102 protein-coding genes and 10 pseudogenes (2 of these 112 cut by a window edge) are annotated in these 113,691 nt (G+C 69.1%); 52 read left to right on the top strand and 60 right to left on the bottom strand.

The genetic code is table 11. From position 1 onward, the window contains the following. The 5 genes from SGFS_RS00850 to SGFS_RS00830 all read left to right on the top strand — a co-directional run. A protein-coding gene (locus tag SGFS_RS00850; protein WP_286246824.1) for an FAD-dependent oxidoreductase crosses the window boundary here: on the top strand, positions 1-816 show its 3' portion. 348 nt of this gene lie to the left of the window's left edge; 816 of the gene's 1,164 nt are visible here — the last part of the coding sequence; its start codon lies beyond the left edge, outside the window; it ends in the stop codon at positions 814-816. Beyond that, positions 813-1,823 (top strand): amidohydrolase family protein, encoded by a 1,011-nt coding sequence (locus SGFS_RS00845; protein WP_286246822.1) that lies wholly within the window; start codon positions 813-815, stop codon positions 1,821-1,823. Before SGFS_RS00850 ends, SGFS_RS00845 begins: the two co-directional genes overlap by 4 nt. Positions 1,824-1,834: 11 nt before the next feature. Beyond that, complete coding sequence (locus tag SGFS_RS00840) at positions 1,835-2,773, top strand: VOC family protein (RefSeq protein WP_286246821.1); 939 nt, start codon at positions 1,835-1,837, stop codon at positions 2,771-2,773. Between the two features lie 115 nt (positions 2,774-2,888). Next, a complete protein-coding gene (locus SGFS_RS00835; protein ID WP_286246820.1) occupies positions 2,889-3,860 on the top strand; it encodes a fumarylacetoacetate hydrolase family protein in 972 nt (323 codons plus the stop codon). After that, on the top strand, positions 3,857-4,633 hold the full coding sequence (locus tag SGFS_RS00830; protein WP_286246819.1) for an SDR family NAD(P)-dependent oxidoreductase: 777 nt from the start codon (positions 3,857-3,859) through the stop codon (positions 4,631-4,633). Before SGFS_RS00835 ends, SGFS_RS00830 begins: the two co-directional genes overlap by 4 nt. Before the next feature lie 484 nt (positions 4,634-5,117). On the opposite strand, the pseudogene SGFS_RS00825 reads toward SGFS_RS00830, so the two are convergent. From SGFS_RS00825 to SGFS_RS00815, 3 genes and pseudogenes are all read right to left on the bottom strand, one after another. Beyond that, positions 5,118-6,063: pseudogene (locus SGFS_RS00825) on the bottom strand (IS5 family transposase). Between the two features lie 319 nt (positions 6,064-6,382). Further along, the gene (locus SGFS_RS00820) at positions 6,383-6,865 is read right to left on the bottom strand and encodes a hypothetical protein (protein ID WP_286246818.1); all 483 of its coding nucleotides are present in this window, start codon (positions 6,863-6,865) and stop codon (positions 6,383-6,385) included. 558 nt (positions 6,866-7,423) lie between these two features. Then, positions 7,424-8,404 (bottom strand): phage baseplate protein, encoded by a 981-nt coding sequence (locus tag SGFS_RS00815; protein WP_286246816.1) that lies wholly within the window; start codon positions 8,402-8,404, stop codon positions 7,424-7,426. Positions 8,405-9,345: 941 nt separating this feature from the next. Between SGFS_RS00815 and SGFS_RS00810 the strand changes: the two genes are divergently transcribed. Both SGFS_RS00810 and SGFS_RS00805 read left to right on the top strand, forming a co-directional pair. Continuing rightward, positions 9,346-9,954: a calcium-binding protein gene (locus SGFS_RS00810; protein ID WP_286246814.1), complete on the top strand. Its 609-nt coding sequence runs from the start codon at positions 9,346-9,348 to the stop codon at positions 9,952-9,954. Positions 9,955-10,349: 395 nt separating this feature from the next. After that, positions 10,350-11,166, top strand: a pseudogene (locus SGFS_RS00805) (IS5 family transposase). 9 nt (positions 11,167-11,175) lie between these two features. On the opposite strand, the gene SGFS_RS00800 reads toward SGFS_RS00805, so the two are convergent. Next, a complete protein-coding gene (locus SGFS_RS00800) occupies positions 11,176-11,925 on the bottom strand; it encodes an alpha/beta fold hydrolase (protein ID WP_286246812.1) in 750 nt (249 codons plus the stop codon). 114 nt (positions 11,926-12,039) lie between these two features. Between SGFS_RS00800 and SGFS_RS00795 the strand changes: the two genes are divergently transcribed. Further along, positions 12,040-12,396, top strand: a complete 357-nt coding sequence (locus SGFS_RS00795) for a winged helix-turn-helix transcriptional regulator (RefSeq protein ID WP_286246811.1) — start codon at positions 12,040-12,042, stop codon at positions 12,394-12,396. Between the two features lie 104 nt (positions 12,397-12,500). Continuing rightward, a pseudogene (locus SGFS_RS00790) lies at positions 12,501-12,720 on the top strand (IS5/IS1182 family transposase); the annotation flags it as partial. Here SGFS_RS00790 and SGFS_RS00785 read toward each other — a convergent pair. Next, entirely contained in the window at positions 12,692-12,940 is a 249-nt protein-coding gene (locus SGFS_RS00785; RefSeq protein ID WP_286246809.1) for a hypothetical protein, read from the bottom strand. The pseudogene SGFS_RS00790 and the gene SGFS_RS00785 overlap by 29 nt on opposite strands. A gap of 74 nt (positions 12,941-13,014) precedes the next feature. Next, complete coding sequence (locus tag SGFS_RS00780) at positions 13,015-13,383, bottom strand: hypothetical protein (protein ID WP_286246807.1); 369 nt, start codon at positions 13,381-13,383, stop codon at positions 13,015-13,017. Between the two features lie 351 nt (positions 13,384-13,734). On the opposite strand from SGFS_RS00780, the gene SGFS_RS00775 reads away from it, so the two are divergent. Both SGFS_RS00775 and SGFS_RS00770 read left to right on the top strand, forming a co-directional pair. Continuing rightward, positions 13,735-14,691, top strand: coding sequence for an FHA domain-containing protein (locus SGFS_RS00775; RefSeq protein ID WP_286246804.1), 957 nt, complete (start codon positions 13,735-13,737; stop codon positions 14,689-14,691). 14 nt (positions 14,692-14,705) lie between these two features. Then, positions 14,706-15,098: a hypothetical protein gene (locus SGFS_RS00770; protein ID WP_286246803.1), complete on the top strand. Its 393-nt coding sequence runs from the start codon at positions 14,706-14,708 to the stop codon at positions 15,096-15,098. 739 nt (positions 15,099-15,837) lie between these two features. Here the strand turns inward: SGFS_RS00770 and pepN are convergent. After that, entirely contained in the window at positions 15,838-18,270 is a 2,433-nt protein-coding gene (gene pepN / locus SGFS_RS00765; protein WP_286246802.1) for an aminopeptidase N, read from the bottom strand. A 498-nt stretch (positions 18,271-18,768) separates the two neighbouring features. Then, positions 18,769-18,927 (bottom strand): annotated as a pseudogene (locus SGFS_RS00760) (NF041680 family putative transposase); the annotation flags it as partial. A 121-nt stretch (positions 18,928-19,048) separates the two neighbouring features. Here SGFS_RS00760 and SGFS_RS00755 point away from each other — a divergent pair. Next, a complete protein-coding gene (locus SGFS_RS00755) occupies positions 19,049-20,542 on the top strand; it encodes a transposase (protein ID WP_286246801.1) in 1,494 nt (497 codons plus the stop codon). Here SGFS_RS00755 and SGFS_RS00750 read toward each other — a convergent pair. The 3 genes and pseudogenes from SGFS_RS00750 to SGFS_RS00740 form a co-directional block, all read right to left on the bottom strand. Further along, positions 20,541-21,475 (bottom strand): annotated as a pseudogene (locus SGFS_RS00750) (transposase); the annotation flags it as partial. The gene SGFS_RS00755 and the pseudogene SGFS_RS00750 overlap by 2 nt on opposite strands. Positions 21,476-21,491: 16 nt before the next feature. Further along, on the bottom strand, positions 21,492-22,211 hold the full coding sequence (locus SGFS_RS00745; protein WP_286246800.1) for a peptidoglycan recognition protein family protein: 720 nt from the start codon (positions 22,209-22,211) through the stop codon (positions 21,492-21,494). Between the two features lie 217 nt (positions 22,212-22,428). Then, positions 22,429-22,563: a hypothetical protein gene (locus tag SGFS_RS00740; RefSeq protein WP_286246798.1), complete on the bottom strand. Its 135-nt coding sequence runs from the start codon at positions 22,561-22,563 to the stop codon at positions 22,429-22,431. Between the two features lie 259 nt (positions 22,564-22,822). On the opposite strand from SGFS_RS00740, the gene SGFS_RS00735 reads away from it, so the two are divergent. After that, positions 22,823-23,317 (top strand): hypothetical protein, encoded by a 495-nt coding sequence (locus tag SGFS_RS00735; protein ID WP_286246796.1) that lies wholly within the window; start codon positions 22,823-22,825, stop codon positions 23,315-23,317. On the opposite strand, the gene SGFS_RS00730 is transcribed toward SGFS_RS00735, so the two are convergent. Then, on the bottom strand, positions 23,283-24,065 hold the full coding sequence (locus tag SGFS_RS00730; protein ID WP_286246794.1) for an IS5 family transposase: 783 nt from the start codon (positions 24,063-24,065) through the stop codon (positions 23,283-23,285). The genes SGFS_RS00735 and SGFS_RS00730 overlap by 35 nt on opposite strands. A 209-nt stretch (positions 24,066-24,274) precedes the next feature. Beyond that, positions 24,275-24,523 (bottom strand): hypothetical protein, encoded by a 249-nt coding sequence (locus SGFS_RS00725; RefSeq protein WP_286246792.1) that lies wholly within the window; start codon positions 24,521-24,523, stop codon positions 24,275-24,277. A 3-nt stretch (positions 24,524-24,526) separates the two neighbouring features. On the opposite strand from SGFS_RS00725, the gene SGFS_RS00720 reads away from it, so the two are divergent. From SGFS_RS00720 to SGFS_RS00700, 5 genes and pseudogenes are all read left to right on the top strand, one after another. Continuing rightward, entirely contained in the window at positions 24,527-25,396 is an 870-nt protein-coding gene (locus SGFS_RS00720; RefSeq protein WP_286246791.1) for an IS5 family transposase, read from the top strand. Positions 25,397-25,424: 28 nt separating this feature from the next. Then, positions 25,425-25,798, top strand: a pseudogene (locus SGFS_RS00715) (hypothetical protein). Between the two features lie 45 nt (positions 25,799-25,843). Next, positions 25,844-26,218 (top strand): hypothetical protein, encoded by a 375-nt coding sequence (locus tag SGFS_RS00710; protein WP_286246789.1) that lies wholly within the window; start codon positions 25,844-25,846, stop codon positions 26,216-26,218. A 234-nt stretch (positions 26,219-26,452) separates the two neighbouring features. Then, a complete protein-coding gene (locus SGFS_RS00705; RefSeq protein WP_286246787.1) occupies positions 26,453-29,014 on the top strand; it encodes a DnaB-like helicase C-terminal domain-containing protein in 2,562 nt (853 codons plus the stop codon). Further along, complete coding sequence (locus tag SGFS_RS00700) at positions 29,014-29,586, top strand: hypothetical protein (RefSeq protein WP_286246784.1); 573 nt, start codon at positions 29,014-29,016, stop codon at positions 29,584-29,586. The genes SGFS_RS00705 and SGFS_RS00700 overlap by 1 nt, the downstream gene beginning before the upstream one ends. Positions 29,587-29,773: 187 nt before the next feature. On the opposite strand, the gene SGFS_RS00695 is transcribed toward SGFS_RS00700, so the two are convergent. Beyond that, positions 29,774-29,968 (bottom strand): hypothetical protein, encoded by a 195-nt coding sequence (locus SGFS_RS00695; protein WP_286246782.1) that lies wholly within the window; start codon positions 29,966-29,968, stop codon positions 29,774-29,776. A gap of 377 nt (positions 29,969-30,345) precedes the next feature. Between SGFS_RS00695 and SGFS_RS00690 the strand changes: the two genes are divergently transcribed. Continuing rightward, entirely contained in the window at positions 30,346-31,434 is a 1,089-nt protein-coding gene (locus SGFS_RS00690) for an IS630 family transposase (protein WP_286246779.1), read from the top strand. Positions 31,435-31,859: 425 nt separating this feature from the next. On the opposite strand, the gene SGFS_RS00685 is transcribed toward SGFS_RS00690, so the two are convergent. Next, complete coding sequence (locus tag SGFS_RS00685; RefSeq protein ID WP_286246776.1) at positions 31,860-32,048, bottom strand: hypothetical protein; 189 nt, start codon at positions 32,046-32,048, stop codon at positions 31,860-31,862. Positions 32,049-32,224: 176 nt separating this feature from the next. Between SGFS_RS00685 and SGFS_RS00680 the strand changes: the two genes are divergently transcribed. After that, positions 32,225-33,480, top strand: a protein-coding gene (locus SGFS_RS00680) for an IS3 family transposase (RefSeq protein WP_286246774.1) whose coding sequence is annotated in 2 segments (ribosomal slippage) — positions 32,225-32,507 and positions 32,507-33,480 — 1,257 coding nt in all. Because the reading frame shifts where the segments join, the coding sequence is not laid out codon by codon here. Between the two features lie 12 nt (positions 33,481-33,492). Here the strand turns inward: SGFS_RS00680 and SGFS_RS00675 are convergent. Continuing rightward, positions 33,493-33,621, bottom strand: coding sequence for a hypothetical protein (locus SGFS_RS00675; RefSeq protein WP_286246772.1), 129 nt, complete (start codon positions 33,619-33,621; stop codon positions 33,493-33,495). 873 nt (positions 33,622-34,494) lie between these two features. On the opposite strand from SGFS_RS00675, the gene SGFS_RS00670 reads away from it, so the two are divergent. Genes SGFS_RS00670 through SGFS_RS00655 form a run of 4 tightly spaced genes read left to right on the top strand, consistent with a single transcriptional unit; the run spans position 34,495 to position 39,050 of the window. Beyond that, positions 34,495-36,192 (top strand): KAP family P-loop NTPase fold protein, encoded by a 1,698-nt coding sequence (locus SGFS_RS00670; protein ID WP_286246769.1) that lies wholly within the window; start codon positions 34,495-34,497, stop codon positions 36,190-36,192. Beyond that, a complete protein-coding gene (locus SGFS_RS00665) occupies positions 36,192-37,031 on the top strand; it encodes a hypothetical protein (protein WP_286246767.1) in 840 nt (279 codons plus the stop codon). Before SGFS_RS00670 ends, SGFS_RS00665 begins: the two co-directional genes overlap by 1 nt. Next, the gene (locus SGFS_RS00660) at positions 37,028-38,302 is read left to right on the top strand and encodes a hypothetical protein (RefSeq protein WP_286246766.1); all 1,275 of its coding nucleotides are present in this window, start codon (positions 37,028-37,030) and stop codon (positions 38,300-38,302) included. Before SGFS_RS00665 ends, SGFS_RS00660 begins: the two co-directional genes overlap by 4 nt. Beyond that, on the top strand, positions 38,286-39,050 hold the full coding sequence (locus tag SGFS_RS00655) for a TatD family hydrolase (RefSeq protein WP_286246765.1): 765 nt from the start codon (positions 38,286-38,288) through the stop codon (positions 39,048-39,050). The genes SGFS_RS00660 and SGFS_RS00655 overlap by 17 nt, the downstream gene beginning before the upstream one ends. Before the next feature lie 27 nt (positions 39,051-39,077). Here SGFS_RS00655 and SGFS_RS00650 read toward each other — a convergent pair whose 3' ends face one another. Beyond that, a complete protein-coding gene (locus SGFS_RS00650) occupies positions 39,078-39,914 on the bottom strand; it encodes a pentapeptide repeat-containing protein (RefSeq protein WP_286246764.1) in 837 nt (278 codons plus the stop codon). A 502-nt stretch (positions 39,915-40,416) separates the two neighbouring features. Here SGFS_RS00650 and SGFS_RS00645 point away from each other — a divergent pair. The 3 genes from SGFS_RS00645 (at position 40,417) to SGFS_RS00635 (ending at position 44,337) form a co-directional block, all read left to right on the top strand. Then, the gene (locus SGFS_RS00645) at positions 40,417-40,689 is read left to right on the top strand and encodes a hypothetical protein (protein ID WP_286246763.1); all 273 of its coding nucleotides are present in this window, start codon (positions 40,417-40,419) and stop codon (positions 40,687-40,689) included. A 93-nt stretch (positions 40,690-40,782) separates the two neighbouring features. Beyond that, a complete protein-coding gene (locus tag SGFS_RS00640) occupies positions 40,783-42,351 on the top strand; it encodes a UvrD-helicase domain-containing protein (protein WP_286246761.1) in 1,569 nt (522 codons plus the stop codon). 171 nt (positions 42,352-42,522) lie between these two features. After that, positions 42,523-44,337, top strand: a complete 1,815-nt coding sequence (locus SGFS_RS00635; protein ID WP_286246759.1) for an AAA family ATPase — start codon at positions 42,523-42,525, stop codon at positions 44,335-44,337. A gap of 291 nt (positions 44,338-44,628) precedes the next feature. Here SGFS_RS00635 and SGFS_RS00630 read toward each other — a convergent pair whose 3' ends face one another. Beyond that, a complete protein-coding gene (locus SGFS_RS00630; RefSeq protein ID WP_286246758.1) occupies positions 44,629-45,639 on the bottom strand; it encodes a LacI family DNA-binding transcriptional regulator in 1,011 nt (336 codons plus the stop codon). Positions 45,640-45,747: 108 nt separating this feature from the next. Between SGFS_RS00630 and SGFS_RS00625 the strand changes: the two genes are divergently transcribed. The 4 genes from SGFS_RS00625 to SGFS_RS00610 are packed head-to-tail and all read left to right on the top strand — an operon-like array spanning position 45,748 to position 50,004. After that, positions 45,748-46,902, top strand: coding sequence for a Gfo/Idh/MocA family protein (locus SGFS_RS00625; protein WP_286246757.1), 1,155 nt, complete (start codon positions 45,748-45,750; stop codon positions 46,900-46,902). After that, entirely contained in the window at positions 46,899-47,897 is a 999-nt protein-coding gene (locus SGFS_RS00620) for a Gfo/Idh/MocA family oxidoreductase (RefSeq protein ID WP_286246755.1), read from the top strand. The genes SGFS_RS00625 and SGFS_RS00620 overlap by 4 nt, the downstream gene beginning before the upstream one ends. 3 nt (positions 47,898-47,900) lie before the next feature. After that, positions 47,901-48,974 (top strand): Gfo/Idh/MocA family protein, encoded by a 1,074-nt coding sequence (locus SGFS_RS00615; protein WP_286246753.1) that lies wholly within the window; start codon positions 47,901-47,903, stop codon positions 48,972-48,974. A gap of 10 nt (positions 48,975-48,984) precedes the next feature. Then, positions 48,985-50,004 (top strand): sugar ABC transporter substrate-binding protein, encoded by a 1,020-nt coding sequence (locus SGFS_RS00610; protein WP_286246751.1) that lies wholly within the window; start codon positions 48,985-48,987, stop codon positions 50,002-50,004. A gap of 193 nt (positions 50,005-50,197) precedes the next feature. On the opposite strand, the gene tal is transcribed toward SGFS_RS00610, so the two are convergent. The 15 genes from tal to SGFS_RS00535 all read right to left on the bottom strand — a co-directional run bounded on the left by tal (position 50,198) and on the right by SGFS_RS00535 (position 65,964). After that, positions 50,198-51,319, bottom strand: coding sequence for a transaldolase (gene tal, locus SGFS_RS00605; RefSeq protein WP_286246748.1), 1,122 nt, complete (start codon positions 51,317-51,319; stop codon positions 50,198-50,200). Continuing rightward, positions 51,316-53,400 carry a transketolase gene (gene tkt, locus SGFS_RS00600; protein ID WP_286246746.1) on the bottom strand — a complete coding sequence of 695 codons (2,085 nt, stop codon included), beginning with the start codon at positions 53,398-53,400 and terminating at the stop codon, positions 51,316-51,318. The genes tal and tkt overlap by 4 nt, the downstream gene beginning before the upstream one ends. A gap of 301 nt (positions 53,401-53,701) precedes the next feature. Beyond that, positions 53,702-54,196 (bottom strand): ribose-5-phosphate isomerase, encoded by a 495-nt coding sequence (locus SGFS_RS00595; protein ID WP_286246744.1) that lies wholly within the window; start codon positions 54,194-54,196, stop codon positions 53,702-53,704. Then, positions 54,193-55,941: a dihydroxyacetone kinase family protein gene (locus SGFS_RS00590; protein WP_286246742.1), complete on the bottom strand. Its 1,749-nt coding sequence runs from the start codon at positions 55,939-55,941 to the stop codon at positions 54,193-54,195. The genes SGFS_RS00595 and SGFS_RS00590 overlap by 4 nt, the downstream gene beginning before the upstream one ends. Further along, positions 55,938-56,870: an NAD(P)-dependent oxidoreductase gene (locus tag SGFS_RS00585; protein WP_286246740.1), complete on the bottom strand. Its 933-nt coding sequence runs from the start codon at positions 56,868-56,870 to the stop codon at positions 55,938-55,940. The genes SGFS_RS00590 and SGFS_RS00585 overlap by 4 nt, the downstream gene beginning before the upstream one ends. Next, complete coding sequence (locus tag SGFS_RS00580; protein WP_286246739.1) at positions 56,867-57,739, bottom strand: sugar phosphate isomerase/epimerase family protein; 873 nt, start codon at positions 57,737-57,739, stop codon at positions 56,867-56,869. Before SGFS_RS00580 ends, SGFS_RS00585 begins: the two co-directional genes overlap by 4 nt. Before the next feature lie 55 nt (positions 57,740-57,794). Beyond that, entirely contained in the window at positions 57,795-58,643 is an 849-nt protein-coding gene (locus SGFS_RS00575; RefSeq protein ID WP_286246737.1) for an alpha/beta fold hydrolase, read from the bottom strand. 67 nt (positions 58,644-58,710) lie between these two features. Further along, positions 58,711-59,124 carry a zinc ribbon domain-containing protein gene (locus SGFS_RS00570; protein ID WP_286246736.1) on the bottom strand — a complete coding sequence of 138 codons (414 nt, stop codon included), beginning with the start codon at positions 59,122-59,124 and terminating at the stop codon, positions 58,711-58,713. A gap of 39 nt (positions 59,125-59,163) precedes the next feature. After that, a complete protein-coding gene (locus tag SGFS_RS00565; protein ID WP_286246734.1) occupies positions 59,164-59,973 on the bottom strand; it encodes an N-acyl homoserine lactonase family protein in 810 nt (269 codons plus the stop codon). Between the two features lie 20 nt (positions 59,974-59,993). Then, positions 59,994-60,788, bottom strand: coding sequence for an SDR family NAD(P)-dependent oxidoreductase (locus SGFS_RS00560; protein WP_286246732.1), 795 nt, complete (start codon positions 60,786-60,788; stop codon positions 59,994-59,996). Between the two features lie 20 nt (positions 60,789-60,808). Continuing rightward, positions 60,809-61,120, bottom strand: a complete 312-nt coding sequence (locus SGFS_RS00555) for a putative quinol monooxygenase (protein WP_286246730.1) — start codon at positions 61,118-61,120, stop codon at positions 60,809-60,811. Positions 61,121-61,171: 51 nt separating this feature from the next. Continuing rightward, entirely contained in the window at positions 61,172-62,221 is a 1,050-nt protein-coding gene (locus tag SGFS_RS00550) for an ABC transporter permease (protein WP_286246727.1), read from the bottom strand. Next, positions 62,214-63,779 carry a sugar ABC transporter ATP-binding protein gene (locus SGFS_RS00545; RefSeq protein WP_286246725.1) on the bottom strand — a complete coding sequence of 522 codons (1,566 nt, stop codon included), beginning with the start codon at positions 63,777-63,779 and terminating at the stop codon, positions 62,214-62,216. Before SGFS_RS00545 ends, SGFS_RS00550 begins: the two co-directional genes overlap by 8 nt. Before the next feature lie 6 nt (positions 63,780-63,785). Continuing rightward, a complete protein-coding gene (locus SGFS_RS00540) occupies positions 63,786-64,904 on the bottom strand; it encodes a sugar ABC transporter substrate-binding protein (protein WP_286246724.1) in 1,119 nt (372 codons plus the stop codon). Positions 64,905-65,259: 355 nt separating this feature from the next. Beyond that, positions 65,260-65,964, bottom strand: a complete 705-nt coding sequence (locus tag SGFS_RS00535) for a FadR/GntR family transcriptional regulator (RefSeq protein ID WP_286246723.1) — start codon at positions 65,962-65,964, stop codon at positions 65,260-65,262. A gap of 495 nt (positions 65,965-66,459) precedes the next feature. On the opposite strand from SGFS_RS00535, the gene SGFS_RS00530 reads away from it, so the two are divergent. Continuing rightward, the gene (locus SGFS_RS00530; RefSeq protein WP_286246721.1) at positions 66,460-67,257 is read left to right on the top strand and encodes an SDR family NAD(P)-dependent oxidoreductase; all 798 of its coding nucleotides are present in this window, start codon (positions 66,460-66,462) and stop codon (positions 67,255-67,257) included. 177 nt (positions 67,258-67,434) lie between these two features. Further along, positions 67,435-68,003 (top strand): annotated as a pseudogene (locus tag SGFS_RS00525) (ISL3 family transposase); the annotation flags it as partial. A 202-nt stretch (positions 68,004-68,205) separates the two neighbouring features. On the opposite strand, the gene SGFS_RS00520 reads toward SGFS_RS00525, so the two are convergent. The 5 genes from SGFS_RS00520 to SGFS_RS00500 form a co-directional block, all read right to left on the bottom strand. After that, complete coding sequence (locus tag SGFS_RS00520; RefSeq protein WP_286246720.1) at positions 68,206-69,009, bottom strand: SDR family NAD(P)-dependent oxidoreductase; 804 nt, start codon at positions 69,007-69,009, stop codon at positions 68,206-68,208. A gap of 32 nt (positions 69,010-69,041) precedes the next feature. After that, positions 69,042-69,800, bottom strand: coding sequence for an SDR family oxidoreductase (locus SGFS_RS00515; RefSeq protein ID WP_286246719.1), 759 nt, complete (start codon positions 69,798-69,800; stop codon positions 69,042-69,044). Positions 69,801-69,829: 29 nt separating this feature from the next. Continuing rightward, positions 69,830-70,774 (bottom strand): alpha/beta fold hydrolase, encoded by a 945-nt coding sequence (locus SGFS_RS00510; protein WP_286246718.1) that lies wholly within the window; start codon positions 70,772-70,774, stop codon positions 69,830-69,832. Between the two features lie 34 nt (positions 70,775-70,808). Continuing rightward, positions 70,809-71,018 carry a hypothetical protein gene (locus SGFS_RS00505; RefSeq protein ID WP_286246717.1) on the bottom strand — a complete coding sequence of 70 codons (210 nt, stop codon included), beginning with the start codon at positions 71,016-71,018 and terminating at the stop codon, positions 70,809-70,811. Positions 71,019-71,127: 109 nt separating this feature from the next. After that, a complete protein-coding gene (locus SGFS_RS00500) occupies positions 71,128-71,973 on the bottom strand; it encodes an oxidoreductase (protein ID WP_286246715.1) in 846 nt (281 codons plus the stop codon). A 283-nt stretch (positions 71,974-72,256) separates the two neighbouring features. Between SGFS_RS00500 and SGFS_RS00495 the strand changes: the two genes are divergently transcribed. Beyond that, positions 72,257-73,171: a helix-turn-helix transcriptional regulator gene (locus tag SGFS_RS00495; protein WP_286246714.1), complete on the top strand. Its 915-nt coding sequence runs from the start codon at positions 72,257-72,259 to the stop codon at positions 73,169-73,171. Between the two features lie 211 nt (positions 73,172-73,382). Here the strand turns inward: SGFS_RS00495 and SGFS_RS00490 are convergent, their stop codons facing one another. Together SGFS_RS00490 and SGFS_RS00485 are read right to left on the bottom strand one after the other, a co-directional pair. Beyond that, a complete protein-coding gene (locus SGFS_RS00490) occupies positions 73,383-73,769 on the bottom strand; it encodes a nuclear transport factor 2 family protein (protein ID WP_286246712.1) in 387 nt (128 codons plus the stop codon). A gap of 27 nt (positions 73,770-73,796) precedes the next feature. After that, positions 73,797-74,969, bottom strand: coding sequence for an FAD-dependent monooxygenase (locus SGFS_RS00485; RefSeq protein ID WP_286246710.1), 1,173 nt, complete (start codon positions 74,967-74,969; stop codon positions 73,797-73,799). Between the two features lie 82 nt (positions 74,970-75,051). Here SGFS_RS00485 and SGFS_RS00480 point away from each other — a divergent pair, with 82 nt between their 5' ends. The 3 genes from SGFS_RS00480 to SGFS_RS00470 all read left to right on the top strand — a co-directional run bounded on the left by SGFS_RS00480 (position 75,052) and on the right by SGFS_RS00470 (position 80,473). Then, on the top strand, positions 75,052-75,756 hold the full coding sequence (locus SGFS_RS00480) for a TetR/AcrR family transcriptional regulator (RefSeq protein ID WP_286246707.1): 705 nt from the start codon (positions 75,052-75,054) through the stop codon (positions 75,754-75,756). A 429-nt stretch (positions 75,757-76,185) separates the two neighbouring features. Further along, positions 76,186-76,425, top strand: a complete 240-nt coding sequence (locus SGFS_RS00475; RefSeq protein ID WP_286246706.1) for a hypothetical protein — start codon at positions 76,186-76,188, stop codon at positions 76,423-76,425. Between the two features lie 427 nt (positions 76,426-76,852). After that, positions 76,853-80,473, top strand: coding sequence for a family 78 glycoside hydrolase catalytic domain (locus tag SGFS_RS00470; protein ID WP_286246705.1), 3,621 nt, complete (start codon positions 76,853-76,855; stop codon positions 80,471-80,473). A 203-nt stretch (positions 80,474-80,676) separates the two neighbouring features. Here the strand turns inward: SGFS_RS00470 and SGFS_RS00465 are convergent, their stop codons facing one another. Continuing rightward, positions 80,677-81,423, bottom strand: coding sequence for an SDR family NAD(P)-dependent oxidoreductase (locus tag SGFS_RS00465; protein WP_286246703.1), 747 nt, complete (start codon positions 81,421-81,423; stop codon positions 80,677-80,679). Between the two features lie 376 nt (positions 81,424-81,799). On the opposite strand from SGFS_RS00465, the gene SGFS_RS00460 reads away from it, so the two are divergent. Then, the gene (locus tag SGFS_RS00460) at positions 81,800-83,509 is read left to right on the top strand and encodes an MFS transporter (RefSeq protein WP_286246702.1); all 1,710 of its coding nucleotides are present in this window, start codon (positions 81,800-81,802) and stop codon (positions 83,507-83,509) included. A gap of 129 nt (positions 83,510-83,638) precedes the next feature. Beyond that, a complete protein-coding gene (locus SGFS_RS00455; RefSeq protein ID WP_286246701.1) occupies positions 83,639-84,058 on the top strand; it encodes a nuclear transport factor 2 family protein in 420 nt (139 codons plus the stop codon). A gap of 28 nt (positions 84,059-84,086) precedes the next feature. Here the strand turns inward: SGFS_RS00455 and SGFS_RS00450 are convergent, their stop codons facing one another. Then, on the bottom strand, positions 84,087-84,866 hold the full coding sequence (locus SGFS_RS00450) for an IclR family transcriptional regulator (RefSeq protein WP_286246699.1): 780 nt from the start codon (positions 84,864-84,866) through the stop codon (positions 84,087-84,089). A gap of 103 nt (positions 84,867-84,969) precedes the next feature. On the opposite strand from SGFS_RS00450, the gene SGFS_RS00445 reads away from it, so the two are divergent. From SGFS_RS00445 to SGFS_RS00425, 5 genes are all read left to right on the top strand, one after another. Further along, positions 84,970-86,160 (top strand): FAD-dependent monooxygenase, encoded by a 1,191-nt coding sequence (locus SGFS_RS00445; protein ID WP_286246698.1) that lies wholly within the window; start codon positions 84,970-84,972, stop codon positions 86,158-86,160. Further along, positions 86,157-87,257, top strand: a complete 1,101-nt coding sequence (locus SGFS_RS00440) for an NAD(P)-dependent alcohol dehydrogenase (protein WP_286246697.1) — start codon at positions 86,157-86,159, stop codon at positions 87,255-87,257. Before SGFS_RS00445 ends, SGFS_RS00440 begins: the two co-directional genes overlap by 4 nt. 198 nt (positions 87,258-87,455) lie before the next feature. Further along, positions 87,456-89,153 carry a thiamine pyrophosphate-binding protein gene (locus tag SGFS_RS00435; protein WP_286246696.1) on the top strand — a complete coding sequence of 566 codons (1,698 nt, stop codon included), beginning with the start codon at positions 87,456-87,458 and terminating at the stop codon, positions 89,151-89,153. Beyond that, positions 89,150-89,950, top strand: coding sequence for an SDR family NAD(P)-dependent oxidoreductase (locus SGFS_RS00430; protein WP_286246695.1), 801 nt, complete (start codon positions 89,150-89,152; stop codon positions 89,948-89,950). Before SGFS_RS00435 ends, SGFS_RS00430 begins: the two co-directional genes overlap by 4 nt. A gap of 11 nt (positions 89,951-89,961) precedes the next feature. Then, positions 89,962-90,510, top strand: coding sequence for a VOC family protein (locus SGFS_RS00425; protein ID WP_286246694.1), 549 nt, complete (start codon positions 89,962-89,964; stop codon positions 90,508-90,510). A 61-nt stretch (positions 90,511-90,571) separates the two neighbouring features. Here the strand turns inward: SGFS_RS00425 and SGFS_RS00420 are convergent, their stop codons facing one another. The 7 genes from SGFS_RS00420 to SGFS_RS00390 all read right to left on the bottom strand — a co-directional run bounded on the left by SGFS_RS00420 (position 90,572) and on the right by SGFS_RS00390 (position 97,765). Further along, positions 90,572-91,510, bottom strand: coding sequence for a dioxygenase family protein (locus SGFS_RS00420; protein ID WP_286246693.1), 939 nt, complete (start codon positions 91,508-91,510; stop codon positions 90,572-90,574). Positions 91,511-91,521: 11 nt separating this feature from the next. Beyond that, entirely contained in the window at positions 91,522-92,577 is a 1,056-nt protein-coding gene (locus tag SGFS_RS00415) for a maleylacetate reductase (protein WP_286259721.1), read from the bottom strand. Next, a complete protein-coding gene (locus SGFS_RS00410; RefSeq protein ID WP_286246690.1) occupies positions 92,577-93,173 on the bottom strand; it encodes a nuclear transport factor 2 family protein in 597 nt (198 codons plus the stop codon). The genes SGFS_RS00415 and SGFS_RS00410 overlap by 1 nt, the downstream gene beginning before the upstream one ends. A 231-nt stretch (positions 93,174-93,404) precedes the next feature. Continuing rightward, the gene (locus SGFS_RS00405) at positions 93,405-94,895 is read right to left on the bottom strand and encodes an aldehyde dehydrogenase (RefSeq protein WP_286246688.1); all 1,491 of its coding nucleotides are present in this window, start codon (positions 94,893-94,895) and stop codon (positions 93,405-93,407) included. Between the two features lie 153 nt (positions 94,896-95,048). Further along, positions 95,049-95,495 carry a nuclear transport factor 2 family protein gene (locus SGFS_RS00400; RefSeq protein WP_286246686.1) on the bottom strand — a complete coding sequence of 149 codons (447 nt, stop codon included), beginning with the start codon at positions 95,493-95,495 and terminating at the stop codon, positions 95,049-95,051. Then, positions 95,492-96,454 (bottom strand): PDR/VanB family oxidoreductase, encoded by a 963-nt coding sequence (locus SGFS_RS00395; RefSeq protein ID WP_286246684.1) that lies wholly within the window; start codon positions 96,452-96,454, stop codon positions 95,492-95,494. Before SGFS_RS00395 ends, SGFS_RS00400 begins: the two co-directional genes overlap by 4 nt. A gap of 9 nt (positions 96,455-96,463) precedes the next feature. Next, positions 96,464-97,765 carry a Rieske 2Fe-2S domain-containing protein gene (locus SGFS_RS00390; RefSeq protein ID WP_286246682.1) on the bottom strand — a complete coding sequence of 434 codons (1,302 nt, stop codon included), beginning with the start codon at positions 97,763-97,765 and terminating at the stop codon, positions 96,464-96,466. 231 nt (positions 97,766-97,996) lie between these two features. Between SGFS_RS00390 and SGFS_RS00385 the strand changes: the two genes are divergently transcribed. The 3 genes from SGFS_RS00385 to SGFS_RS00375 all read left to right on the top strand — a co-directional run bounded on the left by SGFS_RS00385 (position 97,997) and on the right by SGFS_RS00375 (position 99,993). Further along, positions 97,997-98,638 carry a TetR/AcrR family transcriptional regulator gene (locus tag SGFS_RS00385; protein ID WP_286246681.1) on the top strand — a complete coding sequence of 214 codons (642 nt, stop codon included), beginning with the start codon at positions 97,997-97,999 and terminating at the stop codon, positions 98,636-98,638. 128 nt (positions 98,639-98,766) lie between these two features. Next, positions 98,767-99,189, top strand: a complete 423-nt coding sequence (locus tag SGFS_RS00380; RefSeq protein WP_286246680.1) for a GlcG/HbpS family heme-binding protein — start codon at positions 98,767-98,769, stop codon at positions 99,187-99,189. Positions 99,190-99,678: 489 nt separating this feature from the next. Next, positions 99,679-99,993 (top strand): hypothetical protein, encoded by a 315-nt coding sequence (locus SGFS_RS00375; RefSeq protein ID WP_286246679.1) that lies wholly within the window; start codon positions 99,679-99,681, stop codon positions 99,991-99,993. A 135-nt stretch (positions 99,994-100,128) separates the two neighbouring features. Here the strand turns inward: SGFS_RS00375 and SGFS_RS51670 are convergent, their stop codons facing one another. Further along, complete coding sequence (locus SGFS_RS51670) at positions 100,129-101,109, bottom strand: ISAzo13-like element transposase-related protein (RefSeq protein WP_434025847.1); 981 nt, start codon at positions 101,107-101,109, stop codon at positions 100,129-100,131. A gap of 47 nt (positions 101,110-101,156) precedes the next feature. Between SGFS_RS51670 and SGFS_RS00360 the strand changes: the two are divergent. Continuing rightward, positions 101,157-101,633: pseudogene (locus SGFS_RS00360) on the top strand (transposase); the annotation flags it as partial. Positions 101,634-101,660: 27 nt separating this feature from the next. Here the strand turns inward: SGFS_RS00360 and SGFS_RS00355 are convergent. Both SGFS_RS00355 and SGFS_RS00350 read right to left on the bottom strand, forming a co-directional pair. Then, positions 101,661-102,167: a hypothetical protein gene (locus SGFS_RS00355; RefSeq protein ID WP_286246678.1), complete on the bottom strand. Its 507-nt coding sequence runs from the start codon at positions 102,165-102,167 to the stop codon at positions 101,661-101,663. A gap of 171 nt (positions 102,168-102,338) precedes the next feature. After that, a pseudogene (locus SGFS_RS00350) lies at positions 102,339-102,603 on the bottom strand (helix-turn-helix transcriptional regulator). Between the two features lie 562 nt (positions 102,604-103,165). On the opposite strand from SGFS_RS00350, the gene SGFS_RS00345 reads away from it, so the two are divergent. Together SGFS_RS00345 and SGFS_RS00340 are read left to right on the top strand one after the other, a co-directional pair. Beyond that, complete coding sequence (locus tag SGFS_RS00345; RefSeq protein ID WP_286246676.1) at positions 103,166-104,311, top strand: chymotrypsin family serine protease; 1,146 nt, start codon at positions 103,166-103,168, stop codon at positions 104,309-104,311. A gap of 237 nt (positions 104,312-104,548) precedes the next feature. Further along, a complete protein-coding gene (locus SGFS_RS00340) occupies positions 104,549-105,580 on the top strand; it encodes an FKBP-type peptidyl-prolyl cis-trans isomerase (protein ID WP_286246674.1) in 1,032 nt (343 codons plus the stop codon). A 257-nt stretch (positions 105,581-105,837) separates the two neighbouring features. On the opposite strand, the pseudogene SGFS_RS00335 reads toward SGFS_RS00340, so the two are convergent. Together SGFS_RS00335 and SGFS_RS00330 are read right to left on the bottom strand one after the other, a co-directional pair. After that, positions 105,838-106,250 (bottom strand): annotated as a pseudogene (locus SGFS_RS00335) (IS6 family transposase); the annotation flags it as partial. Positions 106,251-106,316: 66 nt separating this feature from the next. Next, complete coding sequence (locus tag SGFS_RS00330) at positions 106,317-107,609, bottom strand: helix-turn-helix domain-containing protein (RefSeq protein ID WP_286246672.1); 1,293 nt, start codon at positions 107,607-107,609, stop codon at positions 106,317-106,319. Positions 107,610-107,796: 187 nt separating this feature from the next. Between SGFS_RS00330 and SGFS_RS00325 the strand changes: the two genes are divergently transcribed. Together SGFS_RS00325 and SGFS_RS00320 are read left to right on the top strand one after the other, a co-directional pair. Further along, positions 107,797-108,267 (top strand): glycine-rich domain-containing protein, encoded by a 471-nt coding sequence (locus SGFS_RS00325; protein WP_046914556.1) that lies wholly within the window; start codon positions 107,797-107,799, stop codon positions 108,265-108,267. A gap of 110 nt (positions 108,268-108,377) precedes the next feature. Next, positions 108,378-109,079, top strand: coding sequence for a class I SAM-dependent methyltransferase (locus tag SGFS_RS00320; RefSeq protein WP_286246666.1), 702 nt, complete (start codon positions 108,378-108,380; stop codon positions 109,077-109,079). A gap of 113 nt (positions 109,080-109,192) precedes the next feature. Here SGFS_RS00320 and SGFS_RS00315 read toward each other — a convergent pair whose 3' ends face one another. The 6 genes from SGFS_RS00315 to SGFS_RS00290 form a co-directional block, all read right to left on the bottom strand. Further along, positions 109,193-110,047 carry a hypothetical protein gene (locus SGFS_RS00315; protein WP_286246665.1) on the bottom strand — a complete coding sequence of 285 codons (855 nt, stop codon included), beginning with the start codon at positions 110,045-110,047 and terminating at the stop codon, positions 109,193-109,195. Further along, complete coding sequence (locus SGFS_RS00310; RefSeq protein ID WP_286246664.1) at positions 110,034-110,387, bottom strand: hypothetical protein; 354 nt, start codon at positions 110,385-110,387, stop codon at positions 110,034-110,036. Before SGFS_RS00310 ends, SGFS_RS00315 begins: the two co-directional genes overlap by 14 nt. A gap of 67 nt (positions 110,388-110,454) precedes the next feature. Beyond that, positions 110,455-111,468 carry an NAD(P)H-dependent glycerol-3-phosphate dehydrogenase gene (locus SGFS_RS00305; protein ID WP_286246663.1) on the bottom strand — a complete coding sequence of 338 codons (1,014 nt, stop codon included), beginning with the start codon at positions 111,466-111,468 and terminating at the stop codon, positions 110,455-110,457. After that, a complete protein-coding gene (locus tag SGFS_RS00300; RefSeq protein WP_286246661.1) occupies positions 111,465-112,343 on the bottom strand; it encodes a class I SAM-dependent methyltransferase in 879 nt (292 codons plus the stop codon). Before SGFS_RS00300 ends, SGFS_RS00305 begins: the two co-directional genes overlap by 4 nt. Beyond that, positions 112,340-113,470 (bottom strand): YcaO-like family protein, encoded by a 1,131-nt coding sequence (locus tag SGFS_RS00295; RefSeq protein WP_286259719.1) that lies wholly within the window; start codon positions 113,468-113,470, stop codon positions 112,340-112,342. Before SGFS_RS00295 ends, SGFS_RS00300 begins: the two co-directional genes overlap by 4 nt. Positions 113,471-113,484: 14 nt before the next feature. Next, positions 113,485-113,691, bottom strand: partial view of a TfuA-like protein gene (locus tag SGFS_RS00290; RefSeq protein ID WP_286246660.1) — the 3' portion only. Its footprint extends 1,032 nt past the window's final position; the window shows 207 of its 1,239 coding nt (coding positions 1,033-1,239); its start codon lies off the right edge, out of view; it ends in the stop codon at positions 113,485-113,487.

Raw genomic sequence — 113,691 nt, 5'->3', positions numbered from 1 at the left:
CAGCGCCCCCAGCTCCAGCAGATCCTCATCGACGCGGTCCGCGCCTGCGGCGCCGACGTTCGCCTGGGCACCACCGCCGAATCGCTGGAGCAGGACGCCGACGGCGTGTCGGTGCGCTTCAGCGACGGCAGCGAGAGCCGCTACGACCTGGTGATCGGCGCCGACGGACTCAACTCCGCCACCCGCGCCGCCGTCGGCATCACGGACAAACCCGAGCCGACCGGCATGGCCATCTGGCGCATCGCCGCCCCGCGGCCCGAGAGCGTGACGCGCACCGACCTCGCCTACGGCGGCCCCGCCTACATCGCCGGATACTGCCCCACCAGCGAGAACACCATCTACGCGTACGTCGTCGAAGGGTGCCGCGACCGCGACCGCATCGACCCGGCCACCTACGCCGACGAGATGCGCCGCCTGGCGCAGAGCTACGGCGGGGTCTGGCCGGAGATCACCGAGCACATCACCGACCCGAAGAAGGTCAACTACACCTGGTTCGACCACCTGCTGGTCGAGGGCTCCTGGCACCGGGGCCGGATCGTGCTGGTCGGCGACGCCGTCCACTGCTGCCCGCCCACGCTGGCCCAGGGCGCGGCGATGTCCCTGGAGGACGCCCTCGTCCTCGCCGAGCTGCTCACCGGTGGACGGGCCTGGGGCGACGAACTGTTCCAGGCCTACCACGACCGCCGCATCCCCCGGGTGCGTACCGTCGTCGCGGCGTCCATGCAGATCGGCCAGTGGCAGCTGGACGGCGTGCGCGACGCCGACATGGCCGGGCTGGTCGGCCGCACCATGAACCTCCTCAAGGAGCGCCCGTGACCCCCACCGCATCCTCCGCGCCGACCATCGACGTCCACGCCCACCTCCTGCTTCCGGAGATCGAGGAGACCGTCGCCGGTCATCCCGGTCTCGCCGAGGCCCGCGCCCTCGACGCCCGCCGCAACGGCCCGGCGGCCCTGACCGTGAACGGTCCGATGGTCGGCGCCCGCGCGGCGAAGCTGACGGACGCCGCGGTGCGCCTGGCGGCCATGGACGCGCAGGGCGTGGACATCCAGCTGGTCAGCCCCTCGCCGTCCCACTACCACTACTGGGCCGAACCTCGACTGGCCGAGGGGGTCTGCCGGCTGGCCAACGAGGGCATCGCCGCACACTGTGCGAAGGCTCCCGACCGGCTGCACGGCCTGGGCCTGGTGCCGCTCCAGCATCCCGGCCTCGCGGCCGGCCTGCTCGACCACGCCCTGGACCAGGGACTGAGGGGTGTGGAGATCTCCTCGCACGCGCCGGGCCGCGAGCTGTCGGATCCGGCGTACGAACCCCTCTGGTCCCGTGCGGAGGAGACGGGCGCCCTCCTCTTCCTGCACCCGTTCGGCTGCACCCTCGACGAGCGCCTGGACCAGTGGTACCTGTCCAACACCGTCGGCCAGCCCACCGAGAACGCCGTCGCCCTCTCCCACCTGATCTTCTCCGGCGTCCTGGACCGTCATCCGGGCCTGAAGCTGATCGCGGCGCACGCCGGCGGCTACCTGCCCACCCACATCGGCCGCTCCGACCACGCCTGGCGGGTCCGCCCCGACGCCCGGGGGTGTGAGCGGGAACCGAGCAGCTATCTGAAGCAGCTGTACTTCGACTCCCTCGTCCACGACCCCCAGGTGCTGCGGGAGCTGCTGCGGGCGGTCGGCCAGGAACGGGTCCTGCTCGGTTCCGACTTCCCCTTCGACATGGGCACCGACGACCCGCTCGGCGCGCTGCGCGCCGCGGACCTGCCCGACACCGACTTCCACGCCGTCCGTGGCGGAAACGCCGCCGCTCTGCTCAACCTCGCCTGAGGAGACCCCCCATGAGTAACCGCCTGCTCACCCACCTCCGCCACGTCGACCTCGCCGTGCCGGACTACGACAAGCAACTCGACTTCTACGCCGGAGTCTGGGGCCTGACCAAGGTCGCCGCGGACTCCGGCCTCTCCTTCCTCGCTGCCGAGGGCAGCCCCGAGCAGTACGTCGTCCGGCTGCGCAAGGCCGACGAGAAGCGCCTCGACCTCGTCTCCTACGGTGCCGCGAGCCCGGCCGACGTGGACACGCTCGCCGAACAACTCCTCGCCGGGGGTGTCGAGCTGGTCACCCAGCCGGGCAAGGTGGAAACACCGGGCGGCGGTTACGGCTTCCGCTTCTTCGACGTCGACGGCCGCACCATCGAGGTCTCCGCCGACGTTGAGGTGCGGCAGCACCGCAAGATCGAGGAGAAGGAGTCGATCCCGGTCAAGCTGTCGCACGTCGTCCTCAACTCGCCGGATCTGGACAGGACCAAGGCGTGGTACGAGGAGCACCTCGGCTTCCGCCTCTCCGACACGCTCGGCCATCCGCACATCGGCGACGTCATGCACTTCATGCGGATCAGCAACCAGCACCACTCCATGGCCATCGCCAAGGGCCCGCACACCTCGCTGCACCACATCTCCTTCGAGATGCGCGGAATCGACGAGTACATGCGCGGCTCCGGCCGTGTCATCCGCTCCGGCGCCCGCAAGATCTGGGGGCCGGGCCGGCACATGGCGGGCGACAACACCTTCACCTACTTCCTCGACCCGCACGGCAACACGGTGGAGTACACGACGGAGTTGGAGCTGCTGGACGAGGACACCTGGCACCCGCACGTCTACGACTTCTCGAACCCCGAGGTCACCGACCAGTGGGGCACGGCCAACCCCATGAACGAGCTGGTCACCAAGGAGTCCTTCAACGACGTCGACCGCGGCGTCTTCGTCGCCCCGCCGGTCTGATCGGCGGAGGTTTCAGTCCCCCGGGGGGCGGTTGCCCGGTCAACTGCCCTGACTCCCATGCCGCGCCCCCGGCCTTCGTGCCACCCCTCATGCCGACAGCCGACAGGAAACCGCCATGCGTTTCGCCGCGTACGAGTACCGCAACCACCGCCACGTGGCCGTCGTCTCAGAGGACGGCACGCTCCACCCCCTGCCCGGCGTCAGCTCGCTGACCTGCCTGCTCGCCGAGGGCGGTGGTCTGCCCGAGCTGCTCGACGCGGGCTCCGCGGCTCTCGACGTTCCGGCCGGCCCCCACCTCTCTGACGTGCGCCTGCTGGCGCCGCTCCAGCCGCCCACCGTGCGGGACTTCGTCACCTTCGAGGAACACGTCGAGGGCGTACGGCGGTCCGTGGACGGGGCTGCCGGGGTACCGGAGCGGTGGTACGCGGCCCCGACGTTCTACTTCGGCAACCCCTACGCGATGTACGGGCCGCACGACGACATCCCCGTGCCGCCGGGGTCGAGCGTGCTCGACTTCGAGCTGGAGGTCGCCGCCGTGATCGGAAAGGAGGGCCGCGACCTCACGCCCGAGCAGGCCCGCGACCACATCGTCGGCTACACCGTCTTCAACGACTGGTCGGCACGGGACCTGCAGTCCGCCGAGATGAAGGTCGGCCTCGGCCCCTGCAAGGGCAAGGACACCGCCACCACGCTGGGTCCTTACCTGGTCACCGCCGACGAGCTGGGGAAGTACCGCGACACGGACGGCTTCCTGCGGCTCGGCCTCACCGCCTCGGTGAACGGCGAGGTCGTCGGCAAGGACCTGCTGTCCAACATGAGCTGGACCTTCGAGGAGATGACCGCCTACGCCTCACGCGGCACCGTCGTCCGCCCCGGCGACGTCCTCGGTTCCGGGACCTGCGGAAACGGCGGCTGCCTCGCCGAGCTGTGGGGTGTGCGGGGTGAACAGTCCCCGCCTCCCCTCAAGCCCGGCGACACGGTCACCCTCACCGTCGAGGGCATCGGCTCCGTCTCCAACACCGTGGTGGCCGGCCCGGACCCCATGACCGTTCCCGTCGCCCGACGCCGCACGAGGCAACGGCCGTGACCGATCTCCATCCCTGGCGGCACCTGCCGGCCGAAGGCGGGGGGAGGCTCCTCGGCAAGGTCGTCGTGGTCACGGGCGCGGCCGGTGGCCAGGGCGCCGCGGAGGCAGAGGCGCTGACCCGCGAGGGCGCCCGGGTGATCGCCACCGACGTCACGCAGGCACCCGGCTGCCGCCGTCTCGACGTCACGAGCGAGAAGGACTGGGCGGAACTCGCCGCCGACCTGCGTGAGGCGTACGGGCAGGTGCACGGCCTGGTCAACAACGCGGGCGTCACCTGGCGGGCCCGGATCGACGACGTGCGCCCCGAGGACATGGCCCGGGTCCACGCGGTCAACGTCACCGGCCCGCTGCTGGGCATCCAGCACCTGGCCCCGCTGATGCCACCCGGCTCCTCGATCGTGAACGTCGGCTCGTCCGCCGCGCTCACCGGCCACTACCCGGTCGCCTACACGTCCAGCAAGTGGGCGCTGCGCGGCCTGTCGCGGACCGCCGCCATGGAACTGGGGCCCGCCGGCATCCGCGTGAACATCGTCCACCCCGGCTTCATCGAAACGGACATGACCGCCTCCGCGGCGCCCGCGTTCCGAGAGGCGAACGTCCGCGAGACACCGCTCGGCCGCACCGGAACCGTCGACGAGATCACCCCCCTCGTCGTCTTCCTGCTCTCCGACGAGGCGTCCTTCATCACGGGGGCCGAGATACCAGTCGACGGCGGACTGACCGTGCACGGCGGCGCCAAGTCGATCTCTGACGCACTGCGCGCGGACGCCTGAACCGGCGACCACGCAGGACAGCCGCGACGGAAAGGCACTCTCTGACGGACGAGGTCCGGCTTCACTGCGGGACCGTGCACCCCTGGCAGGTGCGTGGAGCGGCTGGACGGTGCGGAGTGACGGCCTGCCGGGGCACGTTGACGGCATGGACAAGGTGCCGCACCCAGGTCCGCCGGGGGATGTCCGGATGCCCCCGATGATCGGGAGTGTGACCCGGGGGGCGCTGCGACGAGCTGGTCAAGCCGGGGCGGGACCGGGTGGCCGCGACGAGCCGTGCCCCGTGGCGGCTCGGGGATGCGGCGGTGGAGATCGAGCCGATGCGTTCGTATGGGGGTGCGAATCCGTCCGGGAAGGAGGACCTGTTCACGGTCAGTGAGGCCCTCCGGATGTACGGACGACGAACACTCACGCCTCATCCAACGACCATCAACAGCATCAGTCGCAAAACCTCCCAGAACACCGACTACGCGGATCAGATGCCCGTTTAGGGCCCTTCTGATGGTTGTTGGACAGTGCCGCGGAGCCAGATGACGATCGCGGTGACGGTCAGGTGCCGTTGAAGGTGTAGTCGCGTTCGTCGTATCGGGTGGCGACGGCGCGGAACTGCTTCCACTTGTTCACGCACCGCTCGACCGCGTTGCGACGGCGGTACTGGGCCCTGTCGAAGGCCGGGGGCCGGCCTCCGGCTCGCCCCCGGCGCTTGCGATGAGCCCGCTGATCGTCGGGCTGCGCGATGGTGGTCTTGATCCCGCACCGCCGCAGGTAGGTGCGGTTCTCGCGGCTTGAGTACGCCGTGTCGCCGCGCACCCGGTCCGGCCGGCTGCGCGGGCGGCCCGGTGCGCGGCGCCGGACGCGTAAGCCGTCCAGCACCGGGGTGAACATCGGGCTGTCACCCCGCTGACGGGGCGAGGTCAGCCAGTGCAGCGGGCGGGCACGGTCGTCGGAGAGCAGATGGACCTTGCTGGTCAGCCCGCCCCGTGAGCGCCCCAACGCCTCGTGCCCATCTGCCTCCTCACGTTCCCCGCCCCCTTGTGCGGGTGGTCGGCCGGAGGCTTGCGGGGCGCCCCGGCCGCGTGCTGATGCGCACGGCAGGAGGTGGAGTCGATGTTCACGGCCCACTCCTGCTGCCGGTCCACCTGGCCGGCGAGCGTCCCGTCCGGGTCACCGGCATCGGCCTCGATCTGCAACTCCTCAAGGACGGCCTTCCAGGTCCCGTCGGCGGACCAGCGGCGGTGACGCTCATGGACGGTCTGCCAGGGACCGTACCGTTCGGGCAGGTCAGGCCAGGGCACCCCGGTCCGGGCCCGGAACAGCACCCCGTTGATCACCCTGCGGTGATCCGCCCACGGCCCGCCCGGCTTGCCGTTGCCGGGCAGGAGAGCTTCGATCTTCCGCCACTGCGCGTCCGTGAGCTCATGCCGCCGCACCATACGAGCGTCCTGCCCAGCCACTCTCGAGATCCCCCAGCCAACCAAGAGCCATCAGAAACGGCCCAGTGCCGCGGCACTGGTACCGCCATGTGCTTGTTCTGACTGCTGGGCAGTGGCATGGGCTGTGTCCGCGTCGTTTGCAGCGGCTGATGCGGGCTCGGTGTTGTCGTCGACAGCGCCATGCCGACCAGTGCGGGATGCGGCCGGTCGGGGTCGCGCCCGACCGGCCGTCCGGTGGTGCGCGGGTTCGCACCGGCGGTACATGCGTGCCGGGCCGGTGGCAAGAGACGCCACCGGCCCGGCGGGCGATCGGCTCGGGTCAGCCGAAGGTCAGCCCGGTCGTCTTGTTGGACATGTCGCCCATGGTCGTCATGGAGCGCTTCGGGCCGGTGGTGTCACCGCCGTTGCGGACCTGGTGCTCGTAGTGGTTGACGTCGCAGGTGTTGAAGCCCTGGAAGGACGAGATCCGGTCGTTCCACGAGGGCCAGGCGTCCCGGACGTCGTTCACGGTGAAGTCCCGCTGCCCGTCCGCCACACAGGGCCCGCCCGCCGTGATGGTGAGGGTGCCGCCGGAGGGGCTGAGGTTGGCGATGTCGTACTCGATGGACAGGACGTAGTCGACCGCTGCGGCGGTGGCCTCCGTCGCGGGCATGGGCCCCTCCAGCCGCTTCAGGAACGACGTGTCGGAAAGGGCTGTACGGGCTACGGGCGACGCGTTGGTCACCTTCCCGTTGGTGGCGTCGACGACGGCCGCGCGGAAGGTGCTGTGACATGCCGTAGCACCCGTGGACACGTTGTACACACAGTGTCCGTTGGTCCCTTCGGCAGCCCCTGCCTGTCCCGGTACGGCGACGACGCCGCCGAACAACAGGCCTGCAGCGAGAACCGATCCGGCTGATGCACGCAATGCGTTCATGTCTTCCCCCATTCCGGGCCGATGGTTGACCGGCCCGTTCCGATACGGCGCATGCGGTGAATCCACTGGTCAGGCATTGACCGCATGTACAGGTCAGTTCCCTAACCGTCACACGATCTCCCACTCACCACAAGAATGCTTTTCTGTCACGGCAGGCGCACGAGGCACGGGAAATCGGCCATTCCGCCTTGCGTACATCCCTCGAGACCCCGTGTTCACAGTGGGTCTGACGCGACTTCAGGGCTGCGTGACGCGGTGCGCGACAGCGTTTGCTGCGTTGTCCCGCCCACTGAATGCCCCCGTGTCACCGAGGGTCCATGTGAGAGAGGGGCGTCGTGACGCCGGAGCCCCGCGATGACGGCGCGGACGTGCCGGCCAGATGAGGGCATGGGCGGCTTCGAGCTGTCTGACCGGTCCGGCCAGGTCGACCGGTCCGGACGGCCGTCAGACGAGGACGTTCTTGTAGAAGACGTTGGAGAGGCGTTCGCCCTCTCTCTCGCCGGAGGCGAAGCCGAAGAAGAGGCGGGGCTCTCCTCCGGCGGTGGTGTAGACGGCCATGCCCTCCGGTTCACGGAAGGTGAGGGTGGAGCCGGCCCCGGTGAGGAACTCCTCCGCTATCTGTCCGGTGTTCATGTTGACGCTCCAGAGGACCGTGTCTGTGTCGGCCTCGCCGGTGACGTCCTTGCTGTGGCCCGTGAGGCAGTACAAGTACTGGCCGTATGCCGTGTACCCCTGGAAGTTCGCGGCGTCGATCCGGGACGGTTCCTGGAAGTCCACCAGGCGGCTGCCGAAGTTGCCGTTGGTGGCGTCGGTCAGGTCGTACGCGGCGAAGCGGTGGGTGGCCGAGCCCGTCGGCCGGTAGCGCACGATCAGGCGATTGTGCGTGGGGTCGATGGCACAGGTGTGCCGGTTCGCCGAGGAGACTGGCGTGTGCTTCGTGACCGCCGACGACGAGGCGCTCAGCGTAGTGCCGTTGGTGTACTTGAAGCGCCCCAGCCGCTGTCCGAAGCCGCTGGTGTCCGCGACTGCGTCGACCCACAGATACGTCGAGGAGCCCACGGCCTGCGCGCCTATGGAGACCGCGTGGCCGAAGCCCGTCAGGTACATGTGGCCGATCGCGTTCCAGGTCGACCAGGAGAGTTCGGTGATGCACAGGTCGCCCGAGTCGGCCCCCGAGCCCTGGCGCAACTGGGCCACGAACAACCGCTGGTTGGTCTGGTCGAAGGCGAAGCTCTGCATCACCGTGCCGTCCCGAAGCGCCCGGCCCCGGTAGAGGTCGTTCGAGGAGGTTGTGGCCAGCGTGAACCGCTGAGAAGTCGGCACCGCGGCCGACGCGGCCCCCGTGCCGAATCCGAGCCCTACCGCGGCCAGTGAGAGACCTCCTCCCGCGCGGAGCAGGGTGCGGCGGCTCAAGGCGTCGTTCATGGGTTCTCCCGTTGGTTGGTGAGAGCTGCTTGATCAGCCCGATGAGCCTATGTGAAAGGGCCCTGGAGGAAGATCTCCCGGGCCCCGACCACCGTGGTACGAGCAGTCGTCACGCGTTCACCGAGTCCGCCACCCCCGTTCGCGGTGCGGGCGGCTGGGTCGGCCCGCCGAAGCCCGGCGGACCGCCCGCCGCGCCACCCGCGCCGCGGTCCGGCGCATCACCGGCCACAGCTTCCGACGCGACTGGATCCAGCAGGCCCTGGCCGCCGGCAACCCGCCCGAGACCGTCGTCGTGCACTCACGGCACTCCCTGCGCAGCACCGCCTTCGACGCCCACCGCCGCAAAAAGGTCCCCTGGAACCAGAACCCGACCCGCTCCCTGGGTCTGGCCGCCTGACTTCGGTCTACAACGGAAACAGCCGTTGGCGCTAAGGACTTGATCTGGGCGGGTGCTACGTCTCCGCCGCGTTCCGCAGGTAGGCGCGAGCAAGGGGGCCGTCGGCTCAACGAGCGGCGCCGCCCCCCGGTACGAGTTTCATGCCGCGAGGATCGCTTCGTCCACGACTACACCGTCACTGGTCATGCGCTGACCGTAGCGAGTCGGCGGACTGCGGCGGCAGTACTCGCACAAACCGCCGCCCTGCGCCCGGTGCGGCCCGCCGTGTTCCGGCCAGAGTGCCGGTGGGAAGCTGCGGAGTTTCACAGCCCGCCCCCGTACGCCGGTACCGGGTAGCACGGTGCCGCTCACTGTCCGTGCTGCGCAGATGGGGGAGTGGCATGCGGTTGCCCCGTTTCTCCGGACCCCAGGGCGCCGGGCCCGACGGGCTCGTCCCATCCGGCTCGAACACTATCTGGGGGTTCTCTCCCCATGCGCGGCCCTCTTTCCCCGTCAATGCTTGATCGCAGGCACCGTACTGACTGGAGGAACAGTGGGAACCTCGATGCGCAAGGGTTTACAGGCCGTGGTGATGGCAGGCGCGATGGGCGCGGCGCTGGCTTTGTCGGCCGGGCAGGCCCACGCCGCCACCGGTGTGACCGCGAACTCGGCCTTCATCAATATCAACGCCGCGGCCGACAAGGCGAACCAGATCATCATCAACCCGTCCGGCAGCAACATCACCGTCATCGACAACGGTGACACCGTCACCGCGGGGGCGGGTTGTACCCAGCTCAGCGCCAACTCGGTGTCCTGCCCGGCGGGCACACGGACGATCATCCTCAGCGCGGGCGACCGCAATGACACGGTCATCCTGCGGGCGAGCCTGCGGGCCACGCTCAACGGCGACGCGGGCGGCGACACTCTCCAGACGATCGACAGCACACAACGCGCTGTCCTGGTCGGGGGCGACGGCAACGACATCCTGATCGGCGGTGCGGGCGACGACGAGATCGTCGGTGGGGCCGGCCGGGACATCATGGACGGCAACGCCGGAAACGACAGGCTGGGCGCCATCGACGGCGTGGGAGGCAACGACTCCTCCAACGGCGACACCGGCACGGACATCTGCCCGGGGGACGTGGGCGACCAGGAGTTCGACTGCGAGAGCTGAGCCGCTCATCCGCAGGGCCGGGACCTGGTATCGGGTGCCGGCCCTCTGCCGGTTCGGTTCTGCACCGAGCGCCGCCTCTTGCACCGGGTCGGCCACAGGATGGTCGCAGCGTCCGCAAACGCATCACCGGGAGTGCTGCCCACCCGCGTGATTACGCAGGCCGTCGCGGCCGTAGCCCCGGTACGGCTCCTCCAGCAGGGCCTCGTGGCCCTCGTCCAGGGCACAGACCCCACCCCCAACCGCCGTGCCTTCTCATGCAGATCTGGGTGAACGCATCAGCGTCGCCATCGCGCGCGGCCTGGTTGGTTTCGTAAGCGAGAGCGAGCAACGTTTGTCGACGGTTTTGGGCAGCACTTGGACGGTGTCCCATGTGGTGAGGGCTCGTTGAGCCATGTATGGGGCGGTGTACGTGGAGTTGGATTGTTCCGGACGGGCTGTGGGAGATCGCGAAGCCGCTGATCCCACCGTCGAAGGTGCGGCCGCAGGGCGGCGGAACGCAGGACACGCCTGATGAGACGCTGTTCGCGGCGATCATCTACGTGCTGGTCAGCGGCTGCTCCTGGCGTTACCTGCCACCCTGCTTTGGGATCTCGAAGTCCACCGCCCATCGCCGGTTCCTGATCTGGTCCAGAGCCGGCGTGTGGGGCCGTCTGTACGAGGCCGTCCTGCACCGACTCGACGACGCGGGCCTGATCGATGTCTCCCGCGTCGTCCTCGACTCCGCCCACGTCAGGGCGAAAAAGGGGGCGGTCATACCGGCCCGAGCCCCGTGGACCGGGGCAAGCCGGGTTCCAAGATGCACGTCCTGTCGGACGCGAACGGACTGCCCCTGGTCGTCGGCGTCTCCGCCGCGAACGTCCACGACAGCGAAGGGCTGAAGCCGATGGTGGCCGGTCACCAAACGGGACGCGCCCCCCACCGCGGCGCCACTTCAAGCCCCAACGGCTCCATGCAGACAAGGCGTACGACGTGCCTCACCTGCGGAAATGGCTATGTGGCAAGCGCATCGGTGTGTGCATCGCCCGCAAAGGCATCGAGTCCAGCGAACGTTTGGGCCGCCGCCGGTGGGTCATCGAGCGGACCATCTCCTGGCTGTCCGGCTACCGCCGGTTCAGCCCCCGCTACGAACGAAATCCCCGCAACTACCTGGCCTTTCTCGGTCTCGCCGCCGCCCTTTGCTGCTACAAGCGACTCGTCCGCCTCACCACATAGGACACCGTCTTAGGGCGCGGGAGCCCACGGTTCGAGGGTGTTCCAGAAGTCGGTCAGGACCCGGGCGCTGGTTTCGGGGTCCTGAGCCATCCAGAGGTGGGAGAGCCCTGGCAACCGTACGATCGCCGCACCCGCTCGCTCACCGGCGCTCGCGGCGAGTGGTTCGTCGCCGAGCGGGTGGGCCTGAGGGATCAGAACAAGCCCGGGGATACGCGCGGCGGCTGGCAGGTCATGCCCCCAGTCGGGGGCGAACCCCGCGGGGGCCGAGCGGTAGAGCGAGAGGATCGCCCGGCCCATCCCGGCGTCGTGGGCGGCGTCGAACTGTGCGGCTAGGGCGGTGTCGACGCCGAGAGGCGCGACGAGCGGGCCGAGCGAGCCGGCCGGCGGGCGCTGGGCCGCCAGGAACTCCTCGCCGGTGTCCGCGATGAGTTGCTGGGCGATGCCGTGCCAGGTGTAGTCGGGGTGCCATGCATGCATGACGTCACTGACCCAGCTGCGGATCGGCAGCGTCGTCGTGGTCACCGCTCGCAGCACGAGATGGGCTCCCCAGTCGTGCCCCACGAGATCCAAGGGGCCGGGGATCGCTCGCAGTTCGTCGGTCAGCCACTGCGCGAAGTCATCCTTGCCGCGGTAGGCGTCGGGCAGGGGGCTGCCGAAGCCGGGCAGACGCAGCGCGATGCTGTCACCGTCTACCTGGCGACGGAGGGACTGCCAGACGGCGGGAGTCTCGGGCACGCCGTGAACGAAAACGACGGTCATGTGGGTGGTGCTCCGTTCTGTGCTGCGGAGGGGGTGGTTCGGGCTGTTCCCGGGGGCGAAGGTAGCTCTCCGCATGCCTGTATCTTCAAGGCAACCGACCCGGAGGACCGCGAGATGGGCGCTGCGTACGAACTGCTGGCCGCCGGCTGCCCGAGCCGATTAGTGCTCGACCGGATCGGGGCCCGGTGGTCGCCGACAGTGCTGACCGCCCTGGACGAGGGGCCGATGAGGTTCACCGAGCTGAAGAGGCTCGTCGACGGTGTGACCTCGAAGGCGCTGACCGAGACGCTGCGCGCCCTGGAGTATGACGGTCTGATCGACCGCGCCAAGACACCGTCCATGCCCCCGAGGGTCGACTACTCGCTGACCCCGCTCGGCCGCTCACTGCTCCAAGCCCTCATCCCCGTGCGCGAATGGGCTGAACAGCATGCCCCTGACATCCTCGACGCCCGCCGCCGCCACGACGGCTGAGAGGCCGGGCCGCCGCGTCCGGCGGAAGGCCGGCCGGCGGAGCTCTTGAGCCGCCGAACTCGAAGGCTGCCTGGTGGGCATGCCGTCCCGACTACGACCACCTGCAGCGATGCTTACGCCAGCGTGGGATCACCCACCGGATCGCCCGCAAGGGCATTGAGTCGTCCAAGGGGCTGGGCCGACACCGCTGGACCATCGAACGCACCATGGCCCGGTTGACCGGCTGCCGACTCCACCGGCGCTACGAGCACAAAGCCGACCACTTCATGGCCTTCACCAGCATCGGCCCGCACCCTCATCTGTTACCGCAGAGCACCCAAATGAGACGACCTCTCAGCAGCAGGAAGTCCATCCTCTGTCGGGCAAGTCGGTTGGCCCCGCCCAACTCGTTCATGGTGTAGGGGTCGTAGTGGAGGTAGACCTGGGGAATGAGCGCCGGGAGGTCGAAGCCGAGCTCGGTGGAGGTATCGAACACCAGGAGTTCGGCACCGTTGTTGCCCAGCGAGCGACGCAGCCGCTCCCGCAGTGGGACACGCGCGCCCATTGGATCATCCGCGTGCTCAGGGTGCTGGCGCACCCACCATGCCACCAAGTCTGCCCAGCTCAACCCGCGGTCTTCTAGCGGCTGGTCGTACCCAGGCAGTACTGCTCGTTCTTCACGATGCGGATGGTGTTGCTAATGGAGTCCGGCAGCACGATCTGCGGCTTGGGGCCATCGGCGGCGAAGATGAGGTTCTTCATTTCCCCGTCGACGCCGCGAGCACCCAGTGCGCCGACCAGGGCCTGCAGGTCGTCGTCGCCATACTCGCTGATCACGCGCCGCGCGATGTTCACAAGCTCGGACAAGGTCTTTCGCTGTAACCGCGACCGCACGTCGATCCGCTTGCTATGGAACGGGTCCTCATCAGGCTTCTGAGGTTCCAGCCCCAGGTACTCGCACACGGCCGCGAGCTCGTAAGCCTTCACCACATGGAGTGCACCGGCCATGGCTTCACGAAGAGCAGCGCGAGTGACCGCAGGCGCAGACGACATCGCATCATGATGACCCTGGTATGCCCGTCTGCACTCGGCGTCTGGGTCAAGGCGCCGTGGACTGCGGAGAGGCGGGCGGCCGGACGGGCACAGGCCGGAGTCGCGGAGACCAGCCCGTCGGGATCAGAGGGCTGAGGGCTGCGGGCCGAGGGGACGGCGGCCGAACGTACTGCCGAGATCCGGCCGTCCCGTTGCTGTGGCAGGACGGGGCCGACCGGCCTTTACTGGAAGGAGAGGATCACCGGTACAGGCGACCAAATCATTTCGTCCGCCGCCGAGTGCTTCGCCAAGGCAGGAGGTCGTGCCATGGACCAGCCTCAGCGAGAGCGCAGCTTGCCGCAACTCGTGGTCGACCGACCGGACCGGATGCGCGGCCGGGTCTTCGTCATCGACAACCAGCCGATGCTGGTCGGGCGGGACTCCGACTGCCAGATCCAGGTGGGCGATCCGGGCGTCAGCCGACGGCACGCGGTGGTGTGGCGGGCCTCGGGCCGGACCACCGTCGAGGATCTCGCCTCCACCAACGGCACCATGCTGAACGGGCACCCGGTGCTCGGGCAGCAGGTGCTGCACTCGGGCGACGTGCTGGATTTCGGGCCCCTGGAGGTGCATTACGAAGAGCGGCGCTCCGCCGACCGGACCGTTCAGGCCCCGAAGCCCGGAGCCGGCGGCACCACGGACGGTACCGCGGACACCATGCCGGGCTGGGGCCCCGCCCATGCGCCCGGGCCCACGCCTCACGGCGCTCCCGGCGCAGGGCCGCCACCCGTCGGCCCGCCGAGCGGCCCGGCACCGCGCGAGGCCGGCCGTACGCCGCCGCCGGGCGGCGAGCGGCGGTTCGACATCGGAGGACAGCAGGCCGACCGGCTGAGCAACATCGCCGGGGACCAGTACAACTACGTTCAGCAGGCGCAGCGCGAGAGCTTTTTCAAAGAGATCGCCGCGACCCGTACCAGGGCGCGACATCTGATCCTGCTCGGCTTCCTGCTGTTTTTGGTCGGGGGCGGAATCTACGGCTGGGTGATCATTCGATTCATTTCCGGCGCCGACGACGATATTTCGTCGGGGAGTTCGAACTTCGACTCTTCCCCGGAACTGCTCGGGCCGAAGGTGGCCGGGGTGCCGGTAGGGGCGGTCGGGTTCGCGATGGCGGCTGTCGGGACGGTCCTGATGGTCATCGGGATTGTTCTGCACGTCGTGGCGACGTCCCGACGCCGCCGTTTCGAGGATGCCGAGCGGCAGGCGTTCTGGCGGCAGCGGTGAGGAGATGGGGAGCCATGGCCTTCAACATCGGCAACCAGCAGGGCGGCGTGGTCAACAACGTCGCCGGGAACCAGACCGTTCACGATGGCCAGTCGGCCGTCTTCACGGCGGGCGGACAGGAGGTACGCGGCCTGGTCCGGGAACTACGGGCGTCCATCGAGCAGACGGCACTGCCGCCGGCCCTCGAGCCCGAGGTGCGGGCCGAGCTGGACTCGCTGGACGAGGAGGTCGCCCGCCCGGAGCCAGACCGAAAGGCGGTGGCGGGCGGGCTCGGCCGGATTACCCGGCTACTGTCCTCGGCGGGTGCGCTGGCCGCGGCCGGCACGAGTTTGATCGGGCCGCTTGGAGCGCTCGCGGGCTGGCTCGGCGCACTCGGCCAGCCGATCTTGCGGGCGATCTCAGGCTGATGAGGGGAGGCTGACGGAGAGGGCCTTGACTCCGGATGTTGGACAGGGGTCACCCGAGTTGGACACCCGGCTTCAGCCGCTCACCACAGGGATCACCATCCGCCACCACCAAAAACGGGCAAAAGCCTTGATAGCTACTATTGGGGTGCGAGGGTTGCTCCTGGAGTCCCTTGCATCCTCCTGTCCTGCACGGGGCAGCGTTCGTTGTGCAACCAGCTGCTGTTCCTGGTGGTGAAGGGTGCAAGGCCGGTTGCTGCTCGATGTCGGGGACTGGCGCGCCGTATTCGCACGACCCGAGACCGTTGCCTGACCGCCCGCCTCGTACGAGCCCTCTACGCGCGGCTGGACCGCCTCACCGAACCCGCCCCGGCCGCCCCGCAGTTCGGCAGGGGCGGGCCCCAAGTGCCAGGGCTTACACGCACACCAGTGCGATGCCGTAGCTCAGAACTCCCGGGTGTCGCACTCAAGTGCGTGTAGATCATTGGGGCCTGGGGCGTGACCCTGGGGGGCGAAGGACCCCAGGGCGCACAGCACCCTGGGTCCGCCCGAGCGTCAGGCTGCGGCCCAATCGAGTCCGAGGTTGGCGAACTCGGTGGGGTGGGCACGCCTGCTCTTGCTGTGGATCATGAAGACACTCAGCTTCGCAGGGTGCTCTTGGACGCCAACCGGCGGGTTTCGCCGGATCGTCCCGTAGCATCGAGGAATTGCAGACCGAGCTGTGGACCGGGCTGGAAAGTCCTCAGCCGCGGGAGTGCAGTATGCGGCGCATCCGGTCGGCCTGGTCCAGGAGGTTCGTACGGACGACCGGGACAGCCTGGGCCGCCAGGTCTTCCGCTCGTCCCACGAAGGTCAGGTCGATACCGAACAGCGGGAAGAGCCATTTGGTGTAGGTCCTCGCCGACACGGTTCCGCTGCGGTGGATGGTTGGCACGAGATCGAGGTAGGCCTCCGCGTGGGGCCTGAGCAAGGCGTCCTGACCGGCGCTCCAGAACAGTGCCGCAACTGAGTGGACCGAAGCGATAGGCACCGCGCGGTCCGTCACCAGCGTCTGCCACACCGCTTTCTTCTCGGCCGCGTCCGGGGTCGCCGCGCGGACCTGGAGCCTGCTGACCCACGCTTCGGGATCCGGGTCGCGGTCGAGCAGGGCCTGAGCCTCGGCTGCGGTCGGGCTTCCGAGCTGAGCCTTGCGCACCAGTGCTCGCCACTGGAGATCGATGTCCTTCCCGGCCTCGGTCTGGAGCCACGCAACATCCTCCACCTCGGCCGCGGTGCGAGCGAAGCCGCGCAACGCCGCTGTGCGGCAGGCGCCGACGCCGGAGAGGCTGCGGCATGCCGCAGCTACTGTTCGCAGCAACTCGTCCCGCTCCGACTCCGGGCTCCACAGATCTGCGGCCTCGACAGCCAGGTTGAGATACGGCTCGATCACCGATGCGGACGTCTCGACAGCGAGCACTCCGGTCAGGCACTGCACGGTTTCGGCGGCTGTCGCTTCGCCGTTGATCAGCATGTCCCAGGCCGTGGTGACGGCGACACCTCGCGCGGTCGCGGTGGGCAGGCGGGCGGCGTTGCTGAAGAACGCGTCTCTGGTCGTGGCGTCAGGTCTCGTCGAGGCGAAGGTCAGGTCTTCATCGTTGACCAGATACAGGTCGGCTCCTGCTGGAAGGTCGATCCGGGTCCGTTCGCCCGCTACCTCGACCTCGACGAGTGCCGTCCGCTCAAGATGATCCCCTGAACGCTCGTAGGCGCCGACGGCAAGCACATGCGGGCGCGGCCGGCCCCCCGGACCCTGGGCGACCAGGGTGAACCCGTCTGTGTCGTGGTCGAGAGTGAGCCGGTCGGTGCCCGCTGTTTCCAGCCATCCCGTGCGCCACTGGTCCAGGTCACGTCCGCTGGCGTCGGCGACGGCGTCGATCAGGTCCTGCAGCGTGGTGTTGCCCCAGGCATGCGTGGCGAAGTATCTGGTCAGACCCGCGGAGAACTTTGCCTCGCCGACGTACGTCATCAACTGCTGCAGCACGGACGCGCCCTTGGGGTAGGTGATGGCGTCGAACGTCGCTGCGGCCTCGGAGACGTCGCGGACCTGCTGGCGGATCGGGTGCGTCGTCGGTCCCTGGTCCATGAAATAAGCTTTGAGTTTCTCGCCGGCCAGATGTGCCGTCCAGGCATCGGTGTACGACGTCACGCTCACCGCGGCCCAGTTGCTCGCGAACTCCGCGAACGCCTCGTTCAGCCACAGGTCGTCCCACCAGCGCATCGTGACGATGTTGCCGAACCACATATGCGCGAGCTCGTGCAACAGGTACCGCGAGAAGATGTCCCACTCCGCCCTGGTCGGCGTGCTCCTGCGCAGGAACCAGTCCATCCAGGTGACGCAGCCGAAGTTCTCCAGCGCGCCAGGGAACTCGGGCGTGAAGACCTGGTCGTACTTGTGCTGCGGAAACGGCATGCCGAACCTGCCGGCGAAGAACTCGAGCCCCTGGGTGGTCAGGGTGAACAGCTCGTCGGCGTCCCGGTCCAGGATCGAAACCAGCGACTGCCGGGCGAAAAGCCCGAGATCATGACCAGCACCGCGACGCCGCAACTCGTAGTACGGGCCCGCATTGATCACAGTGTTGTACGCCGCCAGCGGCGGCGTCGGCGGGAAGGCCCAGCGCCGCACGGAGCCGAGGTCCTCGATCCGCGGGTCACCGCTGTTGCTCAACACCCGCCAGCCGGCAGGAGCGGTCACGGTGAACGCCCACGGCGCCTTGAGATCCGGCTGATCGAAGCAGGCCAACACGTACCGGGCGTAGTCGGGACTGAAGTCGGTGAAGACATACGTCTCACCGTCGGCGGGATCGACCGCCTTGTGCACGCCCCGGCCATCGGCCGAGCACTCGGTCACCGAAACCACCGTGAGGACGTTGCTCTCGGCAAGATCGGTCAGCGCGATCCGGCCCTCAACAGCCGACCGCAACACGACCCCGTTGAGCGTGGCGCTCTCAACCATCGCCGCACAATCGACAAAGGTCTCGGCCCCGGGCCGGTGACACGTAAAGGTGATCGTCGACTCACACCGGACCCGCGAGCCGGTCAGCAGATCCGAAAGGTCCACGGCAACGTCATACCGCTCGACCGTCAGTAGGCTCGCCCGCCCCTCGGCCTCGGTTTGGGTCAGACTCCTGTCGCTCATCACTTTCCCTCTCGAAGATTCGTTCATTCGCGGCGAACAACCCGCTCAGCAGCAGGAGGCACACGTGCACCGGGCGCCTCCACCGCGTAGCCCATCGAAGAACACGACTGGTCCTTCGCCGCTACAAGCTCAGCTGAAGGTTGGCTCCACGCGGGCCCCGAACCCAGTCGCTGTCGGCGGAGGTCCAGCTGATCGGCGGCTTCCTCCCAGACCTTGGAGGACAGAGCACCCAGAAACCGTAAATGATCACCTTTCCGCCGTATTGATCGTCTCCTACTCATCCGATGCCGTGGAACCTGGTGATCACCCGATCGGGAATAGGGCGTCCAGCCGTCTGCTACTGCGCTCGTCTGGCCTTCCCGGAAGCACCCGCTCATACCCAGAGCCACTGCTGGAAGGATGCGGGCGCGGAAGCGTGGGTTTGCCCGTTGGCAGCGGCCGTTACAGAACGTCACTGATCACCGGTTCTGACACAGCTTCTGATCTTGTACTTTATGGTCAGATTAGCTTTCGTTCGGTGATGCTCTCGGGTCGTTTCACGGTCTTGCCCACGTCGTAGCGGGTGGCGGGCCGCCGGTTCTTCGAGCCAAGTGGCCGTCCAGGTCTGGGAGTTGAGGGTTGCGGTGCACGGGCCGGACAATGCAGAGGCTGTCGCACGGCTCCTGCCCGGTGAAGGTCAAGAGCGATTCGTTGTTCGGTTCCAGGGATCAGGGACACGTCGGACTCTTGGCTGGTGGGGCGGAACTTCTTGTCGGGCGACCGTGAACGTGATCTTGAGATGCCGCGGAATGTGCGGGAGTGGCTGCCGCCCGAGCACCTGTGCTGGAAGGTGCTCGACGTCGTCGAGCTGCTTGACCTGTCGGCGTTCGAGAACAGCTACCGTGACGACGGGCAGGGCGGGGTGGCCTACCCTCCCGCGAGCCTGATTGCGTTGCTCCTGTACTGCTACAGCAAGGGAGTGCGTTCCTCCCGTCGCATCGAGCAGGCTTGCTGGGACGACGTGGGCTGCCGGATCATCACCGCGAACCGGCGAGTGGACCACTCCACCGTCGCGCGGTTCGTACAACGTCACCGTGCTGCCTTGAACTCGCTGTTCGTGCAGGTGTTGTCGCTGTGCGGCCGACGTGGCCTGGTCGATCTCTCGGCGGTGGCCGTGGACGGCTCACCGATGGAGGCGAACGCCTCTCGTGACGCCAACCAGCGGCTCCAGCGCCTGGAGGAGACCATCTCCCAGTGCGAGACAAAGATCCACGCGCTGATGGAGGATGTAGTCGACCACGCGCTGAGCGTCGAGGCCGACGGCTCGGCAGCACAGGACGATGGCGATGACGCGTGCGACAACTGGCCTCGCCTGTCCCGGCTGTGCGACCGGCTCACCCGGGCCTACCTGGCCAGGGACAGACTGCATGAACGCGCTATGCCTTCACCCACCGAGATCCGGATCAAAGTCGAAGCCGCCGAGCGGATGGTGGCCCGCGCGGAGAAGCGCCTGGCCGCCGAGAGCGAGGCTCACCAGGAGAAGCTGAAGAAGTACGAGCTCCGCGTCCGAGAGGACCGGGCGGCAGGACGTCGTGGCGCGAACGGACGGCCGCCGGTCCCGATGGAGCACAAGACCGTCCTCGTTCGCCAGCGAACGCGACTGGTGAAGATGCGTGCCTGGCTGGAGCGGGCCCGCACACCCCGACCGGCCCCCTCGCCGGAGTCCCGTGCCTGCCTGAGCGATCCCGACTCCCGGCTGATTCCCGGCAAACGCGGCGGCTACCTGCAGGGATACAACATCCAGATCGTGTGCGCCCGCCGTCAATTCCTGCTGGCCATCGAAGCGCACGACAATCCCTCGGACAGGACGGCCCTCGTTCCGATGGTGAAGAAGACCCAGCACAATCACCAGGCCGCACGGCTCCCCGGCGACATCCAACTCTGGCTCGCCGACAGCGGATACGCCTCCGCCGCGTCCTTCGAGGCCCTCACCGACCTCCCGCTACTGGTCTCGGTCACCAGCGATGCCGACCAGGCAGGCTTTCCCGCGAAACGTCAGCAGGCTCCTGCCGGCCAGCAGGACATGGCGGCCCGTCTCGCCACCCCGACAGGACGGGCCCAGTACCGTCAACGCAGTGCCCTGGTCGAGCCGGGATTCGCCCAGATCTTCCAACGCTTCGGACGACACCTCAACTACCGCGGCCGCCAGGCGGTGGACGCCGAGATCAAGCTCCTCGGCACGGTGCACAACATCAACAAACTCATCAACCACACGCCCAAGAAGAACCCTTGACCTTCACCGGGCAGGAGCCGTGCGACAGCCTCTGCAAGTGCGGGCGGAGGTTCCGAAACCCTCGGCGGACTCGGGCCAGGGTGAGGCGGCCGGGCTCGGCGGGCTTCTCCCACGGCCGCCGCAAGTCGGCGGCGGCCTCGCGCAGAAGACGGATCTGGGTGTGCGCGGCGATGATCAGCCAGGTCCAGCGCTCGCCGGCCTCGGGGGTTCGCAGCTTCGGGGGTTCGCAGCTTCGGACGGGTCCACCCGAGGGTCTGTTTCATCATCCTGAAGAGGTGCTCGATGTCGAATCTCCTCAGGAACGCCTGCCAGCGCACGTCGACGTCCTCACTGTTCAGGCCGGTGGCCGACGACCACAGAAAGAGCGGGAGCGGGTCGCCTCCGCCGGGCAGGTTGTCGACCCGGAGGCGGATCAGTGTGCCTTCGATAGTGGGGAGGTCGCCGGTGTGGTCGATCCACGCGGAGCGGGTGGTCAGGCGGGGGTGGAGGCGGTCCCAGGCCATCGCGCGGGCGGTGCCGTACCGGTCGGTGACCTGCACGGTTGCCGCGTCCGGCTCGCCCCAGGTCTCCGGCCTGGCGAAGCGGAACTCCTTGCCGTGCTTCGGCCGTCGCCCGCCCTGGGGGTAGGAACAGGGCGTACTCCTTGAGCGAGGGCGTCGACCGTCGCATCACGCGGTCGGAGCGCATCCGCCCCAGCACCTCGACCGGGAGGCCGGTCAGGAGGTGGGCCATGCGCGGGGCGTCGTAGCCGGCGTCGAAGACGATGAGGATGTCGCGATCACCGAAGTGCCGGCGGCCCATCTCGATCAGGTCCTCGACCACCCGGCGGAGCTGGGCGGCAGTGACCTCGGCGACGTCGTCCTCGGGTCCGAGACGGACGGCATCCAGGAGCTGGCACCAGGAGGTCCGGCCCGATGCGAGGGCGGCGATGAAAACTCGTCCCGACTGATCAGCGTCGACGCTCGTTCGGTACCGGCTCGGCATCCGGCCGGAAGGTGGGGTGTGTGTCCTTGAAGTAGTCGTACGCCACCTGCGCTGCGGCCAGGACCTCGTCGTAGATCCGGTCCATGTACGGGCCGGCGCAGAGGGTCGCGGACCATTTGTGGTGGTAGAAGAGGTTGCTCCTGCTGGGGCGCTCTCCGATCACCTCGGCGAAAAGCCAGCCGGCGAGACGTGCCGCGTTCTTCCAGGTGGACTCGGCGACCGTCCAGTGGGGCGCGAGCGTTGCATTCGCCATTTCGATGCTGATCGAGCTCTGATTGCCGACCGTGTTGCCGACGGCCCAGGCATACTCGTGCACCTTGACGTACTGAGCGACGTCGCCGGCGGCGTCCACGTCGAAGTGGGCCGAAGCCGGACGTACCGTCCAGACGTCGAGCACACCCTGGTGCGAAAGCCGGCCGGCGTTGTGGTGGAGTGTGACCGATGTCTTCATGTACGACGTGTGCGTGACATGACCGGTCGCGCTGAGCTCGTCGATGAAGTCCTCGACGGGACGGTCGTAAGGAATGGTGGCGGTCGCTTGCGGTCCGGCTGCGTCGTCCTCGGCGGAGCCGGCGAAGTCGCTCTCCGGAAGGTCGTCAAGGTTGTGGGTGCCGGGGCCGTCGCCGGTGTCGGTTCTCTCGATGGCCGCCTTCACGTCCTCGTCGGCGACGTTCTTCTCGGGCATGACGCCGTCCTTTCAGTTGCGCGCCTTCGCGTAACAGATGGTCCGGGGCCGGACGAGGAGGAGATGCGGCACGATGGCCATGAGCCGGGTCAGGTGCGACTCGTGAGCCGTCGGCGAACTCCTCGGTGACCGGCGATGGCTGCCTGCTGTCTGTGGGGTCGAGCGAGCGACGGGCCGAACCGGACGACGGCCCACTCGCCGGCGGGCACGTCGACGCTCACGAACCGTTGGCGTCGGCGTGACCGATGAGCGTGAGGGCGGGGCGGTAGACGCTCACCTTGATCATGGAGATCGGGCCCGTCCCCGGTGATGGTTCGCCCATGCCCGAGGCGGCAAGTCTGCTCTCGGGCACGGCCGGAGTCGACGAACGCAAATCTGGTTGTGATACGGATTTCTGAGAGGCCGTTCAGGGCCTCTGATTCCAGGTTCGCCCCACGCGCAAACCCTGTCAATTTCGGTCGGCGCGCGCGTCTGCGTTGCGCAGCTCCTCGGGCCTTAGAAGCCGTTGTCTTTCCGAGAGTCCCGGGCGCGTTTCCGCTGGTGCGGTGTAGGGGTGGTGTTTCGGCGGCAGGGACGAGATGTCGTGTCGTCTCTTCGGTGGAGGTGCCGGGATGCCGTCGGTGATGGGGTTGCTGGAGGAGCGTGAACGCGCCGCTCGGCAGCGGGTGGAGGCTCTGCAGGCCGAACTGCGCGAGGCGGAGGCCGTGTGGGAGCGGTTCGTGATCGCCCGCGAGACGGTGGGCGAGGTCCTGGGTGAGCCCCGCAAGGCCGGGGACACTCCGCAGGCTGTGGTGGCCGGCGAACGGCCGGTGCAGGTCACGGCCGCGGTGCCCCGTTCGGTGGTGCCGCACTGGGAGGAAGGACTCGCGCCCATGGTTCTGGCACCGGACTACCGGCGGATCACGGACATCCTGGCCGGTGGAAACGGCGCGGGCTGGGAGGCGATGGACTGCCGTCAACTCGCAGCGGCTCTCGGGCTGGAGCCGGTCCCGGCGAAGGTCGAAGGAGTGCGGTCGAAGGCGAAGCGCCTGGTCGCGCGGGGCTGGCTGACGGAGGAACGGCCGGGCCTGTTCAGCGTGCCCGCCGCGCGAGCCGGCGGCTCATGACCATGCTCATCGACCACCGGATCACCGCTTCGGAGGTGTCGACGCGCGCCTCGTAGTCGCGGGCCAGGCGGCGTGAGTGCATCAGCCAGGCGAACGTGCGTTCCACCAGCCACCTTTTGGGGAGCACGGTGAAGCCGCTGGTGTTGTCGCTGCGTCTGACCACGGTCAATGCGACGCGCAGGACCTCGCGGGTGAAGTCGACGAGTTGTCCGGTGTAGCCGCCGTCGGCCCACACCCGCGTGATGCGCCAGTGCCGCTCGTGCAGCCGGGCCAGCAGCGTCAGGCCCGCGTCCCGGTCGGTGACCGAGGCCGCGGTCACCGTCACGGCCAGCAGCAGTCCGAGGGTGTCCACCACGATGTGCCGCTTGCGGCCGTTGACCTTCTTCCCGCCGTCGAATCCCCTGGTCGCGGCAGGCACCGACGCGGATGCCTTCACCGACTGCGCGTCGATGACACCGGCCGTCGGTTCCGGATCGCGGCCCGCGGCCCCGCGGACACGGTCGCGCAACCGGTCGTGGAACTCGGAGGTCAGGCCGTTGTCGCGCCAGCGCCGGAAGAAGGCGTAGACGCGGTCCCACGCGGGAAAGTCCGCGGGCATCGCCCGCCAGGCGATGCCGCCCGCGACGAGATAGCGCACCGCGTCCACCATCTGCCGGTGGCAGTAGCCCTCAGGCTGCCCGCCGCGGCCCTCCAGCCAGCCCGGCACCGGCATCGCGTCACGCACAACCGCCCATTCCGCATCGCTCATGTCCGACGGATACCTCGGACGCCTGTGCGGCCTGTCCGCGGCGTTCCCGAACTGGTGAGCGAGACAATCACACGACAGGGAAGCCGAGTTGGACGACATCCACGTCCGCACGGAAGACTGCAGCACCAGGGGCCTCCTGTTGCTCGGCTGGATTCGACACCCACGAGCTGTGCGGGAGGCCCCACCTTCATGCGCGGCCAACCAAGAGATCACCCGACCGAGTCGACGACCTCGAACTCACGCTCACCAAGATCGATAGAGCAACGGCTTCTCAGGCCATCGCTCGCGCGCTCGATGATCCAGGCGGTCGCCAGGTGCATGGTGAGTTCGTCGAGATAGACCACGCGCTCCATGCGGCCCTGGCGGCGGACCCGCAGCTGACCGCGGGCCCGATCCAGGTCCTCTAGGCCGTGTTTTAGAAATGGGCTTCGTTGTTCGCCCTGCGCCGTGATGATCACGGTGTGGGGCGAGGGGATCTTTCTGACGAGCAGTGGGCGGCGCTGGAGCCGTTGCTGCCGGTCGCGGTGTTGGGCCGGCCGGCGGTGGGGCGGAGGAGGCTGATCGATGGGATCCGGTGGCGGGTGCGGACCGGTGCTCCGTGGAGAGATCTGCCGCAGGAGTATGGGCCGTGGCAGACGGTCTACGGACTCTTCCGCCGCTGGCAACGCGACGGCACCTGGCCCGAACTGCTGACCCGACTGCAGGCCCGTGCGGATGCGGCAGGGCTGATCACATGGGAGGTCAACGTCGACTCCACGATCTGCCGGGCCCATCAGCACGCCGCAGGCGCCCGCCGTGACGGACAGGTCCAGAAGGAACCGCCGGGCGGCACCCGCATCGAGCCCGACGATCACGGCCTGGGCCGGTCACGGGGCGGCTTCACCACCAAGATTCATCTGGCCTGTGAACAAGGCCAGCGGCCGCTGTCCTTGCTGGTCACCGCAGGCCAGCGTGGTGACAGTCCTCAGTTCGCCGCCGTCCTGGAAGGCATTCGGGTTCTCCGCATCGGGCCCGGCCGTCCGCGTGTCCGCCCCCTGCGAGTGCGGGGCGACAAGGCGTACTCGTCGCGAGCCAACCGGGCCTACCTGCGAAAGCGGGGAATCCGCTGCACGATCCCGGAGCCTGCCGACCAGGCCGCCAACCGCAAGCGACGCGGGCAGGCCGGCGGGCGGCCTCCGGCTTTCGACCGCGAGGACTACAAGGCCCGGCACGCGGTCGAGTGTGGAATCAACCGGCTCAAGCGCAACCGTGCGGTCGCCACCAGGTTCGACAAACTCGCCGTCCGCTTCGAAGCCACCGTCCTGATCGCCGCGATCAGCGAATGGTTATGACCGGCCTGAGCTGTCGGTTCCTCATGCCATGCTGACCGCGGCCAGGGTCGACAGGGCGAGGGAGAGACAGCGATGGGGGCTCAGTACTACGGCGCCGACAGCGAGAACGGCGACTGCATCGACGACCCCTCCGAGGACGCGCTGTTCATGATGATCAGCGACCTCAACAACTCCGACAACACCTTCGTCGTCGTCCAGCCCGACGAGGACGACCCCGCCTGGTTCACCTCAGTCGCCGTCCTCGATGAAGGCGGCTACGAGATCGTCCGCCGTGACACCACCCGCAACGAACACGAGGTCACCACGGCGACCAGTATCAATGACATCGCCCGCGACCTCACCATCTGGATGGCCGCCCGCGACTTCCCCGGACGGCCAACCAAGCAGATCAGCGAGTTCTAAAACACGGCTTAGCCGCAGCCGGCGGATCTGCGTCATAGGCAGGGCATGAACCGCCGTCAGGGCGACGATCAGCTCCCGGACGCCGGGAACCCTGTCGAGCAGACCCCGGAGGCCGTCCGAGGGCAGCCCGCTGGAGGCGTACCGCGCTGCAGCTATCTCACCCGCTGCGCCGGTGAGATGAGGACTGCTATCGAGTTGATCGAGGCCTCCGTGCAGCGCCTGGAGGACAAGGACCTGCTGAGGAGCGACTATCGGGGCGAGCCTCTCGACGACGTCCTGCAGCGCTTCACGGAGGCCTCCGGCAACGCGAAGGATCTCGCGGGTGCGCTCCACGCCAGGTTGAGCACGGCCCACTCCGCCATCGGGCACGTCGCGTACAAGGAAGCGCCCGAAGAGCAGGAATCGGCGACGGGGAGCTGAGCCCGCCGGTTCGGCGGGTGTGATCGTCTGCGGACGGTGCAGAGCGGAGGCCGGGACCCGGGTCCCGGCCTCCGTGCTGTCGGCTATTGATCGGCTCTGGGGCAGCCCGGCCCGTCAACTCCTACCACTAAGTCGCCAATAACGAGTGATATTCTCGAAGAATTTAGTGACTATACAGATTGAGTGAGTGGAATTTGCTACCATAACGGGGAGTTTAGCGTTCTAGGAGGGTGAGTGAGTCAGTCGCCGCAGGAAGAGAGCTCCGTCAGCGCGTCCGCAGCACGGACCCACCTGTACTCGCTGGTGAAGCTCGTCGAAGAGGAGGGGCGCACCACGGTGATCACCAAGCACAAGGTGCGCGCTCTGCTCGCGCCGCTGGACCGGTTCCCAGCAGCCCGGAAGACCGATGCCTTCCCGGCCCACGTACTCAGCACGGCGCAGAAGGACTTCGGCGACCTCGTCACGCTGGCAGCGAAGGGCCAACCGCAGGTCCTCCTTCGCAACACCACGCCGGTCGCGGTGCTGCTTCCCGCCGACCCCGCCTCAAATGCCCTCTCGTCCGACATGGCCGCGCACACCGGCGCGGCGCCCGCAGGAGGTGCGGTGAACAGCCAAGGCAATCAGGACCGCAGCAACGCGCCGCGCAGGCTCGCCACGCTGGGCGACGCCATCGGTTCCGTACTCACCGACGGCCCGGTCGGCGGACCCCTGTTCGGGCTGCCCGGCCTGGACGCCGCGACAGGCGGTCTGCAGCCGGGCCGGCTGACGCTCGTCGCTGCCGCCCCGAACGTCGGCGGGAGCCTGCTGGGTCTTGCCGCCGCACGGCAGACCGCGCTCGTCGACCATCGCACGGTCCTGTATGCGGCGTCAGGACCGAACCGGGACGACATCTTCCGCCGGATCATCTCCGCCGAGACCGGCGGCGACTACCCGCGCCTGAAGCAGGGCCGCCTCACCGAGCAGGAGCAGCAGGTCGCCCGGCAACTGGTCCAGGCGGGCGACCTGCTGATGATCGATGACGGCACCAACCTGAGGGCCGAGGACATCGCGGAAACCGCGCCGCACATGCAGGGCCTGGCCCTCGTGGTCGTGGACCGCCTCCAGGCCGCCCACAGCGCCCGCCTCCCGCTGTCCGGAGAGCGTCTCCCCGATGCCTCCCAGGTCCTGGCCGGCCTCGCACGCACCCTCCACGTACCGGTCCTCGCCGTCGTGGACAGCGACGACCCCACGCTCCTGGCACTCCTGGACGCCGACGTCGTCGTGACGCTCACAGCGACCGCTGACCTGGGCAAGGTCCAAGTGACGGTCACCGAACGCGACTTCGGCACGCTCGGCTCGGCATACCTGCAGCCCGACCTGCTCCACGCCCGCTTCCTCGACGCAGGAACCGGCCCCACCGACCGCGCCCACAGCCCGGCGGGCTCAGGTCTCGCGCCTGCCACCGGCGGAACGGGAACCGCGGCGCTGGAACTGGCAGAAGCCGCCCTTCCCTACACCTCCGGCGGACACCAGGGGATCCCCGCCGCCCTCACCCACGAACTGGCGGCATGGCGGACCGCGGTCGCGGGCGGTGACCAGGACGCCCTGAAGGAGATCCTGCCGTCGCTGCGCCAGGCCGCCGCAGCGGTAGCGGAGATGCCGGACACCCACGAAGGGCACCGCCTCGCCGCCGCACTGCGGCCCTTCAGCACGCCCATGTCCGCCGACACTGCCGGAAGCGCCGGTCAGGCCGCTGCTGCCGGTGCCCCTGTGCACACCCTGGCAGACAGCGGCCAGGGACAGGATGAGGTAGCGGAAGACGGTGAGGACGGTCTGGCGCCGGGGGATGAGGAGGACGAGCCCGAGGGCCACCTCTTCCCAGCCCTGAAGATCCTCAAGGACTCGGTCGGCCGCTCGAAAATGCACCCGATCTCCGTCATCCGCAAGGAGGAGCGGGACAGCGGCCCGTGGCCGCTGATCACCGAGCACATGGACGGCGAGCCCCGCTGGGTCCACCCCGACGTCACCGCCACCCGCGTTCCCCACATCCGGGAGAACGGCAAGCGGGTGCGCCGCGACCAGCTCGACGTGCCCGACTCCTTCGGGGAGGGCGTGCTGTGCCTGATCGACCGCAACGGGTCTTTCCCCTCCGCCTGTTCGGCCGTTCCCCTCGCCCCGAACAAGCTCCTGCACACCGGCCCGCTTGACGCATACGACAAGGCCGGCGCCGGCATTTACCTCATCGACATCCCGGAGTGGAACCGCACCGACATGCCGCACCCCCTGGGGCGGATCATCGACCGCCCCGACGAGAACGGCCACGTGTGGGTCACGACCCCCCACATCAAGCAGTTGCTGAAGCTCGTCCGGGACAACCACCTCGCCGCCATGCCGGCCATCCACGACTCCTGGACCGGCAAGGCCAACGAGTCCCTCTTCAAGCCCTTCTACGAGGCCACCCGCAAGGCCCGCACCGAACTCGTCCAGGTCGGCGGCGACCCCTACAAGGCATACAAGACCCGGCTGTCGATCGCGCTGCGCCTGCTGTGGCCCAAACGCCCCGCACAGCGCTCCCCGTTCTGGCGGCCGGACTGGCGCATGAGCATGGTCGCCGAGGCATCCGTCCGCCACTGGACCGTCGCCTTCAAGGCCGTCGAGGAAGGCCACACACTCGTCGCCCTGCGCAACGTCGACCAGGCCATCTTCTGGACTCCGCCCGGCACCCCGCCGTCCACGTACCGGATCGGCACCGGCTTCGGCGAAGTGAAGCGCACGTTCGTCCAGTCCGGCGAGACCATCCTCGAAGGTGACGACTGATGGCCGGCCCCACCGGCCACGGAGGATCCCTGGGCGCCGCCCTCAACGACCTTCTGCGCACCCAGGTCACCCCCCGCCACCGGCTGTCGTCGTACACCGCCAAGCACTGGCACGCCCAGCTCAGTCAGCTCACCGCGACCCGTCGCGGGCAGCAGGCTTTGGCGGACGCCGGTCTTCACGTCACGGCCAAGACGCTCATCAGCTGGCTGTCCGACGCGGAGTACAACGTCCGCCGCAGTTACCTGGACATCATCCACACCGCGTACGAGAACGTCGCCATCGTCCCCGCCGACCCGATCCCCCACCACATCACGGACGGCCAGTACGAGATCAGCGGCGTCGTCAAAACCGGAGACGACGAACGCACCCGCGGCACCGTGGACGCCGCGCCTCTGCGCATCGACGGCAGCCGGGGCAACTGGGACGCGATCGAAGAACTCTGGCTCGCCGACGAACTCACCGACGACGAGTTCGAGGATCACTTCATCGACGACGTCATCGTCGAGGACATCGGCGAAGGCACCGACGGATGGGAGTTCCCCGGCGCCTCGTACTCCGTCGAACTGAGGTGAAGTCGTGCTCCGGGAAGGACACCACGGAAATACGCGGAGCGCACCGCATTTCTCCCCGCACCCATAGGCCACAGGCTTCCTGACTCGCTGCCGACCAGCAGCGGGTCCTGCTCCGAACGTGATCGGGCAGGACCCGCGGGCCCGGCGCTGATAAGCGACGAGCGCCGCATGCTCACGCCGACCGCGGTCAGAGCGTCGGACAGGCAGGGGGTGGCGATGTTGGTGTGGGTGATTCTGGCTCCATCAGCTCAGCGGCAGTGCTCGGGTCGGGCACGCACTCACTCTCCTTCGGCGCGAGCACCCCGGCAGTCATGGCTGCGCTGGTCGCCTCGTCGAGGATCTCATCGATGGTGAACTCGCCGGTGCCCGCCACCTCGCGCACCTGTGTGATCGCCTCCTCCGAGTCGTCCGGAAGGCTCGTGCGGAAACTTCGCCGACTTCCACGAGCGCCAGTGCCGCGGACTGCGGCACGGTCGGCTGGGCGAGGAGTCCGGGCTGGGGGACGGGAGTGGCTCCTGGCCGAACTCGGCGTCGTGCAGCACCCGGCCTGGAGACGTGCTTGCAGACGGAGGGAGCCGTCAGCCTCCCGCAGTGTCGACCTCGTGGTACCCGCGCCGGACCGTCTGGCGCGGGTACCACGACTGGCTGACGTTTCAGACAAGGCCGAGCGTGGCCTAGCGCGGTGAGCCCAAGCCCATGAAAAATCTTGACAGCTAGTGTCCTGAGTCGGAAGTTCGCGGGCGGTTATAGGGTGGGGTGATGCCTGGTCCGAAGCCGCTGTCGCTGGAGTTGTCCGATCACGAACGCAGGGTGCTGCGGGGCTGGTTGCGCAAGCAGACGGCGTCTCAGGCACTGGTGCTGCGGTCAAGGATCGTGCTGGCGTGCGCGGAGGGCCGGCCGAATGCGCAGGTCGCGCAGGATCTGGGTGTCTCGCGGGAGACCGTACGCAAGTGGCGGTCCCGGTTCGCCGCGGACCGGCTGGAGGGCCTGGTGGACCGACCGCGTTCGGGGGCGCCGCGAAAGATCACGGACGAGCAGGTCGAAGCCCTGGTCGCCAGGACGCTGGATCAGGCGCCACCGACGGGCGATTCGCACTGGTCGACGCGTTCGATGGCCCGGACGGCGGGGATGTCGCAGTCGGCAGTCTCGCGGATCTGGCGGGCATTCGGCCTCAAGCCGCACATCGTGGAGACCTGGAAGCTGTCGACCGACCCGCAGTTCGTGACCAAGGTCCGCGACGTGGTGGGCATCTACCTCGCCCCGCCCGAGAATGCCCTGGTCCTGGCGGTGGACGAGAAGTCGCAGATACAGGCACTGGACCGAACCCAGCCCGTACTGCCGATGGCGCCGACCACGCCAGCGAAGATGACCCATGACTACGTCCGGCACGGCACGACCAGCCTGTTCGCCGCCCTGGACATCGCCTCCGGCTCGGTCATCGCCCAGCACTACCGCCGCCACCGCCACCAGGAGTTCCTCCGCTTCCTGAAGGTCATCGACGCCGCTGTCCCCCAGGATCTCGAACTCCACCTGGTCCTGGACAACTACGCCACTCACAAGACCCAGCCGGTCAAGAAGTGGCTACTGCGTCACCCTCGCTTCCACCTGCACTTCACCCCCACCTCGGCGTCCTGGATCAACCTCGTCGAGCGCTGGTTCGCCGAGCTGACCTGCCGCAAGCTCCGGCGCTCGGCCCACCGCAGTGTCGTCGAACTCGAACGGGACATCCGCGGCTGGATCAACGAGTGGAACAAGAACCCCAAGCCATTCGTCTGGACGAAACCCGCCGACGACATCCTCGACACCCTCGCCGCATACTGCACACGAATTAACGACTCAAAACACTAGCGTCAGGCCGGGATCAACCAGGTCGGCAGGGCTCTGGGGAGAGCGCTGCTAGAGGCGTTACTCGAACAAATGGACCCGATTGCGATGGCGACGACATTGGACAGTGCGGCTGCACCGGAACTGGCAGTGCTGCGGGCTCTGGAGCGAGCGGGAAACCGGATGTTCCCACCCTCCGAGCGGGCCACACTCAAAGGTGTCCCGCCGTGAGAGATCTACATCCACCTGCCAGCCGACCCGAGCCACCTCGGCGACCCGGACCGGCGCCGTCAGCGATACCCCGAACCGGACGACCGCTGACAGGGGTCGGGCACTCTTGCTGCCCTCTTCTCTAGGAGCTGAAGAATCCTGGCAGCTCACGGTCACGCCAGGCAGAACGTCGGCGGGATTCGCCGAAGCTGCTTTGACTGGCTGGAGCGCGACGCCCGTCAAGACTTCTCTGTTCTGTCACATTCGGTCTTGGCCACCTTCGGGGGTGTTATCTGAAGAAGACCGGCCTCGCTGTACATCGATGCATCGCTGAACGACTCCGGTTCCTCCGGACGAAGAACGCCCCGGTTGGTGCGCACCCAGCGTCTTCCCTGGGTATCGATGAAGAGCAGGTCAACGTCGGCCACGGGGGGTTTCACTTCTACCCGCGAGCAGGGAGGGATCTGCCCTACGAAGCGGGCTTTCGCAGCCAGGAACATCTCCTCAAGAGAAATCTGGGTGTACGTAGGTTGGCCGGCGGCGCCGTCTCGAAATGAACCGCTCCGGGTCTGATGGAGGCTCGATTCCCTGAGAGGATCGAGTCATGGCACGTCCGTCCCCTTATCCTGTTGAGCTTCGTGAGCGTGCGGTGCGCATGGTCGCGGAGGTCCGCCCGAATTACCCGACCGAGTGGGCCGCGATGAAGGCGGTCGCCGCGAGGCTCGGGATCGGTGCCGCCGAGACGGTGCGGACCTGGGTCCGCAAGGCCGAAGTCGATGCCGGCCAGCGTCCAGGCGTGACTTCGGACGAGGCTGCAGAGATCAAGCGCCTGAAGGCGGAGAACGCCGAACTGCGGCGGGCGAACGAGATCCTCAAGGCGGCCTCGGCTTTCTTCGCGGCCGAGCTCGACCGGCCGTCGAAGCGCTCGTAGCGTTCATCGACGAGTTCAAGAAGGTGTTCGGAGTCGAGCCGATCTGCCGAGTCCTGACCAGCCACGGACTGAAGATCGCGACGAGCACCTACTACGCGGCGAAGAACCGCACACCCAGCACCCGAACAGTCCGCGACACCGAACTGAAGACGCAGATCAGCCGCGTCCACACGGACAACTTCAGCGTCTACGGGGTCAGGAAAGTCTGGCGGCAACTACATCGCGAGGGCATACCGGTGGCCCGCTGCACCGTCGCCCGGCTGATGCGCGACCTGGGCCTGGAGGGCGCCCGGCGAGGGAAGAAGATTCGCACCACCGTCCGGGACGACGGCCATGATCGGGCAGCTGACCTGCTGCAACGCGACTTCACAGCGTCCCGGCCGAACGAAAGATGGGTCGCGGACTTCACCCATGTCGCCACCTGGTCCGGGATCGTCTACGTCGCGTTCGTCGTGGACGTGTTCTCCCGGGGGATCGTGGGCTGGTCCGCCGCCACCAGCAAGCGGGCCAAGCTCGTCCTCGACGCCCTCGACATGGCCCTATGGCGCCGCGACCGCGCCGGAACTCCCGCTGGACCGGGGCTCGTTCATCATTCGGATGCCGGCAGTCAATACACGTCTTTCGCGTTCACCGCGCACCTGATCGAGGCGAGTATCGATGCCTCGATCGGCACCGTCGGCGACGCCCTGGACAACGCGCTCATGGAATCCCAGATCGGCCTCTACAAGACCGAGCTGATCAAGCCCCGCAGGCACTGGCACGGCCTCGCCGACGTCGAACTCGGCACCGCGGAATGGGTCGACTGGTTCAACAACCAGCGCCTCCACACCGCGATCGGAGACATCCCGCCCCACGAGCACGAAACCAACCACTACGCTCAACACCAGCCCCAACCGGCGGCTGGAGTCAGCGCATACAGCCTCCACTGATCCCGGAGCGGTTCAAAACAGCTTCCGCCAGCCGTCAACCACGCCTTGCTCTTCGGCGATGGCGGAGAGCGAATCACCGGGGTGTGCCTTTGCCAGCCTCGCCGCGGCTTTCGGATTGTTCCACTCATAGTCGAGCTGCACAGAAAAGATGGGGTCAGTTGATCGGTTCTCCAAGACTCTGATGAGTCCTCCGGGCCTGTCGATCTTCTATGTAGTTACGACGTGAGAGCGCTGCTGACCTGCTGTGCTTAGAGTTCAGAGATGATGTTGTGATCTTGACTGGTATGGCATCTGAACTGCTGTGGTTCATCAGGTGCGTTGCTGGATGGCAGGCTGACTGGGCATCTCACCTGTGATGCTGTGAATAGACGGAAGATGTCGTAACTAGACAGATAGTTTCTTGGCTTGGGTGCCAGATGTGACCGCGTCGTAGTTGATCTTCAGGTTGTGGGCGCCCTCTGTCCTCGTCGTCCCGTCGCCCGTGTTACGGCGTGGAGCGGGCGCGCTCTCGACGGATGTGCCCCCAGGCGCGCGTCGGTCGTACCGCCGTGCTTGGCGTAGAAGTTCAGCATGGCGGCGGTCGCGGGCCTGCCGCTGCCGGCGGAGCTGAGTTTCCGCGTCTCACGAGGCAGGTCGGTGCTCTACGCAGGGGCGCGCGCCCCGGATGCTCGGGGCGGCTGAGCCTCCCAGCTGAGTGAGAGCCCTGGCCGGGCTCAGGGAGCTTCCGGCGTCGGCGCTGGGAGGGTACGGAGTGATCCTGCGACAGGGCAGATGTTTGTCACGGCGTGTCAGCTGCTGTGGCCATTGCTGCTGTTGTGGTAAGTATGACGGCCGAAGAGGGGGCGTAGCGCGTTGTGGTCAGGGACATTCGCTCCCGGACGGCGCTGGGGCGTTGACGGCACAGGAGTCAGCGGTACGTGAGGCGGCCTGTGGGGCCGCTTGGCCGGGGCCCGGCCACCGATTGCGCGTGCGCGTGGCGCCGGCGGAGCGCTGCAGCAGGCTGGGGGGCGTGTGATGAGCGAAATGAGACTGTGGGACGACAATCCCACGGGTGTGGACCTGCTGGGCTTCGCATCCATCGTCGACACGGTGGTGACCACGCTCGAGATCCCGTACCTGGACCCTGTGACGATCGGGATAGCCGCGCCCTGGGGCGGCGGGAAGTCGACGGTTTTGCGACTTTTGCACAAGGAGCTGGACGGGCAAGACGGTTACCGGGTGATCCGTCTCGATCCCTGGGAGTTCGACGACCAGTTCGATGTGCGTGGCGGCGTGATCGGTGAAGTCCTGCAGGATCTTCTGACGGCCTACAAGGCGCAGGACGGCCTGCCGGACAGGATCAATGGGCTTCTTGAACGGGTGAGCTGGTCACGCGTTGCGGCCAGCCTGTCCAAGGGATCGCTGGTCGCTCAGTCCGCAGACCTGGTCGAGGCCCTCACACCCCGCTCGAAGAGCGATCCCAGGAGCCTGGCGGGTTTCCGGAAGGAGTTCGCCAGTCTGCTCAAGGACCTGACACAGCTCAAGCGCCTGGTCGTGCTCGTCGACGACCTGGACCGCTGTCTGCCCGACGCGGTGATGGCCACGCTGGAGGCCATCAAGCTCTTCCTGTCGGTGGAGAAGGTCGCGTTCGTCCTGGCGGCGGACCAGGACATGGTGCGCGAGTCGATCGCAGCGAGCCTGGACGCCACGGGCCGGAGCGAGCGGTTCGCCCACCGCTACCTGGAGAAGATCGTCCAGGTGCCGCTGTCGCTGCCGCGGATCGGCGCCGACGAGGCAGCCACCTTCATCACGCTGCTGCTCTCGGCCCACGAGTGCTCGCCGGAGCACTACACACGACTGGTCGAGCACGCCCAGCAGCGGCGTGCCGCGGGGCAGTCCCCGGTCCTGTCGGACCTGCAGAATCTTCCGTGGCAGCCCGACGTGGCCTCGCTCGCCCTGGCCGACCGGCTGGCCACCGGCCTGTCGGCCGACCGGTCCGGAAGCCCACGCAGCATCAAACGCTTCCTCAACGCGTTCGCCCTGCGGACCCGGATCGCCGAGAGCCAGGGCATCAGCATCGACCCCTCGGTGATCGTCAAGCTCATGCTGCTGGAAGACAGCCCGGGCAAGGACTTCGAAACCCTCGTCAAACTCCAGGACGCCGCCCGCAGTGAACTCCTCGCGCACTGGCAGGCCTGGGGGAAGGGGGAACGCGACGACAGACCGGACCAGGTCAGTGAGGCGAGCAGGCACTGGGCCGCGTCCGAACCCGATCTCACCACGGCCCCGATCGGCCCCTATCTCAGCCTGGCCGCCTCCCTGGTGAGCCTCACCGCGGCCGCCTCCCTCACCCAGGAGCAGGTCACCTGGGTCTCTCACCTCGCCGGCCAGTCGGAGCCGCACCGGCGCACCGCGCAGCAAGAGGTGACGGCCCGCCCGGTCACGGAGCAGCAGGCCGTCGTCGAGGCCCTGCTGGAGCGCGGCCGCCGGGAACAGCAGAGCGAGCCGCTCGTGGAGTCCCTCCTGTACATCGCGAACGCCACCGAGGATCTGCGCCGCCGCATCGCCGACGGCCTGTGGGACATGCGCAGCAACCTCACTCCCGCCTCCGCCCTGGACATCGCCGACAGCGACAGCGGGGAACTGCGCGACCTGGCGGCACGCCTGGCAGAGGCGACGGACATCGACCCGATGGTGAGGGAAGCGGCCAAGCTGGAACAGGAGGGACCCTGATGGGCACTTCGGGCTCCTACGGAGGCAGCGGCTCCGCCGAGTGGAGCGCGGCCCATGACGCTTTCGACGCCCTGCCCGCCACCGGAACGGGATCCGCCAACTCCCCGGACACCACAGACCTGCCCGACAGTCAGCAGCAGCTCCTCGACGACGTTGTGCAGGCGTTGGCCAACGCGCTGAACAAGGACGACGCGGACCACGGCACGGTGCCCGCCGGAGGCTATCCGCTCTCCGCCCTGATCGCCCCGGCCCGTGGCAGCGGCGGCGGGGGAGGAGGGGCCGGGGGAGCGGCAGGCCCGGGCCGTGTCGGCGGCGGATCGCAGCGCCAGGTACTCAAGGGTTCCTCGCGCGGTGCCGCGGCCCTCGCGGGCGCTTACGCCCTGCGCAACGGCGATGCCGCGCAACTGCGTGAACTCGGCCTAGACTTCACCGAGCTGAACAGCCTGCCACGGCGCACCCAGATCTCCCGCATCCTGCAGGCCGTCCTCGGCGACGCCGGACACCCCGACGAGGCGGCCCTGCGCAGAGCCACCGTCAAGCACGTCAAAGACGTCCTCCTCGCCACCGAGCCGCCCACCCCGGAAGACAGCCTGCGCGGCCTCGTCGCCGAATGGATCTACGAACTCGGCCTGGTCGAGCTCCAGTCCCAAAAAGCCAGCGACAACCTCACCCCGGAGGAGGCTGTCCGCAAACAGGGCTGGCTGCGGTCCTGGCTGCAGCGCAAAGTACGCCACATCTCTGTGCCCGACACGCGACGCATGACCGTCAAGGAATTCACCGCCACAGCAGCGAGAGTGACGAGGGAGGCACTGCGCATTCTGCGCGCAGGACGCTCATGACGACCGCCTACGAAGTACTGCCGCACGACGGACAGCAGCACGAGCCCTCCGCCACCGCCCTGCACTGGCCCCGCACCCGCACCCACAGCCCCACACCGGCCGTCACCTGCACACTCGGCTGGGACCTCGACCTCCTGGGCCCCGCACCGGCAGCCGCCGCCGACCTCGTCCGCATCGCCGCCTCCGCCTACCTCGCCGACCGCAGCATCCGCCGTCCCCTCACCACCTTCACGCGCACCATCGACCTCACCGTCCACACCGTCGCCCCCGACCCCTGGAACGCTGCGTCCGGCCAGCTCGCCGAAGAACTGCTGTCCTGGCTCACCGGCGACGCCTGGCACCTGCACGCCGTACCCGCCGCCCCCGGCGACCACCGCCCGGCACCCGTGGCCGACGCCGACGACGTGATGCTCCTCAGCGGCGGACTTGACTCCCTGTGCGGCGCCGCGGACCATCTCGGGGACACGGCAGAGCGCATCCACCTCAGCCACTACGACGGCAGCACCGTCATCCGCCACGCCCAGCAGCAGACCAGTGCCTGGCTCAATGACCGTGCGCGGCAGCCGCTGCGCCACCTCAGCGTGAAGCTCTGCCAGACCCATTCCGCCGCGGAATCCTCCTCACGCAGCCGCAGCCTGCTGTTCGCCGCCTTGGCCTCAGCAGTCGCCGCCGGCGCTTCGAGCCCGCAGGTGACCGTCCCCGAGAACGGCTTCACCAGCATCAACCCGCCCCTGACCGCCGCCCGGGGCGGTGCCCTGTCCACCCGCTCGACCCACCCGGGTACGTTCGCCCGAATCAACGAGCTCCTGGCGAGCCTGGACATCCCCGTGACGGTGGCCAACCCCTACGCCTACCTCACCAAGGGACAGCTCCTGGCGCGAGCCTTGGACCGTGCGGGCCAGTCCCTGCTGCAGGCTGGGGCGGGAACTCTCTCGTGCAGCAAACTCGATGGCAACTGGTACTCCGGCGGGGACCCCACCCTCAACTGCGGGCTGTGCCTGGCCTGCCTGGTCCGCAGGGGATCATTCACCGCGGGCCCCCACCACGACGCAACCACCTACCTCGTTGATCACCTCACTGGCAGCGCGCGCCAGCTGCTGCTGGACCACCGTCGCAAGGACGTCCACGACGTACGGCAGGCCATCGTCCGCGGCATCGACGACACCGACATCCTCGCCGTCGGTGAACTTCCCCCCGACACCGACCTCGACGCCGTCGTGGACCTGTGCCAACGAGGCCTGCAGGAGTTGAACGATGTCCCCCTTCCCTGACGAACTGCCACCGCTCGACTGCCACGCCCACATCGCACCCGATGTGACCCCCGCGCAGATCGACGCCCTGCACGGAGCCGTCGTCTTCGCCGTCACCCGCACCCCGGCCGAAGCACACCGCGCCTGCCGACGCCGTGACGCGCGCCTGATGTGGGGATCCGGCGTACACCCCGGCGTACCCGAAGCGCTCGACGCCTTCGACCTGCAGCAGTTCCGTGCCACCCTGCGGCACAGCTGCCTCATCGGGGAAGTCGGCCTCGACCGCCGAGGCAACCTCGAGCGGCAACGCACCGTACTCGCCCAGATCCTTGAGGCCGCTCACGACCAGCCCGTTCTGCTGTCGCTGCACAGCACCGGACGCACTGGCCCCCTCCTCGACCTGCTGACCGACCAGCCTCACCCCGGAATGATCCTGCACTGGTTCCTCGGCAGCCCCACCGAGCGGCGACACGCCATCGACCTGGGCGCCTACTTCTCTGTCAACGCCGCCATGCCCGACGACATCCTGACCTCCCTGCCCCTGACACGTCTGCTGCCGGAGACCGACTTCCCGGCCAGCCGACGTACCACCGGCGCATCACGCCCCGGCCACATCGACCGGCTCGAACAACGGCTCGCCGAACTCCGCGGCATGACACCAGAACAGGTCAGACGACGCTTCTGGCAGAACCTGCGCGAACTGACCACCCGTACACACGTCCTGGACAGGCTTCCCGAACACGTCGCGGACTGGGCTCTGGAAGCCTGACACGCAGCCCTGCGGAAGCCACCGGCGTCACTCACCCCGGCTGACACGCTCCACGACCCGGGGATCACTGCGCACGGGCTCCGGCAGCACACAGTCGTGTAGACCGCGGGCCGCAAGAACCTGCTCGACCGTCAGCCCCCGCGCGTCGGACAGGTCCGCTCGCACCAGATCGGCATCCGCCAGGTCCGCACCGTCGAGTCGCGCCCGACACAGAACGGCGCCCTTGAGCGTCGTCCCCCTGAGAAGAGCCCTCCGCAGGTCAGCTCCCGGCAGGCGGGCCTTCGCGAGATGACGCCCCGCGAGATCGACCGGCGGCCAGGAACCTCCTCGACGCCGTGAACCAGGTGCGGTGAGCGCCCGCAGCGCCTCCTGAACCATCTCGTCGGGTTCCCCCGGAAGCTGTACGGACGCCAGACCGCCCGCCGCACCGGCAGGCTGCGTATGGCGGCGCACGAACGCATTCAGCACCCGCGCGGCATGCCTTCCCTGGTCAGGGGCATCCTGGACGATCTGTTCCAGCGCCAGAACACCCCCGATGCACACATACGGCTCATCCGAACTCAGCCGCTCCAGCGCCTTCGTGAAACGGTCCGTCACCTGCCCGCGACGGCTCAGCCGGTAGGACCGGGCGGTATAGATCAGGGCGATGCCGGCACCGACGCCCGCAACGGCCTGCACCACGGCCAGCCGGAACTGCCCCACCGCCGCAGACCGGGCCGCGGCGTCCATCAACGGCCAGTCCTGCCCGGCCAGCCAGCGTGCCAGGCGCCAGCTCAGCGGAGTGAACATCAGGGCCAGCACCCCCGCCAGCCCGGCCACGCCCAGCACAGCCATCACGGCCGACCACACCTTCTTCAACCCCATGCCCCGGTTTCTATCGCGCCCACCCCCTCGGGGGCGACTGTAAGAGGCGTACGGGATACAGGAGGCGGCCACCACCTTGCCCGTGCCGCTACTCCATGGTGCCCTTGGCGTAGTTCCTCCAGAAGGCCTACAGCGCTGGCGAGTTCGAGTCGGTGGAGGCGCCCGTGACGTCAAGGCTGACGATAGCCGGGCCTGCTCGCTCCTCCTACCGGAAGATCTGCCGCCGCACGGCGGGTTCGTGACTTTCCCACCGCCGGGGTGTGAACACCAGTGACCCCTGGCCGCCGCGCATCCCGAGCGGGCAAGAGGACAGGAAGAGACGCGATGAGTTACCACCACATCCCCGCTGCCGCCGCGCCTCCCGGGCATCGGCGAGAGGCAACCGCAGGCGGTGGGCGGGCACTTCGTTGATGGCGATCTTCGTCCTGCAGCCCCACACCCTGCAGGTCCGCGATGCTCAGGACCAGGCCGAGATACCGATACCCGATGCTGTCGAGACCCGGTGCGACGCGCAGGCGGACTGCAGCTCACCACGACGTCCACTCTTCACTCCCGTGCCCCGGCGCACCCCGAGCTGCGGCTGCCCGATGAGGCATTGATGACCTGGTTCCCGGACACGAGCCGCTTCTGCGACGGCTCCCAGTCGTCGGAGCCCACATTGCAGCGCGATGTTGCCGCCACCGGAGACGTCGTGATCATCACCGGGCCGATGGCCGACGCGGACTGCGTCGGCCCCGTGACGGTGCGGCGCAGTACCGCCCGTGGGATGACCTGAAAAGCGAAGGCGGTGCGGGCAGACAGCACGAAGCGCACAAGGGCGGAATGAACGGCGGTCGGCGTTGTCAGTGGTGCCTGAGACAGTGATGGGGTGGACAGTCAGACAGAGCGAATCTTCGAGGATGCGGTCAGGACCGGCCGCAGGAACGCCGTCACCGTGGAGATGGCCCGCCGCCACTGTCTGAACATGACGTTCACCGAGTGCGGTGGCCAGGGAATAGCCGAGGCGGCCACCGGCCTGCCGATCAACATGCGGCAGGTGGGCTGCCTCGTAGCGCACGGTAGTGCCAGCGGGAACCTGGACTGGATTGCCGGCGAGTTCTACGAACAGCACTGCGTGGGGTGCGTTCACCGCCGTCCCACGGGCGATGTGCCGAACCTCGCCACGGTCATGGACGAACGCAGGGAAGCCGCGGTCAGAGCAGAGGAAACCGAGCGAGCCGAAACCGCACGACGGCACCACGCGTGGGAGCAGCGCGCCGAGCACCGCCGGGGTACGCAGGCGTCATCGGACACAGCGATGGCCGGTGCGCTGGACGATATCGGCGTCCTGGACCAGGAGCCCGGTACGGAACGGGACAAGGCGGCCTGCGACGGTGCGCTGCGTCGGCTGACCGCGCTGGCGGAACGGGCGCCGGAGACCTTCACCACCGAAGTGATCGAGCTGGCCTTGCACCCGGACGACGGTGCGGTCCGCTTCGACCACGACCACTACCTCAAGATCTGGGCTCTCACGAGACCGAAGATCGACGCCGACTTCCTGCTGCTGGACGAGGCCCAGGACACCAACCCCGTCGTCGAACAGGTCTTCCTGGGTCAGCGCGAGCATGCCCAGTTGGTGATGGTCGGCGACTCCGCCCAGGCCATCTACCAGTGGCGCGGCGCCAAAGACATCATGACCGGATTCGACGGCACCCAGCTCGCCCTGTCCCGGTCCTTCCGCTTCGGACCGCTCCTCGCCGAAGAAGCCAACCGGTGGCTGGCCATCGCCGATGCCCCGCTCCGCCTCACCGGCACCACCGCCGTCCCCACCGAACTCGGCCCTGTCCTTCGGCCCGACGCCGTGCTGTGCCGCACCAACGCCGGCGCCATGGTCCAGGCCATGGACCTGATGGCCGGTGGACAGCGCGTCGGACTGGCCGGAGGAGGCGAAAGCCTGCGTGCCCTGGCCGTGGCCGCCCGCGACCTGAAGGAAGGCCGCCGCACCACCCACCCCGAACTGATCCTGTTCCCCTCCTGGGGAGAACTGCAGGACTACGCCGCTCACGACCCGGCCGGCCGCGACCTGCAGCCGTTCGTCCATCTCGTTGACACCCACGGCACCGACGCCGTCCTCACCGCGGTGGCCCGCTTCGCCCCCGAAGAGCATGCCGACGTGATCGTCTCCACCGCCCACAAGGCCAAGGGCCGCGAATGGCCACGCGTCAAGATCGCCGACGATTTCAGCCCGCCTCAGGACAGTCCGGCACAAGACGACACAGGCCGCGCTCTGCCCGGCCCCATCGACGACGCCGAGGCCCGCCTCGCCTACGTGGCCGTCACCCGCACCCGTCAACGCCTCGACATCGGCGGCCTGTCCTGGATCCGGGACCATCCCGACGGCAATCCCCTTGCCCGTCACGGCGGAGCACGCGCGATGGACCGCGCGGGCATGCGGTGAGCAGGAAGAGCACGTCCGCGGCCGAGCCGCGGCCCGGCCGACCGGCGGGGCGAACATGCGGTGACCCGGAGCCGGCGGCCCTCACTCCTTCCGGCGATCCGGCCATCGTCCTCGATTCCTTCAGCAGGCCTCCCCGTTGTCCCGGTGTCGGTGAACTGCGGAAGGAAGCCCATGTCGCGGGATCTGTTCGTCAAGCAGGTGGTCATCAACTCCACCGGAGGGGTACGCACCCTCGACTTCGCCCATCCGGTGGTGTGTATCTACGGCCCCATCGACACAGGCAAGACCACGCTGGTCGACTGCATCAGATACCCGCTGGGCCTTCCGGTGGACTGGCGGCAGGTGCCCTCCGAGCGGCTGACGTCCGTCACGGTGCACCTGCGGATCGAGGGCATGGACATCGCCCTGCGGCGCTCCACGGTCGCCGACACCGGGACCGTCGAACTGATCAGCCCCTACGACGGAAAGGTCGAAGAACTGCTCGACGCCACTGCGCAGCCGGACAGCGGCCGACGCGTCGTGGGCGAGGTGCTGCTGGACCTGCTGGGCCTGTCCGAGCTGTTTGCCCCGCCCACCGCCATCGCACTGCTCGGCAACGGCGCACGCCTCACCTTCGCCCAGCTCTACGCCTTGAACCACCTCTCCCAGGACATGGTCGACGGCACGGAGGCAGTCCGCGGACAGGCCAACACCGCGCAGTCCTACAAGACGGTCGTCGAGCTCGTGCTCGGACTCATCGACGCGGAGATGCGGGTGCTGGCCGCCCGCCGAGACGACCTGAGCCAGACCGTCAGCCAGTTCAAACGCCGCACCGAGACGATCAGCGAATTCCTGACCGGGAGCGCGGCGGAACTGGAGGAGGAGCTGACCCGCTCCCGGAGCGAAGAACGCGAGACGCTGACGGCCCTGGAGGAACTCAAGGGCCGCATGCGGGCCGCGACCACCTTCGCCGATCCGCTGCGCCAGCGCGTCGCCGCCCTGGAGGGAACGCACTCCAGGGCCCGGGAAGAGGAGAAAGCAGCCCAGGCGGCGCTCTCCTTGGCCCAGCGGGCCGTTCAGCGTGCCCAGCAGCAGCCGGGCACCGACCCGGTGCTGCGCTGTCCCTCCTGCTCGCAGCCTCTGGCCGGCCGGATCGTTCCCGAGGGAGCCTGCGGCCTGTGCCTGTGCGACCTGGATCCCGGCGCGTGGGACGAGGCCGTGCAGGCAGCCGAAGCCGCGCTGGGCGCGGCGCAGCAGCGGGCCGTCGAGGCGTCCAAGGAGAGCGGTGAGACCGGGGAGGCTCTCGCTCAGGCGCGGGCGGAGCTGGAGGAGCGGACCCGCCTGGAGACCGGGCCCCTGGCCGGGCAGATCGAACAGCTCTCAGCCGCCCACGCCGGTGCCCGCACCCGGACCGGCATGCTTGAGCGGCAACTCGACCCGCACCGGCGGCTGCTCGAACTGCAGCGGGCGCTGCGCGCGGCAGAAGAAGAACTGCGCGGGGTGCGCGAGGACATCAGGACCCGCAAGAACCTCCTATCCGGACGCCAGACCACCCTGGCCGAGATCGAGGAGCAGTTCGCACACATCATCGGCGGTCTGTCGCTGCCCGGCGAACCCGGTGCACGCATCGATCACCACTCGCTCCTGCCGAAGGTCAGGGCAGGCAAACTCACCAAGGTCGGCCACGGCGTCCGCACCGCGATCAACGTGGCCTACCGGATGACATTCCTCAGCCACGCGCTCGTCACCGGAGCCACCGATCTGCCGTCCCTGCTGATCATCGATTCGCCGCGCAAGAACGTCGGATACGGCACCGAGGACCAGCAGCTGATCGCACGGCTGTACACGCACTTCCTCGACCACATCACGGGCGCCCGCAACGGCACGCCGCACACCCGCCCACACCAGGTCATCATCGTCGACAACGACCTGCCCTCCCTGCCCGCGCAGCTGCGCCGCCAGATGCACACCATCGAACTCACCCGGGACAATCCGCTGGTGCCCTGACCCGTGCCGCGCGATCACGGCGGGGACGGGCTGGCGCTCTCGGCCCGTGGCCGCGACGGTGTGCCCGGTTCACGGTCAACTGAAGCCCATCGCCGCCAGCCGGCAACCAAGCCGATGACCGTAGGTCCGGGACGACGATCCGGCTAGGTGGTTCAACACCGCTCTGCGATCCCCGGTTCGTCCCACTCGGCCCGGATTTCACGAAGCTGCTTCGACGGCTGCTCGGCGAGGGCGTCCAGTTCGCTCCGGGGCCGGACGGGCGGTGGTCCACCGCCCGTTCCCGCATCCCCGTCAGGGCGTGTCGTCCTTCGGCGGCGCGGTGGTGCCACGCACTTCGAGTGTCGGCGCGGCGAGGACGGTCGTACCCGGACGGGCCGGGTCCGCGATCCGGTCGATGAGATGCTGGGCGGCGCGGCGGCCGACGTCATGGCTGGCGTTGTCGACCGTGGTGAGCCAGAGGTGTCGCAGGCGGGACAGATAGGTGTTGTCGTAGCCCACCAGGGAGAGGTCGCGCGGCACGTCGAGGCCGATTTCCTCGGCCGCCGACAGGGCGCCCACGCACGCGATGTCGTTGAAGGCGAACAGGGCGGTGGGCCGTTCGGGGGCGCTGAGGAGGCGGACCGTGGCCCGGTAGCCGCCCTCCTCGGTCAGGTCGCCCTGCTCCACGATCGCCGTGTCGTCCAGCCCGTGCTCGCGCATGACCGCCTCGAAGCTGCGCCGGCGAAGGTCGCCGACGACGCCCTGCCCGGCGATGTGGGCGATGCGCCGATGGCCGAGTCCGATGAGGTGCTCGGTGGCCAGGCGGGCGCCGTGCTCGTCGTCGTTGGCGACGATGTCCACCACAGGGAGCACGGGCTCCCGCGCGCCTGCGACGACGGTGGGGATCTGCGCCGCCGCGGTGCGCAACGCCTCGGAGGGCGGCAGGGTGCCGACGGCGATCAGACCGTCGACCCGTAGCTCGGTGAAGGTGCGGGTGAGGTCCTCGCCGAGGCGCCGGTTGAGGTGGCCGTCGGCCAGCAGCATCCGCAGGCCGCCGTCATGGAGGCGGGAGTTGAGGCCGTCCAGCAGTTCCACGAACCAGGGGTTGCGCATGTCGTTCAGCAGCACGCCGACCGTGCGGGTGCGCCGCTCGCTGAGACTGCGAGCGGCGGCGTTCGTCCGGTAGCCGAGCTCCTCCACGGCGGCCAGCACGGCCTGCCGTCTCTCCGGGCGCACCTGGTCGGATCCGCGCAGCACGAGGGAGACCAGTGATTTCGACACGCCGGCCCGTTCGGCGACGTCGCGGATGGTCGGAGGTCTCATAGGTGGACCGTTCCATGTGCTTGCGCTTCCTGTCAAAGGGTTGACACGTGGAGGAACGGGCTTCACTGTGAGCCCAGCAAGAATGGACCGGTCCAAAGAGGGGCAGTCATGGTGAGTACGCTCGGCGTCGCCGTCGTGGGGTTCGGCTGGATGGGACGGGTGCACACGCAGGCGTACGCCAGGGTCCCGCACCACTTCCCGCAGCTGCCCCTGCGGCCGCAGCTGGTCTCGGTCGCCGAGGAGGTGCCGGGCCGGGCCGAGGAGGCCGCCGCGCAGTTCGGGTTCGCCTCGACCACCCGTGACTGGCGTGAGGTGGCCGCCGATCCCCGCGTCCAGGCTGTCAGCATCACCGCGCCGAACTTCCTGCACAGGGAGATCGGTGTCGCGATGGCCAAGGCCGGCAAGCACATCTGGATCGAGAAGCCGGTCGGCCTCACGGCCACGGACGCCGACGCGGTCGCCGACGCGGTGGCCAAGGCCGGCGTCCAGGGCACGGTCGGCTTCAACTACCGCAACGCGCCCGCCGTCCAGACGGCCCGTGACCTGATCGCCTCCGGCGAACTCGGCACCGTCACGCATGTGCGCATCCGTCTCTTCAGCGACTACGCCGCCCATCCGGACGGAGCCCTGACCTGGCGCTACGAGAAGGAGCGCGGCGGCAGCGGAGTGCTCGGCGACCTCGCCTCGCACGGCGCGGACCTCGCCCGGTACCTGTTGGGTGACATCGCATCGCTGACCGCGGACACGGCCGTGTTCATTCCCGAGCGGGCCCGTCCGACCGGCGCCACCGCGGGCCACACGCGTGCCACGGGCGGCGAGCTGGGCCCGGTCGAGAACGAGGACTACGTCAACTGCCTGCTGCGCTTCACCTCCGGCGCCCGCGGTGTCCTGGAGGCCTGCCGGGTCTCGGTCGGCGAGCAGAACAACTACGGCTTCGAGGTGCACGGCACCAAGGGCGCGGTGTTCTGGGACTTCCGCCGCATGAACGAACTCGGCGTCAGCCGCGGCACCACCTATCAGGACCAGCCCGTCAGCACGGTCTACGTCGGCCCGGGCGACGGCGAGTACGGCGCCTTCCAGCCGGGCGCGGCGACCAGCATGGGCTACGACGACCTGAAGGTCATCGAGGCGTACCGCTTCCTGCGCTCGGTCGCCGAGGGCACCCCGCACGGGGCCACCCTCGACGACGCCGTGCACAGCGCGGCCGTCGTGGACGCCATGGCGCGCTCCGCCCAGAGCGGGACGTGGGTGAACCTGGTATGAGCAACGTGCGCATCGGGGTGATCGGCGCGGGCAACATGGGCGCTGACCATGTGACCACCCTCCACCGGCACGTCTCCGGCGCCGACGTGTCGCTCGTCGCGGACATCGACAAGGGGCGCGCGGCCCTGGTCGCCGGCTGCGTGCCCGGCGCGCGGGCCACCGACGACGCGTACGCACTGATCGCGGACCCGGACGTCGACGCCGTCGTCATCGCCTCGCACGACACCACCCACGCCGACCTGTGCGTCGCCGCCCTGCGGGCCTCGAAGCCGGTCCTGTGCGAGAAGCCGCTCGCCCCGACCCTCAAGGAGTGTGTGCGGGTCGTCTGGGAGGAGCGACTGGCCGGCGGGGGACTGATCTCGCTCGGTTTCATGCGCCGCTTCGACCCCGCGTATGTCGAGCTCAAGTCGGCCGTCGGGGCGGGGAGCTGCGGTGCCCCGCTGCTCGTGCACTGCACCAGCCGTGGTGTGTCCTCCGCCCCCGGTTGCACCGACGAGCTCAGCGTCACCGGGTCGGCGATCCACGAGTTCGACACCGTGCCCTGGCTGCTCGACTCGCCGGTCACCGAGGTCAGCTGGCACGCGGGGCGTTCCACCTCGGTGGTGGCGGGCCTCCACGACCCCCAGCTGATGCTGCTGCGCACCGCCGACGGCACGCTGACCACGGTCGAGGTGTTCCTGAACGCCGGGTACGGCTACGACATCCGCTGCGAGGTGGCGGGCGAGCACGGCACTCTGGCCCTCACCAACCCGGCACGGCTCGTCTCCGACTCGGCCCGCGCCCGCTCGACCGGCTACCCCGCCGACTGGCGCCCCCGCTTCGCCGACGCCTACCGCCTGGAGCTCCAGGCGTGGACCGACGCTGTGGCCACGGGACAGCCGTCACCCCTGGCCGACGCGTACGACGGCCTGGTGGCGTCCGCCGTGGCCGAGGCCGTCATCGCATCCATGAAGGACGGCGGCAGGACCGTCCCCGTCCAGGTCCCGGAGGTCTGAGCGATGCCCGCCTTCCCCTCCGCACTGCCCGCCGCCCGCACCCCGGACCCCATGGACGCCCCCGCCCTGCGGTGGGGGGTCCTGGGCACCGGCTGGATCGCCGAGCGCTTCGTGAGCTCCGTCCAGCGGCACACCCGTCAGCGATTCACGGCCGTGGCCTCCCGCGACGCGGCCCGCGCCAAGGACTTCGCCGAGGCCAACAACATCCCCCGCTCCTACGGCTCGTACGAAGACCTGGTCGCCGCCGGCGACGTCGACATCGTGTACGTGGCCACCGAGCACACCGCCCATCTCGCCTGCGCCCGGCTGGCGTTGGAGGCCGGCAAGCACACCCTCGTGGAGAAACCGATCGGGCTGGACGCCGCCGAGGCGGCCGAGATCGCCCGACTGGCCGCAGAGCGGGGCCTGTTCTGCGCCGAGGCGCTGTGGACCTTCTTCCTGCCCAGGTTCGACGTCGTCCGCCAGATCCTCGACTCGGGCATCCTCGGCGAGGTCCACACCGTCCTGGCCGACATCGGCGAGCACTTCGGCCCGGAGCATCGCATCCTGCGCCCCGAACTGGCCGGCGGGCCGCTGCTGGACCTGGGCACCTACCCCGTCTCACTGGCCACCTGGATCCTGGGCGCGCCCGCGCACATCCAGGCTTCCGGCCAGCCGCACCCCGCGGGCGTGAACGGCCAGACATCCGCGATCCTGCGTGACACGCACGGCAACCAGGCCGTCGTCCACACCACGCTGTTCAGCGACACCCCGACCACCGCGACCATCGCCGGCAGCCACGCGACCCTGAGCCTGCCGGGCCCCTTCTACCAGCCCGGCGACCTCGTGCTCACCCCGTCCGGCGGCGGCACTCCGCTGACCTACACGGAATCCCGCACCGCCCACGACGCCCTGCACTTCGAAGCCGCCGAGGCGGCCCGGTGCATCGCGGCCGGTTCGCCGCAAACACCGTTGCGGCCCCTGTCGGACTCGATCGTCACCCTCCGGGCGATGGACGAGATCCGCAGGCTGACCGGCATCACCTTCCCCCGCCCCGCCTGGGCCGGGTCTGCTTCCCCGCCCCCTGCTGCACAGTGAGGTGCACAGAATGAACCACACAGCCGCTCCCTTCTCCCGCAGAGTCGCCCCCGCACTGGCCATGGCCACGGCGGTAGTCCTCGCCCTCGCGGGCTGTTCCAGCAGCTCCGGTGGCAAGAAGTCCGAGGAAGACACGGCCGACGCCTCCGCGGGCAAGGCGAGCACGCCCCGGATGACGATCGCGATGATCACCCATGCGCCTTCCGGCGACACGTTCTGGGACACCATCCGCAAGGGCGCCGAGGCCGCCGCGGCCAAGGACAACGTCAAGCTGATCTACTCCAACGACGAGACCGCCGGCGACCAGGCGAACCTGGTGCAGAACGCGATCGACCAGAAAGTCGACGGCATCGCGGTCACCCTCGCCAAGCCGGACGCGCTCAAGGACGTGGTGGCCAAGGCGGAGAAGGCCGGCATCCCGGTCGTCGGGCTCAACGCGGGCATGACCGCCTGGAAGGAGCAGGGCCTGCTGTCGTTCTTCGGCCAGGACGAGTCCATCTCCGGGCAGGCGCTGGGTACGAAACTCAACTCCACCGGTGCCAAGCACGCCCTGTGCGTCGTCCATGCGCAAGGGGACGTCAATCTCGAAGAGCGCTGCGCCGGAGTGAAGAAGACCTTCAGCGGCAAGACCGACGTGCTCTACGTCAACGGCAGCGACATGCCGTCCGTGAAGTCGACGATCACCGCCAAGCTCAAGCAGGACACCACCATCGACGAGGTGGTCACGCTCGGCGCCCCGATCGCGCTGACCGCGGTGCAGTCGGTGTCGGACGCGGGCAGCAAGGCGAAGATCGCGACCTTCGACCTCAACAAGGAACTCGTCTCCGCCGTCGAGAAGGGCGCCATCCAGTTCGCCGTCGACCAGCAGCCGTATCTGCAGGGCTACCTCTCCGTCGACGCCCTCTGGCTCTACAAGAACAACGGCAACTACAGCGGCGGCGGCGAGGAGCCGGTACTGACCGGGCCGGCCTTCGTCGACAAGAGCAACATCGACAGCATCGCGGCGTTCGCCGCGAAGGGAACCCGCTGAAACCTGAGGCGGGGTGGCTACGCCACCTGGGCCCGCCGCACTGCCTGGCGCAGTGCTGCGGGCCTGAGCCCGTGCCGGCCCACTTCGGCCGGTATCCGATGCCCGATGTCTCGAATGGGCGCAGCCGGTTCAGTCCTGTCCCCTGGAGACCGTCCACTTGAGCCACAGGTCGTCGAGTTCCCGCGTGCCTGGATCAGCGATCGTCCGAGGGTGCGAGGCGCTGGAGCTCCGCCTCGGTCGACTTGAGCAGGTCGTTCCAGGACGCCTCGAACTTGTCGACGCCCTCGTCCTCCAGCAGCTGGACGACCTCGTCGTACGAGATCCCGAGCTTCTCGATCGCGTCCAGTTCGGCACGCGACTGCTCGTACGTGCCGGCGATGGTGTTGCCGCGGATCTCACCGCTCTCGGCGGTGGCCTCCAGCGTGGCCTCCGGCATGGTGTTCACCGTGTTGGGCGCGACCAGCTCGTCGACGTACAGCGTGCTCTTGTACGCCGGGTCCTTGACGCCGGTCGAGGCCCACAGCGGACGCTGCTTGTTGGCGCCCGCGCTCTCCAGGGCGGCCCAGCGGCCGTCGGAGAAGACCTCCTCGTACGCCTGGTAGGCGAGACGGGCGTTGGCGACGCCGGCCTTGCCGCGGGCGGCCTTGGCCTCGTCGGTGCCGAGCGCGTCGAGGCGCTTGTCGATCTCGGTGTCCACGCGGGACACGAAGAACGAGGCCACCGAGTGGATCTTCGACAGGTCCAGGCCGCGCTCCTTGGCCTTCTCCAGGCCGGCCAGGTAGGCGTCCATGACCTGGCGGTAGCGCTCCAGGGAGAAGATCAGCGTCACGTTGACGCTGATGCCGAGGCCGATGACCTCGGTGATGGCCGGCAGGCCGCCCATCGTGGCCGGGATCTTGATCAGCGTGTTGGGCCGGTCCACCAGCCACGCCAGCTGCTTGGCCTCGGCGACCGTGGCCTTGGTGTTGTGGGCCAGGCGCGGGTCGACCTCGATGGAGACCCGGCCGTCCTGGCCGCCGGTCGCGTCGAAGACCGGGCGCAGGATGTCGGCGGCGTCGCGGACGTCCGCCGTCGTGATCATGCGGATGGCCTCTTCGACGGTGACCTTGCGGGCGGCGAGGTCGGAGACCTGCTGCTCGTAGCCGTCACCGCTGCTGATCGCCTTCTGGAAGATCGACGGGTTCGTGGTGACGCCCACGACGTGGCTCTGGTCGAGCAGCTCGGCGAGGTTGCCGGACGTGATGCGCTTGCGCGACAGGTCGTCCAGCCAGATCGCGACGCCCTCCTCGGAGAGGCGCTTCAATGCATCTGTCATGACGTGGCCCCCTGGCGCAGGGATGCGCAGGCGGCCGATGCGACGTTCTCGGCGGTGAAGCCGAACTCCTGGAAGAGGAGCTTGCCGTCCGCGGAAGCGCCGAAGTGCTCCAGGGAAACGATGCGGCCAGCGTCTCCGACGTAACGGTGCCAGGTGAGCCCGATCCCGGCCTCGACCGCGACACGTGCCTTGACGGACGGCGGCAGAACGCTGTCCCGGTACCCCTGGTCCTGCTCCTCGAACCACTCCACCGACGGCATGGACACCACGCGCGTCGGCACACCGTCGGCTTCCAGCCGCTCGCGGGCCTCGACCGCGACGTGCACCTCGGAGCCGGTGGCGATGAGAACGACCTCCGGGGCGCCGTTCGACGCCTCGAAGAGCACGTAACCGCCCTTGGCCGCGTTCTCGTTGGGCTCGTACGTCGGCACGCCCTGCCGGGTCAGCGCCAGACCGTGCGGCTGGCCCTTGCCGAACTCCTTGGTGTAGCGCTTGAGGATCTCGCGCCAGGCGATCGCCGTCTCGTTGGCGTCCGCCGGGCGCACGACGTTCAGACCCGGGATCGCGCGCAGCGAGGCCAGGTGCTCGATCGGCTGGTGCGTCGGGCCGTCCTCGCCCAGGCCGATGGAGTCGTGCGTCCACACGTACGTCACCGGCAGGTGCATCAGCGCCGAGAGCCGTACGGCGTTGCGCATGTAGTCGGAGAAGACGAGGAACGTACCGCCGTAGACGCGGGTGTTGCCGTGCAGCGCGATGCCGTTCATCTCCGCGGCCATGGAGTGCTCGCGGATGCCGAAGTGGATCGTGCGGCCGTAGGGGGCCGCCTCCGGCAGCGGGTTGTCTGCCGGTAGGAAGGAGCTGTTCTTGTCGATCGTGGTGTTGTTCGAGCCGGCGAGGTCGGCGGAGCCGCCCCACAGCTCGGGGACCACGGCGCCGAGGGCCTGGAGGACCTTGCCGGACGCGGCACGGGTGGCGACACCCTCGCCGGGCTCGAACACCGGGATCGCGGACTCCCAGTCCTTGGGCAGCTCACCCGCGGCGATGCGGTCGAACTCGGCCGCGCGCTCGGGGTTGTTGCTCCGCCACTGCTGGTAGGCCTTCTCCCACACCGCGCGCGCCGCCTGGCCCCGCTCCAGCGCCTTGCGGGTGTGCGTGATGACCTCGTCGGAGACCTCGAAGGACTGCTCCGGGTCGAAGCCCAGGACGCGCTTGGTCGCCGCCACCTCGTCGTCGCCGAGCGCCGAGCCGTGCGCGGCCTCGGTGTTCTGCGCGTTCGGGGCCGGCCAGGCGATGATCGAGCGCATCGCGATGAAGGACGGCCGGTCCGTGACCGCCTTCGCCTTCTCGATGGCCTCGAAGATCGCGGCCGGGTCCAGGTCGCCGTCGTCCTTCGGCTCCACACGCTGCACGTGCCAGCCGTAGGCCTCGTACCGCTTGGCCGTGTCCTCGGAGACGGCCGTCTCGGTGTCGCCCTCGATCGAGATGTGGTTGTCGTCCCACAGCAGGATCAGGTTGCCGAGCTTCTGGTGGCCCGCCATCGACGAGGCCTCGGCGGAGATGCCCTCCTGGAGACAGCCGTCACCGGCGATGCAGTAGATGAAGTGGTCGAACGGTGACTCGCCCTCGGCGGCCTCCGGGTCGAACAGGCCGCGCTCGTAGCGGGCGGCCATCGCCATGCCCACCGCGTTGGCGACACCCTGGCCCAGCGGGCCTGTGGTGGTCTCGACGCCCTTGGTGTGGCCGTACTCCGGGTGGCCCGGGGTCTTCGAGCCCCAGGTGCGGAAGGCCTTCAGGTCGTCCAGCTCCAGGCCGAATCCGGCCAGGTAGAGCTGGGTGTAGAGGGTCAGGGACGAGTGGCCGGCGGACAGCACGAAGAGGTCGCGCCCGACCCAGTCGGGGTCGGCGGGGTCGTGCCGCATCACCTTCTGGAAGAGGGTGTAGGCGGCGGGAGCCAGGCTCATCGCCGTACCGGGATGGCCGTTGCCGACCTTCTGTACGGCGTCGGCGGCCAGGACGCGGGCGGTGTCGACGGCCCGCTGGTCCAACTCGGTCCACTCGAGGTCGGACGGGGACACGTGCATGGGGGTTCCATTCTGCGGTTCATAGCCGCGTCGCGGCGGAGAGGGTTGCCTCGGCGGCGCCGTCCGGCATGCGTCGATCACTCGCCCCTCAGCGAGACACCGAACCGGGCCTCTCGGGAGCCAAGGACGGGGCAGCGGGTCGCTTCCGGTGGCGGAGAACGAGAAGGAGCGGGAGAGGATCGGCCAGTACGACCGCCCGATGATGCCCCCGAAGCCGCCGATGGTGAGCACCGGCCGGGAGGGGCTGACGCGCCTCAGTGGGGGAAGGCGGGACTGTCGAGGGTGGGCTGGGCAGGTTCGATCACGGTGTGCCGGAGTCGTTCGAGGGAGTCTTCTGCTCGTATCCGGAGATTGCCGCGACCTTGGCGGCGGAGGCGGAGCTGGTGTCGAAGCGGTAGTCGAGCCATTCGCGAGCCAGGCGGCGGGCGAGTTCCAGGCCCACGACCCGCTGGCCGAAGCACAACACCTGGGCGTTGTTGGACAGCACGGCCCGCTCCACCGAGAAGCTGTCGTGGGCGGTGACGGCCCGGACGCCCGGCACCTTGTTGGCGGATATCGCCATACCGAGCCCGGTGCCACAGATGAGGAGTGCCCGCTCTGCTTCCCCTGCCGCGACAAGCTTGGCCGCGGTAACCGCTACATGCGGATAGGCGGTGGTCTCGCCTGGGCTCACCCCCACGTCGATGACCTCGGCGATCCGGTCGTCTGCCTGCAGGTCGGCCTTGAGGGCCTCCTTGTATTCCAGGCCCGCGTCGTCGCAGCCGACGACCAGTCGCAGGGGCTGGTGTCCGGTCATTCGGCGTGCTCCTTCGTGCGTATGGAAAGGACTGATCGGACACACAGGGCGTAGGACGTCGCCCCGGCATCGGGCGTGCCGATGCTGCGGGCCGCCAACGGGCGGGCCCGGCCTGTCTTCGGAACCAGGTCCGCGGTCGCCAGGGCAGCGGTGTGGGCCACGGCCGCCGCCTCGTCCCACGCGGTCCACAGGTCCGCGCCACGGCCGATGGCGCTCTCCAGGGCATCGGCGAACGGCAGGGCAGCGTCCAGCAGCGTCTTGTCACCAGGAGCGGCCTTGCCGATGGCGACGATGGTGTTCACCCCTCGCCGCAGGGCGTCCGAGACATCCTCGGCGGTGATGGTGGACGCGGTGTCGCTCAGACGTGCCCCGGCCGCACACAGACCGGCTCCCCACAGGGCACCGGAGGTACCACCCGCTCTCGTGGCCCAGGCGTCGCCCGCCCCGGTCAGCATGGTGGACACGCCTGCCCCGTGCTCGGCAAGAGACATGGCCGCCTCGACTGCGGCGGTCACGCCCTTGACCATGCCCCGCCCGTGGTCGCCGTCTCCGGCGACGGCGTCGATGCGGCCGAGTTCGTCGGCGGATTCGATCAGTGCGGTCCGCATGCTGCTCAGGGCTGTGACGACGGCGGCTGCGGCCTGCCGGGACGCGGGTGTCGCGGGCGGGATCTGTGCCGTCTCGGTGGACGTGCCGCCCTGTGCTGCTGGGGAGCGCCGTCGGCGCTCGCCTCCCTCCTGGGCGAGGCGGGCGAGCCCCTTGCGGTAGGCGGGGGTGTCCGCCGGCGCGCGCCACAGTGACTCCAGTTCCTCGTCGAGGAAGGTCACGGTGAGGGAGACACCGGCCATGTCGAGGCTGGTCACCAACTCGCCCACCTCTGGTTCGACGACGGTCAGGCCCCGTTCGGTGAGGAGTCGCGACACCGTCGCCCACACGACGAAGAGTTCCTCGTACTTGGTGGTGCCCAGTCCGTTGAGGATCACCGCGATGCGGCCCGAGCAGTCGGCGGGGCGCTCGGCGAGAACACCGTCGACGAGCCGGACGGCCAGTTCGGAGGCGGACGGCATGTCGGCCTCCGACACTCCGGGCTCACCGTGGATCCCCAGCCCGACGCCCATGCGTCCCTCGGGCACGGTGAACAGAGGCGTCCGAGCGCCTGGCAGGGTGCAGCCGGAGAAGGCCACTCCGAGGGTGTGGGTACGGTCGTTGGCGCGCCTCGCCGCGGTCTCCACGGCGTCGAGGTCGTAGCCGGCCTCGGCCGCGGCACCCGCCACACGGAAGACCACGAAGTCACCGGCCACCCCTCGGCGGCGCTCGGGTTCGGTGGCGGGTGCACTGGCGAGATCGTCCGTGACGAACAGCACCCGGGCCTGCATGCCCTCAGCGGTCAGCCGCTGCGCGGCGCTGGTGAAGTTCAGGACGTCGCCCGCGTAGTTCCCGGAGAGGATCAGCACCCCTGCGTCACCGGTTGCGGCCTTCGCCACGGTGTAGGCCTCCTGGGCGGAGGGCGAGGTGAAGATGTTCCCGACGACAGCGCCATCGGCGAAGCCACGGCCGACGACGCCGCAGAAGGCGGGGTAGTGCCCGGAGCCGCCTCCGACGACGACGGCGACCTTGCCCTGGGGGGTCTCCTGGGCACGGACCACGCCCCCGGGTACGCCGGTGACGTAGTCGGAGTTGGCGTCGAGGAATCCGGCGAGCATGTCCTCGGTGAAGGCCGCCGGGTCGTTGAACAGATGGGTCATCGGTCGTTCTCCAAGTTTGACGCGGCATCATCCGCCCCTGCTCGTCCGGTTCCCGGTCCAGGCCCGGCAGCGCGGTACGTGGTGATGACGCGGGAGTCGTCAGCGCGGCCCAGACCGGCAGCCGCGGCGGCACGGAACCGGCTTGCCGCCGCCGTGAGCAGCGGCGCGTCGAATCCGGCCACGCCGGCGGCCTGGGCGACCAACGTCGCGTCCTTGACGAAGATGTCGACGGCGGAGCGGACCGGCGGATCCTCGGCGAGCATGCGAGGGCCGCGGTCGGACAGCATCCACGAGCCGGCCGCACCGTCCTTGACGATCTCGAGCACGGTGTCCGGGTCCAGACCGAGGGCCTCCGCGAAGGCCAGAGCCTCGGCGGCCGCGGCCAAGTGGACGCTGCACAGCAGTTGGTTGACCAGTTTGACCGCCTGCCCGTCGCCCACGGCCGGGCCGCACAGGACGATCCGGCCCATCGGCGTCAGGAGGTTCGTGTGACGGGCCAGCAGGTCGAGGTCGCCGCCGGCCAGCAGTGTCAGCGTGCCGGTCTCGGCTCGGGCCACTCCACCGGTGACGGGTACGTCCAGGACCCCGATCCCGCGCTCGGCGAGGGCATCGGCGACCGCGTGGACACCGTCGACACCAACGGTGCTCATGATCACGCAGCAGGTGCCCGCGGCGATCCCCTCGGCGACTCCTCCGTCTCCAAGGACCGCCTCGTGCAACTGCTGAGGCGTGGCCACCATCACCAGGACCGCGTCGGCGTCCTTGGCCGTTTCCCCGGCGCTGGTTGCCGGAAGCATCCCCGCTGCGGCAGCCTCGTCCAGCCGCGCCGGGGACGCGTCGAAGGCGACGACCTCGAATCCGGCAGTGACCAGATGCTTCGCCATGGGCAGGCCGATGGCTCCGACCCCCACGAATCCCACGCGTGTCATCGGTCCTCCCGGCCGTCGTGTCCACTTTCTGAGGCTGCGAGGAACATGGCGGACAGAGCTGCCGTCACCTCGTCGTCCTTGCTGGTGTACGGGCTGTTGTGGGTCTCCAACTCCAGAACATAGGCGCCCTGGTAGCCGGCGGATTCCGAGGCGTCGAAGAACCGGGCGAAGTCGATGTCTCCGTGGCCGACAGCACGCCGTATGTCGCCAGGGACCGCGTCGCGCAACTGCACGTGCACGATCTGGTGGGCGCGCTGGGGGAACGCCTGCGCGGGGTCGAAGCCACCCGCGGCGACATGCGAGGTGTCGAACACCAGCGGCAGCTGCGAACCCAGTTGGTCGGCCAGTTCGAGCGTGCTGGCCAGCCGGAGGTAGTGCGGTGCCTCGACGGCCACCTGCACCCCGTATCGCTGCCCGACGGCCGCCGCCATGAGGGAGCCTTCGATCACCTGGGCAAGCCGAGCCGTGAGGTCACCGGCCGTGACGTCGTTGTCGCCGTGGTACAGGGCAGCACCGGCAGGAAGGATGAGCAGAGGCGAACCGACGGTGGCGCAGAATTCGGTCAGCCTCTCCACGCGGTTCAGTACCACGGCGAAGTCCTGCTCGTCGAAGGACTCGGGATCCGCGTTCAGCGCGAGCGGCTTCAGACCGCTGGCCTCGACCGCGGCTGCGGCCTTGCGCAGCTGACCGGGTTCGCCGTCGGGAGAGACGTGCTCGCACAGTCCACGCAGTGCTACGAGGTCGACGGCGTCGGCGCCCAGTGAGGCGATCCGTTCCAGGGCGGGGGCCAGCTCAAGGTGCCGGAAGCAGACGGTGGAGACACCGATACGCTCGGCGATGGTGCGCCCGCTGGGCGCGACGACAGACATGACAGGTCCTTCCGGACAGGTGCGCTGACGGGGGAGGGAGGGGGAAAGCGGCGGGTTACGGCCGGGCGGCCGTGAAGAAGGAGCGGAAGTGCCCGGCCAGTTCCTCGGGCTGCTCGTCGGGGACCCAGTGCCCGCACTCGGCGATCACTACTTCCGTGACGTCCTTGGCCATCGTTCGGCAGGAGATGGCCACTTCGGCCCCTCGTCCCCAACTGGTGCCGCCACCGACAGCCAGGACCGGCATCTCCAGGGGCGGCAGCCCGGTGTTGTCCGCAACGTCCTGGGTGACGCTCCGGTAGTAGGCGAACCCGGCGCGGGTCGCGCCCGCGGAGGTGTACACACGGAGGTACTCGGCGATGTGCGCGGGGTCGATGGCATCCGGCCGGTGTCCGTAGTTCCGCCAGAACCAGCCGAGGTAGTGGTGCTCGCGTCCTTCGATGAGTGCCTCGGGCAGGTCGAGGGTCTGCAGGAAACGATGGTGCCAACGGCGTCCGCCCTGGCCGATGTCGGGGGCGCCGTCGCCGGGGATGGCCACATCGACGACGGCCAGTCGGCTGACGGCGTCGCGGTGGTCGGCGGCCAGCCGGAAGGCCACCACTCCGCCCCAGTCGTGTCCGGCCAGATAGAAGTTGTCGATACCGAGGTGGTCGTGGACGAGTTCCCACACATCCGCCGCGACGGTCTTCTTGTCGTACCCGCCGGCCGGGCGGGAGGTGTCTCCCAGCCCGCGCAGGTCGGGCATGATCACCCGGAAGCGGTCGGTGAGGAACGGCAGGGTCCTCTCCCAGCACAGCCAGGTCTGCGGGTAACCGTGGAGCAGGACCAGCGGCTCACCCTCGCCTGCGACCGCGTAGTGCATCTGCACCTCGGACAACTGCGCATAGTCGTGTTCGAGTTGTGTCATGGCCTCCTGGCCCTTCTGCTGCCGTGCCGCCGACCACGCGGCTGCGGATCGGACGTGGCGACGACGCTCATGCAGGCGCTCCGTCGGCCTTGGGCCGGGACGGTTGGTCGGGGCGGCTCGTGGTGGCGCGCACTTCGTCCACGGTCAGCGGTGCGTGGTGGTAGTGGCCTTCGTGGGCCACCACCGGGGACCGAGGGGTGGAGAGTTCCGGATAGCGCTCTTCGAGGTTCCTGCGCTGCTCCAGTGCCCGCCGCCAGCCGGTGACGACCTCACGGTTGCCCCGGTGCGTGCCGAGCCAGGTCGTCGGGGCCTCGTGGCTGCGCGGCGGCAGGCTCGCGGTGCCCGTCAGGCAGGCCCCGGCTGCTGGCCGGCGCCGGGTCTCCGTCCCGCAGGCCGGGCACGCGGGGTGAGGCGAACTCCAACGGGGGACAAGTGCTTCGAAACCGTGTCCGTGGCTGCACTCGTAGTCATAGATCGGCATGGGGGGTGTCCTTCGGTCCGGGCGGAGGAATCGGTGACGTCACGTGTAGTAGTCCGGGGCGGACCGCATGTGCTTCGCCTGTTCGGCGTCGTGGCCGAAGATCACGGTCGCGTCGGTGCGTTCGGCGATACCCCTGATCTTCTCGACCGACGACAGCCACTTCTGGCTGTCGTGCACGATGCCCGGCGTGACGGCCGGCGGGCCGAAGTTGTCGCCCAGGAAGATGGCGTCGGAGGTGAAGATCATGGTCCCGGTGTCCGGCAGATCCACCTGGAGCGACATCGTGCCCCAGGTGTGCCCCGGGGTCTGGAGCAACGTGACGCCGGGCAGGATCTCGGTGTCCTCCTGGACGGTCTCGAAGGGCAGTTCGCCGTAGTCGCTGCGGATGAACGGGCCGTCGCAATAGCCATCGAAGCCGAACGCGCCCTCGTACTCCGCCTGGCTGCACACGACCTTGGCGTCGGTGCCGTTGAACATCCAGCCGTTGCCCGCGTGGTCCCAGTGCAGGTGGGAGAAGACCAGGAAGTCGATGTCACCGGTCTCCACTCCGGCCTGTCGCAGACGGGAGTCGAACCACTCCTGCTCCTCGGCGACGACCGGCCAGTAATCCGTCAGCCCGGTCGGAGCCCACTTGGTCTCCCAGTCGCGCGGCAGCCCGGTGTCCCACAGAAGGTTGCCCTCGGGGTGCTGGATCAGCACGGAGTGAACGGGCACGTCCACCCAGGGTGCCGCCTTGTGGGGTTCCTGACGGGTGCCGACCACGCGTGCGGGGTCGAACAACAGCCAGCTCAGACTGGCCTCGAACTTGCCCACCGGCATGACGGTGAGCTTGATCTCGCCGCTGCTCATCTTCGGGTGCCTTTCTCTCGTCAGATGTACCGGCTCAGGGTTTCTCCGCCGTCGACGCTCAGCAGGTGTCCGGTGACCATGCTGGATTCGTCGGAAGCGAGAAAGACGGCGGCGTTCGCGACGTCGGCCGCCTCGCCCCAGCGGCCGAGCGGCAGTCCTTGGGCCAAGGAGTTCTGGAATTCGGTGTCGTCGAATTCGTCACGGGTGAAGGAGGTCTTCACGAAGGTGGGGCAGATTCCGTTGACCCGGATTCCCTTCGGGCCGTAGTCGGTCGCCAGGGACATGGTGAGCAGGCGGGTGGCGCCCTTGCTGGTGTTGTACAGCGCCTGACGCGGATGACCGCGCAAGCCGGAAGTGGAGACGATGTTGATGATATTGCCGCCGTCCCCCTGCTCCAGGAACACCTTGACGGCTTCCACGGAGCCGAAGTACGTCCCCTTCACGTTGACGTCGAGGATCTGGTTCAGATCGTCGTCGCTGTATTCGTGGGCGACCTTTCCGTAGCGGCGGACGGCCGCGTTGTTCACCCACTGGTCGAGCCTTCCGAACCGCTCCACGGCCGCGTGCGCCAGTGCCCGCACTTCGTCGTGCGATGAGACGTCACAGGGGACGAACACGGCCTGACCGCCGCGTTTGACGATCAGGTCGGCCGTCGCCACGTCACCGTCGTCCTCGAAACCGCCTTCCCGCGGGGTCGCGCGCACATCGCTCACGACCACGTTGGCGCCTTCCTCGGCGAACCGTAGGGCGATGGCGCGGCCGATGCCCGAGCTGGAGCCGGTGATCACGGCCACCTTGCCCTGCAACCTGTTCATGACTGCTCCTCTTCTCCGGGTCATGCCTTCAGGTCGGTACGCAGAGTGCACACGGAGATGCGTACCGAAATCGAGATCAGGTGACGGGTGGCGCGGTCGTAGTCGGCGACGTGCGGGGACTCGAGATGCCGCTCGAAATATTCCCTGGATTCCCACTCCTCGTAGAAGAGGAAGTGATCAGGATTGTCCAGGTCCTGGAGTATGTCGTAGCTGATGTTCCCGGCCTCTTTCCGGGTGGGCTCCACCAGCTCGGCGAGATTCTGCCAGAGCTCTTCGGACCGTCCCGGGTGCGCCGTTACTTCGGCGACGATTCGAATCGATTGACTAGCCACGCGTTGCCTCTTTCATTTCTCGGGTACTTCTCCGCTGTTCCCCTCTTACAGTCAAGATGTCTTGGCCCGTCGGCGCGCGCTGAGAGAGTCGAAGGAAACCGCGACGAGAATGATGGAACCGATGACCACCTGGTGCCAGAACGTGTTGACGTTCAGCAGGTTCAATCCGTTGCGCACCACCGCCATCAGGGCCGCGCCGATCGCCGTGCCGGCCAGGGACGCCTTGCCGCCGTTGAGGCTGGTGCCGCCGATGACGACGGCGGCGATGACGTCCAGTTCGTAGTTGGTCGCCGCCTCCGGCATCGCGGCTTCGAGCCGGGAGGTCAACAACAGCCCCGCCAGCGCGGCGGCAAGGCCCGCCATCACGTACACCGACACCTGAATCCGCGATATGCCGATCCCGACGAGTCGCGCGGCTTCCCGGTTGCTGCCGATCGACAGCACGTACCGGCCGTACTTGGTGCGGTACAGGAGGTACCAGCAGACAGCGAAGACGAGGCCCATCGTGAGCACCGGGACGGGAACCCCGGCAATGGAGCCCTGGCCGAACCACTGGAACTCGGGGAAGCCGAGCCCGGTCAGTGGGACTCCCTGGCTGTACACCATGATCACCCCTCGGAGGATGATCATGGCTGCGAGGGTGCAGATGAACGGCGAGATGCCGAGCCGGTCGATGAGCAAGCCGTTGACGAGGCCTATGAGGCCGCCCAACAGCAGGCCGGCGAGTACGGCGAGGTAGATGTTGACGCCCTGCAGCATCAGGTCGGCCATGAACAGGCCGGTCAGGGCGGTGGTGGCGCCCACCGACAGGTCGATGCCGCCCATGCCGATCACGAACGTCGCCGCGAAGGCGATGACGGAAACGAAGACCATCTGCCGCAGGACGTTGGTGATGTTGTCGACGCTGAGGAAGTCGTTCGCCGTCAGGCTCAGCGCCGCGACGATCAGCACGAAGACGGGAAGAATCCGCCCCGCACTGCTGCCGAGCAGCGCGGATGTGAAGCCCACCGAGCGGGGCGGGCGGTGGGCAGTCGCGGCCTTTGGCGCGGAGGAGCCTCCGGCAGCCGTGGGTGTCGGGGGATACGTCTTGCTGTCACTCATCTGCGGCCTCTTCGGCACGTTGGACGGAATAGTGGGCGATGAGTTCCTGGGTGGCCTCGCCGGCGTCCAGGACCGCCGCGACGCGGCCTTCGTACATGACGAGGACGCGGTGGCAGATACCGAGCAGTTCGGGGCTCTCGGAGGAGACCACGACAAAGGACTTCCCGCGCCGCGCGTAGTCGGCGATGTGCCGGTAGACGTCGGCCTTGGCCGAGACGTCGATGCCGCGCGTCGGCTCCTCGAGGATGAAGACGTCCGGATCGACGGCGAGCCAGCGGGCGAGCAGAACCTTCTGTTGGTTTCCGCCGCTGAGCAGGGTGATCTCCTGCTCGCCGGAGGCAGCCTTCACGCCCAGCTCACTCGTGTAACGGTGGGTCACCTGGCGTTCCGGCTCACGGCGCAAACGCAGCCCTGAGGCCCGCCGCAGGCCCGCGATGGTCAGGTTCCAGCGGATGGAGTGCCCGGCGAACACTCCCTCCGTCTTGCGCTCGGCCGGCAGGAAGGCCAGGCCGCATGCCGTCGCGTCCTTGGGGCTGCGGATCGAGACCTGCCGTCCGGCGACCGCCACGGTTCCCTCGTCCGGTGGACGGATTCCGTAGACGGATCTGACGAGTGCGCTCTTGCCTGACCCGTTCAGCCCGGCGATGCCGAGGATTTCGCCGCGCCTCACAGCGAAACTGACCTTCTCGAAGTTCCGTGCCAGGCTGATGTCTTCCACCTGGAGAACGGTCTCCTCGGCCGGCGGTGACAGCTCCGGATACTGCTCTTCGAGAGAGCCGCCGATCATCAGCGAGATGATGGTGGCGACGTTCACCTGATCCGTCGGAGCCGTCGACACGTGGCTTCCGTCGCGCAGCACGGTGATGCGGTCGCACAGGCCGATGACCTGGTCGAGTTGGTGCGACACGTAGATGACGGACTTGCCGGCGTCTTTGAGCCTGCGCACGGTGGCGAACAGCCGCTCGCGTTCTTCGGCCTCCAGCGCCTCGGTCGGCTCGTCCATGATGATGATGTCCGCACGGGAGTGCAGGGCCCGTGCGATCTCGATGAGCTGTTTCTCCGCCAGACTCAGCCTGCTGACCGGGACGTCGACGTCGATGACGACTCCGAGATCCTCCCGGAGGAGGTCGAGCGTCCGATCGCGCATGGCGCCGCGGTCGAGAGGACTCAGGATCCACGGACGTCCGCCCCGGCACTTCTCATGCCGGACGAAGATGTTCTCCACGGCCGTGAGGTCCGGGAAGAGCGACAACTCCTGGTAGATGATCGCGATGCCCAGCTCTTGCGCGTCCGCGGGCCCGCGGAGATCCACCGCCTTGCCGCGGATGCGGATTTCGCCGTCGTCCTTGCGGTACGCGCCGGAGAGGATCTTCATGATGGTCGACTTGCCGGCGCCGTTCTCCCCGACGAGCCCGAGGACTTCGCCCGGGAAGAGGGTGAGATCGACCTGCCGCAGAGCGTGCGTGGCACCGAAGCGCTTGGTGATGCCGCGCATGTCGAGAACGGGGTCATGGGCGGACGGGTCCCGCCCCGTGTGACGGGGTGCTGAAGTGGTCACCGCTGATCACTTCTTCTTGGCCGGGGGCACGTAGACGTAGTCGTCGGGGTTGAAGTCGGTGATGTTCGTCTTGTCGTAGACGGTGACGTTGTCGAACACCGTCCGAGGCACGTGCTGGCCGTCGGCCACGTATTTCTCGATGGTGCTGATGATGTTGCGGCCTTCTTGCTTGGCGCCGGTGTCGACGGTGGCGGCGAAGTCGCCCTTCTTGATCGCGGCGTTGGCCTCGCTCATGTTCTCGTAGCCGACGACCGCGATCTTTCCCTGGAGGTTGCGCGCCTTGAGCGCCTCCAGGCCGCCGAGCGCCATCTCGTCGTAGAGCGCGACCAGGATGTCGATGTCGGGGTGGGCGGTGAGGATGTTCTCCGTGACGCTGAGACCCTGGGCCCGGGTCCAGCCGGCCGGCTGGGAGGCCACCACCTTGAGGTTGGGGTACTTGGAGATCACCGAGTTGAAGCCGCGCATCCGTTCCGAGGTGTGCGGGCCCGGCAACCCTTCGAGCATGGCGATCTTCACGGTGCCCTTGTTCTTGTAGTGGTCGACGATCCACTGCGCCTGGGCCCGGCCGCCTTCGCTCTGGTCGTAGCCGATGTTGCTGACGTAGTAGGGACTGCACACCACCGGCGAGTTGAAGGTGAAGATGGGAATGCCCTTCGCCGAGGCCTTCTTGAACAGCGGTTCCAGGGCGTTCTCGTTGAAGAGGGCGACGGCGATGGCGTCGTAACCCTGCGAGATCCACGCCTCCACGCTGCGGACCTGGTCGTCGGTGGCCGACTGGCTGGAGGGTGCCTGGACGTCCAGTTTGACCTTGGACGTGCCGCCTGCGGCGTCGATGCCCTCGTGTACGCCGGCCAGGACCCGCTTGTAGTACGTGTCCATCGCGGTCGGGCTGAAGCCGATCCGCAGCTGGCCCTTCTTCTTGGTGGGCGGGGCCTCCAACCCCGAGGACTTGACGTTTCCCTCCTTGGTGACGTCGCACTTGGCGGCGCCGCCCGCCTTCTTGTCGCCGGATGACGACGAGGCCTGGTTGGAGGTTGCACAACCTGCGGCGAGGAGGGAGAGGGCGGCCCCGAAGGCCGCGGCCCTCAGCCGTGTACGTCTTCTGGAACATTGGGTTCGCGTCATGGGCTTCGACTGCCTTTCGTGTGCGGACACGCGAAGCGGAGCTTCGGAGTGGGGCGGTGCGCGGTGGCCAGGAGGGTGCCCCGCTCGGACGAAGGGGAGCAGCAGTGACTGGAGGGTTTGGCCGTGGCAGATGTGACACCTACGTCACCAGCGCATGTCGCGGCGGTCACCGTTGCCACGAAGGTAGGGACCGGTTCGAATGCTGTCAACGAATTGGTACAACAAATCTCGGAGGTGCGTCCATTCTGGAGCCGGGCCCGCTGCGACGACCCGCTTCGGGCACGACGAAGGCCCGCACGCCGAGGGCGCGCGGGCATGAGGTGTCAGGAAGAACGCTCGGAGGGGTCGGCTGCCGTCAGTCCGAGGTCTTGCCGGTGATCTGCCGCCACACCTCGTAGTGGTGCTTCACGGCGAGCGTTGCGGCCTCAGGGTCGTTCGCGGCGATCGCATCCGCGATCTCCTCGTGGACCGCATCGGTCACCCGGCGGCGCGGCGTACCGCCGGCCTTGAGGTCTTCGGCCTCCCAGGCGGAGCGGCGGCGGTCGTGCAACAGCCCGCGCAGTGCCGCCGACAGGCCGTCCGTGAGCAGGTCCAGCACCGGGTTGTCGGCGATCCGGTAGAGCAGGCGGTGAAATTCGTAGTCGGCGCTGTCACCGCGTTCGACGTCGTCGGCCGATGACGCCGCGTACATCTCGTCGATCTGGGCGCGCAGCCTGCCCACGTCCTCAGTGGTCGCGCGTTCCGCCGCACTGCGTACGACCGCCGTCTCCAGCATCTCCCTGGCCCGCTCCAGTTCGGCGGTGGAGATCTGGCCGAACCGCACGGCCAGGTTGAAGTACAACCTGGCGAAAGCCGGATCGGGTGCCTCGAGATAGGTGCCGCTGCCTTGCCTGCGGCGCACCATGCCCATGGCCTCCAGGGTCGCGAGCCGCTCGCGCAGAGCGCCGCGACTCACGCCCAGGCGGGCCCCGAGTTCACGCTCCGTAGGCAGTCGGCCGGAGTGTCCGTCCGCGGTGGCCTGGGTCAACAGGTTCACCAGAAGTTCGGTCTCCGCGTCCATGCCCAATCCCCTCCTCGCCCTCGTGGGGCCCTGTTGCTGCGCTTCCTGACCATGCCGGAAGCACAGAACTTGTCACACCTGGGTGCGTGAACGCGCCCGCGGCCCCGAACGGAGCACGCTTCGCTCTCTGATCGCAGTGAAATATTTGTTGGACCAATGTACCGCTAGACCGGACGGTGAGAGGTACCTTTGACGGCGATGAGGATTGGTCCAACGAATTCAAGAGGTCGTGCGGAGGGCCTGGAGCCCGCCTGCTCTCACACCACGCACCCGAGGAAGAGCGCAGCCGCAAGCACTCCTTGAAGCCCCTTGATCCTTCACACCATCGAAGCGATCGCCCCACTGATCTGTGTCGAGCGCCGAGTGCCTTGCGGCGAGCTGGAAGGCACTCAAGCGCAATGCACGCCAGGAAGTTGCTGACCGGCTGGAACTCCCACGTCCCTGCGGAGGACTGGGCATCCGGGACACGCAGACCACACTCCATGGGAGCACACCATGAACAGCGCACCTTCCCGCCGGCCACTGGCACTGGTGACAGGCGCTTCCGCCGGCATCGGCTACGAACTCGCCCTGCTCTTCGCCCGCAACGGCTACGACCTCATCGCCACCGGTCGTAGCGACAACATCCATAAAGTAGCGGCCGACTTTGAGCAACACGGCGCCCAAACCATCGCCGTCCAGGCTGATCTCGCCGACCACCAGGGAGTGGAGAACGTCTGGCAGGCTGTCGCGAAAACCGGACGTCCGCTGGAGGCCGCCGTGCTCAACGCCGGTCGCAGCATCGGAGGAGCCTTCCTCGACACCGACCTGGACGACGAACTGGGTCTGATCGCACTGAACGTCACCTCCGTCGTCCACCTCGCCAAACACGTGGCGCGGCACATGGCCGAGCGTCGCCGCGGCCGTATCCTGATCACCTCTTCGATCTCCGCGACGACGCCCACGCCCTACGAGACCATCTATGGCCCCTCCCGGGCGTTCACCTTCATGTTCGCCGAATCACTGCGGCACGAGCTCAAGGAACACGGCGTCGGCGTCACCGCCCTGTTGCCCGGCGCCACCGACACCGACTTCCACTCCCGCGCCGGCATGGACAACACCGCTCTCGGCCCCGGAGCCAGGAAGAACAGCCGACGTGTGGTCGCACAGCAGGGATATGACGCGCTCATGGCCGGCAAGGACCATGTCGTCGGAGGGGACCGTGCCACCAAGCGGACTGCTTTGATCAACCGCGTACTGCCGGAACCCGTCAAGGCCGCCCGCCAGGAGCGCTTCACCAAACCCCGCACCTGAACCGCCGGCCTCCGGAGCCTTGTATGCCTGGCGCCGGACCGTCATGCCGCTGACGGGCCGCCGGAGATCGCCACCTCATCCCGTTATGAGCTACGCAGCGAATCGATTGCCTCCTGGACCGGCTGTACGACACCACCGAGCCGTTCCACATCCACACCGTGCTGCGGATCCATGAAGGAGCCCACCGGCGACCGCCGCGCACCCCGCTGCAAGCCCACGCTCGTCGACCCCTACCGCGACCACCTGCGCACCCGCCGCGCGGAAGACCCGGCCGTCCCCGTCCTCCAACTCTTCCGCGAGATCAAGGAACTGGGCTACACCGGCAGCCTCAACCTGCTCTACCGCTACATCACCCAGGGCCGCGCCGAGGGCGACAAGCCGGTCACCACCCCGCACCGTTTCGCCCGCCTCCTGCTCACTCGCCCCGAGAACCTGCGCGACAAGGACACCGCACTACTGCGGGAACTCACCGAAGCCTGCCCCGAGATGACGGAACTTGCCCGCCTCACCGGTGAGTTTGCAAGCTCACCGACTGGATCACCACGGTCCGCGCCACCGGCCTACCCCACCTGCATTGCTTCGCGAACGGCTTTGAACTCGACCGCGCCGCCGTCGACGCCGAACTCACCCTCGCTTACCACAAGGGCAGCACTGAGGGCGCCGACACCCGAACCAAACGGATCGTGAGGCAGATGCGCGGTCGAGCCGGGTTCCCCCTGCTCCGCCACCGCATCCTCCTTCAATGATCACCACACAGCGCTACCACCAATTACGGGGCAGAGCCGAACGATTTGCAGTCCCCGGAGAGGACTCCGTAGGTGGTGAGCGGTACACCGAAGCGCTTGACGACGGCGCGAGGCCGCGGGCCGCCTCCGGCCCCGGGCGCAGCGGCGGGAGGAAGCCGCACGCAGCTCGTGCCACTGCGCGCCCACGGACTTCGTGGCTGCCTTACCGCGCAGGGCGCGGCTTGGCCTTGCCGGCGTGACGGGCGGCCTTGTAGGTCTCGGGCAGGAAGCGGTGTTCGATGGCGGTGCGCTTGGTGGCGGCGTCGCCGCCGACGACTTCGGCGCGTCCGTTCATCAGGGCGAGGAAGCCCTGCCGGGCGACTTCCGTGCGGCTGTTCTTCTTCATGCCGGGGCCGAAGGCGGTGTTGTTCATGCCGGCGCGGGAGTGGAAGTTGCTGTCGGTGGCTCCGGGCATGAGGCAGGTGACGCTCACGCCGTGTTCCTTGAGTTCCTCGCGCAGTCCGAGGGCGAACATGCGGGTGAAGGCGCGGGAGGGCCCGTAGACGGTCTCGTAGGGGGTGGGCAGGGTCGCCGACAGCGACGAGGTGATCAGGATGCGGCCGCGGTGGTTGCCGGCCATGTGCCGGGCGACGTGCTTGGCCAGGTGGACGACGGAGGCCACGTTCAGCTGGATGAGGGAGAGTTCGTCATCGAGGTCGGTGTCGAGGAAGGCGCCGCCGATGCTGCGGCCGGCGTTGAGGACCGCGGCCTCCAGCGGCCGGCCGGTCTCCTGCACGGCCCGCCATACCGCCTCGACACCCTCGTTGTGGGAGAGGTCGGCGCGTACAGGGGTGACATGGACGCCGTGGTGTGCGAGGTCGGCCGCCGCCTGGTTGGTGTGCTCGCTGCGGCCGGTGGCGATCAGGTCGAAGCCGTTGATGGCGAACAGCTTGGCGAGCTCGAAGCCGATGCCCGCGGAGGCCCCGGTCACCAGGGCGAGGGGGCGGGGAGAGGCGGTGCTGCTCATGCGAGGTGCTCCGTTTCCGTGAGGGGTGGGTACTACCAGTCCTGACGGGTGGGGTGGATGACGATGTCGTTGACGGTGACGTCGGCGGGCTGGTCGAGGGCGTAGACGACGGCGCCGGCCACGCGGTCGGGGTGGATGGCGCCCTCGTTGAGGTCCTGGGCGATTCTCTTGCCCTCGGTGTTGGAGACCTTGTCGGCCCAGCCGGTGTCGATGACGCCGGGGCTGATCATGGAGACCTGGATGCCGTGGGTGATGCCGACTTCCTGGCGGAGGCTGTCGGTGATGCCGCGGATGAAGAACTTGGTGGCGCTGTAGACGCCGCTGGCGCCGCCGACGCGGATGCCGGCCACCGAGCCGAGGTTGAGGATGTGGCCCGACCGACGGGCGATCATTCCGGGCAGGACGGCGCTGATGGCGTGCAGGCAGCCGCGGAGATTGGTGTCGATCATCTTGTCCCAGTCGTCGACGGCACGGTCGGACCACTTGGAGAAGAGCGTCAGGCCGGCGTTGTTGACCAGGTGGTCGACGGGGCCGTACTCGTCGGCTGCGAACTCGATCAGGCCTTCGACATCGTCCAGGCGGGTGACGTCGGTGCTGCGGGCGCTCGCGGTACCGCCGGCCTCCCGGATCCCGGTGACCAGGGTGTTGGGCTTGTCGACGTTGCGGGCGGCGAGGACGACGCGGGCGCCGCGCGCGGCCAGGGCCCGTGCGGTGGCCGCGCCGATGCCGGAGGAGGCGCCGGTGATGACGCTGACGCGGCCCTGGAGGTGGTTGTCGTGGCTGTTCGCCATGGTGGCTGTCTCCATACGCAGAGCGGTGTTCAGGCGGTGCGGGCGCGGTGGTCGAAGTCGAGGAACATGCGCACGAACCCCTCCGGGTTCTCCTCGGGCACCCAGTGGCCGGCGTCCTCGACGAGGTGGCCGGTGACGTCGTCGGCGATCTCCTCGCACATGCCCTGGTAGTTGACGGCCAGTGCCTGGGTGGCGCCGCCGGAGGCGAGGACGGGGACGGGGAGCTTGCCGTCGGCGGCGATGGCGTCGCGGTGGATCCGGGCGTCGTGGTCGAGTTCCCGGTAGATCTCGCACAGGGCGCGCATCGCGCCGGGAGCCTGGAAGGCGCGCGCGTAGACGTCCACATCGGCGTCGGTGATCGCGTCGGGCTGGTAGGTCAGGTCGTCGAAGAACCGTGTGATGTACCAGCGTTCCCGGCCGTGGGTGAGGTGCACGGCGATGTCCGGGTGGGCGTGGAAGTCGAAGTGCCAGGCGCTCTTGGCGACCTTGCGCTGCTCGTAGTAGTCCGTGCCGGGCAGCGGTGCCTCCATGGTGGTGAGACTGACCACGCCGTCGCGGTAGCGCAGGGCGTAGCCGAACGCCAGCATGGAGCCGAGGTCATGGCCGACCACCGAGACAGGCCCCTGAACGCCGAGGTGGTCGTGAACAAGGACGTGCAGGTCCGCGGCCATCGTCCACTTGTCGTAGCCGTCGCGGGGCTTGGTCGACGCACCGGCACCTCGGTAGTCGGGGGCGATGACGCGGTAGCCGGCCTGCGCGAGCGGGGCGAGGACCTTGCGCCAGGCATGCCGCGTCTGCGGGGCGCCGTGGATGAGCACCACCGTCTTCGGCGCCGCGCCCTCGGGCAGCGGGGGCGGTTCGGCGAGGGTGTAGCCGATACGGACTCCGGCGTCCTGGTCGATCCAGGCACGTCCGTGGCTGATCCGGGCACCACCGGGCCCGTCGCCGGTGGCCGCGGCGGAGTGCGCATTCATCCTGGAGCACCTTTCGTCGTACGAGTGCGGACGGTCAGGTCAGGCTGTGGCCGCAGGACACGCCCGGCGTGCCCTCGGTGGCGGGAGCATCGGTGAGCATCGCCTCCATTTCCGTAACTGCCGTGTGCAGGGACCGGCAGTGCTGCAGGAGTCGCTGGGGGTCAGTCGCTCCGGCCAGGGTGGTGATCACCGTGCGGGCCGCGGCCTGCAGGTTCTCGTGGCCCGGGACGGTGTGCTTGCTCATCGGTTCGGCTTTCGTGCGAAGTGCAGGTGCGGCAGCGGGGGCTGCCGGGCTACGCCGGCCGGCGACAGGGCGTACGGCGTCGTCACCGGCCAGCGCACCCGACGTGAGGTCAGGCGTCGAAGTCGGCCGACTTGGTCAGTGCCTCGTTCGCGCGGATCTCGGCGAGCATCGACTCCAACTGCTCGATCGCCATGCCGTATGCCGGGGCGCCCAGCAGCAGGCGCTGGGGGTGGGGGTTGGCGGCCAGGGCGGTGATGATCGCCCGGGCGGCGGCGCGGGGGTCGCCGGGCTCCTTGCCGGCGTCCGCGCGGAACCCGGCACGCTGCGCGCCGACGGTGTCGGCGTAGTCGGCGATCTCCCGCTCGGGCAGCGTCTCGCCCGCGGACCGGCCGGCCCAGTCGGTGCGGAAGGGGCCGGGCTCCACGAGCAGCGTGGTGATGCCCAGCGGGGCGACCTCCTGGCGTAGGGCGTCGGTCAGGCCCTCGACGGCGAACTTGGTGGCGACGTAGTAGCCGACGGCCGGGAAGGCGCGCAGTCCTCCGATGGAGGAGAAGTTCACGATCGTTCCCGAGCGGCGCGCGCGCATGCCCGGCAGGGCCGCGCGGATGACGTCGGACAGACCGAAGACGTTGATGTCGAAGATGCGGCGGATCTCGTCGTCGGTGCTCTCCTCCACGGCGGCGAAGTACCCGATGCCGGCGTTGTTGACCAGCACGTCGATGCCGCCGAAGTGCTTCTCCGCGGCCTCGACGGCCTCCTTGACCTGCGCGGTGTCGGTCACGTCGAGGGGCAGCGCGAGCGCCTGCTCGTTGCCTTCGACGAGATCCTTGACCTGAGCGACGTCGCGGGCGGTGACGACCGCCTGGTGGCCGGCGGCGAGGACCTCCCGGGCCAGGGCGCGGCCGAAGCCGGTCGAGCAGCCGGTGATGAACCAGACCTTCTGCGAAGCAGTCACGATGCGAATCTCCCTCAGAACGGGCACACCCCTCCCACGGCGATCACAACAGGTGACGGTGACGGGGTGCTGTGTACGGGGTGAAGCGGCGCCCGCCCCGGCCGGTGCCACACACGGCGGGCGGGCCGCGGACCTTTTGAAGGTCACTGCGATGGCCGCCCCACCATTCATGCACGCCGAAAAGCAACCGTCCAAGCCGTGAACGGGGGCCAGTGCTGCCGGGGAAAAACCTTCCCCCCCACGTCAGTGGAACCCCACCACGCGCCGGGGAACACTGGCAGGCATGGCGAACAATGCCGAGGAGATCAAGAAGTTCCTGCGCGCCCGGCGTGACGCGGTCCGCCCCTCGCAGGTCGGTCTGGCGAACTACCCGGGCCGGCGGGTGCCCGGTCTGCGCCGTGAGGAGGTCGCACAGCTCGCCGGGGTGAGCGTGGACTACTACACCCGCCTGGAGCAAGGTCGGCTCACCAGTGCCTCCGAGGGCGTCATCCTCTCCATCGCCGAGGCCCTCCGGCTCACCCCGGCCGAGACCCAGTACCTGCGCGACCTGCTGCGCCCCCAGCCCCGCCGCGGCGCGGAAGCGGCGCCGCCGCAGCAGGTGCGGCCGGAGCTGCTGCGCATGCTGAACGGGCTGCACGACCAGCCCGCCTTCGTCCTCGGCCGCCGCAACGAGGTCCTGGCCTCCAACGACCTCCTCGACGCGCTGTTCACCCCGTTCAACCACCGCCCGGCCAATGAGCGCAACCTGCTGCGCTGGATGCTCCTGGACCCAGCCGCCCGCTCCCTGTACCTGGACTGGGCACAGGTCACCTCCGAGGTCGTCGGCGTGCTGCGCGCCGAGGCCGGCCGCAACCCCGACGACCCGCAGATCGCCGCATTCGTCGCCGAGCTGCGTGCAGTCTCGTCTGAGTTCCGCACCTGGTGGGCCGAGCGGACCGTGGTCGAACGCACCTGGGGCAGCAAACGGTTCAACCACCCCGTCGTCGGCCGCCTCGACATCACCTACGAAGCCCTCTCCCTGCCGGGCGACCCCGACCAGATTCTTTTCGTCTACGCCGGCAAGACCGACGACGACCTCGGGAAGCTACGCATCCTCGCCAGCTGGTACGCCCAGTCCGTCCTTCACCGCGCCGCCGGCAAGGACACAGCCCAGTCGCAACCGGACGAGGCGGCCGGCCAGAACTCCCGCCACGCGTAGGCTCGCCGCGCCCGCGAACCTCCCGCTCGTCTTTGTCGTCGGACGAGACGGTCCACGGGCCGTCGAAGGCGTTCGGCTACCCCGTCGCCGGGTCTCCGTCGTTCGGGACGACCATCATGCAGTCTGGAGACAAACCATCAGGAGTCGTTCTTGCCGGGAGTGGTCGCGGCGAGGTCGTCGGCGGCGCTGATCAGGGTGGGGTGGAAGGCGCTCATCCTGCTATCTCCGTATCGGGACCGAGGACCCGCAGCTGCGTGATCAGTCCGCTCGCGTCGACGGTCACGTGCTCGACGGCGCCCTGGGACGCGAGTTGTCCGTCGGTGGTGCGCCAGGCGGCTATGAAGCGGACTTCGAGTGTCCCGTCGTCGAGCACCGTGGTGGTCCACACGTGCTTGCTGTCGGCCATCTCGGAGTAGAAGTTCCGGTAGAACTCCGTGATGTCGGACAGGCCGGTCACCGGCGGGAGGTCGCCGAACTGCACGGTGGCCCCGGGCGCGAACACCGATCCGAGCTCCTGCAGTGCCTGCGGTTCGTGCACCGCGCGGTCCACGAGCGTGATGTAGCGATCGGCCACGGTCTCGGTCGTCTGAGTGGTCATCCCATGTTCTCTTTCTCGTGGGGTGGGTCAGCCCATCAGGGCTTTGCCGAGCTTGGCGCCGACCGGGGTGGAGACCGCGCGGATCAGGGTGCTGCGGGCGACGCGGCCGAAACGGTTGGCGGGCATGAAGAAGTGCTGCAGGAGCAGGGCTTCCTTCTGGTAGCGGGTGACGTGCGGGCGCAGTCGCTGTTCCCAGCTGCCCAGGGCGGTGGGCAGGTCGCCGTGTTCGGTGACCAGGCGGGCCAGGAGTTCGCCGCCGGCGATGCCCATGCCGGAACCCTGGCCGGAGTGCAGGGTCATGCACCAGGCGGAGTCACCGAGCAGGACCACCCGGCCCTGGCTCCAGCGGGTCAGGTGGATCTGGCTGACCTGGTCGAACAGGACGGACTCGGAGCGGTCCATCGCCTCCAGCATCGCGGGCACGAGGTCCCCGCCGAAGCCGTCGAACGCCTCGCGCAGGGCGGCCGAGGGCTTCTTGCGGATCTCGGCGGCGGGCCAGTCGGTGCGGTACAGCAGGAAGGCGACCGGGGGGTGGTCGCGGTAGCTGTTGATCCAGGCGGAGCGCCCGGGGGCAGTGGCCACCGCGCTGTCGCCCTCCTGCAGGCCGGGCAGCGGGCCGTCCATGACGCAGGCGGCCACGACGTGGTCGAAGTCCTTGCGGTAGAGGTCCTCGGGGCCGAAGACCATGGAACGGACGGTGGAGTGGATGCCGTCGGCGCCGATGAGCAGGTCCGCGCTCTCCACGGACCCGTCGGTGAGTGTCACCGTCACCTGGTCGCGGTCCTGGGTGATGGTCGCGGGCCCGGTGCCGTAGCGGATCTCCACCAGGTCCTGGACGGCCTCGTACAGGACACGTTCCAGGTCGCTGCGCAGCAGCATCCGCAGCGGGGTGCCGTTGACCTGTTCGGGAAAGGCCAGGCCCGGTGTGAGACGGCCGCGGGAGTCGACTTCGAACATGCGCCCTGCGGGGTCGCGGCGGTCCGGGAGCGACTCCAGGATGCCCAGGCGTTCTGCGGCGGTGTAGCCGGGGCCGTTGAAGCGGACGAAGTAGCCGCCGGTGCGGCGCTGAGGGGCCCGCTCGATGATCAGAGGCTGCCAGCCGGCCCGGTGCAGGCTCAGGGCCGCGGCCAGACCGGAGATGCCGGATCCGACGATGAGGGCGCGACGACCGCCCTGTGAGGGGAGTGGCGAAGAGGTCATGCCTCGACAATACTCGTGATTGATACTCGTTGACCAGATTAGAAATTTGGTCATCCTGTGAAGAGGGTGAGATGCTGTACCCATGACCTTGGACCGCTCGGCCGCCGCCCCACAGACCGACCACACACGCGCCGAGCGCATCCTGGCGGCGGCGCGCGAACTGCTGCTGGCGTGGGGCTACAAGCGGGTCACCGTGGATGAGATCGCGCGCCGCGCCCGTATCGGGAAGGGCACCGTCTACCTTCACTGGAAGACGAAACAGCTGCTGTTCGCCGAACTGCTGCGGCGTGAACTCCACGAGGAGCTCGGCGCCTTCGCTGCAGAAATCACGGACGACCCCGCTGCCGCCCTGCCCGGCAGGGTGGTCCGGGAGATCTTCCTGCAGCAGACCCGCAACCCCGTCACGCGGGCCATCCACGCCGGTGACAGCGAAATCCTCGGCGCGCTCGCCGTTACCTCGGCCGGCCGTCCCGTCATCCGGGAACTCGGCTTCCACACCCTGCTCGCCCGCCTCGTCGAGGTATGGCGCGCGCACGGGCTGATGGCCGTCACAATGCCGGCGGCGGACCAGATGTACACGATCGACGCGGTGCTGACCGGATTCATCACGGGGGGTCTCGCGGTCCCGGGGGAGGGCCTCCGTCCGGACCGTCGGGCGGACCTGCTCGGCCGCACGATCGAGGCGGCCCTGGAAACCTCCGCCACGCCGGACGAGGCCGCCCTCCGTGCCCTCGCGAGGGACGTGCTCGCCGCGCTGGGCGCCGCCCGGGACGCGCTCGTGACCTGACGACGGCCCTCCGCGCCGGCCACAGCTCCTTTGTCGCGTCCTGGTCCGTCCTCGTTGCCGTGACCACCGAGTTCGCGGTCCATGGTGTCGCCGTCCGCGCCGAGCTCGCCCAGGCGGTACCGGCTGGACGAGGATCTGGCAGGCTACGCCGGGCAGCTCTTCGACTACGACCGGGCTCGTGAGGCGCTGCGCCCGAAATCATCCGCACGGTGGCCTCGCTTTCCCAGTGGGTCGTCCTTCCCCGACCGGCTGCGGAGCCACAAGAGCCCATCAGGGACGCCCACGCCGCGCCACCTCGCCCAGCAATGGAATGTCGTACGCGATTCAGGGGCAAGGGCGACGACACACCGCACGCCTACGCCGTCCTCGACTCGCCACAGCGCGCCAGGTTCGTGCGGGTGCCCGGCGGCCGGATGCCGTTCGACGGCAATGTTCGCAGTCAGCGGCCTGCGTGTCTTCGGGACCGGTGACGCCCCGGCCCCGGCCGCCACGCGGGTCCGGGCCCGACGCGTCGACCAGCGCACCGCGTATCTGAAATGGAACGCCGTCGAGGGAGTCACCGGCTACACCATCCGCTACGGGCGGCACCCGCAGAAGCTCCGCCACAGCTGGCAGGTGTACGAGCGCACCGAGTTGGACCTGCGCTCACTCAACATGGACGTGCCGTAGTGGGTGGCCGTGGGCACGTCCGGGAGGGCGGGATCACGACCGGCGAGACCGTGCCCGTGTCCGTGCGGTGAAATGAAAGACATCAGCCGGCGTCGGCCGCGGCGGCGCCCTCGCAGCGCTGGAGAGGCGCGAACCCCGGGGTGTCGTCGTGGTGGCTCGTCATGCCGTCATGAGGTTCTGGCCGACGGCGTTGGCGAGCACCAGGAGCGGGGTGGCGTCATCCCACGGTCGAAATCGCTGGTAGATCGTGCGAGCCTTTCGCGCTCCTGGCTATTGCCTCGGCGCCGCCCGCTTCATAAGGTTACCGATTGGAAAGCATTGAAACGTTTCATTTACGCGGTCGGGATGGCCGACGTGAGCGAAAGGACCTGATCCTGTGGCCGAGGACAACAGAAACACGCCGAGCCGCCGACGCATGCTCGCTCTCATGACGGCGGCCGGCGCCGCTCTCCCGCTCACCACCGCGCCCAGCGCCCTGGCGCTGAGCGGGCCCGCTCCTCGGTCAGGCGGACTCGCGCCCACAGCTCTCCAGGTCAACTCCCGGACCCAGCCCCTCGGAATCCAGACGGCACCGGCGTTCAGCTGGATACCCCCAGTGAAGCGGCAGAGTGCGTACGAGATCAGGGTGGGCACACGTCCGGGCGGATCCGACGTCTGGACCAGCGGCAGGGTGACCGGCACGTCGAGCACCGAAGCCCCGTACAACGGCCCCGGACTCCACTCGGAGCGCACGTACTTCTGGCAGGTGCGCACCTGGGACGAGAGCGGCGCGCGCGGCCCGTGGAGCGCGCCCGCGCGGTGGGAGACGGGCCTGCTGAACGGCGAGAAGGACTGGTCCGGCGCACGCTGGATCGGCGGCCGGGTGGCCCAGGACCACGACTGGGAGGACCTTGAGGCGAGCGTCGTCTTCCGCGGCGGCGCCGACCCGGCGGGCGGCCTGTCGCTGCTGCTGCGCGCCGAGGCCGTCGGCAAGACCTGGAGCGAGGGCCTCAACTGGACCGTCCGGCGCACCGGCGACGACATGCAGCTGGTCATGCAGACCCGTCACTGGGCCGGCAACACCTGGGTGGACGACGGGACGTCCGAGCCCGACTGGGGCGTCAACCACTACGACCCGCAGAGCGAGACCAACCCCACCACCGACGGCACCCGCACCGTCCCGGTCGCCACGGTCCCCCTCCCGGCCACGACGGGACTGACCAAGGACACGTGGAACACCAACGACCACACGGTGGTCGTGGCGGTGCGGGGTCTGACCGTGACAACCATCGTCAACGACGTCGAGGTCGACAGCCGCACCCTGACCGGCGACCAGATCCGCCGCCATGGCAGCTTCGGCTTCGCCGGCGGCACCTCCGCCGTCGTCCGCAGCGTCAAGGTGACCGGCACCGGAGCACCCGACTTCGCCGTCGACCTCACCACCGGCGCCAACCCCTTCGAGGCCGGCATCGCCACCCTCGACGGCCTGACCTTCCCGCCCAAGAACCCCTTCATCCCGGCCCGCAACAACGTCCTGCCGATCGCCAACCCGGCGCCGCTGCTGCGCCGTTCGTTCACCCTCCCCAAGGGCCGCGAGATCGCCAAGGCTCGCCTGCACCTGAGCGCAGCCGGCAATGTGACCCTCACAGTGAACGGCGCCCCGCTCACCGTCGACGGCAAGCCGGCGGACCGTGAGGGCACGAACGTGCCCCGGCTGCTCACCGACCACAGCACGTACGACCGTACCGTCCTGTACGACACCTTCGACGTCACCGCGCTGCTGCGGGCCAGCGGGAAGAACGTGCTCGCCGCCGAGCTCGGCCGCGGCTGGTACGGGCTGACCACGCCCCAGCTGTGGTTCTGGCAGCTCGCCCCGTACGCCGGCCAGCCCCGCCTGCGCGCCAAACTCGTCGTCACTTACACCGACGGCCACGCCACCACTCTCGTCACGGACAGGGACTGGCTGAGCGCGGACGGGCCGACCACCTTCGACTCCGTGTACTCGGGCGAGAAATACGACGCACGACGGGCCGACCGGCTCGGCGACTGGCGCTCGGCGGACTACCGCACCGGCCGCGACTGGCGACCGGCCACCGCCCTGATCCCGCCCGGCAGTTGCGCGGGCCCGGCGCCGAAGTACCACGGCGTGCTGCCGGCCACGAAGATCCCCGAGGGCTTCACGCCCGCCGTCGTACGCGCGCACGAGGCCGAGCCCGTCCTGGTCAACCGGACGCTGCGCCCGGTCGCCCTCACCGAGACCGTGCCCGGCTCCGGCGTCTGGATCCTCGACTACGGCCAGATCATGACCGGGCTGGTACGCCTGTCCCTGACCGGAGTCGGCCCGGACAAGGAGGGGCTCACCCTGCGCCTGCGCGGCGGCAACCGGGCATCAGGCTCCCCACTGTCGGTCGAGGAGGAGAACTTCCAGCACGACGCGAACCTGCAGACGCACTACTACACCGTCGGCCGGCGCGCCACGCAGCGCTGGGAGCAGCAGTTCAGCCACTTCGGCTTCCGCTACCTGGAAGTGAGCAACCTCGAAGCCGTCCTGGGGCGCGCACCCGACCTGGACCGCGACGCCCAGCTGCTCACGGTCGCCGTCGCCCGCACCGGCTTCGCCCGCACCGGCACCTTCGCCACGGACAACGCCCTGCTCAACCGGCTGCAGCAGAACCTCGAATGGGCCGAGCAGAACAACCTGGTGCAAAAGCCCACCGACACCCCGTCCCGCGAGAAGAACGGCTGGACCGGCGACGCCATGGCCAGCTCCGAGTCCCAGTCACTGACCTGGGACGTGAACGGCGTGTTCACCACCTACCTACGGCATTTCCCCGACAACCAGATCTCCAGCGGCCAGCTGCCCATGGTCGTCCCCATGCCCAAGGGCGGTTACGGCTACGACCACACCCCCGGCTGGGACAAGGCCTGGAAGGCGGTCCCCGCGTGGGACGCCGCGTACTTCGTGATGCCGCGCGAGCTGTACACGTACTACGGCAACAGCAGCCTGTTCGCCGAGCTCTACGACCACCAGGACAGGCTCCTGAAGTACTACGAGGCCCTCTTCACCCCCGAGAACAACTACATCTTCGAGGCCTCGCTCGGCGCCTACTCGGGAGCCGAGAGCCCGGGCAGCAACGCGGTCATCAGCCTCGCCTACTACATCCACTTCTGCGACTACATGGACGAGGTCGGCCGCCTCATCGGCCGCACCGAACGCGCCGCGCACTACGCCCGGTTGGCGCGCACCCTGCGCAAGGCGTTCATCGGCAACTACTGGGACGCCGACAAGGGCCACTTCACCCAGGGCAGCATCTCCAGCGAGAACACCCTGGCCATCGCGTTCGACCTGGTACCCGGCTCGGATCTGAAGCCCTCCGATCCGCGCTACCTCGCGGGCACGAAGAGCGTCTCAGAGAACGAGAAGGCACTCGTCAAGCTGCTCGCCGATCGGATAGTCGCAGCGGACCACCACATCCAGAACGACATGTACGGCTCGCGCTATGAGTTCAACCTCCTCAGCGACCACGGCTACACCGACATCGCCCTGAAGGCCGTCACGCAGACCGGCGCCCCCGGGTACGTGGACCAGATCGCCCGCGGCGCCACCTCGCTGTGGGAGCAGTGGGGCGAGCGGCTCTCGGTCAACCACCACTACCGCTCCACCGTGGCGACGTGGTTCTACCAGAGCTTGGCCGGCATCCGTCCGACGGACATTGCCTACGAGTCCCTCAGGATCCGCCCGTTTGTGCCTTCGGCGGCGGTCAACAGCCGCGTCCCCAAGGACACGCAGGACACCGACCTGTCGCCGAAGACCCTCGACCGCGTGAGCGCGTCGATCGACACGGTCCGCGGCAAGGTGGCCTCGCAATGGGAGCGGCGCGCGGACGGCAGGATCGAGCTGGAGGTCACCGTCCCGTACAACACGAAAGCCGAGATCTGGGTGCCCACGCAGGGCAAGCCGGTGGACGCGCCGCGAGGCGTCGGCTTCGTCCGGGACGACACGGCTGGCGGGGCCGCCTACAAGGTCTACCGGGCTTCGGCCGGGTCGTACCGGTTCAACGCCGGCTGACGGACCCGGGGAGTGCGGCTGCCGGATGAACGGCAGCCGCACATTCGCAGCAGCGGCGCGAGGACCAGACCGTTTCCGCGGGGACCGGGACAGTGGCCTTGATCCCGCGTTTGCGCAGGTAGGAGCGGGTTTCCGCGAGAGTCGTGCGTCTTGTTGGCCCGGACGAGGGCGTCACGTCCCTCCCACAGGCGACTCCCACAGTCTCAGCGGCGTGTGCTGCCGCCGTCCGCGACGATGATCTGCCCCGTGATGAACGATGCGTCTTCGGAGGCGAGGAACGCCACGACGCCGGAGACGTCGGTCGGCATCTGCACCCGTTTGATGTCCTGGATCTGCACGGCCTGCTCGAAGAAGGCCTCGCTCGTGTTCTCCACGGCCGCTGCGGTCCGGACCAGACCTGCCGCGACGCCGTTGACGGTGATGCCGTGAGCGGCGAGGTTGGCGGCCAGGACGGAGGTGAATCCGTTCAGGGCGCCTTTGGCGGAGATGTAGGAGACGAAGGGCGGCGGCGCGGTCCAGTAGCTCGACGAGGTGATGTTGACGATGCGTCCCGACCCGGACGCCTTCAGGTCCGGCAGGAACGCCTTGGAAGCAAGGAAGGCGCCGTCCACGTTGACGGCGAAGGTGCGACGCCACTGGTCGAGGGTCACGTGCTCGAAGTCCGCCAGGAGTACGACGGCCGCGTTGTTCACCAGGATGTCGGCGGCACCCAGTTCGCTTCGCACGCGCGCGGCAAATCCGTGGATCGCCTCCTCATCGGAGATGTCGACCTTGTCGCTGAGGAATCGCCGGCCGGTTTCCGCCACGAGTTCCCTTGTCTCGTCGGCCGGATCGACGTCCGCGACCGCGATGTCCGCCCCCTCTGCCGCGAGCCTGCGGGCGATCTCCTGCCCGATGCCGGTGCTGCCCCCCGTCACGACGGCTGTCTTGCCGGTCAGTTTTCCAGCCATGACTCGGTTCTCCTGTCGGTGCTCGAAAGGAACCGGGGCGGCGCACGCCGTGTGCGAGGACCTGTCCCGGTACGGCGGTCACTGCTGAATGGTGGGCATCGGGGCGGCCGCCGAGGGGCGCTCTGTTCGTCTGATGAACATGTCCATTGAGCGTGACGGGGGTCACTTCCTACCTTGTCGCTGCCCGGCAGGTCGCTCACCGCGCCGGGCGACCTGAATCAGGGTTGGTCACAGAGCCACGCGGAGCGGGTCCGCGCAGGCCCCCGGGGCGGTTCGGCGGCGGTGTCTGCGCATGCCCGGACAAGAGCACCCCAGCAAGGTCCGGCTGAGAACGCCGGTTCCGACAGCAGCGCGCGCCGCGCGCAAGGAGTCGTCCATGGTCCAGACCGATTCACCCGCCGAGGCGAGCGGGGAGAGCGCCAGATACACCCTGGGGCGCGGCACGCTGGCCGCGGTGGTGCTCGCCGTGTGCCTGTCGCAGATGGCCCTTTCCGTCCCCTCGCTCATCACCGGGCTGATCCAGCAGGATCTCGCGCCGTCCTCGGCGCAGCTGACGTGGATCGTCGACGCCTTCTTCATCCCCGTCGCCGCGCTGGAGCTGGGCTTCGGCGTGTTCGGTGACCTCTTCGGCCGCAAGCGCCTGCTCGTCGGGGGTGCCGTGCTCATCGTCGTCGGCTCGGCCGTCGCGGTCCTGGTGCCGGGTGAGGGGTCGTCGACGGACACCCGGGTGACGTTGCTGATCATCGGTCAGCTCCTCAGCGGCATCGGGGCCGCGGCCATCTTCCCCACGAGCCTCGCCATGGTGGCGGCCGGCACCCACACCACCGCCACCCGCGCCCGTGGCGTGGCGGTCTGGGCCGCCGCACTCTCCATCGGCGGCTTCCTCGGACCGCTGCTGGCAGGCGTCGCCGCCAAGATCCACACCGGCTGGGACGGGACCGGGAACTGGCGCTGGGCCTACGTCGGCATCATGGTCATCGCCTTGGTCAGCGTGACGCTGTCGCTGATCCTCGCCCAGAACTCCGCCGCGCCCGAAGGCCGTTCCCTCGACTGGCCGGGGCAGATCACCGCCGCGCTCGGCCTGTTCGCTCTGCTCTACGCCGTGATCCAGGGTCCCGAGAGCGGCTGGGGGAGCCCGCAGATCGTCATCGCGTTCGTCGCCGCGGGGATCTTCCTGGTGCTGTTCGTGGTCGTGGAGGGCAAGGTCGCCCAGCCGCTCCTCCTCCTGAGCGCGTTCAAGAACCGGGCGTTCGCCATCAACTCGGTGGTCACCGTGATCGGTATGTTCGGCTTCCTCGCGATCATGTACTCCACCAGCATCCGCCTGACCACCGTCCAGGGATTCAGCCCGCTGAAGAGTTCCATCGCCTACCTCTTCTTCGGAGGCATCGGCCTGGTGCTGCTGCCGCTCACGGCGAAGCTGCTGGAGCGCTACAACCCCCGGTGGGTCCTCTTCGCCGGCCTGGTCCTCATCGGGGTCGGCGGGCTGTGGTTCGCCGGAGTTCCGGCGAGCGACCGGGCGCTGGGCTCCATCGTCGGGCCGCTCATCCTTGCGGGCACCGGCTCGGGACTCGCCTTCGCCGCCATGAGCGCGGTCGCGGTCAACGCGCTGCCCAACCGCCTCGCCGGCATGGCGAGCGGTGCCACGAGCACGTTCCGGGACCTCGGGTTTGCCTTCGGCCCCGCGATCGCGGGCGCCGTCGCGCTGGGCCAGGCCGCCAAGGAGATGGCCCGCGAGGTGGCCGCCAACCCCGCACTGAGCAAGGCGTACGAGGCTTTCCAGGCCGCCCCGGCACACGCCCCCGCGGACCAGAGACCGCAGCTGGAGGCGGCGGTGCACGCCGTGTCCTCGGGACCCCTCGGCGCCAACTCCGTGCCGGCCACTGTCACTTCGCCGGACGGCCAGGTCATCCCCTTCAACCCGCTCAAGGACGTCGCCTTCCAGGCACTCAGCGACAGCTACTCCCACGCCTACGTGCTCGGGGGCGTGGCCGCTCTCGTTGCCGCGGCACTCACTCTCCTGGGTGGGCGCGGCGGCCCGGGAGAGACACATCTCGATGACGACCCGCACACCCTCGACGGCTGACGCCGACGAACCAGCGCCGCCGGACAGCCGCCGCGCCCGCCGCGACTCCTCCCCGGGAGCAGCCCATCGCGGCGGGTCGCGGCGTACCACGCACAACGACCGACGACCCACTCGGACAGGAGCCGGACCATGACCACCACACAGTCAGCACCGAGCAGCAAGGACGACGTCCGCATGCCGGACGCGGTCGCCCGGGCGGAGGCGGCATGGCTCGTCGCGATCACGAAAGGAGACCAGGAGCAGCGCGCGCTGATGCTTCCTGACTGCGTGATCGTGCATGGGCCGGTCGGCCATGTCCACGACCGCGAGCGCTTCCTTGCCTACAACGCGTCGATGGGAGCGACCATCGAGGCCGAGACCAGCGAGGTGACGTGCCAGGAGCGAGAGGAGCGGGCCGTCGTGACCTGCTTTCAGAAGATGCGCATCCGGCGGGTGCCAGACCTGCCGCCGTTCCTGGTGCAGGCGGTGGCCACCCGGGTGTGGTTCGCGACCGGGGAGGGATGGCGGCTCGGCCACATGCAGCTCTCCCGGCGGCAACCTGCGCTATGACGCGTCGGTTGCCCTGCCGCGTGCGAGGTCATGACGTGCGAATGGGGATGCCCGGCCGCCAGCCGAGACTCCTCGACAGTCCCAGTCCGCTCGCGACCAGCGAGGGCACGGCCGCCTGCAGTTTGATCGAGCCCGCTGCCACCACGACGGACAGGGCCGCGACGACCCTGCCGGTGCCGTCGACGATCCGGGTCGCGACCGACTCGGCCCCCTCGCTCAGCTCCTCCTTGACGACCACCGTTCCCGTCGAACGGCAGGACGCCAGTTCACGCCGCAGTTCGGCCGGGTCCACGATCGTCTTCGGAGTGAAGCGCCGCAGCCTGCCTGCCAGTACCTCGTAGATGAACTCCGGACTGCTGTGGCTCAGCAGCACCTTGCCGACACCCGAGCAGTGCAGGGGCAGATGGCCGCCGACCTGCGAGGTGAGACCGACGGCGTTGACCGCCGAGAGCCGTTCGATGATCACGGCCTGGTCACCCTGGAGCACGGCCAGCTGCACATGCTGGCGCAGAGCCGTGTATAGGTCCTCCACGAACGGCTGGGCGGCGCTGCGCAGGGTCTCGGCGCGCGGTGCGAGTGTGCCCAGACGCCACAGCTGCAGGCCGATCGCGAACCGGTTGTCGCCGGTGCGCTCCAGCGCGCCGGCCTCCACGAGTTCGAGCGTGAGCCGCCGCGCGGTGGCGTGCGGGATGCCGGTACGCCTGACCAGGTCGGCGAGGCTCAGCTCGGTGTGGTCCTGGTCGAAGGCGAACAGCAGATCCCACAGCCGGGAACTGACGGTCCGTCCGGGCTCGTTCGCGCGGGGCATGGGCCTCTCCTACGTCGTTCTTGACCCCGGCCACCCTACCTCCTCTGTCCGTTGAACGGATGAGGTGATTCCTCCAATGGTCAGCGTGCCGAACTCTAGGAGCATGATGAGCACAGAAGACAGCCCCAGGATCGCGATCCTCGGCGGCGGCATCGGGGGCCTGGCTGCCGCGGCTTTCCTGCATGAACAGGGTTTCGAGAGCCACGTCTATGAGCAGGCGTCCGCCCTGACCGAGGTCGGCGCGGGTCTGGTGATCGCGCCCAACGCCGCCCGCCTGCTACGGCGCCTCGGCGTCCTGGACCGGTTCATCGAGCGCGCGGTCCGGATGGAGACAGGCTGGGAGTTCCGGCGCTGGCAGAACGGCACCGTCCTCTCGGCGGAGAACCTGGAGGAGGGGTGCATCCGCCTGTACGGCGAGCACACCTACACCGCCCACCGCGCCGACCTGCTGGACGCCCTGCGCTCCGCCGTACCCGAGCACTCGCTCCACCTCGGCAGACGCTGTGTCGCGGTCGAGTTCGAAGGCGACCAGGCCGTTCTGCGGTTCGAGGACGGCGAGACGGTCCGCCCGGACATCCTCATCGGCGCCGACGGGGTCCACTCACGGGTGCGCGGCGCCATCGTCGGCCCGACCCAGGCGCGGGAGTCGGGCATCTGTGCCTTCCGGGCCCTCGTGCCGGCGCAGAAGGCCCCCGACTTCGCCAGGCGGCGCGCCCAGACCCTCTGGATCGGCCCCGACCACCACCTCGTGCACTACCCGGTCTCCGGCGGGGAGTACGTCAACCTCGTCGCCTTCGCGCCGGCCGGAGCCGACAGCGTGGAGTCCTGGACGGCCACCGCGACGGTCCAGGAACTGCTCGACGAGTTCGCCGGCTGGGACCCCCGGCTGGTGCAGCTGATCAAGTCGGCCGAGACCCCAGGCCGCTGGGCGCTCCTCGACCGTGAACCCCTCGACCACTGGAACCGCGGCAACGCGACGCTGCTGGGCGACGCGGCACACCCGATGTTCCCGTTCTTCGCCCAGGGCGCCGCCCAGGCGATCGAGGACGGCGCCGCCCTCGCCCTGTGCCTCGCGGCCGACCCGGACCACCCGATCGCCGCGCTGGGCCGCTACGAGGAACTGCGCCGGCGCCGCACGGCCCGCCTCCAGGAGGTGTCGCACGGCAGGTCCCACATCAACCACCTCCCCGACGGCCCCGAGCAGCAGGCACGCGACCGGCAGTACGCGCAGGCCGACCCACTCAGGGAGAACGGCTGGATCTACGAGTACGACCCGGAGGCCGCCTTCTCATGAAGATCACCGCAGCGGTCTCCCGCGAGAGCGGCACCGTCCCCGGGCTGGAACAGGCCGACCTCGGTGAACCGAGGCCGGACGAGGTCCTGGTGCGCATCACAGCGACAGGTATCTGCCACACCGACATCAACGCGCACGCCGGCCGTGGAGTCCCCGTTCCCCGCCCGATCGTGCTGGGGCACGAGGGCGCGGGTGTCGTGGAGGCGGTCGGCGCCGGGGTGACCCGCCTCGTACCCGGTGACCACGTGGTGCTCTCGGGCAACTCCTGCGGTGTGTGCCCCCGCTGCCTGGACGCCCGGCCCACCTACTGCCGGGAGGCGATGCGGGTGGCCTTCGGCGGTGCGCGGCTCGACGGCAGCTCACCGCTCACCCAGGCCGGTGACCGGATCGCGGCCATGTTCTTCGGACAGTCCTCCTTCGCGACCTACGCGCTGGCACCCGCACGCAGCGCGGTCCTGCTGCCGAAGGACGTCCCGCTACACCTGATGGGGCCGCTCGGCTGCGGTGTCATCACGGGCGCGGGCTCGGTCCTGGAGGCGTTCCGCCTGCGCCCGGGACAGTCGATCGCGGTGTTCGGCACCGGAGGCGTGGGGCTCGCGGCCGTCATGGCCGCCCGTCTCGCAGGCGCCCGGCACATCGTCGCCGTCGACATCAACCCGCCCCGGCTCGACCTCGCCCGGGAACTGGGCGCGACCGACACCGTGCTCGGCGGCGCCGGAGCCGAACAGGCACTGCGGGACATCGACCCCGACGGCTTCGACTTCGCGTACGTCACCACCGACGTACCCTCCGTCTACGCGACCGCGACGAGGTGCCTCGCTGTCGAAGGCACCCTCGGCTGCGTGGTGGCGCCCGCGGGCGAATGGGTCCCGGACACCGGCTTCCTCCTCGCCGGGGGCCGCAGGCTCCAGGGGATCATCGGAGGCTCGGCCAACCCCCACGTCCTGATCCCCCAGCTCGTCGAGTACTGGCGGGCGGGCCGGTTCCCCTTCGACCGGATGATCGAGGAGTTCGAGTTCAGCGACTTCGCCCATGCGTGGACCGAGACCGGTTCCGGACGGGTGATCAAGGCCGTGCTCAGGATGCCGGAAACCTGACACCGCTTCCCCGAGCAGCCCGGCCGGCGGGGTTACGACCGGACGAGGCCGCTCAAGGCACAGGCCGTTCAACGAACACAGCCATTGCCGTCCCCCACGACCCCACCCAGACTGCGGCACGGGCTGCCCGAGACACGGCCCGGCCTCAGCGCCCCCCTTGTCGAAACCCCGAGTACGTCCAGAGAGGCGGACCCTCGCATGGCAACCGCAACCGGTAGTGCACTCGTCGTACGAGCCCTGCAACGAGCCGGGGTCGACGTGGCCTTCGGCCTGCCCGGCGCGCACATCGACGGCATCCTCCAGGACGCCCTGGACGCCAAGCTGCGGGTCGTCGACGTGCGCCACGAGATGAACGCCGGCCACGCGGCGGAGGGCTACGCACGGGTCACCGGGGATCTGGGGGTCGCCGTCGTCACGGCCGGCGGCGGCTTCACCAACGTCCTGACCTCCGTCGCCAACGCCCACCTGGACCGGACCCCCGTCCTGTACATCGCGGGCTCAGGTCCTCTGGAGACGGACCAGGTCAACGACCAGCAGGCCGGCTTCGACCAGGTCGCCATGGCGGCCCCCGTGACCAAGTTCGCGCACCGCGTCACCCGTACCGACCTGATCCCGCGTCTGGTCGCCCAGGCGATCCGTATCGCCCGGTCGGAGCCCAGAGGGCCGGTGCTCCTGGACATTCCCTGGGACGTCCTGCGCCAGTCGGTGGACGTCGACGAGGTCGACGACTACCGCACCGGGGCCGACGGCACCGGCGTATCCCCGGCCGGTGCCGTCGACCGCATCCTCGACGCGCTGAACACCGCCCGGCGCCCGGTCGCGCTGGTCGGCAAGTCCTTCGTGACCGCCGAGGCACGGGCCCTGTTGCACGAGTTCGCCGCCCGTGCCGGTGTGCCCCTCTTCTCCGACTGGGAGGGTCTCGGGGCGATCGCCGGCTCCGCACAGCACGTCGGCCTCGTCCAGACCCTGGCCACCGCCGTCGAGGACGAGCGGCCCGACCTGGTCCTGATGCTCGGGCTGCGCTTCGGAATGGCCACCCAGTTCGGCACCGGCCGACTGCTCCCGAAGAGTGCGCGGATCTTCCAGATCGATCCGGACGGCCGTGAGCTGGGCCGACTGCAGGACGTCGAACTCGGCGTCCAGGCCGACCCGGTCGGCACGATCGGCCTGCTGAACGAGCGCCTGGGCGACACCGCCGCGCCCGCGGGCCGCGACGACTGGCTGGCGGCCCTGCGCGACATCTCCGCCACTCGGCGGTCCGCGCTCGCCACCGAGACCGAGCAACACGAGGACGCCGCTATCCATCCCTACCTCGCCGTGCGCACGATCGCCGAGAACGTGCCCGACCAGGCCACCGTCGTCGTCGACGGCGCCCTGACCGAACTGTGGCTCTCCGAGACCATCGCGCTCGCACCGCTGGCCCACTACCTCGGCCACGGCTACCTCAGCGCGATGGGCAGCAACTTCGGAGTGGCACTGGGCGCGCAGTACGCCGCCCCCGACAAGGCGACGATCCTCGTCACCGGCGACGGCGCCGTCGGCTACAGCCTGGCCGAGTTCGACTCGCTTGTCAGGGCGGGCCTCCCGGTCGTCGTGATCGTTCTCAACAACCGGGCCTGGGGCGCCACCCTGCACACCCAGCAGTTCCTCTTCGGCGAGGACCGCGTCATCAACAACCGCCTGGAGAACGGCTCCTACAGCGCAGTGGCACGGTCCCTCGGCGCGGACGGCGTCGACGTCACCGAACTGGACCAGCTCGGCCCGGCGATCGAGGCGGCCCTGGCGGCCCGCCGGCCGACCTGCATCGACGTACGCGTGAGCCTCGCGCCCATTCCTCCCGAGGAGCGCGTCCTGAACGGCGGAGCCCCGTTCGGCGGCATCGAGGTCGACGCATGAACCGCGACCTGCCCGTCACAGACCGGCGCCGGCGCTTCTCCGGCAAGACCTGCCTCGTCACCGGCGGCAGCCGGGGCCTGGGGCTTGCAGCGGCACAGGCCTTCGCGCGTGAGGGCGCGCGCGTGGTGGTCATCGCCCGCGACACCGACCAGCTGAAGACCGCAGCTGAGCTGATCGGCGACGGCACGGTCACCGTCGCGGCCGACCTCTCCACCGTCGACGGCATCAGGGCCGCGATCAGCGAGGTCGCCGCACAAGTCGACCGTGTGGACGCCGCGTACATCAACGCGGGACACGCGGGCATGAAGCGCATCGACGACATGGACGAGGCCACCTGGGACCGGGTGTTCGATACCAACGTCAAGGGCGCGTTCTTCCTCATGCAAGCTCTCCGGCCCCTGCTCGCACCTGGCGGGGCCGTCGTCTTCTGCGGCTCGGCGGCCGGCCGCAGGGCCAGCGCGGGAACCGCCGCGTACGGAGCCAGCAAGGCCGCCCTGGAGCACCTGACGCGGATTCTCGCCGCCGAGGTCGTCGCCGACGGTATCCGCGTCAACATCGTCATCCCGGCGGGCATGAACACCGACATCGCCTCTCGCACGACGGGCCTGGCGCCCGGGGGAGCGGACGCCTTCCGGGAGAGGATCAGGCTCAGCACGCCCATGCTTCGCGAGGGCGAACCGGACGAACTTGCCGACGCTGTGCTCTTCCTCGCGTCGGCCGAGGCCGGATACATCACCGGTTCGGCCCTCCTGGTGGACGGCGGCCTCACCAGCTTCATCCGTCCTCCGGTCAGATGAGGAGAACCACCGTGGAGTTCCCCTTCGGCCAGCCGACCGATGCCGTCGTCCAGGTCGCGTACGCCGTCCCCGACCTCACCGCCGGAATGCGCTGGTGGACCGAACACCTCGGCGTCGGCCCCTGGTTCGTGAACCACAGGATCGGCGGCGAGGGCTCCACCTACCGTGGTGCGCCGGGCAGGGCCGAGTTCACCCTGGCACTCGCCTTCTCGGGGCACATGATGATCGAGCTGATCCAGACCCTGGACGACGAGCCGTCCATCTACAAGGACGCCCGCGAACGCCACGGCTACGGCTTCCACCATGTCGCCAAGATCGTGCCGGACGTCAGGGCGGAGGTCGAACGCCGCGAGGCGAGCGGGGCGGTGGTGCGTTTCCACGATGTGGCACCGGGGGGTGAGGTCTTCTTCCTGGACGGCGGCGAAGACGCCCCGGCGATGATCGAGCTGGTTCAGGACAACGAGATCACCCGGCAGTTGTTCACATCCGTCTGGCGGGCATCGGTCGACTGGGACGGGTCGCGACCTGTCAGGGACTTCGCGGAGTTGCTACCGGCCTGATCATTCGGCCGAAAACGACGGAGGGGCGGGCCCGCAGGCCCGCCCCTCCGTCGTTTTCGGGTCACACGTCCCCGGGAGCGAGGACGATGTCGAAGCGGACCCGGCTCCACGTGCCGTCGATGACACGCCCGTCGGGCGTCGGTGCACCCGCGGGCTGCTGCTCGAACCGTTTGACCAGCGAGTCCTTGACGCCGAAGACGGTGTCCTTGCGGCCGATCGGGTCTCCCTCGGGGAAGATGTGGGTCACCAGGGTGCGCGCCCCCTCGTGGGAGACCATGAAGTGCAGGTGGGCCGCGCGCAGCGGCGAGCGGCCCACCGCGTCGAGCATCTGACCGACAGGCCCGTCGTTCGGGATGGGGTACGGCGTCGGCGTGAGGCCCCAGAAGCGGTAGGTGCCGTCGGCCGCGGTGAACAGGTGCGCGCGGCCGGCGCGTTTGCCGGCGTCGTACTGCACGTCGTAGAGCCCGTCCTCGTCGGCCTCCCAGACCTCGATCCGGGCACCGGCGAGCGGGCGGCCGTCGGTGTCGGTGACGGTGCCCTCGACCCAGCAGGGCTCGCCCGGGGCCCCGAAGGCCATGTCCTGGCCGAGGTCGATGCGGGGGGCGTCCTCGACGAAGAACGGTCCGAAGACGGTCGCCTCGGTGGCGCCCTGGTAGGCCTGATTGTTGACGTTGATCGTCTGCATGCTCGCGCCGAGGGTGTCGGACAGCAGGATGAACTCCTGCCGGACGTCGTCGGTGATGTGCCCGGCCCGGGTGAGGAAGTCGATCGCCGCTCCCCATTCCTCCTCGGTGAGCCGCACCTCGCGGATGAAGGAGTGCAGGTGCCCGATCAGACCGACCATGAGTTCCTTCAGCCGCTGGTCCCCGCAGCCGCCGAAAGAGGCCACGACGTCGTCGAGGAGCCGCTGCTCGACCGCCTGTTGCTCCGGCGGCACCTCGCGGTGGATCGCGTCAGTGCCGTCGGTCCGGGCCGAGGCGGGGTTGACGTAGGTAGCCATGACGGCCTCTTTCAGCTGACGGGTTCGCCGACCCACGCCGCTTGCAGCAGCAGGGTCAGGTTCGCGTAGGTGACGGGGGTGGGGTTGTTGGCCGGGATCGCCTTCATGATCGGCCCCAGCGCCTTGGCGATACCGTCCTCGGGCATGCCGTAGTCGCGCAGGGAGCGCGGCGCGTCCAGTGCCTCGCACAGGGCGGCCAGGCCGGCGTTCGCCGTGTCGGTGCCGAAGGCACGGGCGACCCGCCTCTCGGCCTCGGGCGCGTGCGGGGCGTTGAAGGCCAGCACGTGGGGCAGTACGACCGCGTGGGTCTGGGCGTGCGGGAGGTTGAACATGCCGCCGAGGACATGGCAGATCTTGTGATGCATGCCGGAGCCGGCCGAGGCGAAGGAGACGGCGGCGAGGTAGGCGCCGTACAGAGTCTGCTCGATGCCCTGGACGCTCGTCGAATCGCCAGCCACCGCCGGCAGGCCTGTCGCCAGTGCGCGGATGCCCTCCTGCGCCAGCGCCCGGTCGATCGGGTCGGTACGCGGGCCCCACATCGAGTCCACGCAGTGCGCCATCGCGTTCAGGCCGCTGGCCACGGTCATCCGGCCGGGCAGCGTGGTCAGGAGGCCTGCGTCGTAGACGACCGACGCGGGCAGTACCTTGTCGTCCACGCCGGTGGTCTTGGTCTCGCCCTCGGTCAGTCCCCAGACGTTGGTCGCCTCGGAGCCGGCGTAGGTGGTGGGTACGGCCACGATCGGCAGTCCGGTGGTCAGCGCCACCGCCTTGGCCAGGCCCGTGGTCGAGCCGCCCCCGACGCTGACCAGGATGTCCGCGTCCGTGTCGGAGGCCGCCCGAAGGGCCCGCCCGGCGACCTCGACCGGTACGTGCATCACGACTTCCTCGTGGCGCAGTACGACGGGGATCTCCTTGGCGATGGGGTCGGCCAGTTCCTTCTCGCGGTCCGAGGCGATCAGCATGGCCCTGGTACCGCCGAGTGCCTCGACCTCCGCCGCCACGGCGGCAGGGGATCCACCCGCGGCGAACACCACCCGTTGCGCAAGGGTCTGGTGGGTGAACCGCATCAGGCTTGTGTCAGCCATTGCTTGCCTTCCGCGTAGAGCTGTTCGACTGCTGTGCCGGTGAGGCCCGGGAGACCCTGTTTCACTGTGAAACCCGCCTTGGTCTGCAGGTAGGCCAGGTGCCGGTAACCGGTCGGGAACCGGTTCAGGAGGTGAGGGTCCAGCGTGAGTGAGGCGGCGGGATCGACGACGTCGAGCCGGTCCTGCTCGTAGACCGGCTGCCGGCGTACGAGGGTCCAGCGCCCCTGGTGGCGGGCGAGGAAGTCGTAGAAGCGGCCGGTGCAGACGACGTCGACCTCGACGCCGTTGATGCTCGCGCGCTGGTTGATGGTCATCTTCGTCTGGGCGACGGCCCGGTCGCCGACGATGTCGGCGGTGTGTCCGCCGAGGAAGTGGAGGATGCTGACGCCGTTCTCGAAGCCCTCACGGCTGGCTTTGATGAAGTCGGTGGCGCTGCCCTGGAACCAGGTGGCGTTCATCCAGCCGTCGCGTGGGTGCCAGAGGGTGGCGAAGCGGTCCCAGTCCCCGGCGTCGCGCCACAGCGCCCAGTTCTCGACGAGTTGCCGGATCTCGTGGCGGTCGTTGTCGCTCTGCGACATCGGTGACTCCTTGGAAGGGGCGGAGGGAACGAGGGTTTCGTCAGGGAGTCCGGAAGAACTCCTCCCACTTCCGGTCGAGCTGTCTGGAGGCTTGCGTCTCCCGGGCGTCCGCGAGCCATGCCGTTCCCACCGCCGGGCTGAACGCCGCGGCGAGGAACCACAGGCGGGGGAGGAGGGGCCGCGGGCGGGGCGCACGCCGAGTGACGTGCGCCGTGCGGCCTTGTCGCACCGTCAGATGGGGTAGTGGCGGGATCCGGACTGGAGGGTGATCCAGCGCAGTTCGGTGAATTCCTCCAGTGCGGCGCGGGAGCCGAAGCGGCCCCAGCCGCTGGCGCCGACGCCGCCGAAGGGCATCTGGGGTTCGTCGTGCACGGTGGCGCCGTTGATGTGGCAGATACCGGACCTGATGCGGCGGGCCACGTCCAGCGCTGCGGCGGCGTCCTTGCCGAAGACGGCGGCGGAGAGTCCGTACTCGGTGTCGTTGGCGACCGCGACGGCCTCGTCGGTGGAGTCGACCTCGATGATCGAGACCACCGGGCCGAAGGTCTCCTCGGTGTAGATGCGCATGTCCGGTGTGACACCACGTAGCACGGTGGGCTTCACGAACAGGCCGTCGTGGGTGCCGCCGGTCAGGACCTGCGCACCCTTGGCACGGGCGTCCTCGATCAGCGCCACCACATGGTCACGGGCGCCCGCGTGGACCAGCGGACCGATCTGCGAGGTGGGGTCGCTCGGGGGGCCGACGACGAGCTTGGCGGCGCGCTCGGCGAGGCGGGAGGAGAGTTCGTCGGCGACGGTCCGGTCGACGATGACGCGCTCGGTGGACATGCAGATCTCGCCCTGGTTCATGAAGGCGCCGAAGCTCGCTGCCGCGGCGGCCTCCTCCAGGTCCGCGTCGGGGAGGACCAGGAAGGGTGCCTTGCCGCCGAGTTCGAGGACGACGCGGGTCAGGTGGCGGCCGCCGAGTTCGCCGATGATGCGGCCGACCCTGCTGGATCCGGTGAAGTTGACGCGGGTCACGGCCGGGTGGGCGATGAGGGCCTCGACGACGGCCGGGCCGTCCTCGGGGGCGTTGCTGATGAGGTTGACCGCTCCGGCGGGCACGCCGGCGTCGTGCAGGACCTGGACGATGGCGGCCTGGGTGAGCGGGGTCTGCTCGGACGACTTCAGCACCACGGTGTTGCCCCACACCAGCGGCCATACGATGGCGCGCACGCCGAGGATGAGCGGCGCGTTCCAGGGCGCGATGCCGACGACGACGCCGACCGGCTGGCGCACGGCGAGGGCGGTGAGGCCGGGCACGTCCGAGGGGATGACCTCGCCGACGGCCGCGTAGGCCTGGGCGGCGGCCTCGACGAGCATGCCCTTGGCGACGTGCACGTTGAAGCCGCACCACGGGAGGGTGGCGCCCATCTCGCGGCTCATCGTGGCGACGATCTCGTCGGTGCGCTCACCGAGCAGCACGGCCGCGCGTTCCAGGACCGCCCGCCGTGCGGCCGGCGCGAGGCCCGACCACTCGGGCAGCGCCGCCGCCGCGGCGTCCACCGCGAGGTTGACGTCCTCGGCTGAGGCAGCCGCGACCCGTGCGATCGGTTCACCGGTCAGGGCCTCGACGGTCTCGAAGTAGCGGCCGTCCCTGGCCGCGACGTGCTCGCCCGCGATGAGGAGGTCGCTGGTCCGGACCGCGCCGGACGTGGGTGCCTCGATCTCAGTAGCTGACATGGTTGTTGCCTCGCCTCCACAACAGCGGCGATCGTCGTCGATCGCCGCGGGAACCCTGCATGTCGAACTCTCTTCGGCCGGCCGCCCGTCCTGAACCCGTTTGTCCGTTCATCGGACAGCGATGTGAGGACACGACCGCCGGCTGTCCGGGTGTCAGGCCGGCGGCATGCGCTTGGCCTGGTGCATGTGCGCCAGACGCCAGCCCTCGGCAGTCTCCTCCCACACACGCGTCACGGCCTCCTGGACCGGGAACGGCGGGAGGTTCTCGTCGAAGACGATGTGCATCTCCTGGAGACACGTGGTGATCGCGGTGTTGCCGCGCACAGTGACGGCGAGACCCTCGGCCTTGGCGAAGACGGTGCGGCGGCGGGTCGAGGCGAAGTGGGCGAAGGTCTCCGGGCCGTCGATCTTCCCGACCGGTCCGTGGACGACGTGGCTGTCGTCGAGCATGAGGGCGGTCATCGCCTTCTCACCCTCGACGAGAGCGACGAGCCATGCGGCTTCCGCCTGTTCGATCGCTTCGATGGTCGTGGGGGACGTGGGGGACGTGGGGGACGTGGGGGACGTGGGGGACGTGGGGGACGTGGGGGATGTGGTCACAGGTCCAGCTCCAGAGTCGGTGAGAGTGCCCGGGACGAGCACGTGGTGAACATGCCGTCGGCGCGTTCCCGGTCGGTGAGGATGTCGTCGCGGTGGTCGGGCTCCCCGGCGAGCACGCGCACGATGCACTCGCCGCAGATGCCCTGCTGGCAGGAGTAGGGGGCTTCGACGCCGCCCGCGAGCAGGACGTCGAGGACGCTCTCGCCTTCCTTGACCTCGAACTCGCCCCCGGACTTGGCGAGCCGCACGGTGAAGGTCCCGCCGGCCGTGTGTACTTCGGCGTCCTGCACGGGTGCGAAGCGCTCCTTGCGGATCGCTTCGGCGGGCCATCCCGCTTCCTGCGCGGAGGAGATCACGAAGTCCATGAAGCCGCCGGGGCCGCAGACGTAGACCGCGGTGTCGGGGGAGGGCGGTCCGAGGTCGGCGGCGATGCTGAACCGCTGGTCGTCCGGGCCGTCGTCGAAGTGGAGCCGGACACGGGGGTCGCGTTCCAGCTCGTCGAGGAAGGCCGCGTCCGCGCGGCTTCGGGCGCAGTAGTGCAACTCGTAGTCGCAGTCCGTGATCTGGAGCGCGTGTGCCATGGCCAGCAGGGGGGTGACGCCGATGCCGCCGGCCACCAGCAGATGGCGATGTGCCTGGTCCGAGACCCCGAACCTGTTGCGCGGACGCGAGATCCGCAGCCGGTCGCCCTCGCGCAGGCGGTGCATTCCCAGTGAGCCGCCGCGTGACGCCGTCTCGGCCAGCACGGCCAGCCGGTAGTGGGTGAGGTCGTGCGGCGGCCCGCACAGGGAGTACTGGCGGACCAGTCCGGCGGCGTCGTCCACGAGTACGTCGACATGGGCGCCGGCGGCGAACTCCGGGAGGTCGGCGTCGTCGGGGCTGACCAGATCGAGGACCGCGATCCGGGCCGTCGCGTCGTGCCGGGCGGCCACGATGGTGTCGAGCCAGTCGTTGTTCATGGTGCTCGCTCAGTTTCCGGCAGTGGCCGTGGCCGTGGCGTCGGTGCTGTCACCCGCCGGTCGTTTGCCGATGGTGAACAGACCGGACTGGGTGTGATGGACCTCGGAAGCGTCGCGGATGATGTTGATCGGGTCGCGCCCGGCCTCGACGTCGTCGGCCATCGTCAGGAGCATGCGGCGCAGCATGACGACGCCGCGGTCGCCGGTGGCCAGGGTCTCCTCGGAGTCGAGGGTGATCGTTCCCTGGGAGCCCTGGGCCTCGGTGTCGCCGGGGAACAGTTGGCGTTCCTCGTCGGTCAGTTCGTGGTTCTGCTTGCCGTTCTGTGTGATGCCGATAACGAAGCGGACCATGCGCTCGGGGTCGTTGGTGCGGATGGAGAAGAAGAGCCGGTGGCTGGTGTCGTCGGAGGGCACGACCCACAGCAGTTGGTCCGGGCGGGCGTCGGGGGTGACCTTCACGTAGTCGGGCAGGCCGAAGACGTTGGGCAGGTGCTGCTCGACGGCGAAGCCGTACTCGGTGACCTCGCCGTTCTCGCCCTCGACTTCGAATCGCTGGGTGTACTTCACGCCGTGGTCGGTGCGCTCGTAGGTCAGGCGCTCGGCGATGGTGGCGGGGTCGAAGAAGTTCTCGGGGTAGCCGAAGGTGCCGGTGCCGAGCATCTGGTAGCCGCTGTGCGTGGAGTGCAGCCAGGTGACGTGGGTCGGGTCGGCGGAGTTCTCGTAGATGTTGAGCCAGCTGAAGTCGGCCGGCATGCCGAGGACCGCAGCGTGGGGGACCGGCCAGCTGGCGAAGTACCGCTCGTCCTCGGCGGGGTTCTCCAGGGCGTCGTAGCGGGGGAGTTCGGGCTTGAGCTCGGGCGGGCCCATGTAGACGAAGACCAGGCCGTAGCGCTCCGCGACGGGGTACCAGGGCTGACGGGCGGCATCGCGCCTGCGTCCCAGGGCCGGCTCGCAGGCCTGCTCGACACAGCGGCCCTGCACGTCGAACTTCCAGCCGTGGTAACAGCAGCGGATCCCGTCGTCCTCGACCCGGCCGTAGAAGAGGCTGGCACCGCGGTGGGTGCAGCGCTCGATCACGACGCCGGGGTTGCCCTGCCCGTCCCGGAACACGACCAGGTCCTCGCCCAGGACGCGGGTCTTGTGCGGCAGGGCGCCGGCGACGAGCGTCTCCGAGCTGGCGATCGGGTGCCAGTAGCGGCGCAGAGCCTCGCCCATGGGCGTACCGGGCCCGACCTCGCGCAGGCGGGCGTTGTACGAGGGCTTCGGGCGGCCGTAGCCCGTGCCGGTGTCGAGCTCTGAGGTGGTGGTCATCGTGCTGTCTCCCGTGCGGCTCGGGGACACAGCCGGTGGCCCGTGCAGGGCTGTGGGGGGATCGCCTGCGAGGGCACCGTCCTGTGCGACCCTCAAACTGATAAGTGGATTCACATTCGCATTCTTCTTCGCGAGGCGTCAAGAGGCAGTTCCCGTTCCGCCCTGACCGGTGACCTGATCAGGGGGCGCGGGGCTGCCGGAGCGGATGCCGGCCCCGTATACGGTTGTCGGGTGACTACCGAACCGTCGCTCGATCTGCCGCCGGCACAGCAGGCGCGCAGTCGGCGGACCCAGCAGCGGATCCTGGACGCGGGAACCGCCCTCCTCGAGGAGGGCGGCACCGAAGCGCTCACCATTGCGGCCGTCGCCGCCCGGGCGGGCGTCTCCGTGGGCAGTGTCTACCGGCGCTTCGGCGGCAAAGACCGCCTGATCGCGGGGCTGCAACACGCCATGATCGACGAGTTCCGCGCCGACATCATCCGCCGCTTCGCTCCGCTGCGCACCGATCCGGCCACGATGGTCGCCTCGGCGGTCGCCGGTCTCACCGAGACCTTCGAGGCGCACGAACGTCTGATGCGGGTCTTCATCACCGCGGGCACCATCGATCCCGCGGTGGCCCAGGTGGGATCCGCGGCCAGCATCGACGCCGGCCATGTCTTCAAGCGATTCCTGGAGCCGGTCGTGGCGATGATCGACGCGCCGGAGCCTGAGCTGCGGCTGGACGTCGCCTTCCGTCTGGTGTACGCGGCCTGCATGAACCGCGTACTGCACGGCGAACGCTTCGAGTCCGAACGGCCGCTGACATGGCGTCAGCTCACCGATGAACTGGTCAACGCCGTCTGCCTGTACCTGCTCGGCACGTCGCCACACTGAACGCGGCGGTGGATCTCTAGATGTGAATGTGATTCTATCTTCATGTTCGCATCTGGCGGCGGCACACCGGCCCCACTCGAGGAAGACGGCCGGTTGACCGTTGAGTCGACAAGGGAAGGGGCCGCTCCATGCGAGAGCCGCTCAGCTACGAGATCGCCCACGGCGCCGCACTCGCCGCTCTGGAAGCGGGAAGGGCCGAGGGACACAGCGTGTGCGCGGTCGTGGTCAACCGAAGCGGCGTCACCAAGGTCCTGCTCAGCGACGACGGCGTCGGCCTTCTCGGCATGGAGACCGCGCGACGCAAGGCCTACACCTCGGCCGTGAGCGGCGTCCCCACGGCCAAGTTCGCGGCCTTCGCCGCCTCCCCGCAGATGCAGGTGGCGCCTCCCCACCTGGTTGACTCCAACCTTCTACCGGTCGCCGGCGGCGTGCCGATCGTCACGGCCGACGGGGAGGTCATCGGCGCCATCGGCGTGGGCGGGGCCGACGACACCACGGACGACCGCATCGCGCAGCAGGCCCGGGACGCCGTCGCGAAGGCTGTCGCCTAGGCCGTGCTCCTGCTCGCCGGGCCGGCTGTGTCCGGCCCTGGCGGACGTCTCAGAACATCGCCCGGATGATCCCCACCGTGCGGTCCAGGTGCGGCTCGACCGCTGTCTGCCCTTTCTCAATTGTCGCTGGTCAGCCCCCGGACATCGGTACCCACCCCGCTCCCGGAGTACCGCGAAGCACGGCAACCGCCATGAACCGGACACCACGCGACTACGCCGAAGCCTTGGGGTCTGCCCGGCTCTGCCTGTGCCCGGCCGACACGGCGGGCGGTTCGTAACTTCTTCACTGCAACTCATAAGCTATGATCCGCCAAAATCCTGAGTCAGATCTGTAGACAGCATGGGCATGGTCCATACCCGTCGTCGGCGAATTGCATTCCCTAACTGTCTTGCAATGGATGACCGTTGGGCCCGCTCGCGATGAGAGCAGACCCGGTCGTGGGGGTGCTCACCCAACGGCCCTACCCACACGAGCTATGGAGGTGCAGCATGGCTGCCGTAACACCGAAGAACAAATTTCTCAGAAAGAGGGCGATGCGTGCGGGAGCGATGTCGGTTCTCTGCGCCGCTGTCTTCACGGGACTCGCGACCATACCCGCGCACGCCGCTGGGCAGGATTGGGGATTCTCATCCGATTTCTTCACCAGTGCAAGCGAACGCGACAGTGCCCAAAAGGCTAAAGAGGGCGAGTGTCGGCGAATGGACGGAGTTGTCGTGTTCAGCGACGCACACGAGGTGACAAATGACGATGGGAGCATCTCTTATTTTTACTATTTTTTTGTCGGCTGTCAGCCTAAGCGCTGATCCGGGAGTGTCCAGGGATCGTGCAGTCGGTCTTTCAGCCGTTGGCCTGGACGGTCAGCGGTTCCTCCCGGTGCCGTCGGTCCCGGCGTAGTGAACCCTTCTCGGTAACGTCTTGTGACGGTTCGTGATCTTTGCTCAGGCGGTGCGGCCGTGTTCGATGTGGAGCAGGACGAGGGCGGCCCGGGCGATGCGGGTGATGGCTGCTGGGTCGAGGCTGACCCGCCGCAGGGCCTTGAAGGTGACCTTCAGCAGGGCGTTCGCACGCTCCGCCATGCCGTGCACGCTGCGGATCACCGCGTTGAACGTCCGGTCCGGCTCGGTGAGTTCGCCGCCCTTGGGCTTCTTGACCGGGTGGCGGAACCCATCGCCGATGTTCTCGTAGCCGAGGTCGGTCAGAGTGGGGATGCCCAGGGTGGCGGCGAGCCGGTTGAGGGCGTCGACCAGGCCGTGGGCCCGGGCGCAGGTGGTGTCGTGCTCGCGGCCCGGGCGGACCGGCGACACCCACAGCGGCCAGCCGTCCGGGGCCGCGATGACCTGTACGTTCCCGCCGTGGTGCCGGTGTTTCCCGGACCACCACAGGTCCGCGCCGTTGGGGCCGGCGGCGGCCCGGAACTGGGCGTCGCGGTCGGGGTGTTGGGTGCCTTCGAGGGTCTTGGCGTTGCCCTGCAGGCTGAAACCGGCCCGTTTGAGCAGCCGTCCCACCGTCGGCGCGGAGACCGGGTGGCCCTGCCGGGCCAGTTCCTCGGCCAAGTGGCGCAGCGACTTCGTCGTCCAGCGCAGCGGGGATTCCGGATCACCGCGCTCATCAGGCTCGACCAGTGCCATCAGCGCGTTCACCAGGCCGGGATCGAGCTCCTCGACGAGTTTGCGGCCCCCACCCTCGGCGCGGATGCGTCCGCCGGGCAGCGGCCCGACACCGGACTCCAGTTCTACGATCCCCCGGCGCACGGTGGTCTCGCTCACGGCTGCCGCCCGGTCGGCAGCGCGCACCCCGCCGTGTCCGAGCAGCCTCGCCTCGGCCGCCACCGCCAGACGCCGCTGCCGCTCGTTCAGATGCGGCAGCAACACCGTGAAACGGTGGCGGAGTTGGGACAGCATCTCGTCCGTGATCGCCATAACAGGCCAACGAGCCGCTGATCACGAAGCAACAGGTTGATTCTTGACGGCTCCACTACGCCCGAAATTTGCTGAGCCAGGTTCCGAAATCAGCCCAGCCCTGGGTCGCGACGCTGCTGCGGACGGTCTTCGAACAGCCCGACACTGACGCGGTGAAGGACCAGATGCGGCACGTCCTGGATGCGTTGGAGGCCAAGTTCCCCAAGGCCGCAGCCCACTCGGACACCGCGCAGCACGACCTGCTGGCGTTCACCGCGTTCCCACGTGAGAGCTGGCGGCAGATCTGGTCGAACAACCCGCAGGAACGGCTGAACAAGGAGATCCGGCGTCGCACCGACGTGGTCGGCATCTTCCCCGACCGCACCGCCGTCATCCGCCTGGTCGGCGCGGTGCTGGCCGAGCAGAACGACGAATGGACCGAAGCCCGCCGCTACATGGGCATCGAACTCCTCGCCAAGGCCCGCCTCCACCCGATCGAGTCAGAAACCAGCGAGACCGACCTACCCACCGAACTCACCGCATAGCCTTAAAACGAGATCACCGAGTGGCCGTCAATACACCACTCCCGCGGACGTGACCGTCCCCGTCATGGCGGCCAGGGTGAACCGTCCCGGCGCGTCCTCTGCCAGCCAGCCCCGTTCCACCAGACGCTTCAGCTTCCCCCGCGTCCCCTCGATCTTCGCCGTGGTGGCCTCCAGCCCGATCCGCGGCACGATCTGCTTGGCCTGCAACGGACCCGAAGCATCAGCGACGATCTCCACGATGTCCCGGTACACATCCGGCAGCACCCCAACGACCAGGCCCTCCCGCCACGGCGGCACCGCCATCACCCCGATGCCGTGAGGCGCCGGCGCTTCCTGGGGTTCTGGCACATCCTCCGCGGCCGACAACTCCGCCAGCACCTGCGCGACGATCTCCCGCGTGATCTCCAACCGCGACAGATCCTCCCGGGCTTTCTCCAGCCGGACGGCCAACTCCGCAGCCTCCACCTGGAGTTCTTCCACTCGCTGTCGAGCCGCGGCCTCCCGCGCCTGGAGCTCTTCCGGCAACGACACCATCGCGCCCCACCTCCACCTCGCCACAGTAGAAGTACGACGGCACCGCCCACACGTCAATCAGCGTCTTCCCAGCTCAGCTATCCCTCGAAAGGATCCGCACCCATGTGCGTTCTATGCATGCTCGCCGGTTCGGGTGATTCGCGCGGCGCGCCAGGCCTGACGCGACCGGAGTCAGGCGCCCTTGGTCCCGGGTGGGGTGTGGTCGTCGCAGAGCGAGCCGAGCAGTTCCTCGATGGGGACATCGAAGGCGTGCGCGAGGGCGTGCCAGGTGGTGACGGTGCCGACGGCCCGGCCATGTTCCAGGTCGATCAGCGTGCGCCGGGCCAGGCCGCCGAGGCCGGCAAGTTCGTCGAAGGTCCACTCGAGCGCGTTCCTCAGCCGCGCCAGCGTCACACGCAGGGCATCGCGGTCCGGGTCGGGTCGGCAAGATCGTCACCCCACCATCCGACGGTGCAGACACCTGCCCTGTCAGTGCGGATTTCTGCACTATCAGTCAGGTGGGCGCGTCCGGCACCCGCCCTGCGCGAGTGCAGGGATCTGCACTACGGTGCGGGCGGCGCGCGCGTACGTCCGGGAGGCCACCGCGCGAGAACGACGCGGACCGGAACGGAGGGACACGAGCCGATGCGGCTTGCTGGCACACACGCCGCGGTGCAGCGCATCTGGACTGTGCACCTGCGCCTGCAGGCGGGCGGGCCGGCCCTGACCTGTCCCCGCTGCGCGCACAGCCCACTGGGCGCTCTGAACGCATGCTCCGTAACAGCTCATGCAACAAATCCATCAAGACTGTTTGGAGGCTGAGATGCCGCCGCGCGGCGGCTGCAACGTCCTTCCGCTTTGCTGGAGTTCACCAGGGCACCCACTTCGGGAACCCGCCAGTGAAACGAGGGATGAGCATGAGCCTCCGACTGTTCTCAAGAAAGGGCCCGCGCGCGGGGGCGGCCGCGCCGCTCCCGTCCAGGCAGACAAGGCACAAAAGGAAGACTATCCGGTACGTCATGGCGGCGGGCCTGACGCTGACCGCGGGAGCGGGTCTCCTCGGCACCTTCCCCGCCCAGGCAGAAGACACGCCCGCATCCCTGACCACGGACCAGTGGAGCCAGGTCGACGCCTACTCCAGGGCCAATGACGCGTTGGGAGTAGCGCCAGGAGCATCCGGCGCGCTTGTACGGTTGCCCGCCGACCGGATTGAGCCGGTGATCGAGAAGGATGCGCCGCCTTCTACGACCGTCAAGGCGAGCCGTTTCACCAAGGGCGACATCACATCCATCGACGGCGCTGTCAGGGAGGCGCTGCGCCCGGACCACTCGACCGAATACGGGTTGATGAGCCAGTACGACGTGGCCACCGACAGGGTCGTCGTGACCACCGACGCCCCGTCGACCCTCAGCGAGCCGCTGGTCCGCGAGTACGGGGACAAGATCAAGATCGAGTCCGGCAAGTTCGCGGCCCAGCGCGGGCGATACAGGGACACCGTCCCGTTCTACGGCGGCCTGTCCCTCACCCGCGAGGGCAGTGGCCGGTGTAGCGGAGGGGTGAGCGTGATGCGTGCGGACACCGCCTACATGACCACCGCGGCGCACTGCTACCCGATCAACCCCAATGTGGGTGTGTACAACTACACGACAGACTGGGAGGAGGTCGGCAAGGTCACCAACCGGTACAATGGGATCGACCAGGAGCTCTTGCATCGGGATGTGACGCCCATCCGCGGGGCCTACTTCGGGAGGATCTGGAGCGGGCAGAGCCCAAACGCTCTCGACTACCTCAACATCGAGGGCCAGCTGCCGGCTTTCCTCGGCCTGGACAACATCTGTGTGACCGGTCAGACGACCTATGCCCACTGCGGCAACAAAGTCACGGACATGTCGCCCGGCAGCATCTGCTGGCCCGACACCCAGATCTGCGTCGAAGGCGGCGGCTCCTTCCTGTACCGGCCGGACCCCTGCGCCAACTGCACGGTGAAGTTCACCGAGGGCGGCGACTCCGGAGCCCCCATCTACAAGTGGACCAGGAACGAAACCGCCAAGATCGTCGGCCTGCACACGGGCGTGGTCTGGCGGAGCGGTGTCCAGTACATGGTCGGTGTCCGCATCGGGCCCGCCTTGGACAAGATGGGCGCCACGTTGAACACGGCGCCGTAGCGCCCACGCGCGCCGGGCATCACCACAGCACAGCTCACAGCCTTCTCGGGGGCATCCGCGCCCGGGAAGGCTGGACCCGGAGCTCATGTTCCCTTGGCCCATCGGTGGTCGACGAGGAACCGGACCTGCCTCCACCTGCCGCCCGAAGTGCGTGGCTGAGGCGTCCGGTTGCCTTGCCTCTCCCCGGCCGCCGGCACTCCCCGCCGTAACGATTGCCGACTCCCCCTGAGGATTCCCATGTACCGAGCTACCGTACTCGCGGCCTTCTCGTCCCTGGCTGTACCGCTGTTGCTCTCCGGGTGCAGCGTGGGCGGCGATTCCCCGGACGTCAACCGCGTGCCCACCCCCAGCGTCGCGACCACCGCCCCTTCCGACACGGCTGGAGGTGACAAGGGCACGGAGAGCGTGCCCGATCCGGTTCGTTACGCCGCCCCCATGCCTTCCGTCTCCGGCCCGGTGGGTGGCAAGGCGGAGATACGTCTTCCATCCGGCCGGCCCAGTGGCAAGTTCGTCGTCTCCACCGTGGTGAAGGGCACGGGAGCCGTGGTGCGGCGGACGGACTGGGTGACCGTTCGCTACAGCGCCGAGAACTGGACAGCGCGCAAGTCCGTGCCCGGTGCTTATCAACTGACCCAAGCGGGTTCCGGAAAGCTGTTGCCCGCCTTCGAGGAGGCGCTGATCGGCCGCAGGGTCGGGAGTCGGGTGCTGGTGGTGGCACCGCCCGCCGCGGCGTTCGGCGGCAGGGGCAGCTCGACCTTGGGGGTCGGAGCGGGCGCCACCGTGGTCTTCGCCATCGACATCGTCGCCGACACACCTGCCGCCACCGTGCTCACTGGCCCGCACACCGCTCCGCCAGCCGGCATGCCGCAGGTCCGCGTAAAGGGCAAGGCCGCCCCGACCATCACGCCGGTCAAGGGTGCATCGGCCCCGAGGAAACTGCGCCGCGCGGTCATCTTTCCAGGCGACGGACCGACCGTCCGAGCAGGCCAAGCCGTCCTCGCCCAAGTCACCTATGCCGGCTGGAAGGACGGCAAGGTGTACGAGTCCACCTTGCAGCATGGCGGTGCGACAGCTTTCCGTGTCGGCGAGAACAAGGTCATCAAGGCCATGGACCTGGGGATAGTCGGTCAGCGGGTGGGCAGCCGTGTCGAACTGGCGGTACCGCCCGACATGGTCAACGGCGGACACACATGGCGTCACGCCCCGCCCGGTACGCCGCTGGTCTTCGTCATCGACATCCTGCACGCGGTGAAGTGCAAGCTGCCGTGAACGCCGTTCCACGAACCTGCAGGGCCCGCGGTGATCACCGCCCGGGCCTGCCCTGCGCAGAAGGGGCTGATCGGTGGTGGTGATGTCGACCTGGGAGCCCGATGGCACGTCCTCCCGACCAACATAGGAGACAGTCGGCGAACCCACGCCACCTGACCGCGAGGCATCCGCAGCACTCGCTCAGGGGTGAACACGGAGAATACTCTTGGCGGCCACGAACAAAGGGTTCGCGGTGCGCCGTAGGAGCGGAGCTTCTAGGTGACGATCCCCCGGGGCACCGCGTGTGTCTTCTTCATCAGGCGGTGGAAGAAGCGACTGGCCGCGGCCTTGTCCCGGCGGTGCTGCACGAGGATGTCCAGGACGTTGCCGTCCTGGTCGACGGCCCGCCACAGGTACCGCTGCTCGCCGTTGATTTTGATGAAGCCCCCTCGTCCAGGTGCCATTTGTCACCTGGCCGGGGCTGCCGCCGGCGCAGCGCGCCTGCGTACCGCTGCCCGAACTTGGCGCACCAGCGGCGCACCGTCTCGTACGAGACGGCGATCCCGCGCTCGAGCATGAGCTCCTCGACCTCGCGGAACGACAGCGGGAAACGGAAGTACAGCCATACGCAGTGGGAGATGACCTCGACCGGGTACCGGCGCCCCTTGTACGACGGCGACACGGCCCCCACGGACAGCCCCTACCAGCACGATCAACCAGAAGATCATCCCACCGGCTAACCAACTTGACAGCGCCGTCAGCTGGCCCGTGTCACGGCGGTGTGCAGTTCGCGTACGCCGCTGGTTCGCGGGTGCCGCTCGGCGAGCTCGGTGACGATGCGGCGGATCGCGGGCCGGTCGCGGACTTCGCCGGGGCTGGCCCTATAGGCGTCCAGCAGCGCGCGGGCGGTCTGCTCGGGCCGCTGCCAGGCCCACCAGGCGCGCGCCATGTCGGTGCCCAGGCGGGCCTTGCGCTCGGCGGTCGGGAACTGCTCGGGCCGCAGGTTCTTCCCGGCGTCCAGGGCGGCGCCGGCGTCACCGAGGGCCCAGTGCACGCCGACCGCGTACAGGTCGACGGCGGCCGGGCTGATGGCGAACAGCCGGCCGGGCGGAGCGGCCTGGGGCAGTCGGCTGGCGGCGCGGCGGGCCTCCTCGGTCATCGCCAGGGCCTCGGTGCGCTGCCCGGCCCGAGCGGCGGTGTAGGCCAGGGTGCACAGCATCTGTGCGTAGGCGGCGGCCGTGGCGTCGGTGCGCAGCCCGCTCGCCTCGAGGTCGTCGGTTGCCGAGGACATCAGGCGCTGAGCGGCGCCGTGCTGGTCCTGGTGGCGCAGCACGATGGCCAACTCCCGTGCTGCGGCCGCGGCTGCGAGCGGGGAGCCGGAGATCTCGGCCCAGGTACGGGCACGGTCCGCGGTGAGCCGGGCGCGGTCGTAGGAGCCGAGCTTGATGAGCACGGCGGAGGCGAGGCTGTACACGGCGGACAGCCGGGCCTGGTCGAGACTGCGGCGGGAGACGGCGCCCTGATGCGCGTCGGCGATGAGGCCGGGCAGGGCGACCAGGAGCCGTGCGTGCGCGCCGCGGTCGTACAGTGCGCGGGCGCCCGTCAGACGGCTGTCCAGCGGCCCAGCACCGGACGGGGCGGGGGTGTCGGCCAGAGCGTCGTCCAGGCCCATCAGCAGGGCGGCGGGGCCTGCGGCCGCCGTGGCGGCGAGCAGCGTACGGCGGCGCATGGGGTCCTCCTCGGCGTCACGCTGACTGGCCGTCACTCTAGTGGCCGTCGTTGCCGTAGCGGGGGGTGGCGCGAGGGATGTCATGAGGATGTGTCGGGGCACGCCGACTTCCCGTGCGGCACGGTGCACCAGGGCCAGGTCAGCGATCCGGGTGCGGCGCTCCAGACGGGAGACGGTCGCGGGCGAGCAGCCGATCCGGTCTGCGAGAGCGGCCAGCGTCCAGCAGTGGTGCTGGCGTCCGATCCGGATGAGCGCGCCGGGGCGCCGCTGCGCGGCTAACTGCAGTGCTGTCGTGCTGTTCCAGAGCGGGTCAACGGGCACGCGTCCCTCCCACACCGCACAGACAGGGGGACCCCACGCTACGGGCGCTGGCCGGGCGCGTCGAGGCCGCTTGCACGACGTGCAAACGCCTTGCACAGATGGAGAGTTGATCACCGCGAGTCCGGTCGGCGCGGTGTGCTCGGTGCACCGCCCCGCGCCGCGGGGCACCGTCCATCGGAGGCACCCCATGGCAGCCACCGCCGCTGTTGCATCCCCTTGGGCCGCAGACCCGGCGACCGGCCCGGTCCGCTACGCACGCAACGTCGTGCCGGCCGACCTGTGGGAGAAGCAGGTCGGGCTCCTCATCCGGGACTACCCCTACGACTCGGTCATGGCCGCCCGGGTCCTCGGTCAGGGCTACGCCTACCTGCTGACCGCGATGAACCACCGGGGCGAGCGGCTGGGGCTGGCGCCCAGCAAGCTCGTCGACATCGGCGTCCACACGGTCATCCTGGACACGGTCGCGTACGCCGAGCTGTGCGAGAAGTTCAACGGCGGACAGTTCTTGCACCACGTGCCCAAGGTGGACATGAAGAACGACGGCTCCGTGATCAAGACGGCCCACATCGTCGCCGCCGACGGCTGGGAGGTCGACCTGCCGTTGTGGACGGACGCCGCCGACTGCGGCCCGTGCCACCCCGGCAGCGACTCGCACTGATCACGCCGCAGCTACGAGCGCCTCGGGCCCCGGCCGCACGGCTGGGGCCCGACGGCATGCCCGGGTGAGATTTCGGCGAACCGGCCCACGGCCCGGTTGAGGCCGCCAGGATGGTCCGGGTGACCACCAGCACCGCAGACCTCTGGCACCACTACGGCCGCGCCCGCGCCACCAGTGACCGCGCCGTTCCCGGCACCTTCTACTGGAGTTGGGGCCAGGACGCCGGGCCCGGTCCCGAGGTCCTCGGTGAGGTGACCGGCCGCTGTGTGGGCGACCTCGGCGCCGGCACATCCCGGCATGCAGCGCACCTGGCCGTCCATCACCAGCCGGCCCGGATCGTCGCCGTCGACGCCTCGCCCGCCCAGCACGCCATGGCAGCCGACCTCTATGCCCACCTCGCTCCGCGCCTGCGCATCGTGCAGTCCGACGCGGTGCCCCACCTGCAGGCGATGACGTGCGCGTACGACGTGTTGTACAGCGTCTTCGGCGCCGTGGACTTCACCGACCCGCGCGAGCTGCTGCCTGCGGCGGCCGCCGCCCTCAAGCCGGGCGGACGACTGGTGTTCGCAACCCTCGCCCACTACCTGAACGGGGCACCTGCCCAGCCCGATGCCACGGCCGCCGACATTCCGGCAAAGACACCGGACGGCCGAACCACCACAATGCGCCGCTGGGTCCTCCAGGAGCACGTGTGGACCAAGCTGCTCGACGAGGCCGGATTTACCGACATCACTGTTGACGTGCTGCCCGCCGCCACCGGCGGGCCTCGCACCGCCGACACCCTGCTGGTGAGCGCGTACCACCCGTCTTAAGGGCGGGGCTGTCTATGAGCGGCCGAAGCCGGCTGGGGCCCGGATGCAGTGGTGCCCCGCCGGTTTCCCGTGAGGGGTCTGGCGGGGCGCGACTGCGTCCTGTCGGCGAGAGATCAGGGGGCGAAGGCTGTGTAGGTGCCGGCGGTGAGGCTGGAGAAGGTGATGAGTTGGCGGGGCTTGAGGCAGGTGAAGGCGGCGTGCATGGTGATGCCGGCGGTGATGGCGTAGGGCGTGGTCTGTTCGATGAGCAGGGCGGGTGGCAGGGCGATCTCCGCGGTGATGACGGTCGCGGCGACCAGACGCCACAGCCGGACGTCACGACTGTTGAGGTTGCCCATGTGGCGGCGGACGGGGCCGGGGATGGCGTGCTGGCCCCGGTAGGGAAGCCGGTCCTTGACTTGAGTGTAGGTGTGGACCCATTGAGCCAGGTACAGGCCGGTGCGGAACTGTGGTGAGCGGAGTTTGTGCCAGGCGCTGTTCCAGTAGACGTCGGTGGTGATCAGCACGAGGAGACACAGTGCCCAGGTGTTGGCCGTGCTGGAGCCGTGCTCGATCGCCGGTCCGCGGCCGAGGTCGCCGGCGACGAGGAGGCAGCCGCCGGTGAGCAGGGTGTAGCGCACGGCGTTGGGGCTCTTGAGGTAGCACAGCTCCATCGCGGCACCGGCCAGGACCATCACGAGCGCCGCCCGGGGCGCCAGACCCGCCGCGAAGGCGGCGGCCGCCATCGTGCGGGCGATCAGCACGGGCCGGTAGGCGCCGCTCAGGCACCGGGCCCGTGCGGGGCCGTAGCGCTGCTCGGCGGTGTGGGTGCTGAGTGAGCCGGGGGCGAACCGGTCCCATCCGCCCTGGCCGAAGGAGAGGGCGAACCGCAGGGTGCAGACGGTGCCGTAGAGGATGCGGAACAGGTGGAGCCGTCCGGGATCGGTGGGGTGCTGGAACCCGGAGGCGAGGGCGTCAACGAACCACACTGTCAATCACCTCGATCGGCTGCTCGCCCTGCGTGGAGAGGACTCGTCCGCGGCCGTCGATCCGGTCGTACCCGCCGGGGCGGGTCAGGTGGGTGATGATCGTCTGGAGCCGTTCGGGGCTGAGGAGGAAGCTGCCTGGGGAGAGGTAGCGGTAGGGGTTCACCGGTTCGGTGTGGCCGTTCTTGGTGCCGTCGAGGGTGATGATCGTGAAGCGGGCGCGGCAGAACATTTTCCAGCGCAGCCACCTGCCGGGCAGGTGGGTGAACCCGGTGAGCATCCAGCCCACGAGGGCGGCGGTGACGGCGAGTTGGACAGCGGACGGCACAGGTGTGGCGTGCATGGGAAAGGGGCCTCCGTGATGGGGAGGGTGACGTGGTGAGGGGCGCTGCGCGAGGGGCGCCCGGGGGTCAGTGCTCGGGCTTGGGGGGCCGCTGCATGAGTGCGGCGGCGGCCTCATCGAGCGTGACCTTCTCGTGCAGGAGTGCAGAGACGATGTCCGTGATCGGCATCTCGACGCCGTGGGCGCGGGCGAGTTCGAGGACGGCCCCTGCGGACTTGACGCCTTCGGTGGTCTGCCGGGTGGCGGCTGTGGCCTCCTCGACGCTCATGCCCTGGCCCAGGTGGGTGCCGAAGGTGCGGTTGCGTGAACGCGGTGAGGAACACGTGGCCACGAGGTCGCCGAGTCCGGCCAGTCCCGCGAGGGTGACCGGGCTGGCGCCCATGGCCACGGCCAGGCGGGTGGTCTCCGCCAGTCCGCGGGTGATGAGCATGGCGGTGGCGTTGTGGCCCATACCCATGCCGGCCGCGATGCCCACGGCGAGCGCGATGACGTTCTTGACCGCGCCGCCCATCTCGCAGCCGACGACGTCGGTGCTGGTGTAGGGCCGGAAGTACGGGGTGAGACAGGCCGTCTGGACGCGTCGGGCGACGCTGTCGTCCGGGCAGGCCACCGTGGCGGCCGCTGGCTGGCCCTGCATGATCTCGCCCGCCAGGTTCGGCCCGGACAGCACCGCGATCCGCTCCGCGCCGATGCCGGTCACCTCGGCGATGATCTGACTGGCGCGCTTGCCGCTTGCGGTCTCGATGCCCTTCATCAGCGACACGACCACGGTGTCCGCTGCGATGAGCGGCGCCCACGCGGTCAGGTTCTCGCGCAGAGCCTGCGCGGGAATGGACAGGACCAGGAAGTCCGCGCCGTCCAGGGCGGCCGCCGGCTCGGTCGTGGCCGTGAGCAGAGCGGGAAGCTCGGTCTCGGGGAAGTAGGCCGGGTTGCGGTGCCGGATGTTGATCGCGTCGGCGATCTCGGGGCGGCGGGCGTGTACGGTGACCCGGCTGCCGGCGTCCGCCATGATTTTGGCGACGGCCGTGCCCCAGGACCCGGCCGAGAACACCGCCGCGCGGCTGTGCTTGCGCTGGCTCACTGCGGGGTCCTCTCGCTGGTCACAGTGCCCTCCGCGCGGCGGCCGGGCTCGGGCATCCTATCGGCCTCCTCGTCCTCTGCGTGTGGCGTCGGGGGGCGTCGCAGGGTCAGCAGTACCGCGCGGCGGCCGTTCAGGGCGGGCAGCATCCGGCGCGCCTCGTGGAGCATGAACCGCGCCTGGTCGCCGAGTTCGCGGTGCAGGTCGTCGGCGTGCGCGAGCCACAGCCGGTAGAGCCGCTCCCACATGGCCGGTTCGCCGGGGCGTTCGTCGATGTGCTCCACGGTGAGGCCGGCCGCATGGGCCTGCTCCTCCCAGGCGGGTTCGGCGCCCGGGCGCAGGGACCGGGTGAGGGTGAGGCGGCCGCCGGGCGCGAGGATGCGGCCCAGCTCGCGGACCGCCTTGCCGCGGTCCTGGGTGAAGCTGAGGGCGTCGATGCAGATGATGCCGTGGGCGTGACGGTCGGGCAGGCCGGTTGCGTCGATTGAGGCGACGTGGAAGGCGGCGCGGTCGGCGGGCACGAACCGGCTGCGGCGCCTGGTCGCGCGGGCGAGGGCGACGGGTGAGATGTCGATGCCCTCCAGGCGGGCGTTCAGGGCGCGGGCCAGCCACAGCCCGATCCCGCCGGTGCCGCATCCCGCGTCCACGAGCCTCTGCCCGGGACGCATCCGCAGCCGGGTCGTCATCAGCCCGAGCAGGGGCCAGTCACACGAGGTGGAGGCGTTGACTTCGTGCGGGTAGTCCTCGCCCATCGCCGCCTCGTACAGGCGGGCGACGAGATCGGTGCGGGCCCGCGCGGCGTGGAAGGCGTCGAAGTGGTCCGCGGGGTCTTCGGTGGGCGGCAGGGGCGCGGGCTGGCGCGCGGTGGGGTGTGTCATCGGGGCATCGCCCTCCTGATCCGTGAGCGGGTGCCGGGACAGACGGCCTGCACCGTGTGGACGGGCAGGCCCGGCGCGGACAGGTCCAGGACCACCGGGTCGTGCCCGGTGACGATCTCGATCCGCTCGGCCACCTCCCCGATGTGGCCGGTGAACCCGCCTAGGGGCGACGGGAAGTGGGCTGTCGCCTGCGGCCACGGCATCGCCGAGCGTGCTGTGGCCGGCCGGTGCGGCAGGCTGCCGAAATCGGGGCTGTCGCTGGGCAGGTCGTCGCGGGTGCCGGCGATGACGGCCGCGCGGGACTGGGCGGCCTCGGTCAGGGCGCGGGTGGCCGCGATGCCGGGGCGGGCGTGGCAGCCGCCGCCGGCGAACACCTGCGGGTGGTCCTCCGACCACAGGTAGGCCACGCACACCGGAAGCCCGTACGGCCCGTCGACGAGGAAGAACTCCAGCCCCATCCCTGCGTCGAGGAGCCGGTTGATCACCTCCCGGGCGTCGGGGTCGGTGACGGTGTGCGGGGCGATCAGTATCCGGTTCCGCCCGCCGCTCCACCCGTCCCGGTACAGCACGTCGCGCTCGACGACCTCGTACAGCGCGTGCAACAGCGCCTCGTCGCGGGTGCTGCCGCACGCCAGGCCGGTGCTGGTCGCCCGCAGCAGATCAGGGGCCCACTCGGGCCGCTGGGCGCGGCGGCGGACCAGATCGACCGGCACCACGGCCGGCTCGCCGCTGATCAGGTGGGTGCCGGGCGTCCACTCCCACGCGATGCGGGCGAGTACATCCGCGCTGTGGGGGACGGTCAGCGGCAGGTCGGCGACGGGGCAGTCGGGGGCGACTTCCGCGGCCGGGCCAGCCGCGGCGATGGGCAGGGGCTGCTCCACGTGCCACAGCTCGATGGCCTCCATGACCGCCGACAGCCGCGCCAGGCCGTCGGTCAGGCCTTTGCCCTGGGAGGTGGTCAGGGTCAGGGAGGCGGGCCGGATCGCTGTCCACACCGGCACTCCGATGCAGTCCAGGCCGGTCAGCCGGGCCACGCGGGTGATCCCGAACCCCGGCAGATAGGGGGCCAGGGCCTGCCATGTCTCCTCGGGGCCCCGGGCCCGCAGGGTGCCCGGCAGGACCGCCATGTCGTCCTCGCGCCTCAACGGGCCGCCTCCGTCCGCTCGTCCATGAATCCGGGCATCAGCCGCTTCGCCGCCTCGACGGCGCGGGCCCCGCTGACCAGTCCCCGCGCGGACGCGACGGTGTCGAAATCACCGGCCGGGCACCGCCAGATCTGCCGGAGCGTGCGGCCGGTGAGGTCGTCGCACACGGCCGCGGTCGAGAACCCCGCCACACTGCGGCGCAC

Source organism: Streptomyces graminofaciens (assembly GCF_030294945.1).
In the GTDB taxonomy this organism is placed as follows: Bacteria; Actinomycetota; Actinomycetes; order Streptomycetales; family Streptomycetaceae; genus Streptomyces; species Streptomyces graminofaciens.
This window is presented reverse-complemented; position numbering and strand designations above follow the sequence as displayed.

Coding starts and splice junctions, on each gene's coding strand:
- SGFS_RS00840 (WP_286246821.1), top strand. CDS start 1,835: ATGAGTAACCGCCTGCTCACCCACCTCCGCCACGTCGACCTCGCCGTG.
- SGFS_RS00835 (WP_286246820.1), top strand. CDS start 2,889: ATGCGTTTCGCCGCGTACGAGTACCGCAACCACCGCCACGTGGCCGTC.
- SGFS_RS00815 (WP_286246816.1), bottom strand. CDS start 8,404: ATGAACGACGCCTTGAGCCGCCGCACCCTGCTCCGCGCGGGAGGAGGT.
- SGFS_RS00810 (WP_286246814.1), top strand. CDS start 9,346: ATGCGCAAGGGTTTACAGGCCGTGGTGATGGCAGGCGCGATGGGCGCG.
- SGFS_RS00800 (WP_286246812.1), bottom strand. CDS start 11,925: ATGACCGTCGTTTTCGTTCACGGCGTGCCCGAGACTCCCGCCGTCTGG.
- SGFS_RS00795 (WP_286246811.1), top strand. CDS start 12,040: ATGGGCGCTGCGTACGAACTGCTGGCCGCCGGCTGCCCGAGCCGATTA.
- SGFS_RS00785 (WP_286246809.1), bottom strand. CDS start 12,940: ATGGGCGCGCGTGTCCCACTGCGGGAGCGGCTGCGTCGCTCGCTGGGC.
- SGFS_RS00780 (WP_286246807.1), bottom strand. CDS start 13,383: ATGGCCGGTGCACTCCATGTGGTGAAGGCTTACGAGCTCGCGGCCGTG.
- SGFS_RS00775 (WP_286246804.1), top strand. CDS start 13,735: ATGGACCAGCCTCAGCGAGAGCGCAGCTTGCCGCAACTCGTGGTCGAC.
- SGFS_RS00770 (WP_286246803.1), top strand. CDS start 14,706: ATGGCCTTCAACATCGGCAACCAGCAGGGCGGCGTGGTCAACAACGTC.
- pepN (WP_286246802.1), bottom strand. CDS start 18,270: ATGAGCGACAGGAGTCTGACCCAAACCGAGGCCGAGGGGCGGGCGAGC.
- SGFS_RS00755 (WP_286246801.1), top strand. CDS start 19,049: ATGCCGCGGAATGTGCGGGAGTGGCTGCCGCCCGAGCACCTGTGCTGG.
- SGFS_RS00745 (WP_286246800.1), bottom strand. CDS start 22,211: ATGCCCGAGAAGAACGTCGCCGACGAGGACGTGAAGGCGGCCATCGAG.
- SGFS_RS00735 (WP_286246796.1), top strand. CDS start 22,823: ATGCCGTCGGTGATGGGGTTGCTGGAGGAGCGTGAACGCGCCGCTCGG.
- SGFS_RS00730 (WP_286246794.1), bottom strand. CDS start 24,065: ATGAGCGATGCGGAATGGGCGGTTGTGCGTGACGCGATGCCGGTGCCG.
- SGFS_RS00710 (WP_286246789.1), top strand. CDS start 25,844: ATGAACCGCCGTCAGGGCGACGATCAGCTCCCGGACGCCGGGAACCCT.
- SGFS_RS00700 (WP_286246784.1), top strand. CDS start 29,014: ATGGCCGGCCCCACCGGCCACGGAGGATCCCTGGGCGCCGCCCTCAAC.
- SGFS_RS00690 (WP_286246779.1), top strand. CDS start 30,346: ATGCCTGGTCCGAAGCCGCTGTCGCTGGAGTTGTCCGATCACGAACGC.
- SGFS_RS00670 (WP_286246769.1), top strand. CDS start 34,495: ATGAGCGAAATGAGACTGTGGGACGACAATCCCACGGGTGTGGACCTG.
- SGFS_RS00665 (WP_286246767.1), top strand. CDS start 36,192: ATGGGCACTTCGGGCTCCTACGGAGGCAGCGGCTCCGCCGAGTGGAGC.
- SGFS_RS00660 (WP_286246766.1), top strand. CDS start 37,028: ATGACGACCGCCTACGAAGTACTGCCGCACGACGGACAGCAGCACGAG.
- SGFS_RS00655 (WP_286246765.1), top strand. CDS start 38,286: ATGTCCCCCTTCCCTGACGAACTGCCACCGCTCGACTGCCACGCCCAC.
- SGFS_RS00650 (WP_286246764.1), bottom strand. CDS start 39,914: ATGGGGTTGAAGAAGGTGTGGTCGGCCGTGATGGCTGTGCTGGGCGTG.
- SGFS_RS00635 (WP_286246759.1), top strand. CDS start 42,523: ATGTCGCGGGATCTGTTCGTCAAGCAGGTGGTCATCAACTCCACCGGA.
- SGFS_RS00630 (WP_286246758.1), bottom strand. CDS start 45,639: ATGAGACCTCCGACCATCCGCGACGTCGCCGAACGGGCCGGCGTGTCG.
- SGFS_RS00625 (WP_286246757.1), top strand. CDS start 45,748: ATGGTGAGTACGCTCGGCGTCGCCGTCGTGGGGTTCGGCTGGATGGGA.
- SGFS_RS00620 (WP_286246755.1), top strand. CDS start 46,899: ATGAGCAACGTGCGCATCGGGGTGATCGGCGCGGGCAACATGGGCGCT.
- SGFS_RS00615 (WP_286246753.1), top strand. CDS start 47,901: ATGCCCGCCTTCCCCTCCGCACTGCCCGCCGCCCGCACCCCGGACCCC.
- SGFS_RS00610 (WP_286246751.1), top strand. CDS start 48,985: ATGAACCACACAGCCGCTCCCTTCTCCCGCAGAGTCGCCCCCGCACTG.
- tal (WP_286246748.1), bottom strand. CDS start 51,319: ATGACAGATGCATTGAAGCGCCTCTCCGAGGAGGGCGTCGCGATCTGG.
- tkt (WP_286246746.1), bottom strand. CDS start 53,400: ATGCACGTGTCCCCGTCCGACCTCGAGTGGACCGAGTTGGACCAGCGG.
- SGFS_RS00595 (WP_286246744.1), bottom strand. CDS start 54,196: ATGACCGGACACCAGCCCCTGCGACTGGTCGTCGGCTGCGACGACGCG.
- SGFS_RS00590 (WP_286246742.1), bottom strand. CDS start 55,941: ATGACCCATCTGTTCAACGACCCGGCGGCCTTCACCGAGGACATGCTC.
- SGFS_RS00585 (WP_286246740.1), bottom strand. CDS start 56,870: ATGACACGCGTGGGATTCGTGGGGGTCGGAGCCATCGGCCTGCCCATG.
- SGFS_RS00580 (WP_286246739.1), bottom strand. CDS start 57,739: ATGTCTGTCGTCGCGCCCAGCGGGCGCACCATCGCCGAGCGTATCGGT.
- SGFS_RS00575 (WP_286246737.1), bottom strand. CDS start 58,643: ATGACACAACTCGAACACGACTATGCGCAGTTGTCCGAGGTGCAGATG.
- SGFS_RS00570 (WP_286246736.1), bottom strand. CDS start 59,124: ATGCCGATCTATGACTACGAGTGCAGCCACGGACACGGTTTCGAAGCA.
- SGFS_RS00565 (WP_286246734.1), bottom strand. CDS start 59,973: ATGAGCAGCGGCGAGATCAAGCTCACCGTCATGCCGGTGGGCAAGTTC.
- SGFS_RS00560 (WP_286246732.1), bottom strand. CDS start 60,788: ATGAACAGGTTGCAGGGCAAGGTGGCCGTGATCACCGGCTCCAGCTCG.
- SGFS_RS00550 (WP_286246727.1), bottom strand. CDS start 62,221: ATGAGTGACAGCAAGACGTATCCCCCGACACCCACGGCTGCCGGAGGC.
- SGFS_RS00540 (WP_286246724.1), bottom strand. CDS start 64,904: ATGACGCGAACCCAATGTTCCAGAAGACGTACACGGCTGAGGGCCGCG.
- SGFS_RS00535 (WP_286246723.1), bottom strand. CDS start 65,964: ATGGACGCGGAGACCGAACTTCTGGTGAACCTGTTGACCCAGGCCACC.
- SGFS_RS00530 (WP_286246721.1), top strand. CDS start 66,460: ATGAACAGCGCACCTTCCCGCCGGCCACTGGCACTGGTGACAGGCGCT.
- SGFS_RS00520 (WP_286246720.1), bottom strand. CDS start 69,009: ATGAGCAGCACCGCCTCTCCCCGCCCCCTCGCCCTGGTGACCGGGGCC.
- SGFS_RS00515 (WP_286246719.1), bottom strand. CDS start 69,800: ATGGCGAACAGCCACGACAACCACCTCCAGGGCCGCGTCAGCGTCATC.
- SGFS_RS00510 (WP_286246718.1), bottom strand. CDS start 70,774: ATGAATGCGCACTCCGCCGCGGCCACCGGCGACGGGCCCGGTGGTGCC.
- SGFS_RS00505 (WP_286246717.1), bottom strand. CDS start 71,018: ATGAGCAAGCACACCGTCCCGGGCCACGAGAACCTGCAGGCCGCGGCC.
- SGFS_RS00495 (WP_286246714.1), top strand. CDS start 72,257: ATGGCGAACAATGCCGAGGAGATCAAGAAGTTCCTGCGCGCCCGGCGT.
- SGFS_RS00490 (WP_286246712.1), bottom strand. CDS start 73,769: ATGACCACTCAGACGACCGAGACCGTGGCCGATCGCTACATCACGCTC.
- SGFS_RS00485 (WP_286246710.1), bottom strand. CDS start 74,969: ATGACCTCTTCGCCACTCCCCTCACAGGGCGGTCGTCGCGCCCTCATC.
- SGFS_RS00480 (WP_286246707.1), top strand. CDS start 75,052: ATGACCTTGGACCGCTCGGCCGCCGCCCCACAGACCGACCACACACGC.
- SGFS_RS00475 (WP_286246706.1), top strand. CDS start 76,186: ATGTTCGCAGTCAGCGGCCTGCGTGTCTTCGGGACCGGTGACGCCCCG.
- SGFS_RS00470 (WP_286246705.1), top strand. CDS start 76,853: ATGACGGCGGCCGGCGCCGCTCTCCCGCTCACCACCGCGCCCAGCGCC.
- SGFS_RS00465 (WP_286246703.1), bottom strand. CDS start 81,423: ATGGCTGGAAAACTGACCGGCAAGACAGCCGTCGTGACGGGGGGCAGC.
- SGFS_RS00460 (WP_286246702.1), top strand. CDS start 81,800: ATGGTCCAGACCGATTCACCCGCCGAGGCGAGCGGGGAGAGCGCCAGA.
- SGFS_RS00455 (WP_286246701.1), top strand. CDS start 83,639: ATGACCACCACACAGTCAGCACCGAGCAGCAAGGACGACGTCCGCATG.
- SGFS_RS00450 (WP_286246699.1), bottom strand. CDS start 84,866: ATGCCCCGCGCGAACGAGCCCGGACGGACCGTCAGTTCCCGGCTGTGG.
- SGFS_RS00445 (WP_286246698.1), top strand. CDS start 84,970: ATGATGAGCACAGAAGACAGCCCCAGGATCGCGATCCTCGGCGGCGGC.
- SGFS_RS00440 (WP_286246697.1), top strand. CDS start 86,157: ATGAAGATCACCGCAGCGGTCTCCCGCGAGAGCGGCACCGTCCCCGGG.
- SGFS_RS00435 (WP_286246696.1), top strand. CDS start 87,456: ATGGCAACCGCAACCGGTAGTGCACTCGTCGTACGAGCCCTGCAACGA.
- SGFS_RS00430 (WP_286246695.1), top strand. CDS start 89,150: ATGAACCGCGACCTGCCCGTCACAGACCGGCGCCGGCGCTTCTCCGGC.
- SGFS_RS00420 (WP_286246693.1), bottom strand. CDS start 91,510: ATGGCTACCTACGTCAACCCCGCCTCGGCCCGGACCGACGGCACTGAC.
- SGFS_RS00415 (WP_286259721.1), bottom strand. CDS start 92,577: ATGCGGTTCACCCACCAGACCCTTGCGCAACGGGTGGTGTTCGCCGCG.
- SGFS_RS00410 (WP_286246690.1), bottom strand. CDS start 93,173: ATGTCGCAGAGCGACAACGACCGCCACGAGATCCGGCAACTCGTCGAG.
- SGFS_RS00405 (WP_286246688.1), bottom strand. CDS start 94,895: ATGTCAGCTACTGAGATCGAGGCACCCACGTCCGGCGCGGTCCGGACC.
- SGFS_RS00395 (WP_286246684.1), bottom strand. CDS start 96,454: ATGAACAACGACTGGCTCGACACCATCGTGGCCGCCCGGCACGACGCG.
- SGFS_RS00390 (WP_286246682.1), bottom strand. CDS start 97,765: ATGACCACCACCTCAGAGCTCGACACCGGCACGGGCTACGGCCGCCCG.
- SGFS_RS00380 (WP_286246680.1), top strand. CDS start 98,767: ATGCGAGAGCCGCTCAGCTACGAGATCGCCCACGGCGCCGCACTCGCC.
- SGFS_RS00375 (WP_286246679.1), top strand. CDS start 99,679: ATGGCTGCCGTAACACCGAAGAACAAATTTCTCAGAAAGAGGGCGATG.
- SGFS_RS51670 (WP_434025847.1), bottom strand. CDS start 101,109: ATGGCGATCACGGACGAGATGCTGTCCCAACTCCGCCACCGTTTCACG.
- SGFS_RS00355 (WP_286246678.1), bottom strand. CDS start 102,167: ATGGTGTCGTTGCCGGAAGAGCTCCAGGCGCGGGAGGCCGCGGCTCGA.
- SGFS_RS00345 (WP_286246676.1), top strand. CDS start 103,166: ATGGCGGCGGGCCTGACGCTGACCGCGGGAGCGGGTCTCCTCGGCACC.
- SGFS_RS00340 (WP_286246674.1), top strand. CDS start 104,549: ATGTACCGAGCTACCGTACTCGCGGCCTTCTCGTCCCTGGCTGTACCG.
- SGFS_RS00325 (WP_046914556.1), top strand. CDS start 107,797: ATGGCAGCCACCGCCGCTGTTGCATCCCCTTGGGCCGCAGACCCGGCG.
- SGFS_RS00320 (WP_286246666.1), top strand. CDS start 108,378: ATGGTCCGGGTGACCACCAGCACCGCAGACCTCTGGCACCACTACGGC.
- SGFS_RS00310 (WP_286246664.1), bottom strand. CDS start 110,387: ATGCACGCCACACCTGTGCCGTCCGCTGTCCAACTCGCCGTCACCGCC.
- SGFS_RS00300 (WP_286246661.1), bottom strand. CDS start 112,343: ATGACACACCCCACCGCGCGCCAGCCCGCGCCCCTGCCGCCCACCGAA.
- SGFS_RS00295 (WP_286259719.1), bottom strand. CDS start 113,470: ATGGCGGTCCTGCCGGGCACCCTGCGGGCCCGGGGCCCCGAGGAGACA.